Annotated in this window: 101 protein-coding genes, 2 tRNA genes and 2 pseudogenes (2 of these 105 only partly in view); 53 read left to right on the top strand and 52 right to left on the bottom strand. The window is 55.2% G+C overall.

The features are described from left to right. The 4 genes from AC2FI7_RS08530 to AC2FI7_RS08515 form a co-directional block, all read left to right on the top strand. Positions 1-870: the 3' portion of a PAS-domain containing protein gene (locus AC2FI7_RS08530; protein WP_010443321.1), read on the top strand. 2,715 nt of this gene lie to the left of the window's left edge; 870 of the gene's 3,585 nt are visible here — the last part of the coding sequence; its start codon lies off the left edge, out of view; its stop codon occupies positions 868-870. Then, entirely contained in the window at positions 867-1,253 is a 387-nt protein-coding gene (locus tag AC2FI7_RS08525; protein WP_480607093.1) for a response regulator, read from the top strand. Before AC2FI7_RS08530 ends, AC2FI7_RS08525 begins: the two co-directional genes overlap by 4 nt. Then, on the top strand, positions 1,250-2,506 hold the full coding sequence (locus tag AC2FI7_RS08520; RefSeq protein ID WP_010443319.1) for an adenylate/guanylate cyclase domain-containing protein: 1,257 nt from the start codon (positions 1,250-1,252) through the stop codon (positions 2,504-2,506). The genes AC2FI7_RS08525 and AC2FI7_RS08520 overlap by 4 nt, the downstream gene beginning before the upstream one ends. A 146-nt stretch (positions 2,507-2,652) precedes the next feature. After that, on the top strand, positions 2,653-2,949 hold the full coding sequence (locus tag AC2FI7_RS08515; RefSeq protein WP_496833344.1) for a hypothetical protein: 297 nt from the start codon (positions 2,653-2,655) through the stop codon (positions 2,947-2,949). 429 nt (positions 2,950-3,378) lie between these two features. Here the strand turns inward: AC2FI7_RS08515 and AC2FI7_RS08510 are convergent, their stop codons facing one another. Genes AC2FI7_RS08510 through AC2FI7_RS08500 form a run of 3 tightly spaced genes read right to left on the bottom strand, consistent with a single transcriptional unit; the run spans position 3,379 to position 7,369 of the window. After that, positions 3,379-4,320, bottom strand: coding sequence for a TniB family NTP-binding protein (locus tag AC2FI7_RS08510; RefSeq protein ID WP_496833335.1), 942 nt, complete (start codon positions 4,318-4,320; stop codon positions 3,379-3,381). Further along, on the bottom strand, positions 4,317-6,626 hold the full coding sequence (locus AC2FI7_RS08505) for a TnsB C-terminal domain-containing protein (RefSeq protein WP_496833333.1): 2,310 nt from the start codon (positions 6,624-6,626) through the stop codon (positions 4,317-4,319). Before AC2FI7_RS08505 ends, AC2FI7_RS08510 begins: the two co-directional genes overlap by 4 nt. Next, a complete protein-coding gene (locus AC2FI7_RS08500) occupies positions 6,623-7,369 on the bottom strand; it encodes a hypothetical protein (RefSeq protein WP_496833331.1) in 747 nt (248 codons plus the stop codon). The genes AC2FI7_RS08505 and AC2FI7_RS08500 overlap by 4 nt, the downstream gene beginning before the upstream one ends. Positions 7,370-8,919: 1,550 nt before the next feature. On the opposite strand from AC2FI7_RS08500, the gene AC2FI7_RS08495 reads away from it, so the two are divergent. The 3 genes from AC2FI7_RS08495 (at position 8,920) to AC2FI7_RS08485 (ending at position 14,155) form a co-directional block, all read left to right on the top strand. Beyond that, positions 8,920-11,748: a UvrD-helicase domain-containing protein gene (locus AC2FI7_RS08495; protein WP_496833342.1), complete on the top strand. Its 2,829-nt coding sequence runs from the start codon at positions 8,920-8,922 to the stop codon at positions 11,746-11,748. A 153-nt stretch (positions 11,749-11,901) separates the two neighbouring features. Further along, positions 11,902-13,392 carry a DUF2779 domain-containing protein gene (locus AC2FI7_RS08490; RefSeq protein ID WP_496833329.1) on the top strand — a complete coding sequence of 497 codons (1,491 nt, stop codon included), beginning with the start codon at positions 11,902-11,904 and terminating at the stop codon, positions 13,390-13,392. Positions 13,393-13,723: 331 nt separating this feature from the next. Next, positions 13,724-14,155 (top strand): hypothetical protein, encoded by a 432-nt coding sequence (locus AC2FI7_RS08485; protein ID WP_496833327.1) that lies wholly within the window; start codon positions 13,724-13,726, stop codon positions 14,153-14,155. 94 nt (positions 14,156-14,249) lie between these two features. On the opposite strand, the gene AC2FI7_RS08480 is transcribed toward AC2FI7_RS08485, so the two are convergent. Together AC2FI7_RS08480 and AC2FI7_RS08475 are read right to left on the bottom strand one after the other, a co-directional pair. After that, positions 14,250-15,191 carry a GIY-YIG nuclease family protein gene (locus AC2FI7_RS08480; protein ID WP_496833325.1) on the bottom strand — a complete coding sequence of 314 codons (942 nt, stop codon included), beginning with the start codon at positions 15,189-15,191 and terminating at the stop codon, positions 14,250-14,252. 91 nt (positions 15,192-15,282) lie between these two features. After that, positions 15,283-16,056: a 3'-5' exonuclease gene (locus AC2FI7_RS08475; protein WP_496833340.1), complete on the bottom strand. Its 774-nt coding sequence runs from the start codon at positions 16,054-16,056 to the stop codon at positions 15,283-15,285. Between the two features lie 566 nt (positions 16,057-16,622). On the opposite strand from AC2FI7_RS08475, the gene AC2FI7_RS08470 reads away from it, so the two are divergent. The 3 genes from AC2FI7_RS08470 to AC2FI7_RS08460 are packed head-to-tail and all read left to right on the top strand — an operon-like array spanning position 16,623 to position 21,447. Beyond that, entirely contained in the window at positions 16,623-18,512 is a 1,890-nt protein-coding gene (locus AC2FI7_RS08470) for a TniQ family protein (RefSeq protein ID WP_496833338.1), read from the top strand. An 11-nt stretch (positions 18,513-18,523) separates the two neighbouring features. Beyond that, positions 18,524-19,735, top strand: a complete 1,212-nt coding sequence (locus AC2FI7_RS08465; protein ID WP_496833323.1) for an SIR2 family protein — start codon at positions 18,524-18,526, stop codon at positions 19,733-19,735. Positions 19,736-19,794: 59 nt separating this feature from the next. Beyond that, entirely contained in the window at positions 19,795-21,447 is a 1,653-nt protein-coding gene (locus tag AC2FI7_RS08460) for an ATP-binding protein (protein WP_496833321.1), read from the top strand. A gap of 286 nt (positions 21,448-21,733) precedes the next feature. On the opposite strand, the gene AC2FI7_RS08455 is transcribed toward AC2FI7_RS08460, so the two are convergent. The 3 genes from AC2FI7_RS08455 to AC2FI7_RS08445 form a co-directional block, all read right to left on the bottom strand. After that, positions 21,734-22,165 (bottom strand): hypothetical protein, encoded by a 432-nt coding sequence (locus AC2FI7_RS08455; RefSeq protein ID WP_496833319.1) that lies wholly within the window; start codon positions 22,163-22,165, stop codon positions 21,734-21,736. A 190-nt stretch (positions 22,166-22,355) separates the two neighbouring features. After that, complete coding sequence (locus AC2FI7_RS08450; RefSeq protein WP_496833317.1) at positions 22,356-23,807, bottom strand: COG3904 family protein; 1,452 nt, start codon at positions 23,805-23,807, stop codon at positions 22,356-22,358. A gap of 552 nt (positions 23,808-24,359) precedes the next feature. Continuing rightward, positions 24,360-24,434, bottom strand: a tRNA-Gln gene (locus AC2FI7_RS08445). Positions 24,435-24,799: 365 nt separating this feature from the next. Here AC2FI7_RS08445 and AC2FI7_RS08440 point away from each other — a divergent pair. Further along, the gene (locus AC2FI7_RS08440; RefSeq protein WP_010443316.1) at positions 24,800-25,309 is read left to right on the top strand and encodes a ferritin; all 510 of its coding nucleotides are present in this window, start codon (positions 24,800-24,802) and stop codon (positions 25,307-25,309) included. A 28-nt stretch (positions 25,310-25,337) separates the two neighbouring features. Here AC2FI7_RS08440 and AC2FI7_RS08435 read toward each other — a convergent pair whose 3' ends face one another. After that, positions 25,338-25,841 carry an SH3 domain-containing protein gene (locus tag AC2FI7_RS08435; protein ID WP_010443315.1) on the bottom strand — a complete coding sequence of 168 codons (504 nt, stop codon included), beginning with the start codon at positions 25,839-25,841 and terminating at the stop codon, positions 25,338-25,340. Positions 25,842-25,995: 154 nt separating this feature from the next. Between AC2FI7_RS08435 and AC2FI7_RS08430 the strand changes: the two genes are divergently transcribed. The 4 genes from AC2FI7_RS08430 (at position 25,996) to AC2FI7_RS08415 (ending at position 32,409) form a co-directional block, all read left to right on the top strand. Beyond that, positions 25,996-26,982, top strand: a complete 987-nt coding sequence (locus AC2FI7_RS08430; RefSeq protein ID WP_010443314.1) for a 2-hydroxyacid dehydrogenase — start codon at positions 25,996-25,998, stop codon at positions 26,980-26,982. 27 nt (positions 26,983-27,009) lie between these two features. Continuing rightward, positions 27,010-28,407 carry an FAD-binding oxidoreductase gene (locus AC2FI7_RS08425; protein WP_496815625.1) on the top strand — a complete coding sequence of 466 codons (1,398 nt, stop codon included), beginning with the start codon at positions 27,010-27,012 and terminating at the stop codon, positions 28,405-28,407. Between the two features lie 111 nt (positions 28,408-28,518). Then, the gene (locus tag AC2FI7_RS08420; protein WP_496815626.1) at positions 28,519-29,763 is read left to right on the top strand and encodes a hypothetical protein; all 1,245 of its coding nucleotides are present in this window, start codon (positions 28,519-28,521) and stop codon (positions 29,761-29,763) included. 138 nt (positions 29,764-29,901) lie between these two features. Beyond that, a complete protein-coding gene (locus tag AC2FI7_RS08415) occupies positions 29,902-32,409 on the top strand; it encodes a GcvT family protein (protein WP_496815627.1) in 2,508 nt (835 codons plus the stop codon). A 69-nt stretch (positions 32,410-32,478) separates the two neighbouring features. Here the strand turns inward: AC2FI7_RS08415 and AC2FI7_RS08410 are convergent, their stop codons facing one another. The 3 genes from AC2FI7_RS08410 to AC2FI7_RS08400 all read right to left on the bottom strand — a co-directional run bounded on the left by AC2FI7_RS08410 (position 32,479) and on the right by AC2FI7_RS08400 (position 34,603). Next, positions 32,479-32,814 carry a carboxymuconolactone decarboxylase family protein gene (locus AC2FI7_RS08410; RefSeq protein WP_496815628.1) on the bottom strand — a complete coding sequence of 112 codons (336 nt, stop codon included), beginning with the start codon at positions 32,812-32,814 and terminating at the stop codon, positions 32,479-32,481. A 71-nt stretch (positions 32,815-32,885) separates the two neighbouring features. Beyond that, positions 32,886-33,539 (bottom strand): DUF938 domain-containing protein, encoded by a 654-nt coding sequence (locus AC2FI7_RS08405; protein WP_496815629.1) that lies wholly within the window; start codon positions 33,537-33,539, stop codon positions 32,886-32,888. Next, a complete protein-coding gene (locus AC2FI7_RS08400; RefSeq protein WP_010443308.1) occupies positions 33,536-34,603 on the bottom strand; it encodes an NAD(P)/FAD-dependent oxidoreductase in 1,068 nt (355 codons plus the stop codon). Before AC2FI7_RS08400 ends, AC2FI7_RS08405 begins: the two co-directional genes overlap by 4 nt. Positions 34,604-34,782: 179 nt before the next feature. Here AC2FI7_RS08400 and AC2FI7_RS08395 point away from each other — a divergent pair, with 179 nt between their 5' ends. The 3 genes from AC2FI7_RS08395 to AC2FI7_RS08385 are packed head-to-tail and all read left to right on the top strand — an operon-like array spanning position 34,783 to position 37,413. Continuing rightward, positions 34,783-35,208, top strand: coding sequence for a hypothetical protein (locus tag AC2FI7_RS08395; RefSeq protein ID WP_010443307.1), 426 nt, complete (start codon positions 34,783-34,785; stop codon positions 35,206-35,208). A gap of 3 nt (positions 35,209-35,211) precedes the next feature. Then, on the top strand, positions 35,212-36,444 hold the full coding sequence (locus AC2FI7_RS08390; RefSeq protein WP_010443306.1) for an HlyD family secretion protein: 1,233 nt from the start codon (positions 35,212-35,214) through the stop codon (positions 36,442-36,444). A gap of 24 nt (positions 36,445-36,468) precedes the next feature. Further along, positions 36,469-37,413, top strand: coding sequence for a class I SAM-dependent methyltransferase (locus AC2FI7_RS08385; RefSeq protein WP_259462644.1), 945 nt, complete (start codon positions 36,469-36,471; stop codon positions 37,411-37,413). 64 nt (positions 37,414-37,477) lie between these two features. Here AC2FI7_RS08385 and AC2FI7_RS08380 read toward each other — a convergent pair whose 3' ends face one another. The 7 genes from AC2FI7_RS08380 to xdhA form a co-directional block, all read right to left on the bottom strand. Then, on the bottom strand, positions 37,478-38,551 hold the full coding sequence (locus tag AC2FI7_RS08380) for a BMP family ABC transporter substrate-binding protein (protein WP_170703522.1): 1,074 nt from the start codon (positions 38,549-38,551) through the stop codon (positions 37,478-37,480). A gap of 31 nt (positions 38,552-38,582) precedes the next feature. Beyond that, the gene (locus AC2FI7_RS08375) at positions 38,583-39,503 is read right to left on the bottom strand and encodes an ABC transporter permease (RefSeq protein ID WP_170476699.1); all 921 of its coding nucleotides are present in this window, start codon (positions 39,501-39,503) and stop codon (positions 38,583-38,585) included. Next, positions 39,503-40,585: an ABC transporter permease gene (locus AC2FI7_RS08370; protein WP_010443302.1), complete on the bottom strand. Its 1,083-nt coding sequence runs from the start codon at positions 40,583-40,585 to the stop codon at positions 39,503-39,505. Before AC2FI7_RS08370 ends, AC2FI7_RS08375 begins: the two co-directional genes overlap by 1 nt. Before the next feature lie 63 nt (positions 40,586-40,648). Continuing rightward, a complete protein-coding gene (locus AC2FI7_RS08365) occupies positions 40,649-42,166 on the bottom strand; it encodes an ABC transporter ATP-binding protein (RefSeq protein WP_010443301.1) in 1,518 nt (505 codons plus the stop codon). Next, entirely contained in the window at positions 42,163-43,128 is a 966-nt protein-coding gene (gene xdhC, locus AC2FI7_RS08360) for a xanthine dehydrogenase accessory protein XdhC (protein WP_496815630.1), read from the bottom strand. The genes AC2FI7_RS08365 and xdhC overlap by 4 nt, the downstream gene beginning before the upstream one ends. Continuing rightward, the gene (xdhB, locus tag AC2FI7_RS08355) at positions 43,128-45,530 is read right to left on the bottom strand and encodes a xanthine dehydrogenase molybdopterin binding subunit (RefSeq protein WP_496815631.1); all 2,403 of its coding nucleotides are present in this window, start codon (positions 45,528-45,530) and stop codon (positions 43,128-43,130) included. Before xdhB ends, xdhC begins: the two co-directional genes overlap by 1 nt. After that, positions 45,527-46,888: a xanthine dehydrogenase small subunit gene (xdhA, locus tag AC2FI7_RS08350; protein ID WP_010443298.1), complete on the bottom strand. Its 1,362-nt coding sequence runs from the start codon at positions 46,886-46,888 to the stop codon at positions 45,527-45,529. Before xdhA ends, xdhB begins: the two co-directional genes overlap by 4 nt. A 344-nt stretch (positions 46,889-47,232) precedes the next feature. On the opposite strand from xdhA, the gene dnaE reads away from it, so the two are divergent. From dnaE to AC2FI7_RS08335, 3 genes are all read left to right on the top strand, one after another. Further along, positions 47,233-50,733: a DNA polymerase III subunit alpha gene (gene dnaE / locus AC2FI7_RS08345; protein WP_010443297.1), complete on the top strand. Its 3,501-nt coding sequence runs from the start codon at positions 47,233-47,235 to the stop codon at positions 50,731-50,733. Positions 50,734-50,819: 86 nt separating this feature from the next. After that, the gene (locus AC2FI7_RS08340; RefSeq protein WP_010443296.1) at positions 50,820-51,029 is read left to right on the top strand and encodes a YMGG-like glycine zipper-containing protein; all 210 of its coding nucleotides are present in this window, start codon (positions 50,820-50,822) and stop codon (positions 51,027-51,029) included. Between the two features lie 2 nt (positions 51,030-51,031). Beyond that, a complete protein-coding gene (locus AC2FI7_RS08335; protein WP_010443295.1) occupies positions 51,032-51,403 on the top strand; it encodes a hypothetical protein in 372 nt (123 codons plus the stop codon). A 4-nt stretch (positions 51,404-51,407) separates the two neighbouring features. Here AC2FI7_RS08335 and AC2FI7_RS08330 read toward each other — a convergent pair whose 3' ends face one another. Further along, positions 51,408-51,602, bottom strand: a complete 195-nt coding sequence (locus AC2FI7_RS08330; RefSeq protein WP_010443294.1) for a SlyX family protein — start codon at positions 51,600-51,602, stop codon at positions 51,408-51,410. Positions 51,603-51,727: 125 nt separating this feature from the next. On the opposite strand from AC2FI7_RS08330, the gene hisS reads away from it, so the two are divergent. The 3 genes from hisS to hisG are packed head-to-tail and all read left to right on the top strand — an operon-like array spanning position 51,728 to position 54,993. Further along, a complete protein-coding gene (hisS, locus tag AC2FI7_RS08325) occupies positions 51,728-53,215 on the top strand; it encodes a histidine--tRNA ligase (RefSeq protein ID WP_010443293.1) in 1,488 nt (495 codons plus the stop codon). Positions 53,216-53,218: 3 nt separating this feature from the next. Then, positions 53,219-54,307 carry an ATP phosphoribosyltransferase regulatory subunit gene (locus AC2FI7_RS08320; RefSeq protein WP_010443292.1) on the top strand — a complete coding sequence of 363 codons (1,089 nt, stop codon included), beginning with the start codon at positions 53,219-53,221 and terminating at the stop codon, positions 54,305-54,307. Continuing rightward, on the top strand, positions 54,304-54,993 hold the full coding sequence (hisG, locus tag AC2FI7_RS08315; RefSeq protein WP_010443291.1) for an ATP phosphoribosyltransferase: 690 nt from the start codon (positions 54,304-54,306) through the stop codon (positions 54,991-54,993). Before AC2FI7_RS08320 ends, hisG begins: the two co-directional genes overlap by 4 nt. Here the strand turns inward: hisG and AC2FI7_RS08310 are convergent. Then, complete coding sequence (locus AC2FI7_RS08310) at positions 54,990-55,421, bottom strand: DUF1489 family protein (RefSeq protein ID WP_010443290.1); 432 nt, start codon at positions 55,419-55,421, stop codon at positions 54,990-54,992. The two genes, hisG and AC2FI7_RS08310, sit on opposite strands and share 4 nt — an antisense overlap. Positions 55,422-55,535: 114 nt before the next feature. Here AC2FI7_RS08310 and AC2FI7_RS08305 point away from each other — a divergent pair, with 114 nt between their 5' ends. Next, positions 55,536-57,818: an adenosylcobalamin-dependent ribonucleoside-diphosphate reductase gene (locus AC2FI7_RS08305; protein WP_010443289.1), complete on the top strand. Its 2,283-nt coding sequence runs from the start codon at positions 55,536-55,538 to the stop codon at positions 57,816-57,818. A gap of 247 nt (positions 57,819-58,065) precedes the next feature. Here AC2FI7_RS08305 and AC2FI7_RS08300 read toward each other — a convergent pair whose 3' ends face one another. From AC2FI7_RS08300 to AC2FI7_RS08265, 8 genes and pseudogenes are all read right to left on the bottom strand, one after another. Then, the gene (locus AC2FI7_RS08300; RefSeq protein WP_010443288.1) at positions 58,066-58,323 is read right to left on the bottom strand and encodes a helix-turn-helix domain-containing protein; all 258 of its coding nucleotides are present in this window, start codon (positions 58,321-58,323) and stop codon (positions 58,066-58,068) included. A gap of 208 nt (positions 58,324-58,531) precedes the next feature. Then, positions 58,532-58,657: pseudogene (locus AC2FI7_RS08295) on the bottom strand (IS3 family transposase); the annotation flags it as partial. A gap of 80 nt (positions 58,658-58,737) precedes the next feature. Next, positions 58,738-59,583 carry a crotonase/enoyl-CoA hydratase family protein gene (locus AC2FI7_RS08290; RefSeq protein WP_010443286.1) on the bottom strand — a complete coding sequence of 282 codons (846 nt, stop codon included), beginning with the start codon at positions 59,581-59,583 and terminating at the stop codon, positions 58,738-58,740. A 2-nt stretch (positions 59,584-59,585) separates the two neighbouring features. After that, a complete protein-coding gene (locus AC2FI7_RS08285; RefSeq protein WP_010443285.1) occupies positions 59,586-61,019 on the bottom strand; it encodes an aldehyde dehydrogenase family protein in 1,434 nt (477 codons plus the stop codon). Between the two features lie 15 nt (positions 61,020-61,034). Continuing rightward, positions 61,035-62,639 carry a class I adenylate-forming enzyme family protein gene (locus AC2FI7_RS08280; RefSeq protein ID WP_010443284.1) on the bottom strand — a complete coding sequence of 535 codons (1,605 nt, stop codon included), beginning with the start codon at positions 62,637-62,639 and terminating at the stop codon, positions 61,035-61,037. Continuing rightward, the gene (locus tag AC2FI7_RS08275) at positions 62,632-63,423 is read right to left on the bottom strand and encodes a crotonase/enoyl-CoA hydratase family protein (protein WP_010443283.1); all 792 of its coding nucleotides are present in this window, start codon (positions 63,421-63,423) and stop codon (positions 62,632-62,634) included. The genes AC2FI7_RS08280 and AC2FI7_RS08275 overlap by 8 nt, the downstream gene beginning before the upstream one ends. After that, positions 63,420-65,024, bottom strand: a complete 1,605-nt coding sequence (locus tag AC2FI7_RS08270) for a class I adenylate-forming enzyme family protein (protein ID WP_496815632.1) — start codon at positions 65,022-65,024, stop codon at positions 63,420-63,422. The genes AC2FI7_RS08275 and AC2FI7_RS08270 overlap by 4 nt, the downstream gene beginning before the upstream one ends. Before the next feature lie 11 nt (positions 65,025-65,035). Further along, a complete protein-coding gene (locus AC2FI7_RS08265) occupies positions 65,036-66,247 on the bottom strand; it encodes an aminomethyl transferase family protein (protein ID WP_010443281.1) in 1,212 nt (403 codons plus the stop codon). 152 nt (positions 66,248-66,399) lie between these two features. On the opposite strand from AC2FI7_RS08265, the gene AC2FI7_RS08260 reads away from it, so the two are divergent. From AC2FI7_RS08260 to AC2FI7_RS08240, 5 genes are all read left to right on the top strand, one after another. Beyond that, positions 66,400-67,302 carry a LysR substrate-binding domain-containing protein gene (locus AC2FI7_RS08260; RefSeq protein WP_010443280.1) on the top strand — a complete coding sequence of 301 codons (903 nt, stop codon included), beginning with the start codon at positions 66,400-66,402 and terminating at the stop codon, positions 67,300-67,302. A 347-nt stretch (positions 67,303-67,649) separates the two neighbouring features. Further along, positions 67,650-68,267, top strand: a complete 618-nt coding sequence (locus tag AC2FI7_RS08255; RefSeq protein ID WP_010443278.1) for a 3'-5' exonuclease — start codon at positions 67,650-67,652, stop codon at positions 68,265-68,267. Between the two features lie 604 nt (positions 68,268-68,871). Then, a complete protein-coding gene (locus AC2FI7_RS08250; protein WP_010443277.1) occupies positions 68,872-69,060 on the top strand; it encodes a hypothetical protein in 189 nt (62 codons plus the stop codon). A 301-nt stretch (positions 69,061-69,361) separates the two neighbouring features. Then, the gene (locus tag AC2FI7_RS08245) at positions 69,362-70,489 is read left to right on the top strand and encodes an efflux RND transporter periplasmic adaptor subunit (RefSeq protein ID WP_010443275.1); all 1,128 of its coding nucleotides are present in this window, start codon (positions 69,362-69,364) and stop codon (positions 70,487-70,489) included. 4 nt (positions 70,490-70,493) lie between these two features. Continuing rightward, positions 70,494-73,634, top strand: coding sequence for an efflux RND transporter permease subunit (locus tag AC2FI7_RS08240; protein ID WP_010443274.1), 3,141 nt, complete (start codon positions 70,494-70,496; stop codon positions 73,632-73,634). Between the two features lie 469 nt (positions 73,635-74,103). Here AC2FI7_RS08240 and AC2FI7_RS08235 read toward each other — a convergent pair whose 3' ends face one another. The 4 genes from AC2FI7_RS08235 to AC2FI7_RS08220 all read right to left on the bottom strand — a co-directional run bounded on the left by AC2FI7_RS08235 (position 74,104) and on the right by AC2FI7_RS08220 (position 77,410). Then, complete coding sequence (locus AC2FI7_RS08235) at positions 74,104-74,913, bottom strand: hypothetical protein (protein WP_010443273.1); 810 nt, start codon at positions 74,911-74,913, stop codon at positions 74,104-74,106. Between the two features lie 240 nt (positions 74,914-75,153). Then, positions 75,154-75,480, bottom strand: coding sequence for a hypothetical protein (locus AC2FI7_RS08230; protein WP_139056632.1), 327 nt, complete (start codon positions 75,478-75,480; stop codon positions 75,154-75,156). Positions 75,481-76,742: 1,262 nt separating this feature from the next. Further along, the gene (locus tag AC2FI7_RS08225; protein WP_010443271.1) at positions 76,743-76,880 is read right to left on the bottom strand and encodes an entericidin A/B family lipoprotein; all 138 of its coding nucleotides are present in this window, start codon (positions 76,878-76,880) and stop codon (positions 76,743-76,745) included. A gap of 188 nt (positions 76,881-77,068) precedes the next feature. Continuing rightward, positions 77,069-77,410, bottom strand: coding sequence for an ArsR/SmtB family transcription factor (locus AC2FI7_RS08220; RefSeq protein ID WP_010443270.1), 342 nt, complete (start codon positions 77,408-77,410; stop codon positions 77,069-77,071). 295 nt (positions 77,411-77,705) lie between these two features. Between AC2FI7_RS08220 and AC2FI7_RS08215 the strand changes: the two genes are divergently transcribed. The 6 genes from AC2FI7_RS08215 to AC2FI7_RS08190 all read left to right on the top strand — a co-directional run bounded on the left by AC2FI7_RS08215 (position 77,706) and on the right by AC2FI7_RS08190 (position 81,569). Then, positions 77,706-78,338 (top strand): ATP-dependent Clp protease proteolytic subunit, encoded by a 633-nt coding sequence (locus tag AC2FI7_RS08215; protein ID WP_010443269.1) that lies wholly within the window; start codon positions 77,706-77,708, stop codon positions 78,336-78,338. 135 nt (positions 78,339-78,473) lie between these two features. Then, entirely contained in the window at positions 78,474-79,739 is a 1,266-nt protein-coding gene (gene clpX, locus AC2FI7_RS08210) for an ATP-dependent Clp protease ATP-binding subunit ClpX (RefSeq protein ID WP_010443268.1), read from the top strand. Between the two features lie 192 nt (positions 79,740-79,931). Next, positions 79,932-80,294, top strand: coding sequence for a RidA family protein (locus AC2FI7_RS08205; protein WP_496815634.1), 363 nt, complete (start codon positions 79,932-79,934; stop codon positions 80,292-80,294). A gap of 79 nt (positions 80,295-80,373) precedes the next feature. Next, a complete protein-coding gene (locus tag AC2FI7_RS08200; protein ID WP_010443266.1) occupies positions 80,374-80,757 on the top strand; it encodes an NADH:ubiquinone oxidoreductase subunit NDUFA12 in 384 nt (127 codons plus the stop codon). A 3-nt stretch (positions 80,758-80,760) separates the two neighbouring features. Then, positions 80,761-81,213: an outer membrane lipid asymmetry maintenance protein MlaD gene (gene mlaD, locus AC2FI7_RS08195; protein WP_496815635.1), complete on the top strand. Its 453-nt coding sequence runs from the start codon at positions 80,761-80,763 to the stop codon at positions 81,211-81,213. Further along, entirely contained in the window at positions 81,210-81,569 is a 360-nt protein-coding gene (locus tag AC2FI7_RS08190) for a DUF2155 domain-containing protein (RefSeq protein WP_010443264.1), read from the top strand. Before mlaD ends, AC2FI7_RS08190 begins: the two co-directional genes overlap by 4 nt. Here AC2FI7_RS08190 and aat read toward each other — a convergent pair. The 4 genes from aat to AC2FI7_RS08170 all read right to left on the bottom strand — a co-directional run bounded on the left by aat (position 81,533) and on the right by AC2FI7_RS08170 (position 84,757). Then, positions 81,533-82,165, bottom strand: a complete 633-nt coding sequence (aat, locus tag AC2FI7_RS08185; protein ID WP_496815636.1) for a leucyl/phenylalanyl-tRNA--protein transferase — start codon at positions 82,163-82,165, stop codon at positions 81,533-81,535. The genes AC2FI7_RS08190 and aat overlap by 37 nt on opposite strands. A gap of 48 nt (positions 82,166-82,213) precedes the next feature. Beyond that, on the bottom strand, positions 82,214-83,563 hold the full coding sequence (gene accC / locus AC2FI7_RS08180; RefSeq protein WP_010443262.1) for an acetyl-CoA carboxylase biotin carboxylase subunit: 1,350 nt from the start codon (positions 83,561-83,563) through the stop codon (positions 82,214-82,216). Between the two features lie 9 nt (positions 83,564-83,572). Continuing rightward, the gene (gene accB, locus AC2FI7_RS08175) at positions 83,573-84,070 is read right to left on the bottom strand and encodes an acetyl-CoA carboxylase biotin carboxyl carrier protein (RefSeq protein WP_010443261.1); all 498 of its coding nucleotides are present in this window, start codon (positions 84,068-84,070) and stop codon (positions 83,573-83,575) included. Positions 84,071-84,220: 150 nt separating this feature from the next. Next, positions 84,221-84,757 carry a helix-turn-helix domain-containing protein gene (locus tag AC2FI7_RS08170; protein WP_010443260.1) on the bottom strand — a complete coding sequence of 179 codons (537 nt, stop codon included), beginning with the start codon at positions 84,755-84,757 and terminating at the stop codon, positions 84,221-84,223. Between the two features lie 176 nt (positions 84,758-84,933). Between AC2FI7_RS08170 and AC2FI7_RS08165 the strand changes: the two genes are divergently transcribed. The 5 genes from AC2FI7_RS08165 (at position 84,934) to AC2FI7_RS08145 (ending at position 90,851) form a co-directional block, all read left to right on the top strand. Continuing rightward, the gene (locus tag AC2FI7_RS08165; RefSeq protein ID WP_010443259.1) at positions 84,934-86,229 is read left to right on the top strand and encodes a helix-turn-helix transcriptional regulator; all 1,296 of its coding nucleotides are present in this window, start codon (positions 84,934-84,936) and stop codon (positions 86,227-86,229) included. Positions 86,230-86,307: 78 nt separating this feature from the next. Then, complete coding sequence (locus tag AC2FI7_RS08160) at positions 86,308-86,688, top strand: response regulator transcription factor (protein WP_010443258.1); 381 nt, start codon at positions 86,308-86,310, stop codon at positions 86,686-86,688. Beyond that, positions 86,685-87,011 carry a hypothetical protein gene (locus AC2FI7_RS08155; RefSeq protein ID WP_010443257.1) on the top strand — a complete coding sequence of 109 codons (327 nt, stop codon included), beginning with the start codon at positions 86,685-86,687 and terminating at the stop codon, positions 87,009-87,011. The genes AC2FI7_RS08160 and AC2FI7_RS08155 overlap by 4 nt, the downstream gene beginning before the upstream one ends. Then, complete coding sequence (locus tag AC2FI7_RS08150; RefSeq protein WP_010443256.1) at positions 86,999-89,680, top strand: ATP-binding protein; 2,682 nt, start codon at positions 86,999-87,001, stop codon at positions 89,678-89,680. The genes AC2FI7_RS08155 and AC2FI7_RS08150 overlap by 13 nt, the downstream gene beginning before the upstream one ends. 76 nt (positions 89,681-89,756) lie before the next feature. Then, positions 89,757-90,851 (top strand): FliM/FliN family flagellar motor C-terminal domain-containing protein, encoded by a 1,095-nt coding sequence (locus AC2FI7_RS08145; RefSeq protein WP_496833312.1) that lies wholly within the window; start codon positions 89,757-89,759, stop codon positions 90,849-90,851. A gap of 5 nt (positions 90,852-90,856) precedes the next feature. On the opposite strand, the gene AC2FI7_RS08140 is transcribed toward AC2FI7_RS08145, so the two are convergent. The 4 genes from AC2FI7_RS08140 to AC2FI7_RS08125 are packed head-to-tail and all read right to left on the bottom strand — an operon-like array spanning position 90,857 to position 93,045. Next, positions 90,857-91,285 (bottom strand): protein tyrosine phosphatase family protein, encoded by a 429-nt coding sequence (locus AC2FI7_RS08140; RefSeq protein ID WP_010443254.1) that lies wholly within the window; start codon positions 91,283-91,285, stop codon positions 90,857-90,859. Between the two features lie 9 nt (positions 91,286-91,294). Continuing rightward, complete coding sequence (locus AC2FI7_RS08135; protein WP_010443253.1) at positions 91,295-91,726, bottom strand: DUF6691 family protein; 432 nt, start codon at positions 91,724-91,726, stop codon at positions 91,295-91,297. Further along, positions 91,726-92,154: a YeeE/YedE family protein gene (locus AC2FI7_RS08130; protein WP_010443252.1), complete on the bottom strand. Its 429-nt coding sequence runs from the start codon at positions 92,152-92,154 to the stop codon at positions 91,726-91,728. The genes AC2FI7_RS08135 and AC2FI7_RS08130 overlap by 1 nt, the downstream gene beginning before the upstream one ends. 27 nt (positions 92,155-92,181) lie before the next feature. Continuing rightward, positions 92,182-93,045, bottom strand: coding sequence for an MBL fold metallo-hydrolase (locus AC2FI7_RS08125; RefSeq protein WP_010443251.1), 864 nt, complete (start codon positions 93,043-93,045; stop codon positions 92,182-92,184). Between the two features lie 242 nt (positions 93,046-93,287). Here AC2FI7_RS08125 and AC2FI7_RS08120 point away from each other — a divergent pair, with 242 nt between their 5' ends. After that, positions 93,288-93,503, top strand: a complete 216-nt coding sequence (locus AC2FI7_RS08120; RefSeq protein WP_010443250.1) for a hypothetical protein — start codon at positions 93,288-93,290, stop codon at positions 93,501-93,503. Between the two features lie 9 nt (positions 93,504-93,512). Here AC2FI7_RS08120 and AC2FI7_RS08115 read toward each other — a convergent pair whose 3' ends face one another. Next, on the bottom strand, positions 93,513-93,731 hold the full coding sequence (locus tag AC2FI7_RS08115; RefSeq protein ID WP_010443249.1) for a hypothetical protein: 219 nt from the start codon (positions 93,729-93,731) through the stop codon (positions 93,513-93,515). A 147-nt stretch (positions 93,732-93,878) separates the two neighbouring features. On the opposite strand from AC2FI7_RS08115, the gene AC2FI7_RS08110 reads away from it, so the two are divergent. Further along, entirely contained in the window at positions 93,879-94,148 is a 270-nt protein-coding gene (locus AC2FI7_RS08110) for a DUF2312 domain-containing protein (protein WP_010443248.1), read from the top strand. A gap of 350 nt (positions 94,149-94,498) precedes the next feature. Here AC2FI7_RS08110 and AC2FI7_RS08105 read toward each other — a convergent pair whose 3' ends face one another. Both AC2FI7_RS08105 and AC2FI7_RS08100 read right to left on the bottom strand, forming a co-directional pair. Beyond that, a complete protein-coding gene (locus tag AC2FI7_RS08105) occupies positions 94,499-94,717 on the bottom strand; it encodes a hypothetical protein (RefSeq protein ID WP_010443247.1) in 219 nt (72 codons plus the stop codon). Positions 94,718-94,862: 145 nt separating this feature from the next. Then, positions 94,863-95,825: a MurR/RpiR family transcriptional regulator gene (locus AC2FI7_RS08100; RefSeq protein WP_120981179.1), complete on the bottom strand. Its 963-nt coding sequence runs from the start codon at positions 95,823-95,825 to the stop codon at positions 94,863-94,865. A gap of 174 nt (positions 95,826-95,999) precedes the next feature. Here AC2FI7_RS08100 and AC2FI7_RS08095 point away from each other — a divergent pair, with 174 nt between their 5' ends. From AC2FI7_RS08095 to AC2FI7_RS08060, 8 genes and pseudogenes are all read left to right on the top strand, one after another. Beyond that, the gene (locus AC2FI7_RS08095; protein WP_010443245.1) at positions 96,000-96,518 is read left to right on the top strand and encodes a TRAP transporter small permease; all 519 of its coding nucleotides are present in this window, start codon (positions 96,000-96,002) and stop codon (positions 96,516-96,518) included. Continuing rightward, positions 96,515-97,798, top strand: a complete 1,284-nt coding sequence (locus AC2FI7_RS08090) for a TRAP transporter large permease (protein WP_010443244.1) — start codon at positions 96,515-96,517, stop codon at positions 97,796-97,798. The genes AC2FI7_RS08095 and AC2FI7_RS08090 overlap by 4 nt, the downstream gene beginning before the upstream one ends. A gap of 36 nt (positions 97,799-97,834) precedes the next feature. Next, complete coding sequence (locus AC2FI7_RS08085) at positions 97,835-98,875, top strand: TRAP transporter substrate-binding protein (RefSeq protein WP_010443243.1); 1,041 nt, start codon at positions 97,835-97,837, stop codon at positions 98,873-98,875. An 88-nt stretch (positions 98,876-98,963) separates the two neighbouring features. Further along, on the top strand, positions 98,964-100,430 hold the full coding sequence (locus AC2FI7_RS08080; protein ID WP_010443242.1) for a M81 family metallopeptidase: 1,467 nt from the start codon (positions 98,964-98,966) through the stop codon (positions 100,428-100,430). After that, entirely contained in the window at positions 100,427-101,482 is a 1,056-nt protein-coding gene (locus AC2FI7_RS08075) for a D-TA family PLP-dependent enzyme (protein WP_010443241.1), read from the top strand. The genes AC2FI7_RS08080 and AC2FI7_RS08075 overlap by 4 nt, the downstream gene beginning before the upstream one ends. A 55-nt stretch (positions 101,483-101,537) precedes the next feature. Further along, entirely contained in the window at positions 101,538-102,452 is a 915-nt protein-coding gene (locus AC2FI7_RS08070) for a sugar kinase (protein WP_496833310.1), read from the top strand. Continuing rightward, entirely contained in the window at positions 102,445-102,843 is a 399-nt protein-coding gene (locus AC2FI7_RS08065) for a RidA family protein (RefSeq protein ID WP_496833308.1), read from the top strand. The genes AC2FI7_RS08070 and AC2FI7_RS08065 overlap by 8 nt, the downstream gene beginning before the upstream one ends. 252 nt (positions 102,844-103,095) lie before the next feature. Then, positions 103,096-103,206, top strand: a pseudogene (locus tag AC2FI7_RS08060) (GapR family DNA-binding domain-containing protein); the annotation flags it as partial. Positions 103,207-103,216: 10 nt separating this feature from the next. Here AC2FI7_RS08060 and AC2FI7_RS08055 read toward each other — a convergent pair. Next, a complete protein-coding gene (locus AC2FI7_RS08055; protein WP_480873464.1) occupies positions 103,217-104,092 on the bottom strand; it encodes a hypothetical protein in 876 nt (291 codons plus the stop codon). Between the two features lie 179 nt (positions 104,093-104,271). On the opposite strand from AC2FI7_RS08055, the gene AC2FI7_RS08050 reads away from it, so the two are divergent. Beyond that, a tRNA-Thr gene (locus AC2FI7_RS08050) sits at positions 104,272-104,347 on the top strand. 247 nt (positions 104,348-104,594) lie between these two features. Here the strand turns inward: AC2FI7_RS08050 and AC2FI7_RS08045 are convergent. The 7 genes from AC2FI7_RS08045 to pepN all read right to left on the bottom strand — a co-directional run bounded on the left by AC2FI7_RS08045 (position 104,595) and on the right by pepN (position 113,119). Next, entirely contained in the window at positions 104,595-105,116 is a 522-nt protein-coding gene (locus AC2FI7_RS08045) for a hypothetical protein (protein WP_029622216.1), read from the bottom strand. Between the two features lie 145 nt (positions 105,117-105,261). Further along, positions 105,262-105,693 (bottom strand): DUF4177 domain-containing protein, encoded by a 432-nt coding sequence (locus AC2FI7_RS08040; RefSeq protein ID WP_496815637.1) that lies wholly within the window; start codon positions 105,691-105,693, stop codon positions 105,262-105,264. A 98-nt stretch (positions 105,694-105,791) separates the two neighbouring features. Then, positions 105,792-107,030, bottom strand: a complete 1,239-nt coding sequence (pepT, locus tag AC2FI7_RS08035; RefSeq protein WP_496815638.1) for a peptidase T — start codon at positions 107,028-107,030, stop codon at positions 105,792-105,794. A gap of 152 nt (positions 107,031-107,182) precedes the next feature. Then, positions 107,183-108,694 carry an Asp-tRNA(Asn)/Glu-tRNA(Gln) amidotransferase subunit GatB gene (gatB, locus tag AC2FI7_RS08030; protein ID WP_120981180.1) on the bottom strand — a complete coding sequence of 504 codons (1,512 nt, stop codon included), beginning with the start codon at positions 108,692-108,694 and terminating at the stop codon, positions 107,183-107,185. A 67-nt stretch (positions 108,695-108,761) separates the two neighbouring features. Further along, a complete protein-coding gene (locus AC2FI7_RS08025) occupies positions 108,762-110,015 on the bottom strand; it encodes a hypothetical protein (RefSeq protein WP_496815639.1) in 1,254 nt (417 codons plus the stop codon). 126 nt (positions 110,016-110,141) lie between these two features. Continuing rightward, positions 110,142-110,528: a hypothetical protein gene (locus AC2FI7_RS08020; RefSeq protein ID WP_238528827.1), complete on the bottom strand. Its 387-nt coding sequence runs from the start codon at positions 110,526-110,528 to the stop codon at positions 110,142-110,144. Positions 110,529-110,566: 38 nt separating this feature from the next. Next, positions 110,567-113,119: an aminopeptidase N gene (gene pepN, locus AC2FI7_RS08015; RefSeq protein ID WP_496815640.1), complete on the bottom strand. Its 2,553-nt coding sequence runs from the start codon at positions 113,117-113,119 to the stop codon at positions 110,567-110,569. A gap of 205 nt (positions 113,120-113,324) precedes the next feature. On the opposite strand from pepN, the gene AC2FI7_RS08010 reads away from it, so the two are divergent. Beyond that, positions 113,325-115,343, top strand: the 5' portion of a protein-coding gene (locus AC2FI7_RS08010) for a malate synthase G (protein WP_010442817.1). It continues 117 nt past the right edge of the window; 2,019 of the gene's 2,136 nt are visible here — the first part of the coding sequence; its start codon is at positions 113,325-113,327; its stop codon lies off the right edge, out of view.

Raw genomic sequence — 115,343 nt, 5'->3', positions numbered from 1 at the left:
GAGATTTCCAACGCGCGTGATGCGGCTGAACAAGCCCTCAACGATCTGCGGCAAGCCCAAGAACGACTCATCCAGTCCGAGAAGATGGCCAGCCTAGGCCAACTTACTGCCGGCATTGCCCACGAGATCAAGAACCCGCTGAATTTCGTCAACAACTTTGCCAAATTGTCTGGCGAGTTGATGGAAGAATTACACGAGATATTAGAAGACCCGATCGCTGCTCTGGAGGAAGAGGATCGCGAGGAAGCTAAGGACCTATGGCAGACAGTACGCGGCAACATGGGCAAGATAAACCAACACGGTCAACGTGCTGACAGCATCGTTAAAAACATGCTTCTGCATTCCCGCGAGGGGCCAAGCGAGTTGCAACGTGTTGCACTAAACCCGATAGCAGAAGAAGCGCTGAACCTTGCCTATCACGGTGCTCGGGCGGAGGATTCCAGTTTCAATGTCGAAATACGAGCCGACATTGATCCTGACGTTGGCCAAATCGATTGCTATCCGCAGGATTTGATGCGTGTTTTTCTTAATCTCATCAGCAACGGCATGTATGCGGCCAACAAACGTAAAGACGCGGAAGAAGGTGACTTTTCACCGACGATCTGGCTATCGACGCGAGCCAATGGTGACCGCGTCAACGTCACTATTCGCGATAATGGTACGGGCATTCCAGAAGAAATGAGGGAGAAAATTTTTCTACCGTTTTACACCACAAAACCCGCGGGTGAAGGCACAGGGCTCGGCCTTTCGTTGAGCTATGATACCATCGTCAAGCAGCATGGTGGAACATTGACTGTGGACAGTAAGCCAGGGGATCACACGATTTTTGACGTTTCGGTCCCGGTTCATTCTCAGGGGGACCTAGCATGACTGGACAAATTCTGATGGTAGATGACGAACCCGACGCACAAGACCTGATTCAACAAAATTTTCGGCGGGAGATACGAAAAGGAGTCTACAGTTTTGGGTTTGCCGGGTCTGGCGAGTCGGCCTTGGACGCAATAAGTCATTCGAAAGAAGAAGTGATGTTGGTGCTTTCGGACATCAACATGCCCGGGATGTCAGGAATCGAGCTTTTGCAGGAGCTACGCGCTCGCTGGCCTGAATTACCGGTTATGATGATCACCGCCTATGGTGATGCAGCGACCGAGGCGAAAGTCCGGGAACTGGGAGCGGAACAGTTCCTGACCAAGCCCGTCGATTTTGTTGAACTGAAAGAGCGGCTCTCACAATTTGTCGGAGATACGACGTGACGCCGCCTCGCATTCTTGTTGTCGATGACGAGCCCGACCTTGAAGCGTTGATTTCGCAAAAGTTTCGGCGTCGCGTACGCGAAGGGGAACTCGATCTATTGTTTGCTCATGACGGCAAACACGCCCTCGAAGTTCTCGAAGAGAACCCTAAAATAGATATCGTCCTTTCCGACATAAACATGCCCAGGATGGATGGTCTCACTTTGCTTGACCGGTTGAGCGAGATGGAAACTGATCTGCAAACTGTTATGGTTTCCGCCTACGGCGACATGAACAATATCCGCGCGGCTATGAACCGCGGGGCTTTTGATTTCGTGACCAAACCGATCGAGTTCGAAGATCTCGACCGGACCATTGCCAAGACGCTGGAACACCTTGAGTTGCTCCGCCAATTGCGCACGGCCCGTGATAAAGCTGAGCAAGCGAGATTGACGCTGTCACGGTATTTCTCTCCTACGGTGGTTGAGACGTTGTCGCGTGATCCAGAGGCAATAGAGGCCAAGGGCGAGCGCCGCGTAGCAACCTTTCTATTTACTGATCTGGCCGATTTCACTCAGCTGGTAGAAAGCTCGGATTCCGACCTGATCGTCGAAATTCTCAACGAATACCTAGATGGCATGACCCGAACAATCTTTTCGCACGGCGGAACAGTCATGAAAATCATAGGCGACGCCATCCAAGTAATATTCGGTGCGCCAGTTGACGACCCGGAACATGCCGCGCACGCGGTGGCCTGCGCCTTGGCGCTCGACGAATTTGCCCAAGGTTTTCAGAAGAAACTACTGGATCGCGGCATCGCGTTGGGAGACACGCGCATAGGTGTGAACAGCGGCGATGCGATCATTGGCAATTTCGGCGGCAAGAGCTATTTCGACTATACAGCGTATGGCGATGCTGTGAACACTGCGGCAAGGCTGGAACAGGCCAACAAGACGATAGGGACGCGCATCTGCACTTCGGAAAGTGTTGCCAAGGGGATCGACAACTTCTCTGGCCGACCAATTGGAAGACTCTTGCTGAAAGGCAAAACGCAAGCGGTGACCTGCTATGAACCCTTGTCAGAGGCGCTTGTCGACACCGATCAAGTGAGAGATTACAAGGCGGCGTATGAGCTGCTAGAGGCGAGTGACCCCAAAGCGCGCCAATCCTTTGCGGCGCTTTTGGCCGAGTGCGAAGACGACCCCTTGATCTTGTTTCACCTTGGTCGATTGCTGGCCGGCGAAACTGGTGCAGACATTGAAGCAGTGGGTTGATCGCCAGACCTGTCCCAACGTCATTGCCGCTAAACAACCATGATAAGGCTGCCCAACACTCGCCGTGAGCCGGTCGACCCCGACCCAACAATAACCAAAGGGTTGCCTATTTCGGCGGCAAGAACTGCGATTACACTTTTGAAAAGCTGCAGGAACAGCGCGCCTACAACGATTGGAAACCTTCCGACCTGATCCATTTGGTGCAAATTTCGATGTTGATCGCTGACTTTGGTGCTGAAGCGGACACGCTTCGCGAAGAAGGCTACGTGATCCAATCGGACGTTCCAAAGAAGAATCCGCGCATTGACGTGCTTGCTTCGCTGAATTCTCAGATTATAGCCAGGTCTCGTCTGATCGGCATCAATCACACCGCGGCAACAGACAAACGTTCGCGAGGAAACAGAGCGGCGTTGCAAAGAGAGATGCGACGAATACTTACTTAAGTTGCCGGTATAGGGCATCGCCCACCAGCCGCCAACTGGTGATCCGCCTCAACACTCGGGCAAACTCACGTTTGCAGCTATCGGCTCTGCTGTGCGGTCTGGCATCCTTTGAGGTTGTGACAGCTTTGCTTGGTTAAAGGCGCACCAAGCGCTGAAAAGAGCGTTTGGACACCAAGTTGGACACCAAACAAGAAAGGGCACCGCGTGGTGCCCTGCAAATTGACCATAAGCGTGCAAGAATCACTGAAATCGCGCTATAGTTGCGCAATAAAATCCATTAAAAACAAGCAACTAGGCAACATCCAATTTCTCCGAACACCATAAGCGTGCAGGGCTGGAAGCATAAGCGTGCAAATACAGGTTAAACAAAAAGCCCGCACAAAGTGCGGGCTACTTCGAGTTTGAGCGTGCTTGGTTAGGAGTGTAACCTTATTCGCTTAGTTTAAGCATTCTCTGGGTATCGAATGCTTCGACAAAATCTGGCTCTGTGAATGGAGAATACTGCTTTGTAGTTCCTGTTCGCAGTGCAAACTGTTCAGCAAAATCTTCCAGCTCGAGTTCGCTTTTGCCCTTAAGTTTTGCATTGGTGAGGGTGTCGATCAACAGCTCGATAACAAGGCCCCAGCGATGAGCGCAAGCGAAATCGAGCCGCTCTAGAAAGTCCATCGTAACCAGCGGGACCACATCAATCTCCACTTCTTCCGCGTAGGCAAACACCAGCTCTTGAAGTTCATCTCCATCACGCGTCAGATTGATCTCGTCAAAATGCACGGGATCCACAAGAGCGTCGAGTTGTTCATAAGAGCGGACGTAATCGGACAATGTCGGCACCCCGGACATGATCAGCATCAAGGGCCAACGGGGTTCCTTCATCATGGACTTGAAGCTGTCCAGAAACACCGTGTTCGATTTCGCGCCGGGGGCAAACACATGCTGACATTCATCGTAGTGGATGCCTACAACGCCTTGGCCTTGCGCTTGATCCAAAACTCGCTCCCAGATGTACTCTTGTGTACGAGCCCGATGGACCTCGTAACCGAGCGCTGTAAGCGTTTTGACCCCAAGGTCTTTAAAGCTTACGCGGCCAGAAAGTACGCAACTGACGATTTTCGCAGGCCTACCGTCGGGCATCTGAGTTTTGCTTGTATTGAAGTCACCAATCAGCTTCTTCAGTTCCCGGGATTTTCCGATTCTTGAGTTCCCAGTGACAACCAAACCACGCGCCTCTACGCAGTCATTCCCTTGGCTGATGAATTGGTGTTCAAGGCACTTGCTGAACGCGACCTTCAATTCATCTGCGCGAGGGAGAGTAAGGTGATTTTTCCTCAATTTGTCAGCAATTTTAAACCTGTCTGGGTTAATAAAGTTCATGCGAATTTTCCCCTTTTCTTGGGTCGACCCAGTGGTCGGTGCTTGTCAATCTTTGATGTCAGTTTTGGTTTCTCGGCGTTTGCGACTCTTTGGGGCGCGTCGGCCGTATTTTGAGTTGTCGAAACTGACGCTGAGGTTTCCAACCCGGAGGTGCGGTCGGTCATTTTCCGCCGCAAGCCGCTGCCCAGCGAAAACTCATCCGGATTTTCGGTGCCTGCACTGATTTCGCCAGATTGGAGTGTCGGCAACTTGCTGGGTGAGGGGACTACGCGAGCACCGCTAAACACCCTATGAGCCTTGGCTTTGACTTCATTGATAGTCGAGTAGCTTCTCGGTAGACCGTGCTCTACTCCGATCTTTTCAAGTTGAGAGTAGAGCTTCTTGCGCGTCGCAATAATGCGATCCTCATGAATATCAGAAACGTCTGGATTCTCCTTGCGGTGGGCTTGAAGCAACTCGAGCGCTTCGGGCAGCGTTAAGTCCGCAAATGCTGTAATTTGGAGCTGGAGCCTGAAATAGGGTTTTGTTTCGTTGGGGATAACGGCAGTGGCTTGCGTTAAGTTGTCCGGGTCAATGTAAACCGCAACTTTTGTCTTTGGATGGCGGTCGACAGCGCGTTGAAACTCATCAGAGTTATACCAGATGCCGGAGAAAGCTCTTACTCCTTCATCGGTAGGCGTGACCGAATCCTTCCACCCAAGATGAACACGACGCTTATCCTCATCGGTAGGACGAAGCAAACCGCGAGTCTTGTTGAGTTCCTTGAGCACTTCTGCGGGCCTGCGTCCCCCCATTCCGACACCCATGTGTCGCCGCGAGGGGTATTCGTCAATGAAATAGCGGGTCAAAATGCCGTACAGTTCTTCGGTGTCCAAGACGCCGTTCGCATTCGCATCATAAGAGGGCAGTTCTCCTGCACGTCTACCGGTGTATCCATGGATCAGTTTGATCAGTTGGGACTCAAGCGTACCCAATCCTCTTTCTACGTGGGTCCTGTCCGTCGAAGCATAAGTTCTGCCCACGATTGATGTTGATCCCAAGCCAACTACTGAGCCAATAACCGCCTTGTTGCGCAGGCCAGATCCGTTGTCGGTCATGATGCAGCCGATGCCCATGGCTGGCGCAGGATCTCCGACACAGCCGTATTTGATTTTTTCGCGAGATTTGTCTCGCGTTGCCATTCTCAACAGAGCAAGAGTCGCCTTCGCTTTGGGCTGATCACTCAACACCCAAGCCAACGGCATTCTGGTAGCCACGTCGATCATGAGTAGCAGGTGCAAACGCTGTTGCACGAACTTGTCGATTTTCTTCAGCACATCCCTTTCTTCTTCAGACAAGCGCTCCCAGAACCCTTCTTCCTTTGCCGTCGTGATCAGAGAAAGCTTCATCTCATCAATGTAGGACATCTCACCAGGGAGCAGCGCGCGGTAGTCCGTGCTTCCGCGTCCTCGTTTGTTGCGGGTGTAGATTTCTCCTTTCGTCGCGATCATTAGTTCAGTTGGCGAAAGGAGATAATCTCTATGTACTTTTAGAGATTTTTGAGAAGGAATAAGGAGTTCCTTGAGGCCATTACGCCTGCGTAGCTTATTCTGGTCGTGAATGAGACTAGCGAGATACTCCCTCACGTTGGCCACGCTAAATCCTTTTGCGTCGAGTCCAAAGCTATCCCATGCTTGCGTCATGAGTTGTTTGACGGGGTCGTCAATTCTCGGAGTACGATTCCCTTTCTGGTGTTCGCGCGTGGCAAGGAGTGCGACAAGGTCGTCCTCAGATCCCGCGGAGTCATAAATCTTCAGATACTTCTGGAGGGTGCGGCCTCCATAAAGGGACCAATCAGCGTTCAGGCCACCGCGAGACGGTTTGACCCGCACACTTTTCCCAAATTGTTGGCTTGCTACCTTAGCAATGAAATGACGGTTCTCCGGTTCGTCTAGATCACTAATTGTGGGTTGATACAGAGGATTGCCCGTACGTCTTCTAATTTCGCCACGGAGAGCGACTACGCCGAGGCTGATTGCGTGGTGGAACTCACCGTTTTTTTTGGACCTTGCCGAGAACTGCTCCGCGACCTGGCGACCACCTTGGCGAAGCGAGACAAGGTTGGTTGCCAAACCGCCATCAGCGATGTCGATTTCCGAATTTTGCAATAGTTTCGTGAATTTGGAAAAGGGAATGACGCCAACTTCTCCAGTCTCACAGTCCATCAATTCGTACCCGTCTTGGGTTTTCCCAAGAAATTCAGACGACCCGGTTCCCAGCGAAACCCGTGTCCCAGGGTCGTAGTTGTACTGAGCGTGGATCGTCATGGCGTCACCTGTACCCGAGATGTCTCCAGGAAAACGTTGTTCAAATTGGCGTGGAGCTGACGACGGGCAACGAGGCGGTAGCAGGCGCGAAAGATCCGTTTTTGTGGCAAGTCCACATGATCAAAGAGATCCTTCATTTGCCAAAGCGTGCGCAGGCTGCGTGCTGTCGCGAGCACCAGATCATCTGCCTCAGGATCTGGGTCCTGAAGGAACGCCAGCATTCTGAAGAGGTTTTCTCGCTTTTGCCTTGGGAAATCCGATGCATTGACAACCTTGAGATCGTTGGCTGCGTCTCGTGGAGTCATTTCCTGAATGGCACGGATTTCGCGCTGGGTTTTCGGTTTCGCCAGACTTGCATCATTCCGCACAAACAAGAGACGGCGATAGCCATTTCTAAATGTAATCAGGAGATCATGCGTGTACTGCCTTTGCTTTCCATCGAGCTCAAAATGGACGGTGAGCGGTTGGAAGCTCACGTCGTGCATGTTTGGTGTGATCAAAGCGTCAAGGGCGACAGCCGCTTCGGCCGCGCTTTCACAAACTGCGACTTTCGGCTTCCAGTCGTTTGCGGGCGTTTGATAGGGAAACCAAATTTTGTGAGAAGTTGCGCTGCGCGCACCCGGGTTCCTTACGCCGTCAAAAGGCAAGAGACCGTGAATGTCCCCGAGTTTAATGTTTGGAGCCTTTGGTGTCTTGGGTGGTGAATAGTTCCAAGTGTCGTGGTCGATTACTTCGTGGGTCATGGGATCTCCAGTATCCTCATAGCGTCCGAGATCACCGCAGAGGCCATGCCTTGCGAGCTCGGATTTTGAATAAATGCTTGAACACAGGCGGATTTCCTCCGCTGGGATCAGGCGCCTATTCGCGTGAGAAACTGGAACTCCACGCGCGCACTCAAAGCGCGGATCCAATCAAAGAGATTGGCTCCAACGCAATGGAACGGTTGTGAACAGGTTTGGAAAGACATCTATACGCCCACCATCAATCAAACTTCTTTGTTGGATTGCTTGGTTGGGAAAGCCGCCCCCAGTCAGGTGCGCTTACACAAGCATCCAGGATACCGGTTATCGGAGAGCCGGTATTTGCGAGTGATTGTTATGATGGGTCATGATTGTCATGGGGGCCGATATAAAGCTGAACTCGGCTTGAAGATCAATACCCAATATACGAAATCTTATCAACCTGAAGTCGCAGAACCAAGAGTGTTGCAGGCGGATCACAATGCAGGAAGCCAGCTTCGGCACAGATAGTCATTTTGAATATTTCAAAATAGCGAAACCTTGGACATTGCTGATGTTAGGATTTGAACCTGGTCTCAATAATCCGTGTTCATACATCGTCTAGGTAGCTCTGTGACTTTGCGAATCATCATTCCGAATCGGTGCTGCAAGTAGCCATGTGAGCCTCAATAGCGCTGTCCGGCGGGCGTGAATCGAATTAAGAACACCCAGCACCAAACCGCACCTTATTCTTGTGCTAATCCTTGTCGGATCTGCCTATCTATTCTTCCAAATTGACCGTTGTTGACTTAGGCGAAGCCTAACTCAACAAAACGGAAATTTTTTTGACCCTAATTTCTACAAAAAACTATCCTTATCAGTAGCTTATTGAAATTTTTAGTTCGATTGACTATGCTGATCTCCGGAAGCTCAGTTCGCTTGGACGGGGCAAAAATTGGAATTGGCGGGCATAAGGAGGGTCTGGCTGTGAAGCAAAAAGGAGGTGCCCCTGGGTGCACCAAGTGTAAGCAGGTTGTTCGCTTGCAAGAGCGTATGAGGCCGCCTCCCGTTCATACCAATGCGGGGGACTGTGAGCCGTTGGAACTCAGCTGCGCGTTCTTAGGAGCGAGAGGCGGTGCGCAAGCTGCGAAGAGACGCGAGTTTTTCTGCAAGAACTGGACCATCCGGTACATTTTCATGAAGAAAAAGCTTCAGATCATATTAAGAAAAACGAAAAGTATTACCAACTTTTTGGCTCGGCAATTGCGTCTCACTGACTGCGCAGAGGCAATCCCATGAATCAGCTTTAGATTGTGTATTCATCTTCATGGATCTGTCTGTCCGTTCTGAGGGGGCCTGCATGAGGTTGCCTAAGATCGGGGTTGGAGAGTTTTGAACGCTTGTCCCTTGGGCATTCGCCGCAGCAAACTCCAAAAACGGACTGATCGTTTTCACTTTTTCGGGTAAGCATGGAAGCCAACATCAGGTGAAGAAGAACCAGAGTATTGAACCAAGTTAAGTCTAATCCAATAGTTGGCTTTGTTCTAAACCCTATCGGAACACATCCGCGCTGGCTGTCTTTCCAAGACCAGAAGCTGACGGTCGGAATGAAGCACACACACCAAGTTCACCTGAGTGATCTCGCTGATGCCCCGTCTGTTGCGAGGAAATTACTGGGAAGTCAGCTTTCTGTTCGAACCGATGATAGCGCCGAGTATCTCCTGAAAGGTGCAAAGCACTCCGAAGCCGTAGCCTTTGCAGAAACAGTGCGAGCCCAATGGCTGGCCTATAACCAGGAGCGCCTAGAAGCCGAAGCGCCAGTGATTTCTGACCTGTTGCGCACCATAGCCGAGCTGTCAGGTCCGACCGCGTATCCATCTGCATGCCTCTTGTCGCCCAAACTTGAACTTGCAAGAGACCTAGATCGGAGGTTGCTGTCGAAACTCCCCGTCAGAGCAATCGATGATGTAACGAGAATGAAGGTGGAATCTATTCAATCCTTCATTCGCGACGCCGGACAAAGGCGAAACGCAGCGATTTCCAAATTCGAGAAGCAACAACTTGCTGAATGGGCTGATTTCTTCGACACATTCGAGAGTAACCCGCTCACACCGGAACAACGCACGTCTATTGTAGCCGACGAGGATGCAACTCTGGTTCTTGCCGGGGCGGGATCCGGAAAGACGAGCGTAATTACAGCCAAAGCCGGCTACTTGCTGAAGTCAGGCACTCGTGAACCTCATGAAGTTCTGCTGCTTGCTTTCGCCCGTGATGCGGCGAAGGAGATGTCGGAGCGCATCGAAGAAAAATGTGGCGAGCAACTTGAGGCCAGAACGTTTCATTCGCTGGCTTACGACATCATTGGAGCGGTTGAAGGTAGCAAGCCGGCGCTTGCTGCGCATGCAACGGATGACAAAGCCTTCTTGGCTCTGATCAGGGATATCCTACGCGCACTCGTTAAGACCGCGACCGAGGTATCTAAGGCTATCGTTGGTTGGTTTGCATACGCCCGGCTCGAAGATAAGAGCGAATGGGACTTCAAACAGAAGCATGACTACTACACCTTTATTGAGAAGGCAGACCTCCGCACGCTTCAAGGTGAGCAAGTCAAAAGCTTCGAAGAGCTAATGATAGCGAACTGGTTGTTCGAAAACGGCATCGAGTACGAGTACGAGCCGAACTATGAGCACAAGGTCTCAGAAGGCGGGTATCGAGACTATTGTCCGGACTTTCGTTTGACCAAAAGTGGCGTTTACATCGAGCATTTTGGCGTACGTCGCAAACGGCTTGCGAATAACAATTATCGGTTCACAACCGCTCCTTTCGTTGACCGAGAAGAGTACCTCGAAAGCATGGAGTGGAAGCGGAGTGTTCACGAAGAACATGAGACCACGCTTATTGAAACGTTCTCTTATGAGCGCCAAGAGGGGCGTTTGTTAGAAGCCTTGTCCGAGAAAGTGGCCGAACATGAGGAACTGGCGCCAAGGCCGCCTGAAACGCTGTTCGACCGGGTGGTGGAACTAAAGCAAGCCGACAGTTTCGTGCAGTTGGTTGGAACCTTCCTGCGCCACTACAAAGGTGGCGGATACCAGGTTCGCGAATGTGCTGAAAAAGCTGACAAGCTGAAACTTGGAAAACGGTCGAAGGCCTTTCTGGCAATCTTTGAGCCGGTCTACGGCGAGTATCAAAGACGTCTGGAAGGGCGGATCGACTTTGAAGACATGATACTGCGAGCCTCTGAATACGCAGAGAGCGGAAGATACCAGAGCCCCTTCAGACATATCCTTGTCGATGAGTTTCAAGATATCTCGCGTAGCAGGGGCAGGCTGGTCAAAGCACTCAAATCGCAACATGCGGATGCCAGAGTGTTCGCTGTTGGCGATGATTGGCAGTCGATCTACAGATTTGCAGGATCAGACATCAACCTGATGCGGCACTTTGGAGATGAGTTTGGTGGTGACTTTGATGGGCAAACCGGGGTGCACCGGATAGTCGACCTTGGGAGGACATTCCGGTCTGTCGATCAAATCGCGCACGCTGCAAAGCGGTTTGTCCTGAAAAACCCAGCGCAACTAAACAAAACCGTCATTCCAGCAGGTGTCGCGGAGGCACCGGCTCTGCGGGTTGTGCCGACCTTCCGCCATGATGCTGATCTCAAGCTGGCACAGGTCTTGAGCTCTATTCCGCCAAATCCGGACAGCACAAAAAAGACGACAGTGCTGCTGTTGGGCCGATATCGACACTTGGCTCCGGCGGGTCTTGCCGGACTGCGACGCCAGTTTCCCCAACTCGACATCACATTCAAGACGATCCATTCCTCAAAGGGCCTCGAGGCCGATCATGTCGTCGTGCTGAGTCTGTTTAGAGGGCGCACTGGGTTTCCATCCGAAATTGTAGATGATCCTCTTCTGAATATGGTCTCACCAGACGCTGAGCCGTTCGAGAACGCCGAGGAGCGACGTGTCATGTATGTCGCCTTAACCAGAGCACGAAATACTGTGACACTGATGAGCTCTAGCTCAAAGCAATCTGCCTTTGTCACTGAGCTACTTGAGGACCCCGAATACGGCATTGTTGGCGAGCGCACGACCCAACAGGAGAGCCACACTTGTGGCGAATGTGGAGGTCACCTCCTAGCATTCCCAACAAAAGACGGACGCACCTGGTACAGGTGTGAACACGCTGACCTTTGCGGCTATTCAATCTCGGCTTGCGCAAGTTGTGGCCAAGGCCTTCCGAAAAAGATCGAAAGCTCCAATATGAAGCAATGCGCATGCGGTGCAGAATACCCAAGCTGCCCGGCTTGCGAGAATGGATGGCTGGTCGAGCGGAACAGCCGGTACGGAAGTTTCTTGGGGTGCGTGAGTTTTCCCCGCTGCAAGGGGAAGATGAAATCCAAGTAATTTGCACTTCTAGTGAAAGGTGGAGGCGCAACCTCCTCTCGGCCGGTGATTTAGTCGTCGGCCATAGTGTTTTGAAATTGGCAATCGCCTCTTGAGATCAAGGAAAGGTTGTTTGTATCATAAGGGTTGCATCAGTTCTGGAATGAAGACTGTATGATGCTGTCCAAATCAGACTACATGCTGTTTCTAAAGCACCCTGCATGGCTGTGGATCAAGAAACATGCCAAGCATCTTTTGCCACCAATTGACCCGTCCCTTCAGGCACGCTTTGACGAGGGCCATGCATTTGAGCCTTATGCCGAAGAGCTGTTTCCCGGTCTGGTTCGTTTGGGCTTCTCCGACTTTGCAAGCTATAAGGCGCTTCCAGTGCGAACTCTGGACGCTTGGAGAAACGGTGCGAGTGTCGTTGCGCAGGGACGCTATGAAGATGGAAGCATCACTTGCATATCGGACATCGTGAGCCGAAATGACGATGGGTATGTCCTTACGGAGATCAAGAGCGGCACTTCGGCCAAGCCCGAACACACTTTCGATCTCGCATTCCAACGTGTTGTACTTGAGGCGGCGGGGTTTCCAATAAAACGTTGTGAAGTAGCACATGTGAACCGTGGCTACGTCAGGAACGGCCCGATCAATCCACAAGAACTTGTTGTTGTCTCCGACATCACGGAAGCCGTCACAGAGCAGCTCGACAAAACGCGAAGACGCATCGACCAAGCATTGAGCGTTGTTAGTAGTGGCGCAATGCCTGATCCGGCTCCCGAACTCGCGCGCCTGAGGTCTTATGATGAATGGTTGGACATCCGCGCGCATCTGGACCCGCCTCTAGAGCGGGACAGTATCCACCGCCTGCCGTTCATGAATGCTGAAAAATCCTCGGAGCTGATTGCGAATGGTATCTCTAGGATTGATGAGATCACTGATCCTTCAGGGCTAGGCAAGTCAACACAGCGCTACTTGAAGGCTCGAGCGAACGGCGTGCGCACAATCGATCATACGGAACTGGACAGGTTTCTGGGCGAGATTGCGTATCCAGTTTACTATTTTGACTACGAGACATCTCAAAGCTTGCTTCCGCCATGGGACGGGACCCGCCCTTATCAGCAAGTTCCTTTCCAATATTCGTTGCACGTCCAGCATGAGCCTGAAGGAGACATAGAACACCGCGAATACCTGCATCGCGACGCTGGCAACCCAATACCAGTTTTGCTCGAAAAACTCCGTGACGACATCGGAGACAATGGCTCCGTTTTGGTTTGGTACGCTCCGTTCGAGAAATCGCGCAACAATGAAATGGCCGATGCCTACCCAGAACATGCAGAGTTTCTGGAAGCGTTGAATGCGCGCGTCGTCGACCTGATGAAGCCGTTTGCGGATGAAGTGATCAACGATCCAGCGTTCAAAGGCAGCGCCTCAATCAAAGCCGTTCTACCAGCTCTTTTGCCTGATCTCTCATATGACGACCTAGACATCAAAGAAGGGGCCAGCGCATCCCGTCTTTGGAAAGACGTGACGTTGACGAATCCAGACGATCCAGCACGTGAGAAGGTCTACGCGGATCTGGTCGCCTATTGCACACGCGACACCTGGGCCATGGTCGCAATTCACCGCGAGCTATTGGCGGCGAGGGATCGGCCTACGTGATTCGACATAAGCGGAGTCCAAGGCTATGTCATAAACTCTGGAATTGCCGGGTTTCTCATAACCTTTGTGAGAAGGTTCCCGGAACTACGCGGCGAAAGTACGATTTCAGATTTCTAGTGTTGACGAATGGGGCGCGCTTCCCGCAGTCTTCGCCTATGACCCACCCAAGTAAATACTGCCAACGAATATCGGCCTGAGGTCGATAGCCCACACGCAAACTGTGGGAGGCAGCATGGGTATGCAGGAAATCCTTATAAGATTTTTAGCGCCAGATTAGCGTTCTTGATCGGGTTCGAGTCCCGGGCCTCCTACCACTTATTGGAGGCAAAACATGTCCTATCAAAGGGAAACCGACGAAGACCAAGGAGGTCCGATGGACTCATACTCCAACGATCAACTAGTCGCGGAAATCAAAGATCGCATCTTGTCAGGGAACCTTAAGGAAACCCTGTTTTTTGATGCAAATACATGCCGAATCTACTCCGACCTAGAAAAGGGGTCGAGGCGCCTATTCAAACCCGACGCGGTGATGAGTCTGGTTTTTCCAGCTTCAGAATATTCCCCGGACAGCCGCAAGCATCAAAGACTAGCCGAACTTCTGTTCGATCTTTCTGACGAAGACTTTGGCGCACTCAGATCAGCCGTAAGGGCTGAGACGGAGGAAGCACTTCGCCGCCTAGTGGCGCATCTGGAAAGCCTTGATCTAAGTGATCCATCTGGAGCGAACGAAGAGGAGGTTCCATCCGATGACAGAGGGCGTTGATTTCAATGACATCCCTGTGCCTGTCGAGAAAATAGGGCAGGCTTTTGGTTAACTGGTATCTCTGACCGCACTCCTACATCAGAATTGCGGTTATCTAGAATCGGGACATTCCCGGTAACGACCAGCACAGGGTTTCTGCGTCTTCCTGAAGTCCCCAGAAGAACTCGCCACCTAGGCTTTCAAGTTTTCCGTTGGACTGTTCTTTGAACTTTGCTTCTACCTCTTCGGCCGCCTTCTTGTTTGGAAACGGTTGAGATGTCACTTTGATTTCCCACTTACCGGGTGCCGCAGGGGGAATTCCAGAATTAAGCTCCTCCCGCCGTCGTTTTGGCGCGTTTGAAACGCCAATCTTCATTGCAACCGATTTGTCGCCGAATGACTTTTTTCGACCTATCAAGCTGTGACCGTCGCCGTCATAAACGGCTAGGTAAAGGAAAGTTTCGCCATCTTCGTAGTTCGAAATTCGTTCCCCTGCACTGCCAGGAAACGCTCGTGATGGTTTGAAAACATCAGCGAAGGGTACAACTGTACTTGCCGCCTCGGAAATTGGAGGCTCGCCGAAGACGCTTACCTCACGGACTTTGATTTTCAGAGCTTTGGCTATCTCATCGGCATCCAAGTCAGTACCGTGTACTGCTAAGGCTTGACCAGCCTCAGGCCTATAGGAGTTGAAAGCTATAGTGCGGATCATGACTTTTTCTTCAGCACGCCAAGCACGCCGAACCGGTATTCCGTAGGTCCATTTATCTTCCCACCCACGTTCCTTCTTCCATGCCAAGCCTTGCTCAGAGGATTTCTCAAAATCTCGAATGGGTCTTGCATCGATCTGAACGAAACCAAGCACATATGACCTGAGCGATTTCTCAGTCTCGGCGCTACTTGCGCCATAGATCAGCAACAGATCGCCGTCGTTTAGGTGCCTCAGATATCTGTCACGCGCACTTTCCTGGCTCCAGCCGACATATCCGTCGTCTTCGGGACCGAAGCCAAAGAAGGCCCTGATCCAAATCTGCTTTCCTTCTGGCAGGTTGCTCATGCCAATTCATCCCTTTAGTGCAAGACGCTATCCAAAGGCGGTTAGAAGCAACGATTTGCCCACGATAATCGTCACTCGCTCAAACGCCGTCCTAGTTTTCGGCCAAGTCTTCGAGAAACTCAGAATAGGGTTCGACGCCAGAAACCATGATTGCCTCGCGCGCTCGAGTGCAGGCGACGTACAACAAATGCCTTTCCGTTTCATAGACCTCTTTGAGTTCAGCTTCCGTTGCCGCAGCTTCCAGCCTTGAAGATAGTGGCACCACGTCTTCGTCACAGGCGAGAACACCGACAGCTCTAAATTCCAAACCTTTCGCGATGTGCATCGTGCAGAGGTTCACATGGGATTTAGCTGGCTCTGAGTTGGATGTAAGCAGCTGGTGCTTCAATGCGAGATGCTGAGTGACCGCTTCCGCCCGCCACAGCTGTTTGCGGGTGCGCACAACTAAACCAACTTCTTCCGGCTCTACTCCGCCTTCTAAAACTTCGGCAACCCAGTCGCTCAAACCCTCAATCTCTTCTTCGACACTTTGGAATTCCCGAACGATTGGCGCTACGCCGGAAAACACAGAAACAACCCCGTTCCGGCTTTCTTCGTTGCCGTCTACGTCGGCAATCTTACTCGGTAGGAGTCTGTCAGCTGCCGCTCGGATCTGATGTGAAGTTCGGTAGTTCACTTTGAGAACTTTTGAGCGCCCTCGAATGTCTACGCCCAATGACTTCCACGAGAAGGGTTGTCGAAAAATTCGTTGGCCGATGTCGCCGGCAAAAAACAAGCCATCATCCTTTTCGGCAATGGATGCCAGGAACTTCAGTTCAGACACACTCAGGTCTTGGGCTTCGTCCACAACAACGTGATCGTACATTCCTTTGACCTCGCCGTTCCGCGCAAGGTCATGAAATGCAGCACTCCATGTCGTCAGATTGTCCTCTGCCAAAGCTACTCTAGCCTCTGTGTTTCCGGAGTAACTTTCCAATCATTTGGATTTGGAATTTGCCGCCAGCGGTCGACTTCTGAACGAAGCTCATTAATCGCTGTTTGTAAGTCGAGGCCCTCAGTCCGCCTCTCCTCACTAAATAGATCTTCGGCGTCGTTTGCCCCTTCACCAGGCAGAGCCATTAGAAATTCGGCTCGGCGCCTGCGATTTATGATATCGTTTGTTGGATTACCGTCAGCGTCCAGCTCCCAGTGCATCTTGGGCACTTCGTAGGGGGAGTTAAGTATCGGTTCTTCAAAGAAGTTAGTCACGTTCTGGTCCTACATTTGGCAGCAATGGGACGATAGCAAGTGACCTCGTCAATCAAAAGCAGAAACCCAGTAATCAAACTCAATCGAGACGCCGACGCTGGTACAATCCGCGAGCAGCTTCAGGAAACTGGACCTCTTGCAACGATGTACTCCGTCTTTTGGTAGACTACGTTGTATTCCTCGATGATAACAGATCAGGCAAATTCTGAAGACTTACAGCGCACTACCATGTCAAAGCCACTCCCACTGAGACCAACGCCAAAGAGCAAAGAAACCGTACCTTCGTTCCTGTGTAGGTTAGCCGCTATGAACAGCGTGAGTGCTTCCGCACTCGCATATGATATGGGCTTTTCGCTGAAAAAGGCCGTTCTGTTGCATCAATCAGCACTGAGGGATTTGGCTTCGTGTGGCGGTTTGTCTGAAGCTCAGCTGGCAGAACTCGTTTCTTGGTCGGGAGATGATACCGATGGAGTCAGGAAAGTTTTTCGAGACGAGGTCTTCAGTTCTCGAGCCGTTCGCAACCCGGTCATAAGAGGCTGTCCGGTTTGTTTGCGTAAAGACGCTGAAATCGATCCTGTAAACCCCCTTTCTCAAATGACCATGCGCGGAGACTGGCAGCTTCGCGAAGTTGATATCTGCATCAAACACTCGCATCCACTGGTGCAGCTTTGGAAGAGCAAAGGGGCGATTGATAGGTATGACTTTTCATCGCATTTCAAAACCATCTTGGAGGACATCAAGGAACGGAGACTGGACCGCTCCAGAACTGTTCCGTCACCCTACGACGTCTGGATAGAGACCCGACTTCAAACTAAAGCTGACGACACTTGGCTCGCCAACAGCGCTCTATATCCCGCAGCAACATTCTGCACATTGCTGGGCACTGAACTTCTTAAGTTGGAAGACACTGCTCATTTGGATCAAGATGCTCAGTTGCGAAGGGCGAGAGCTTTAGGTTTTCATGTTGCCAGCCAAGGAGAGGCAAGGATCTTAGGCGCCTTGGACGAGCTTTCTGATCGGGCGGTCGGTGCCAATGCTGGGCCACAAAATGCGTTTGGCCGCTTGTTTGTGGATTTCAGTCAAGCTTATGTCGACCAACCCAAATTTGATCCGTTTCGTCACCTTCTACGAGAAAGCATTATCCGAAATTGGCCTGTCGCTGCCGGTGAAACGGTTCTCGGGATCTCACAGCCTGAAAGGCAGGTGCATTCTCTAGTTTCCGCTGCTGAAGAAACAGGTATTGGCCAAGGGTTGCTGGAGAAGTTCTTGGTCCATACGGGCGCAATTAGTGCCAACGACAGCAAACCGCCAGCACGAAAAACCTTTGATGCAAGAGCATATGCTGACTTGCTAGCCGAAATCCCTACTTTGGTTGGGCCCATCGCAATGCAGCAAGCGATGGGAGCAACAAAGGGTGAGTTCGAAATGCTGGTCAAAGATGGTGTCGTGGTGCCTCGGATCACTACACCCAAGATCAAGTCACCCTGGCGGATTTCGGACGGCATCGCTTTGGTCAATGAGCTCCAAGAAACTGCGTGCGTCACGGAAGCCTTGGACGAAAATTGGGAGCGTATTCAGGAAGCCAAGAACCGCACCGATTTGACTGTTGGAGCAATCATCGCGCAGGTGCGTGCGAAGAATCTCAAACTCGGACGGCGCAAGGATCTACGAGGATATAGTGCGCTTTGTGTGCTGAAAGAAGAAATCGACAAGATGAAGGCGGAGGGCATAGAAGCCTCAGGAGGTCCCTTGATCACCGCCGCCGCTTTTGGCCGATTAGTTGGCATACGCACTCAGGGGTGGTTCGAGCGGCTTTCTGCTGCTGGTCATACACCGGCAACTCGTAGACCCCATCCGAAGTATGGTGGCGAATGGACATACGCCTCGACCAGAGACATCGAAGAATTTCGCAAGCGATTTGTGACATCAAAGATGATGAAAGAAGAGTTCGGCCTTAACAGGCGAGTTTTGCTCGACAAGCTGACGCGATTTGCGCCGAACAGAGAGGATTTTGGGCCTCTCTATTTGCGAGAAGATGCCCTTAAAGCGCTCGACAAACTGAGAAAGCTCTAACCAAGGAACCCTTGCTCTGGGCAGGAATCGTCATTCGCTTCCTAAGCTCTTTCGATCTGAACAAGCACGAAAATTGGCTCTACGCTTTTTTCGCAGGCCAGCGACGAAGCCGCGAAAAGGCGACTGGCAGCGTCGAGACAAGACGGCTAGGGTGGGGTGAGCAAAACGAAGCTAAATCAATTTTGAGGCGAAACGTGGGTATTGAAGAGTTTGTACCGAAGACGCGAACAAGCATAGACAATTTGGGCTTCCTCTTTGGTGCCGGAACTTCGTTCGAGTCTGGATACCCTTTGGTCGGCGGATTGACCAAGGAGGTGGTCGGAACACTTCAAAGTGAAGAACGGACTGTCTTGGATGAAGTCTTGGCCACGTTCGGTAAAACCTATGACGATGCGGCAGGCACGCCAAACATCGAGGAAATCTCGGATCTCGTAATCGAGCATCACACGAATAGCCAACTTGAGCAATTTGGTGCGTTGAAAGAAAAAATCCGCGAACTAGTTCGCGAAGCGATTTTGGGGGTGGAGCACCCAGATGTATCCAATCAAGTTGCCTTTTTTGAGCGTATCAAGAGCCGGGCATTTGATCGTGCAACAGATGTTTGGATCTTTACGACCAATTACGACCTCCTGCTTGAGGAAGCATGTGCTGAAGTCGGATTGAAGATGACGAATGGTTTCATTGGAGCGACGACTCGATACTTCTCGGAAAGAGAATTCTCAACGGTTTCGGGTACGGTTTCAGGGGGGCGTTTTTCTCAGGATGGCGGTTTAACAGTTCGCTTAGTCAAGCTTCACGGTTCGGTATCTTGGTTTCGCAAGGGCGAACGCATTTTTGAAGCAGCGCCTGGTGTTATCAATGAGGCCGAGGCGAGATGCATGGTTCTACCAAGAAGGACAAAGGTGCTTGAGACGCTGTCTTCACCATATGACCGGCTATTTCGGCTTTCCAGCTCAGTTCTGGGTGACAAATGCAAGCACCTAGTAGCATCAGGTTTCAGCTTCGGCGATAGCCACATTAACGAGACCTTGATCACTCCAAAGATTAACTCTGGCGCGATCTCTTTTTCAAATTTTTGTCTGGATGAGCCATCCGCCCTTGAAGCGTCCCGTGGGCGGCCGAACGTTTGGCACTTCTGCAAAGACAAGACTGTAAATGGCGGGCGTGAGACAGAAGTGTCTCACGACACCTGGAAATTCAGCGAATTCGTTAAACTATTCTGAAGGATCACGCCTTGAAGCACCAAATAGGAAAAGTAGTCGAGGTCAAAGGGGACCAAATATTGGTCTCGCTTGCCGAGTTTGATAGGGACAAAAACATCGGCGTCCCTGAAGAAATGGCGATTGATGTTTCGACTCCAGATGGTCCTGAGAATATTCTGATCGGGCAACCTGGTTCATTTATCGAACTGTCTTTGCCCAACGGCACCCTGTTGTGCTTGGTTACAGAAACTCGAATGCGAGAAGCGACGATTGCGGCATCGGAACTCAAATCCGCTGCTAATGATGGGGATTTCATCGTTGAACAAGTCACAAGGCAACTTGTGACGATTCCAGTCGGGACATTAACGGCAGGTGGAAACTTTGAGCGTGGCACCAACATTCTTCCAACTGTCAATGCTCCCGTTTTTGCAGTTCTTCCCAAAACAATAAACGACGTCTACACGAGCTTTGCAGAAGGTGATTTTTCAATAGGAAAACTGTCACTACTTCCCGAACAAGACGCAAAATTGAATTTGGATGCTTTCCTTGGCCGACACGCAGCGATACTCGGACAAACAGGCGGTGGCAAATCTTGGACGGTTGCATCGATTCTTCAAAAAATCTCGGCCTTCCCTCAATCTACGATTTTGCTTCTAGATCTGCATGGAGAGTACGCCCAAGCCTTTGGCGACGAGGCAGAAGTGATTTCAGCAACCGAAATTGAAATGCCGTATTGGTTAATGAATGCCGAAGAGCTCTTGGGTCTAATGATTGACAGAGCGGAGTCTAGTGCACCTAACCAAAATGCAAAATTCAAGGAACTCTTACAAACGGCAAAGGAGAGTCATCCAGAGAACGCGTCGCTAGGACTGGAAAAAATCACCATCGACACACCAGTTTTCTTTGATCTCGACGCGATAATCGAACAGTTCCGCGCCTTAGATACACAGATGGTCAAGGGTTCTTCGGGTAGAGATGTCAAAGGTCCATTGCATGGTCAGTTCACAAGGTTGCTGATGCGGCTGGAATCACGGCTGAACGACAGACGCTATGATCTGATCTTCAAGCCGAAGACTTACAAGACTAGTGGGTCCATGGATGATCTGTTCAGAAAAATACTGGGCGAAGAAACCTCAAGCCGGAAGAAGATTGTAGTTCTTGACATGAGCCCGGTCCCATTCGACGTCAGAGGCTCGTTGATTTCGCTCACATTGAGGTGCCTCTTCGACTTTTCCTATTGGCATAGCCGCGTGAAGGGCGTGCGCTATCCGATGGCGATCTTTGCTGACGAAGCCCATATCTACTTAAGTGATGCGAGCGCTGATCAAGCACCTCGGGAATCCGCGGAGAGGATTGCGAAGGAAGGCAGGAAATACGGAATTAGCCTCACCGTGATAAGTCAGCGACCAAGAGAAATGTCGTCTACAATCTTATCGCAATGTGGCAGCTTCTTGTGTTTGAGAATCTCAAACCCGGACGATCAAGCATACGTGCGGAACCTACTACCAGACTCTGTGCGTGGAATTACATCGATGTTCTCCTCATTGAGGCGGGGAGAAGCAATTTTGATCGGAGAGTCGATGATGATGCCGACGCGTGTCAGGGTCGACCCTCCAGATCCAACGCCAGACAGCGATGACGCTTCGTTTGCAAAATCTTGGAGCGAGGAACCCAGCGAATTGGATGTAGCAGCTGTTCTGAATGCGTGGCGAAACCAAAAGGTGGTGCAATAGCTGGTAACAAATTGCACCTTCGTTGATTCGTTCACTGGATGACGGATCGGATGAACCTGTCCATGGGGTGCGAGATTGCTGCGAAAAGGGGCCGGTGCAGTCTTCGCTCGCTGTACTTTATGAGTGTATTCTTCGCCGAAATAACCGACACTAACTGAACATGTGAGGTAAAGTATTGGACCGAAGTCAGCTCGATGAAGTGATTAGAACATGTCTGCTAGAGCTATACCATCAAGATGGTCAATTGTTGGTTCAAGACAGCGGGGAGCGTGCAATATGTGGGCGCCTAGCTGTATTGATGGGACCAAAGTTTCCGCAATACAATGTGGATATTGAGTACAATCGAGTAGGGCGCGGACTGGAGCCGAAGGACATCGAAATGCCAGATGCGAACGGAGTTTTGACTACCAGTCGAGTTTTCCCGGATATCATAATTCACGAACGCGGACACAACCTCCACAACCTCTTGGTTGTTGAAGTTAAAAAATCCACCAATCCCGTCGGTGATGAGCATGATCACGCTAAGCTGCGGGCGCTCTGTTGGCAGCTGCGATACCAAAATGGATTGTTCTTGCGTTTGTCGACCGGGCCTGATGCCGATTTGTGTCGAGTTCAATACCGATGGTTTGAAGGGCCGATGGTCAATGATTCTTGAACGGCGGCTTTTGTAAAGCTGCGGCAGATTGAATACGTCTGTGGTGACCGTTGGTGGTTGCATCAGCTCAGGCGTAGATCGCACGCCCTTAGGGACGAGAGGCGTCGCTGCGTAAAGATTTCGCTGCGGTCGAACATGGGCCGCGGTTCGGCTGAAGAGGTGCGTGGTTACACGCGACGCATTCGTGGGACCCAATTCATCTCAAAGTCAACTTTCGAGGCTACGTTAACGAGGATTTCCAAAATAGTCCTTATTAGTTGCGGCGGCTCTTTCCGTTTTCAGCAGTGATCAAACCTGTCACCTTTTGTATCTTGAGCTCGTACCACGCAACTCCGCTCGCGGTTTTTCCTCTTTTTGTACTATGGGCCCACCAATCAATGATTGCAGAAACGGTACAAAAGTCGAGGCCACAAGAGACTTCAAACGTGCCAGGCCGAGATGTGTATTCTCTCTCGGGCCATCGCTCGGAAAAAGCCTTCTTTTCTTTGATAACATCTGCCTTGGAAATTTGATTGCCATAAAACACCAGTTCTGATGCGTACACTCTTGCCAAGAAACCCATTGCGTCGGAGTTTTCGCGTGACCACTGTGCGAGGTAGGTGTCAAAGAAGGTCATGAGGGCGTTTTCAGACCATGGGTCTTGTGTAGTAGATGTACTATGCTGACCTTGAGGGGAGGATCCGTCGATGCAAAGGTTAAAGGCGCCCTCAAGAAGCTTTCGATCTTCTGGGGTCGTAGTCACCGTGAAGTCTAAGCTCGTACCCAAGGCACCAGGAAGGAAAACAAATCCGGAGGCGCCGCTTTTGAGTATGTCCACGCCTTTCTGATCGAGAGTTATCTCTGCGACTTCTGGCCCACCTGCTCGCAGTCTCACACTTGTCGAGGGGTATTCGAGCGAGCGGGAGCCATCGTTGGACCTCAAAGCAAATCCATCAAGAAGATCATTGGCTGTCTCGAGCCAAAAATCGTCAAGTGGTCTGAAGCCGTTAGGCTTGGAAAGCAAGATGTAGCGCACGCCTGATCGACAATAAGCAGTAACCTGATTAATGATGCCGCGACCTGAGATGTTGCCATCGAACTGAGCGTAAGCTATCGCACCCTCTCCGTACGGCTCCATCTTGAAATTTGTAAATGAATCCGGAGTTTTGATTTTTAGGGAAATGAGGTCATCCTTGGTTGGAATGTACATTGCCTCTGGAACTGTCAAAGCCATACGCGTGAACAGCGTCGAAGAGACGCCCATGTTTTCAATGTAGTCGTGGACAATTCCCGTCAATAATTGGGTCGAAACCTGTGTTTCGTATACATCTGCGACCTTTCCACTGGCTTCGCCCGCACTACTGAATTGGTGAAACCCTATGGTGGACGCGTCGCTCACGCGCCTATGCTCACCTCCTAAGAAGGCAAGTGCACATGCAGACAAACAAATACCTGGGTTCTCCTGCGGCCTCCAGCCGGGCCCTCCCATTTGCCTGGGTTTATATGCGTGTATGCGTGACGTTAAGCCTGCTTCACGGATCATCCTTCCTAGCTCAATACCACCCAGTAGGTTTCCGCCTGGAGAGTTGAGGTCGATGAAGAATACAAAACCATCGAATGGATCTGCTTCGAGAAACTCCCTGAAACGTTCAGGTGTGGTTTCCGTTATCTGACCTTCGGCCACCACGACATTCGTATGATTTTGATAAATTATGTCAAACGTCATTTCTTTGCCGTTTGCAGTTACTGGAAGAGCGCAGACGCATGCGAGGCACAATATCGCGATACAGATCGTGTTGGCACTTAGGTGCATTGTTTTCATAATTTGTCCGTGGTTAGAGGTTGTCGGACAGATGGCCATCTGAGCTAAGTGAGGATTTGGCTTATCCAGTCGCAGAGATTATGCGGTGGAATTCCGGTGAAGCAAGCTCTGGTTTTAGATTGCCATCCGCTTGATCCTTTCACGTTTTTTGAAGGTTGTCTGGCATCGACTCAAGTTGATGGCGGCCGCGGCGGAATTTTGTGGCCTCGCATGACAGACGCGATGCGCTGCTGAAAAGGCTTACACATTAGCACAGCAAAACCTGAACGGTTTCGATCAGAGAAGCACGGACATCTCAAGCGAACAGGAGAACGCTAACAAACTCATTGTTTGACTGAGTCAGGGAACGCAGAAAGTCCGTTTGGAGAAGACAGTTGCGGAAACTTGTTGACATGCATTTGCACGAACTGCGCTGAATTTGCACGCTTATGCCCAATTGGCATGCCCTTGTTCTTATGGCTGGGGTGGTAGGATTCGAACCTACGATACACGGTACCAAAAACCGCTGCCTTACCACTTGGCTACACCCCAACGGTGAGCGGCTATCTACGACTGTTGCTTTCGGGGTTCAAGGGCTTTTTTGGACAAATATCATATCGATCTGCAAATTTTTCTGACAGCGGTTTGGTGATGTCTACCGCTCTTTGGTAAGTGTTCGAAATACTGAAAAGATGGTGAATTCCAAGGATTGGTTCAGGTGAGTGTTTCTTGGATTTCTTGGCAAAGGCGCAGCTTTTGGTTTATGCATATGAACTTCAACCTGCGACTGCGTTTCAATTGCATGATGCGCATATTAACCTGTTGAAATATTGTGTTAAAATAAAAATATGACGATTGAAAATTCCCGATCACTCACCTAGGTGATTATTGTCCGCTATCCAAAAAAGGAGCCTATTATGAAGCTGAACTTGCAAGTTGCAGAGGCATTGAACAAGCAAATAAATAATGAGCTTCATGCTTCGTATACCTATCTGGCGATGTCGGCCTATTTCGAGGCGCAGGACCTGCCAGGTTTCGCCAGTTGGTTCCGGGGGCATTCCGTAGAAGAAGATACTCATGCAATGCGTATTTTCGACTTTATCGCCAAGCGGGGTGGCCGGATCAACCTGGAGGGGATCGCCAAGCCGCAAACGGAATATGAATCGCCTGTTGATGTGCTCGAACAGGCTCTGGCGCAAGAACAGACAGTAACCGGGCAGATCAATGCGTTGTTCGAACTGGCGCACGAGGTCAAGGAATACAGTACGCAGAATATGTTGAACTGGTTCTTGGCAGAGCAGATCGAGGAAGAGGATTTGTTCACTTCGATCTTGGATAAGGCCAAGGCGGCCAACGGAGATCGCTGGAATCTATTGCTGCTGGATCAGGAACTGGCCAAGCGCGGCAGCGGGCAAGCCGAGGGTTAACCAACACAGAATTCAGGATAAGGGGTGGTTATTCCCGAATTTCAGAGGGATCGACCCCCCAAAGATTGTTCTTGAGGGTCCAGCCACGATAGCCGCCGGCCGAAATGCGGCACCAATCCGGTGTACATTGCTCTAGTCGGGCGACAACCCCGGTTTCGAAATGCGCGTTCACCTGCGAATTTGAGTCGGGCAGGGTGTAAACCGGCAGCAAGTCGGATTCTATGAGAACAGTCCGCACGCCTGAAAGCAGAGCGTAGTGAACCCAACCCCCCGCGCCGTCGTGGTCCTGCACTTTGCGCCAGTTTCCGTATTCAGCCGTGATCTGCAGCGGCATGCCGCGTCGCTTGAACACCCAGTCGATTCGGTGGGTCAGAGATGGGCCGCGGCGCACATTACCCTCGGCCGCTTTCATTGAGACATATCGGGGTAGAGGCAGATTCGTGACTTGGCCACGTTTTTCCTGCGCAGACGCGGCCACAACGCCAAACGCGAGAAGAAACACCGAGATCAACGCCACAAAATGGCGATTCACTGAAAAACTAGCACTCACTGCCTGTCTGCTCTTATGCCTGTCGATCGTGCGTAAAAAAGGTTGAGACGATGCCCAAGGGGTTCTTGTGCCCCGTGTAATCCTGCGCCACGATGCCATGGCGCGCGGCTGTTTGCAAAGCGGTAGGAGGGCTAAGGTGCCAAGAGAACGTCTGAGTGTTGTCGTTACGCGACGGTTACCCGAAGCGGTGGAAACCCGGTTGAGCGAGCTTTTCGATGTAAAGCTGCGGGACAACGATGATCCCATGACACGCGAAGAACTGACTGCCGCAGTGAAAGAAGCAGATGTGCTGGTCCCAACCATCACCGATACCATTGATGGCGGTATTTTGGGGCATGCAGGCGAGAATTTGCGCTTGATTGCGAACTACGGTGCGGGTGTCGACAATATAGATGTAGCGACAGCGCGGCAGCGGGGCATTCTTGTTTCGAATACTCCAGGCGTACTGACCGACGATACCGCAGATATGACGATGGCACTGATCCTGGCTGTCACTCGGCGAATCCCTGAGGGGCTGGGCGTAATGCAAAAAGGCGATTGGGCCGGGTGGGCTCCGACTGCCTTGCTGGGTGGCAGGGTTGGTGGACGCCGGTTGGGTATTCTTGGTATGGGCCGGATCGGGCAGGCAGTTGCCCGCCGTGCAAGTGCCTTTGGAATGCAGGTGCACTATCACAATCGCCGCCGCCTGCGCCCAGAGATTGAACAAGAGTTGGAAGCGACCTACTGGGAAAGCCTTGACCAGATGGTTGCACGAATGGATGTCATTTCGATCAATTGCCCGTCGACGCCGTCGACATTTCACTTGATGAATGCGCGGCGATTGAAGCTGATGAAACCCTCGGCTGTGATCGTGAATACTTCACGTGGTGAAGTCGTAGACGAAAACGCGTTGACCCGGATGATCCGTGCGGGAGAAATTGCTGGCGCGGGCTTGGATGTTTATGAGCAGGGCACAGACGTAAATCCTCGCCTTCGGCAACTGCCAAATGTAGTTTTGTTGCCTCATATGGGTTCGGCCACGCTCGAAGGTCGGATCGAGATGGGTGAGAAGGTCATCATCAACATCAAGACATTCGAGGACGGCCATCGACCGCCTGATCAGGTTGTGCCTGCAATGCTATAGGCCGCGGCCTGAAGGAAAGGGAACGCAATGGTGCAGGCAGCCGCTTTGCAGCGAAATGAATCCGGAATAGAAACCGCTGTCGGAGTTCTGAAACAAAGATTTGGGGACCGGCTGCAGACCGGTGCCGCGATCCGTGAGCAGCACGGGCACACTACGACCTGGATCGAGAACCAGAGCCCTGATGCGGTGGTCTTTCCGCACTCTACCGAAGAAGTTGCGAATATCGTTAAGGTCTGTGCCGCGCATAAAGTGCCGGTAATCCCTTTCGGTACAGGCACTTCGCTTGAGGGGCATGTGAATGCGCCTGCCGGTGGGATTTCCGTCGATCTGAGCCAGATGGACAAGATACTGGCCGTCAATGTCGGTGATCTGGATTGCGTGGTACAGCCGGGTGTCACCCGCGCCGATCTGAATACCCATCTGCGGGATCAGGGGCTGTTCTTCCCCATTGATCCTGGCGCGAATGCGTCTCTGGGTGGCATGGCCGCGACGCGCGCGTCTGGCACCAACGCAGTGCGTTATGGGACAATGAAAGACAACGTGCTTAGCCTTGAGGCCGTGGTGCCTGACGGGCAAGTGATCCGCACTGGACATCGGGCCCGCAAGTCCTCGGCCGGGTATGATCTGACGCGTCTGTTGATTGGTGCCGAGGGGACGCTGGGCATCATCACTGAGATCACTTTGCGTCTGCATGGTATACCCGAGGCCATCAGTTCAGCGCGTTGTTCATTTCCAACAGTGGATGCGGCATGCCAAGCAGTTATGATGACCATTCAATATGGAATTCCTGTTGCCCGGATCGAACTGCTGGATCAGATGTCTGTCAAAGCGGCAAACGCCTATTCAGGACTTGATCTGCCTGAAACGCCGCTGTTGCTGTTGGAGTTTCACGGTTCCGACAGCGGAGCGGCTGAGCAGGCCGAGACCTTTGGGCAAATCGCGGAAGAATTCGGTGGCAGCGATATCACCACCACCTCGACAACCGAGGAGCGCAACAAGCTGTGGCAAGCCCGGCACGACATGTACTGGGCCAGCCTGCAATTGCGACCGGGCGCGCAGGGGATTTCAACGGATGTTTGCGTTCCGATCTCGCGTCTGGCCGAATGTGTGACAGCCGCACAGGACAAAGCCGCCGAGTTGGGATTGCTGGCCCCGATTGTGGGTCACGTCGGAGACGGAAACTTCCATACTCTGTTGTTGATCGATATGGACAACCCGGCTGAAGTCGCGGGCGCTGAGGATTTCGTTGGATGGCTGAACGATATGGCTATTTCGATGGAAGGCACCTGCACTGGGGAGCACGGAATAGGGCAAGGAAAACGCCCTTATCTGGTGAAGGAACTGGGTGCAGCCACGGCCTATATGGCGGCGATAAAATCGGCGCTGGATCCTGATAACATCATGAATCCGGGGAAGATTCTTTAGTATATAAGCTGTATGTCGACGGACAGATAATTCCAAGGATCGGTCATATCCACGCCCAAATTTCATAGGATTGAATCTCTTCAGAGCACTAATTGATTCTGAGGTTGACTTATGGGCGCCTTGCGGTTCATTGGATTTTTGCTGATCGCGGCGATTGTTATCGCGGGTCTTGACTATTACCAGCAGGATAAAAAGCACGACGATACATTGTCCTTTGCAGGTTATATCGAAACGATCAATGATCGTTTCGGCTTGTATAAGGCCGAGCAGGTCGCCAAGCAGGCCGAACGTGCGCGCAAGAAAAGCTGGGATGCGGGCGCAAAATCCTTTTTGCCATCTCCCCCCGAAGGTTGGAGCCGCTATGATCTGATAGATGCCGATAGCAAGCCGGTTCAGGCGGTTCTGTCGGGGTATGAAATCTCGCCCATGATCAGCTCTATTTCCGGTCAGGCTGAATTACAGCGCCTCACGAATGAGGGGCGCGAGGGTCTGATACGTAAGCTGGCAGAGTCCGGTTATGTTTATGAAAAAGATGGTGAAATCGTCTGGTTCGACATCACTTTGAAGCCTAAGAAAGCACGCAATACTCTGGTTGGTCTGGCACTGGGGCGACAGGCCGACTTTATGAACGCGATGCAGTTTTCTAACGGATATGCCGTCATTGATGGCGTGGCGTTTGCGGAAGTGACCGAGGGTCTTTCTGGCGATGTTCAAGAAAGCGACATCCGTAAGATCAAAGGTCGCATCGGATTTGATGAAGAAGTTGTGCTGCGTCTGCATACCAATGCAAGCGATGCCACGATCCGGCAGTTTTTGAATTCAGTCGATTTGGCCGGGCTGAATGCACTATTGGAATTTCCCTCGGTTGCGACGGGGCAGGGTATTTATGTTCCACTGGAGGAACAGCCTGAAATGGCAGGAAAAATGCTGGACCTCTATGGGAAAATGGTGGCTATGCAGGACAAGGTGACACAGCAGAAACTCGAGAACATGGATATCGGAACTGTGATGTTGAACACGCTTACAGCGACGGATTTCAACGCAGAAGGTCTGGCCGATATCACTGGCGGCAAAGTCTTTGAAAATCAGGACAATTTACAGATGGCCTATGGAAAGGCGCTTGAGTTGATATTGCATTCGGATCAACGTCAAGCCGACGCCAGCCCGACTGACTCGGGTGGCGGTTTTATCAATGGATTGCTACAGAAAATCCCCGGTTTTGGGGCATTTGGCGGCGGCGCCGTCGCTACTGCAGCAAACGCAGGACGCTCAGACGTCCGTGTTAGAAAGGGAAACGAAGGATCTTCCTGCGCAATGAGTGGAAGCTCTAAACGCTGCACCTTCGGTAAAAACTGATCGGATTGTCACGCCCGAATAACGAACCTGCATCAATTGCGGGTCGTTTTTCTATTATCACTGGTCGGATGAATGTCGCGCCGGGCGCCACAAATGCGCCATATGGTGTCAACAGATTCCAAGGGGAGACACCCGGCTATGAAAACCCAAGTCAAAGCACTGGTTGTTGGCGGCGGCGCCGTCGGAACCTCGATTGCCTATCACCTGGCCAAGGCAGGCTGGGATGATGTGATGCTGATCGAGCGGGACGAACTGACATCCGGTTCCACCTGGCACGCGGCGGGCCTGTTGCCGTTGTTCAACATGTCTTATGCCACGACCCATATCCACAAATACTCGGTCGATTTCTACAAGACGCTTGAGGAAGAAACCGGGCTAAATGCCGGTTTCGCTGTGGTGGGCAACCTGCGCATGGCACAGACGCAAGAGCGTATGGACGAATACATGCTCTATGCGTCCACAGCCGAGACCTGTGATGTTGCCTACGAATGGCTTACCCCTGACCAAATCAAAGAGCGCTGGCCGCTGATCGAAACCTCGGACCTGAAGGGTGCAATTTATCACACCGAGGACGGCTATATTAACCCTGCCGACGTGACGCAGGCGATGGCCAAGGGTGCTCGTCAACGCGGTGTCGACATTGTTCGCAAGATGCAGGCCGATGCGTTCCATTGGAACGGCACCCACTGGGAAGTCACCTGCACCAAGATGGTCGAGAAGGGCGGCAACCTCGTTCCTTCAGTTGAGCAGGTTGTGATCACTGCCGAGCATGTGGTGACCGCATCAGGCAACCACGCGCAGCGCACTGCCAAGATGTTGGGCATCAAGATGCCTGCCATCCCGGTCGAGCATACCTTCATCGTCATGGACAAAGACCCTGAACTGGTCAAATGGCGCGAAGCGGGCAACCCCGAGCATCCGGTTGTGCGCGATGCCGACAACGAGTCATATGCCCGCGAAGAACGCGGCGGCTGGATTCTGGGTATCTACGAACATGGCGCTCCTGCGCAGTTCGAACATGGCGTGCCGGACAGCTTTCGCGCTGACCTGTTCCCGCTGGATCTGGACCGGATTGCCGATCAGTACATGGCGATGGCAGAGCGTGTTCCCTCCTGCGCCGAATCCGGTTTGAAAGACGATTTCAATGGTCCAATCTGCTACACCCCTGACGGCAACCCGCTGGTTGGTCCGGCTCCGGGCCTGCGCAACATGTGGCTGGCTGAAGGCTTCAGCTTCGGCATCACCGCCGCGGGCGGCACCGGCTATTATCTGGCACAGATGATGGTCGATGGCGAAGCCGAGATCGACATGGCTTCGCTGGACCCCAAGCGTTACTCGTCCAACTGGATGACCACCGAATTTGCGGCGCGCAAGAACGAAGAGTGCTATGAGCACGTCTACATCCTGCACCACCCGGATGAAGAGCGTGAAGCCTGCCGTCCACTGCGTACTGTTCCGGCTTATGACCGGCAGAAAGCCCGTGGCGCTCAGTTTGGCTGGGTCAACGGCTGGGAACGTCCGAACTATTTCGGCCCGCTCGAGGCGCCAGACAACTTCGACAAGGAAAGCCGCTCGTTCCGTCGTGGTGGCTGGTGGCAGTATGCCGTCGAAGAAGCCGAGGCGATCCGAGAAGGCGTTGGCCTGATCGACGCGTCGGCCTTTACCAAGCATGTCGTCAAAGGCCCCGGTGCGACCCAGTTCCTGGACTGGTTCACCTGCAACAAGCTGCCCAAAGTTGGTCGCATCAACCTGACCTACGCGCTGACTTCGCACGGCACCACCCGCACCGAATACACCATCGTCCGCAACGGCGAGAACAACTACTACATCGTCTCTGCCGGTGCCTGGACCGAGTACGACGCCGACTATCTGCGCAAGGCGGCCGAGGACAAGATGGAGGAGTTTGGTTATATCGAGATCCAGGACGTGACCACCCAGTGGGGCGTATTCGCCATCGCCGGACCCAAGTCGCGTGACGTGCTGAAGGAGGTCATCAAGGACGCCGATCCGGAAACTGCACTGTCCAACAAGCGCTTCCCGTGGTTGTCGGCCCGTCAGATCGAACTCGGCATGTGCCCCGTGAACGCGATCCGTGTGGCCTATACCGGTGAACTGGGTTGGGAACTGCACCACCCGATCGAGATGCAGAATTACCTGTTCGACCTGCTGGAAAAAGCCGGTGAGAAGCACGGTATGAAGCTGGTCGGCGCGCGCGCCCAGAACTGGCTGCGTCAGGAGAAATCCTATCGCGCGTTTGGTACAGAACTGGGCCGTGACGCAACCCCTCTGGAAGCTGACCTGCCACGCTTTGTTGATCTGTCGAAAGACTTCTACGGCAAGGCCAAGCTGGAAGAGACCGGCGTACGCGTGAAATGCTGCACTCTGCTGATCGACGGGCCGGACGATGCCGATCCATGGGGCCGCGAGGCGCTGTACACGCCGGAAGGCGAGCGCGTCGGTCGTCTGACCTCGGGTGGCTATTCGGTGGCCTTCGAGAAGTCCATCGGCATGGGCTATGTGAAGCCCGAACTGGCGGTCGAAGGTACTAAGCTTCAGGTCAAAATTCAGGACAAACTGTGGGATGCGGTCGTCACATGCGACAGCCCCTACGATCCGAAGAATGAAACCATCCGTAAGGACGGCTAGTAACTTAGAAAGGCGGCACAAACCTGTACCGCCTTCCCCAAAAAGCCCGCCTCTGGTGGGCTTTTTTTTTTATGAGTTCAATTCATCAAAGCAGTCTAGGGCTTTCGCCGCATACATCATAGATGGCCCGCCGCCCATCTGCACCGCCATCGCCAACACATCCGAAACCTCATCGCGAGTGGCGCCTGTTTTGATCAACGCCTCGGTATGCAGGGTGATGCAAGGCTCGCACCGAACGGCGATCGACATGCCTAACGCGATGAATTCCTTGGTTTTGTAGTCCAGGATCCCAGTTTCTTTGACCGAATTCCCCAAGGCACCAAAGGCTCGGGCGGTATCGGGAATGGCGCCGTTGAGATTGCGCAGGCTTTTGCGGGTCCCGTCCAGTGCTTCGTGCCAGCTCATTACAACATCCTTCTTAAAACATATGATAAATTGCATATGATGCATAAGAAGGGGACCGGCTTTGATCCTGATCAGATTGCTGCCTTTTGGCCTATGAATGCCAAGTTGTTCGCGGGCATCTGAACGACCTCGACCAGATCGAGGTCATTTTCAGAGAACAGCGCCATTATCTGGGTGTCATCCTTATACCCAATCTCGGGGTCCTGTTGAACCAATGCGTCGTGAAATCTCTGGTCGCCTTCGCTGGTCAAGCGCCCATCACGTTTGAAAGGGCCATATAGCACCAAACGCCCGCCCAAGTTCAAAACGCGCGCGGCTTCGGCAATCAAGGTTTCAGCCTCGGGTAAGCTGATCAGATGTAAGAGGTTGACCAGCACAACCAAATCTTGCCTTGCTATGGTTTTGTGCCAACCTGCCGCGGTTGCATCCAGATGAAGTGCAGGGGAAGTGTTTCCCAGCCCTTTCGAATAGGCATCAATACTGGCGCGCCGTTCCAAGTTGACTTCGCTGGGTTGCCAATGAAGTCCGGGCATCCGCCGGGCAAAGGCCGATACATGCTGACCTGTGCCACTGGCCAGTTCCAACGTGCGGCCCGATGATGGGGCAACACGCGCTATCAGATCACAAAGCACCGCCGCGTTTCGGCTTGCTGCTGGGGCGACAAGCATGCCGTCTTCACCTTCTGTGGCGACGCTTGCATTGGGGGGCAGTTGGCGCGGTGTCATCTGCGCAACCTTTCGGGCTTCAGCACTTGCACAGTTGTGGCATCAAGTGATGGTTCAGTACCTGTTACAAGATCTGCCACAAGTTGCGAGGCAGCCGGGGCAGTCTGAAACCCGTATCCGCCCTGCGCGGCAGTCCAGATAAAGGTTCGGTCTGTGGGATCTGGCCCCAGAACCAAAGTGCCGTCCGATACAAAACTGCGCAGCCCGGCCCAGTTTGTTTCAACACGTGTCACCGGTTCTGTCACCATGGCCTCGTACCGTGCCAAACCTTCTGCTAGAACCATGTCGTCGGCATAGGCATCATGGGGTGAGGTCGGGTCGGTCTCGCAAGGTGAAACGAGTAACTTTCCGGCATCGGGTTTGGCATACCAGGTTTCAGCGACCCCCAGCATCATGGGCCAGTTTTTCACATCATGCCCTCCAGGCGATGGTAGGCGGGCCATGGATCGACGAAATGGAGTAATACCGATTGGCTGGATTTCTGCCATTTGCGCCACTTCGTCCACCCATGCGCCAGCGGCATTTACCAAGTTGCGGGCTTCAAAGGTGTCAGAGGCTTCAACGACCCAGTGACCGGACTTGCGAATGCTGCCGACCTTCTCTCGGGTCAGGACTGATCCACCGTTGCGTCGGATGATCCGTGCATAATCCTGCAACATCCGGTCCGTATCTATGTCAAAGGCAGTATTGCTGATGGCAACATGTCCTACGGTGTCGGCATTCAGGATCGGGATTTGCTTTGTGGCCTCGTCCAGAGAAATTTGCTGAACTCCAAGGTCTTGAGCTTCCTTCAGGAACAACTCTTGTTGATCCTTGGCACCCACCAGCATCAATCCTCGCGGTGTCAGGTATTCATTGACTTCAAAGAAAGCAGCGCTCTTTTCGTTCAGAGCTTTGACGGACGGCGGACCATATCCCTTTTCAAACAGGGCGGCGGACCGACCTGAGGTGTGATAGCCCAACGCATCCTCTGCTTCTAACACCGTGACGGTGCCGTGCTTGGACAGGCGGGCACCCACGCTTAACCCGGCGATACCGCCGCCGATTATCAGGAAATCAATCATACGTGTTCTTTCGCTTCCGGCCGGGGGATGATCAGTGTGACGCATAATATACCCGTGACCTGTGCTGACCATGGCACGCGTGCCTTCAAACGAAAAGAAGCAAGCACCATGCACAGGAAACTTGATCGCAAGCGATCAGCCTGCTCTTAGTGCAATCAAAGCAAGATTCGGAGGCGGACGTGAACTCGGCAGACATTCACCCGATGGCAACGGGGCATATACCCTCTTATGTAACGCAGGCGGACGGTAGCGACTACCTCTTTACCTTTATGGTCATTTTCACCGTCGGTTTGGTGGTCCTGATCGGGGTTGCGTATTTTACGCTGCATTCGATCCCGGAAAAAATGGCGCATGAGAATAACCATCCACAGTTTCAGCTGGTTGGAATACTCGCGCTGTTGGCTTTGTTTACCCACAACGGAATATTCTGGATTGCGGCAATTCTTGTCGCGGGTTTTCAGTTCCCCGATTTTGCTGCTCCGTTACGGTCGATTGCAGATGCCATCCGATCCCTGGCACCGGGGCAGGATAAAGCCGTGGTTCCTGATCCGCCCGAACCGGATATTGAGCCCGAACCCTCAGAACCGGCAGCGCAGGGGCACTGAACCATGATTGAGACGATGCTGTGCGCACTGATCACCGTGCTTCCCGACTATCTGTTCCGCCGCTTTGTTCAAGGCAAACGGATCGGACATGAGATTACTCTGTTCACTATGTGGTATGAACTGCGTTGGGGGTTAACGACCTGCGCTATTCTGGCACTGACGGTGATCACCACTTTGTTTTATTTCCATCCGGCCAGCAAAACGGCAGCCTCGTACTTCCGGACGGTCACGATCCTTCCACAGCTCGGCGGCCGCGTTTCCGAAGTTTATGTGCGCAACAATGAGCAGGTGACAGCAGGGCAGCCGATTTTCCGGATTGAGGATTTCACGCAAACAGCACAGGTTGAAGCTGCTCATGCGCAAATCGCTCAGGTTCAAGCTTCTTTGAAAGTGGCGCAAACCGATCTGGCCGAGGCCGAGGCAGGCATTGCGGGTGCACGCGCGGCATTGGATCAGGCGCTTGAAGATCTCGAGCGGAATACTACACTGCGCGACGAAGGGTCCAGTGCCGTGCGCCTGGCCGAGATCGACCGGCTTGAAAATTTGGTTGCCGAGCGTGAGGCGCAAGTCACGGCTGCCACTTCCAAGCGCGCTGCAGTGGTGCAGCAGATCGAGGAACTGATCCCTGCCCAGCTTGCCAGTGCGAATGCTCAGCTTGACGCGGCATTGACTGAGCTGGACAAGACCATAATCAGCGCAGGTGTCACCGGTCGCATCGAACAATTTGGGCTGCAGGTCGGCGATTACGTGAGCCCGTTATTGCGGCCGGCAGGCATCCTTGTGCCGTCTTCTTCGGGGCACGACCGGTTTCAGGCTGCGTTCAACCAGCTTTCAGCGCAAGTGATCAAACCAGGCATGATCGGTGAAATCGGGTGCATGACAAAACCCTTCACAGTGATCCCCGTCGTCGTCGTCGAGGTACAGGATGTGATCCCTTCAGGTCAGATCAGGCCAACCGATGAATTGCGTGACGTCCAGACCAATACCAAGCCAGGCTCGATCCTCGTCTATCTCGAGCCGCTTTATGAAAGCATGGCCGATGATGTGCCGCCGGGAAGCAACTGTCTGGCCAATGTCTACACGGATAACCACGCCAAGCTGGAAGACGAAAATCTTGGGTTCTGGGAAAAGTCGTTCCTGCATGTGGTCGACACCATCGGTGTTGTCCACGCTGCGGGCTTGCGGTTGCGGTTGATCCTGATGCCGGTGAACACTCTGGTTTTGACTGGACACTAATACCGGATCCTAAACCAATCCTTCGTGTATGACCCTGTCCCTGACAGCCATGTGTTCAACGTGGTTATGTCGCTGAACTTGCGCAGTCTGTGCTACGATGCCTCAGCATATCCTCAGTTGACCATGATAGGCTGGGGATTTTATCGGTGCATGGAGGTTACGATGGTTGATACAAATTCTGCATTTGTAGGAGATATCCCGGGATATTACGATCGAGAGATGGGGCCGGTGATATTCGATCATATGGCCCGCATTATGGCGCAGAAAACAGCGGCCGTTTCGCCCAGACAGGTGTTAGAACTCGCTGCAGGCACAGGGATCGTGACCCGGCATGTGTCTAGTGCGTTGGAAGATGGGCATATTGTGGTCACAGACCTCAACGAACCGATGCTTGATATTGCACGCACTAAGTTCATCGAGACGGATAACGTGAGTTTTCAAACTGCAGATGCGCAGGAGCTTCCATTCGATGACGCAAGTTTCGACGCGGTCATCTGCCAGTTCGGTCATATGTTCTTCCCCGATCGTGCCAAAGCCTATGCCGAAGCGCTCCGGGTGTTGAAACCGGGTGGCATTTATTTGTTTTCGACCTGGGGCACGAACGCTGAGAACCCATATTCCGAACTGGTCATCGAAACATTGTCTGCTGCATTTGATGGTCATCCTCCCGGTTTCATGAAAGTCCCGTTCTCGCTACACGATGCTGCCGCGATTCTGGATGAGGTTGCGCAAGCAGGGTTTGTCGAGCCACGCCACGAATACGTCGAACATGCCTCAACTGTTGCGAGTTTTGATAATTTTGCGCTGGGTCTGATGCTTGGCAGCCCAGCCTATTTTGAGGTTCTCGAACGCGATGGAGACCATAATGAAATTGCCAGTGATCTCGCACACAATATGCGTGTACGTTTTGGTTCAGAGCCGTCGGCGATACCGCTGAAAGCCCATTTCTTCCAGATGGTGTCTGCTTGAACGGATGACCAAAAAAGGCCCGCAGGATTCTGCGAGCCTTGATCTTATCTTGCTGGTTTAGACTTTACTGCGGAATGTCGCCTTCCAGCCCCTCGATGTAAAAGTTCATCCCGGCCAGCGTGCCGTCATCAGCAACTTCGCCTTCAGCCAGCCAAGCGCTGCCGTCCTGTTTGTTGATCGGGCCGGTGAAGGGGTGATATTCACCTGCCGCCATCGCGGCTTTCAGGGCCAGCGCCTCTTCTTTGACATCAGCCGGTACCGCGTCGGAAATCTCACCGATTGCGACCATTCCTTCCCGGATGCCGTCCCAGGTATTTACACTCTCCCAGGTGCCATCCATGACCGCCTGTGTCCGCGCGATGTAGTAGGGTGCCCAATCATCGATGATCGATGACACACGCGGGAAGGGGGCGTATTCGCTCATGTCAGAGGCCTGACCGAAGGTTACCACATTGCCAGCTTCCTGCGCAGCAGCTTGCGGTGCGGTCGAGTCGGTGTGCTGCAGAATAACGTCCGCGCCCTGTTCGATCAGAACCTTGGCGGCGTCAGCCTCTTTGGCGGGATCAAACCATGTGTAGGCCCAGACGATTTTGAACTCGACATCCGGGTTCACCTTTTTGGCGTGCAAATAGGCCGAATTGATACCACGGATCACTTCGGGGATCGGGTACGACCCGATGTAGCCAATGATGTTGGACTTTGTCATGTTGCCCGCGATGTGCCCCTGAACAGCGCGACCTTCGTAGAAACGCGCCGAGTAGACCGAGACGTTGTCTGCCGTTTTGTAACCGGTCGCGTGCTCGAACTTCACATTCGGGAATTTCTTGGCCACGTTGATCGTCGGGTCCATGTATCCGAATGAGGTGGTGAAGATCAGGTCAGCACCTTCCAGCGCCATCTGAGTCATCACGCGTTCGGCGTCTGGGCCTTCCGGGACCGATTCAACAAACACAGTCTCAACTTTGTCGCCGAACTCTTCCTCGACTGCCAGGCGACCCTTGTTGTGTTCATAGGTCCAGCCACCGTCGCCCACCGGGCCGACATAGACGAACCCGACTTTGGTCTTGTCTTGGGCCATGGCACCGGTGGCCAGACCCAGCGCCATGGCGGCGCTTGCCAAAAGTGTAGTGAATTTCATGTGTTACTCCCCAAGTTGGTTTAGTTAGCCCCTAGAGCGAGGCATGGAATGTACGGCCCAGTGAGGCAGGTGCGCTGCTCTTGTCGGCCGAAAGGATCACAAGCACAAGGATCGTGATAATGTAGGGCGACATTGCCAGATACTCGACCGGGATGGCAACGCCCGCCGCCTGTAAATTCAGTTGCAACACAGTGATTCCGCCGAACAAATAGGCACCCAGCAGAACACGCCATGGTTTCCAACTGGCGAACACCACCAGTGCAAGAGCGATCCAACCAACACCGGCGGTCATACCCTCGGTCCACTGAGGGACTCGGATCAGGCTGATATAGGCACCGCCAAGTCCTGCGCAGGCCCCGCCAAACAGGATCGCCATGATGCGGATCTTGATGACTTTGTAGCCAAGCGCGTGGGCGGCGTCATGGTTTTCACCCACAGCACGCAGGATAAGTCCAACACGGGTGTATTTGAGCGTGGCCCAGACGGCGGCGATTATCGCGATGCCGACATAGAGGATCGGATCGTGTTGGAACAGGATCGGACCGACGACCGGAATGTCGCTGAGCAGTGGGATATGTATATCGCCCATGCTGGGGGGTTTGATGCCCACATAGCTCTGCCCCATGAGCGCGCTGAAGCCCAATCCGAACAATGTCAGGGCAAGACCGCTGGCGACCTGATTGGCCAGCGCAAACTGCGTCAACAGCACGAATAGCAGCGATAGCACCGCGCCTCCGATCGCTGCCGCGATAAAGCCCAGCCAGGGTGAACCGGTCTCAACCGAGATCGCAAAACCACTGATCGCGCCTACGATCATCATACCCTCGACGCCGAGGTTCAGAACGCCCGCCTTTTCGACGACCAGTTCACCAATCGCGGCCAGAAGCAGTGGCGTTGCGGCCACCATCAGCGAAGCGACCAAAAGGACGGGGTTAATCTCACCAAGGTCCATTATGCCACCTCGCTACGTGCCGCACGGATGCGGTAATTTGTCAAAAGATCGAATGCCAACAAGAAGAACAGCAGCATTCCCTGAAACACCTGTATCGCGGCGGCAGGCAGGCCTAGTTGAGACTGCGCAATTTCACCACCGATATAGGTCAGCGCCATCAGCCCGCCTGCCAGCAGAATCCCCACCGGATGCAGACGGCCCAGAAAGGCCACGATGATCGCGGTGAAGCCATAGCCGACGTTAAAGTCGATGCTGACCACGCCCGACGGGCCCGAGACCTCGAACATACCTGCCAGACCGGCAAGTGCACCTGACAGGCCAAGACAGAACAGGATCAAACGTGCTGGGTTCACGCCTGCAAATTTGGCTGCACGAGGCGCCTCACCCGTCAGACGAATGTGAAAGCCCAGCATGTGCCGGTTCAGCAGAACATATGAGAAAATCACTGCAATAAATGCCGCAACTACACCCCAGTGCATACCTGAACCTGCGATCAGTTCCGCATTGTGTGCACTTTCATAACTTTGCAGGTTGCGCGATCCGGGAAAGCCAAACCCTTCGGGGTTCTTGAGCAGACCCAGCGAAACCGAGGCCAAAAACTGCTCGGCCACATAGACCAGCATCAGAGAGACGAGGATTTCGTTGGTTCCGAACCGAACCTTAAGAAAGGCCGGAATCATTGCCCATAGCCAGCCGCCAAACGCGCCTGCGATCACCATGATGGGAAAGATGAAGAACGCATCCATCGGATAGAATGCCAGTCCAGCACCCGCCCCGAAGATGGCTCCCATGATATATTGACCCTCGGCACCGATATTCCAGATACCTGCGCGAAAACCCAAAGACAGGCCAATCGCAATCAGCACCAAAGGCGCACCTTTGACCAACAGTTGAGGGCGGTAGTAGAATGCAAACTCGCCAAACAGCGGTTCCCAGAAAATCGTTCCGATCGCCTCAACCGGATTTTTGCCCAGTATAGCGAACAGCAATCCGCCAAAAACCATCGTGGCCAACACCGCCACCAAGGGGGTCGCATATGACCAAGCCTTGGATGGCTGAGGCCGTTTCTCCAGCACAATCACCCGATTATCCCCCCGCTTTCTTCATCTTTTTGAAAATATTCTTGTAGAAGGCAGTTTAACGCGTCAGACATGCGCCACCTCCATGCCATGTGCTCCGCCCATCATCAGGCCAATCTCATCAACCGTCAGGCCGGTGGTTTCACGCGGCGCACTCAGACGCCCTTCGTTTAACGCGGCAAAGCTGTCCGAGATTTCCATAAGCTCATCAAGGTCTTGGGAAATACAGATCACTGCCGTTCCCTTGGCCGCAAGATCCAGGATCGCTTGCCTTATCGAGGCAGCGGCAGCGGCGTCCACACCCCAAGTTGGCTGGTTCACTACCAACACATCGGGGTTCTGCAACACCTCGCGACCGATAACGAACTTTTGCAGGTTCCCACCCGAGAGCGATCGTGCTGCATTCTCAGGCCCAGGTGTCCGAACGTCGAAAGCGCTGATGATCTTCTCGGCGAACTCTTTGGTTTCGTTCCACTTTAGAAAGCCATTGCTTTCCAACCCTTCGCGGATCGATCCGGTCAGCAGGGCATTTTCAGTCAGACTCATATCAGGGGCAGCTGCGTGGCCCAGCCGTTCTTCGGGGGCTGTCAGCACACCAAGTTTCCGCCGGGCCGTCGGACCGAGCTTGCCAATCGCTTGACCATTGAACTTGATCGCATCTGCAGCAGTTGAAATCTCTCCTGACAGAACACCCAGCAATTCGTCCTGACCGTTTCCGGCAACGCCACCGATGCCCAGAACTTCGCCCTTGCGGACGGTCATGTGAACATTGCGCAACGCTGTGCCAAATTCTGAAGGCGATGGCACCGAAAGGCCACTTACATCCAGCGCAACTTCGCCAAACTCCCGACCGGATCGTTCTGGTGTTTGCAACGTCGAGCCGACCATCATTTCGGCCATGTCGCGGGCGGAGGTTTCGGCGGGCACACACTCGCCTACATTCTTGCCCAGACGTAGTATCGTGGCGTGGTCACACAGCGTTCTGATTTCTTCAAGCTTGTGTGAGATATACAGGATCGAGGTGCCTTCGGAGCGCAATTTATTCAGCGTTTCAAAAAGGATATCGACTTCCTGAGGGGTTAGAACCGATGTTGGTTCATCCATAATCAACAGCTTGGGGTCTTGCAGCAGGCAACGGATGATCTCGACCCGCTGACGCTCTCCTGCAGACAGGTCACCCACAGTACGATAGGGGTCCAGCGGCAGGCCATAGGTTTCCGACACTTCGCGGATGCGGGACGCCAGATCACCCATCGCAGGAGGGTTTTCCATACCAAGCGCGATGTTTTCAGCGACGTTCAGGGCATCGAATAGTGAAAAGTGCTGGAACACCATCGCGATTCCGTCAGAGCGCGCCGCTCGTGGTTCAGGCGGTGCAAAAGTCTGGCCACGCAGTAGCATCGAACCACTGTCGGGCTTCACCAGGCCATAGATCATCTTGACCAGCGTTGATTTGCCCGCGCCGTTCTCGCCCAGCAAGGCGTGAACCTCGCCCTCACCGATGTCGAAAGACACCTGATCATTGGCCACGACGCCGGGATAGGCTTTGGTCAGCCCTTGAAGACTTAGAAGTGGAGTGGTCACGCGCTCAGGTCCTTCTTCAGTTCATTCTGCCGGGCCGGGCGCAGAAGTTGCGCTGCGACCCCAACGGCGATCATCTGCGGGTGTTTGCCCAGATCGGGGTCGCCAATCGGGCAGGTAATCCGGCCTATACGTGCGGGCAGATGTCCCAGCGCCGCCAGCCGCGATCGGAATCGCGCCCATTTAGTAGCTGAACCAATCAGCCCGGCAAAACGGAAATCGTGCAAAAGCAACCTGTTGCACAGTTCCAGGTCCAGATTGTGTGAATAGGTAAGCACCAAATGCTCGGCCTCAGGCGGTGCATGTCGCACCAGTTCTGCTGGCTTGGCCGCCGGCACGGCAGTCACCCCCGACGGAATGCTGCTGGGAAAACGCTCGGGACCGGTATCAACCCATGTGATTGCAAGATCGGGCAGAGGGGAAAGAACATCCACCAGAGAACGGCCAACATGGCCTGCCCCCCAAATCCAGATGTTGCGGGTGGGTTCGTGGATGGGTTCGATCATCCATCCCTCGATCAGCTGAGGTTCGGGTGCGACGCCTTGAGCGCGAGACCGCGCTAATACGCGTTTAACCGCCATAGGCTGAACCTGAGTATCCAGCGGGTCATCTTTTTCGCATTCCTGGGTCACAGGTCGTGCGACGACCGTACCTTCAATATGCGTTAAAGAAGCGCTGTCATATATTTCCGAAAGCAGCGAAACCGCTCCGCCGCAGCATTGGCCCAAATCAGGGCCAAGTGCATGCTGGCTCAGCCGTGACGGTTTGGATTGGCGACGCGCAGCTTCAGCGGCCTGATATTCCAGCGTGCCGCCGCCGATGGTGCCGCTTTGCCCATCTTTCCATACAAGCATCGAAGCGCCAACTTCGCGCGGTGATGATCCCTTGATCCCGGCAATGACGACCCGAACCACCTTGCCGTGGGTTTTGACCGCCTCCCTCAAAGCCTCCCTGTCAAATCCCATCAGGTATCTCCCTTTACCCTTTGAATTCCACGCCAGACTTCTTCTGCGGTGGCAGGCGCATTCAGCGCGGGATAGCTGGTTCCACATGCGGCCACCGCGTTCGATAGGGCCAACCAAGCTGATATGCCAAGATTGAAGGGTGGCTCGCCAACCGCTTTCGAACGATAGATCGTGTCCTCACGATTCTCTCCATCCCAAAGCGCGACATTGAAAATATCGGGTCGGTCAGAACAGGCCGGTATCTTGTAGGTGGATGGTGCGTGCGTGCGTAGACTGCCTTTGCCGTCCCAGACCAGTTCTTCTGTCGTCAGCCAGCCCGCGCCCTGAACATAAGCACCCTCGACCTGCCCGATATCCAACGCCGGGTTCAGGGACGCGCCCGCATCATGCAGGATATCGGTGCGCAAGATACGGTTTTCACCGGTCAGTGTATCGACAGCCACCTCAGTGATGGCTGCGCCATAGGCAAAGTAAAAGAAGGGGCGCCCATGGCCTTTGATCCGGTCCCATTCGACCTTCGGAGTTTTATAGAATCCGGTTGCGGACAGGCTGATGCGCCCCTGATAGGCCAACGCTGCGGCTTCGGCGAAGCTATAGCTTTCTTCGCCTACTGAAACTTGCCCGTCCGCAAATGTCACGATCGTGGGGTCGGCCTGATGTCGTTCCGCCAGATAATCCGCCATCCTGTCACGGATGGTGTCGCAGGCTGCTTTGACCGCCATGCCGTTCAGGTCACTTCCTGACGAGGCCGCGGTGGCAGATGTATTCGGTACCTTGGCCGTATCGGTGGCGGTAATTTTCACCAGCTCAAGTGGTATGCCAAAACGCGACGCTGCAACCTGAGCGACCTTCTGGAACAACCCCTGGCCCATCTCAGTGCCACCGTGGTTCAGGTGGACCGAGCCGTCCTGATAAACATGCACCAGCGCACCGGCTTGGTTCAGGTGGGTCAGTGTAAAGGAAATGCCAAACTTCACCGGGGAAAAACCGATTCCCTTCTTGATCACGCTATTCTCGGCATTCCACGCGTCAACCGCCTGCTTACGGGCGGCATAGTCGCTAGACTTCAGCAAAGCTGTTGTCATGCCATGCAGTTCGCAATCGCTGACTTCCATCCCATAAGGCGTGGTGTTGCCGCCTGCGGGTACCGGGCGAACCGGTGCATCGCCCATCTCGACCGCGCCTCGGCTGGTGAGGTCGTCATGCGGGTCAGGATGGCCCAGAGGTTTCTGAGCAACCGGGGGATCGGCCACCTCATGCGCCGGTTCATAGTAGTTCCGGCGGCGCAGCTCGATCGGGTCCAGCCCCATAACATGCGCCGCGTGGTCCATCACACGTTCAATCCCAACGATCCCTTGCGGGCCGCCAAACCCACGATAGGCCGTGGCAGACTGGATGTTGGTCTTCAGCCGATGGCTTTCGATCCGGGCATTTGGCAGCAAATAGGAATTGTCCGCATGCAGCATGGCGCGATCTGCAACCGGAAGAGACAGATCCTGCGCCCAACCGCACAAGGCATAGTGTAAAAAGGAAACGCCCTGAATATGTCCGTTTTCATCGAACCCGGCTTTATACGAAATCCGGAAGCCATGGCGCTTGCCCGTGATCGTCATATCGTCATCACGATCATAGCGCATCTTGCAGGCCTTGCCAGTCGCACGTGCGGCGATGGCGCAGGCGACGGCCAAAGCGTTGCCTTGGCTCTCCTTGCCGCCAAAACCTCCGCCCATCCGCCGTGTTTCAACCCGGACTGCGTGCATGGGAACACCCAGTGCATCGGCTACCTTGTGCTGTATCTCGGTCGGGTGCTGAGTCGAACTATGCACTAGCATATCCGCGCCTTCATTCGGCACTGCCAGGGCTGCCTGACTTTCCAGATAGAAATGTTCCTGCCCACCGATCTCAAACGTATCTTCGACGATATGAGCCGCACCTGCGATGGCGGCCTCTGCATCGCCCTTGGCGTAGATACGCGGGCCGTCCTCGAATCGGCTGTCAGCGGCAAGGGCCTCCTCGACTGTCAGAATCGGTGCTTCCTCGGCATAGTCGATCTTGCCCAGCCGGGCCGCTTTTCTGGCAGCCAGATGGCTGGTGGCGACGACCAGAAATACCGGTTGACCGATATAGTGCACCGTTCCATCCGACAAAAGCGGCTCGTCGTGGATTGATGGGGATACGTCGTTTGCAAAGGGCAGGTCATCAGCGGTGATCACCGTCTTCACACCGTCAGCAGCCTTTACGGCAGACAGATCCATGGCGCTGATTTTACCTTTGGCGATCGGGCTTAGTCCGAACGCCAGGTGCAACGATCCCTTTGGTGTCGGGATGTCGTCGACATAGCGCGCTGTACCGGCCACATGCAGTGGTCCAGTGTCGTGCGGAAGGGATTTGGCGACACTCATGCCGACACCTCCAGTACATTGGACAGTTTGCCCTGATCTTCGTTGTAGTATCTGACAAGCATCGCCTTGGCTGTTTCCAGACGATACGTGGCCGAGGCCCGCATATCGGTCATCGGCGCGTAATCTTCCGCAAAAGCAGGCAATGCGGCGTTAATTGTTTCGCGCGTCCATGGCTGGCCGGTTAGCGCAGCCTCGACTGCCGTTGCACGTTTTGGAGTTCCAGCCATGCCGCCAAAAGCAACGCGAACCTGTTCGACTGTGCCGTTGGTTACGGTGATGTTGAAACACCCACAAACGGCCGAGATATCCTGATCGAACCGTTTGCTGAGTTTGTAGCACTTCAACCGATCAGCCTGACGCGGGAAGCTGACGGCCTCGACAAACTCGCCCGGCGCGCGATCTTGTTTGCCGTAGTCAATGAAGAACTCTTCCAAAAGGATTGACCGGCGGGCGTCACCCTTGCGCAGGTGCAGTGTTGCTCCCAAAGCAATAAGGGCAGGAGGGTTATCTCCGATGGGCGAGCCATTGGCGATGTTGCCACCAACTGTTGCCGCGTTTCGGACCTGAACGCTGGCATAGCGCCGAACCATTTCTGCATAAGACGGATGCAGATCGGCAAGCGCATCGCCCATGCGGTTCATGTCGACCATTGCGCCAAAGCGGATTTCTTCATCGTTGATCGTGATCTCTTTCAGATCTTCACAACGATTAAGAAAGATTACGGGATCAAGGTCGCGCAGCTGCTTCGTGACCCAAAGTCCGACATCCGTTGCCCCGGCAACTAAAGTAGCATCTGGATTTTCAGAGTAAATCTTGGCGAGTTCATCCGACGAACCAGGCAACCTGGCAGGGGTCGACTGGATAGACACCGGCTTATCTTTGACCCACACGGGAACTGGATGTGCTTCGGCGGCCTCAGCCGCCCGGATGATTGGTGCATAGCCCGTGCAGCGACACAGGTTACCGGCCAGTTGAGTGTCGTGATCCGTCGCGCCATTGGTGTGACTTGCCACCATCGACATCACAAAGCCAGGCGTACAGAACCCGCATTGAGAGCCATGCAGATCCACCATTGTCTTCTGAACCGGGTGAGCGTCTCCATCTGGGCCGCTCGCGCCTTCGACAGTGCGCACCGCTTTACCGTGAAGTTGCGGCAGGAACATGATGCAGGAATTCACCGCCTTGGCACCGTCCTCATCGGACACCATGACAGTGCAGGCTCCGCAATCACCTTCGTTGCAGCCCTCTTTGGTGCCGGTAAGGCCGCGATCCTCGCGCAACCAATCCAGCAAGGTCGCCGTCGGATCGATATCCTCCAGCTCCACTGTCTCTCCGTTCAGAAGAAACGTGATATTCATGAGTGAAACCCGTCGCGTTACCCAGTTGCGCCCTTTGGATGCTCTCCTTCGATGCGACGTAGAAAGAGTGGCGGGCGTGTAGCTTGCCATCTGATGTTAGAAACAGGCTGTGCGATCTGGCAAGAAAAACTGTCTCTGTGATACATCATATGGCGCGAATTGTGGTCAATTGCCGCATCTATCTATCGTTCAGTGCTCTGAAATTAAAGTATTTTCTTGGATCGGGCTTGCGGGAGTTCAGAAGCACCTTCAGAAATATCCGAATAATCCGCGCGATTATTTTGCCGAATCCATGGGGTGGGTTCCTGCTTTTGCATCCCTGTTTGCTGGGATAGCTTGCAGGAATGAGCAGCCATCCCCGATTCATTCACCTCCGCGTTCACACCGAATATTCTCTGCTTGAAGGTGCCGTGCGGCTAAAAAAGCTGCCGGGTCTTTGCGAGAAGATGGAAATGCCCGCCGTTGCGGTGACCGACACCAATTCCATGTTCTCGGCGCTGGAGTTCGCCGTGACCGCCAGCGGGGCGGGCATTCAGCCGATTATGGGCTGTCAAGTTGATCTGACCTACGTACAAGCACAGCCGGGTGAGAAGCCGAAGGCGCCTGCGCCCTTGCTTCTTCTGGCACAATCCGAGGTCGGTTATGAAAACCTGATGAAGCTCAGCTCGTGCCTTTACGTGGACAAGGGCGGGCAGTTGCCGCAGGTTACATTAGACGAATTGTCAAAGCACTCGGACGGCTTGATCTGCTTGACGGGTGGGCCAGATGGGCCGGTTGGGATGTCGTTGCAACAAGGCCAGCGCCCAGCGGCCGAGGCTCTGATGGATCGACTGGCCGCGATGTTCCCAGACAGGCTATATGTCGAACTGCAGCGTCACCCAGGTGAAGATGGTCAGCCCGAGGCCGAACGCCTGACCGAGCGCGGCCATGTCGAGATGGCTTATGCCAAGAACCTGCCGCTGGTCGCCACAAACGACGTCTATTTCCCGACCACGGACATGTATGAGGCGCATGACGCGCTGATCTGTATCGCCGAAGGTGCCTATGTTGACCAGCAGGAAGGCCGCCGCCGCCTGACCGCACAGCACTATTTCAAGTCGCAGCAAGAGATGGCGACCCTGTTTGCCGATCTGCCCGAGGCGATTGAAAACACGATTGAGATCGCCAAGCGCTGCGCGTTTATGGCCTATCGCCGCGATCCGATCCTGCCAAAATTTGCTGATGACGAAGTGGCAGAATTGCGCCGCATTGCGAATGAGGGCCTGCAGAAGCGTCTGGCGGTGATCCCGCATGCGGTGACACCGGAAGAATATCAAGAGCGTCTGGATTTCGAACTCGACATCATTGAAGGCATGGGGTTCCCCGGCTATTTCCTGATCGTTGCCGACTTTATCCAATGGGCAAAGGATGAAGACATCCCGGTTGGCCCGGGACGTGGCTCGGGTGCGGGCTCGCTGGTGGCCTATGCGCTGACGATTACCGACCTTGACCCACTACGTTATTCGCTGCTGTTCGAACGGTTCCTGAACCCCGAGCGGGTCTCGATGCCAGACTTTGATATCGATTTCTGCATGGACCGCCGCGAAGAGGTGATCCGCTATGTGCAGCAGAAATACGGGCGCGACAAGGTAGGTCAGATTATCACCTTCGGTGCACTCCTGTCGAAAGCTGCCGTGCGTGATATCGGGCGGGTCCTGCAAATGCCCTACGGGCAGGTGGATCGACTTTCCAAGATGATCCCGGTCGAAGGCGTTAAACCCGTTTCCATTGAAAAGGCATTGAAGGATGAACCGCGCCTACGGGAAGAGGCACGCAGCGAAGAAGTTGTCGACCGGCTTTTAACTTACGGCCAGCAGGTCGAAGGATTGCTGCGCAACGCCTCAACCCACGCGGCTGGTGTGGTGATTGGCGACCGTCCTTTGGATGCACTGGTGCCGATCTATCAGGATCCGCGCTCGGACATGCCCGCGACCCAGTTCAACATGAAATGGGTAGAACAGGCCGGGTTAGTAAAATTCGACTTTCTGGGCCTGAAAACGCTGACTGTGATCCAGAATGCTATGGATTTGATCTTCAAGTCTGGGCGGGATTTGCATATCGCTGCCGATGGCACTGAACTCTATGAACCCGCCGAAGGTGCCGAGAACCAGATCAACGCCATCCCGCTGGATGATGAGGCGACATACAAGCTCTATTCGGCGGCCAAGACCGTGGCGGTGTTCCAGGTGGAATCCTCGGGCATGATGGATGCGCTCAAGCGTATGAAACCCACCTGCATTGAGGACATCGTGGCCCTTGTGGCGCTCTATCGTCCCGGCCCGATGGAGAACATCCCGACCTATTGCGAGGTCAAGAACGGGCTGCGCAAGATCGAATCCGTACATCCTCTGATCGACCATATCCTTGAGGAAACCCAAGGCATCATCGTCTATCAGGAACAGGTGATGCAGATCGCGCAGGTCATGGCGGGGTACAGCCTAGGCGGTGCCGACCTTCTGCGGCGTGCTATGGGCAAGAAGATTAAAGAGGCGATGGACGCCGAACGCCCCAAATTCGAAAAGGGTGCGGGCGAGAATGGGGTTGACGCCAAGAAGGCCTCCGAGGTCTTCGACCTGCTGGAAAAGTTCGCCAACTATGGTTTCAACAAATCCCACGCTGCCGCCTATGCGGTCGTCAGCTACCAGACCGGCTGGCTGAAGGCCAACCATCCGGTCGAGTTCATGGCGGGCGTCATGAACTGCGATATCCATCTGACCGACAAGCTGGCTGTCTATTTCGAAGAGGTCCGAAAGGGACTGGAACTGCCCTATGTGCCGCCCTGCGTGAACCGATCCCAGGCGACGTTTGACGTGGTGGAAGGACATCTGGTCTATGCGCTGGGTGCGCTGAAAAACGTGGGTGTTGAGGCGATGAACCTCGTCGTCGATGGGCGCGCGGATAAGCCATTTGTGAACCTCTTCGATTTTGCTCGCCGTGTTGATCTGAAAAAAGTCGGCAAGCGCCCGCTAGAGATGCTGGCGCGTGCCGGTGCGTTCGATGAACTCGACAAGAACCGCCGTCGCGTGTTTGAAAGCCTGGACCCGCTGGTGCAATATTCAGCCGCCATCCACGATCAGAAAAACTCAAACCAGGTGTCGCTGTTTGGTGAAGCAGGAGATGACCTGCCCGAACCTCGGCTGTCACCCGCACCAGATTGGCTGCCCGCCGAGAGATTGAGCGAAGAATTCAAGGCCATCGGGTTCTATCTGTCCGGCCATCCGCTGGATGATTATATGCCTGCATTGAAGCGAAAACAGGTGCTGACACTAGATCAGGTGACTGAAAAGGCGCGCTCTGGTCCGTTTATTGCAAAGATGGCCGGTGTCGTCGCCGGACGGCAAGAGCGAAAGTCGGCGCGTGGCAATCGGTTCGCATTTGCTCAGCTCTCTGACCCCACCGGAGCATTCGAGGTCACGCTATTTTCAGAAACACTAGAGAAATCCCGAGAGTTTCTGGAAACCGGCGCGCAGGTGGTGCTGACCGCCGAAGCGACGATGGAGGCGGATCAGCTCAAGCTGTTGGGTCGGTCAGTTGGTCCGGTCGACGTGGTGGTCGCCGAGGCTGGGGCCACAGGCCTGCGTGTATTTGTGGAAGATTCAAAGGTTTTGCCAAGCATGGCGAAAGTGTTGGAAGACGCAGATAGCAACGCCAAAAGGGCTGCCAAAGGCCCAGTTTACGTCTGCCTGCTTGATCCCGGTTTGCCGGGTGAGGTCGAATTGGATCTGGGACGAAACTATGCGATCAATCCCCAGATCAAAGGTGCCCTCAAATCGCTTGAGGGGATCTCGGAGATCGAGGAAGTTTGACCACAAACCGAATTGTTGCCTTGAGCGATGTGCCCAGCTAGGCTGACTGAATAACCTTAGAGGTCATTTCACAGGAGGGTTCCGAAATGACGAATTCAGGTATTGATTTCAGATCACTTAGCCTAGCGGTGGCATGTGCTTTGGCGTTGGCCACAGCCGTTCAAGCGGACGACAAGAAGAAAAATACTGTTACTGGCGCTCTGGTTGGTGCAGGCGTCGGTGCTTTAGTCGGAGACGGCAAGGGGGCCGCGGTCGGCGGTGTCGCCGGGGCGATTATCGGACATAACTGGAAGTGATCATGATGCTGAAAAATTCCATCAAATCCACCGCCTGTGCCGCGCTTTTTGTCCTTCCGACATTTGCTGTGGCTGACGATTCTGCAGAGCAATTGGTGCAGGATGCCTTGCCCGTGATGCACTATACATGCGCATCGATTGCGGAAGAGGCTGATGGCGACGAAGAATTTGTCGTGGCTGTGGTTGGAAAGATGACGGCCCTGTCGCTTTACAACCGCCAGATCAATATCGAGGATCATGCAGCCACTGACGAGGAAAAGGCCCAACTGCGCGAAGCCTTCATTGCCGCTCTGTCCGAGGGCTGTGCCGCAGACAAGAACGCCCTTCTGGGCGGGGTGGTCGACAATGCGGTGAAATCGACACTGGGGTTGTGATCACTCAATAATGCGGCGGACGTTCGTCGCCGAACACAACTCCGCCTGAGCCTTCCTGCGCCCGTTCGGCCTCGCGCTGCAGTAACATCTCGACACGACGGGTCAGGCGGTCGATCTCGCTCTGTTGGTTTGTGACGACCGAGTTCAGCTCTTCAACCGTGCGGGTCAGATGGGCGATCTGTTCTTCCAGATGCTGCATGGGGCTCTCCTTATAGGCGTCTCATAGCGACCCCGGCAGCCCATGACCAGTGAAACCCCGCCTTGCTCCGATGCGGGCCATGGGATAGACCGCGCGCGGAACACTAAATCCCAAGGACGCCCCACATGGCCAAGCCCAAGAAACAGCCCCGCCCCAAGGCCGTAACGCCGAAAGGGTTCCGTGACTATTTCGGCGAGGAAGTTACGCAGCGCACCGAGATGCTGCGGACGATTGCGGGCGTCTATCATCGTTACGGGTTCGATGCCTTGGAGAGCAGCGCGGTTGAGACCGTCGACGCGCTGGGCAAGTTCCTTCCGGACGTGGATCGCCCAAACGAAGGCGTGTTTGCATGGCAGGAATTCGACGAGGGCGGCAATGGCGACTGGATGGCTCTGCGTTATGACCTGACGGCGCCTTTGGCTCGCGTTTACGCGCAGCACCGCAACGACCTGCCCACGCCTTATCGTCGCTATGCGATGGGTCCGGTCTGGCGAAACGAGAAGCCAGGGCCGGGGCGGTATCGCCAGTTTTATCAATGTGATGCGGATACCGTGGGCACGGCCTCGATGGCCGCGGATGCCGAGATTTGCGCGATGTTGTCGGACACGCTGGAGACAGTGGGCATTCCCCGCAGTGACTATCTTGTGCGCGTCAATAACCGCAAGGTTCTGAATGGAGTGCTTGAGGCGATGGGGCTGGGCGAAGACTTGGCCGCCCGCGATAATGTTCTGCGCACTATCGATAAGTTCGATAAGGTCGGGGAGGCCGGTGTGCGAGAGCTGCTGACCAAGGGCCGACTGGATGCCTCTGGGGCGTTCATTGATGGTGTTGGTCTCAGCGATGATCAGGCCGAACCTGTGATCGCGTTCCTGACCTCGAAAGCTACCGACACCGCTGGTACGCTGGCCAACCTGCGCGCCGCCGTGGGCGACAGCAAGATTGGCGCGGATGGCATTGCCGAGCTGGAGCAGATCGGTGCCCTGCTGGATGCGGGGGGGTATGGATCGGACCGGATCGAGATTGATCCTTCGGTTGTCCGTGGCCTCGGCTACTACACTGGGCCGGTTTATGAGGCCGAACTGACCTTCGAGATATTCGACGAGAAAGGCCGCAAGCGGCAATTCGGGTCGGTATCAGGCGGTGGTCGCTATGACGATCTGGTCAAGCGTTTTACCGGACAGGAAGTGCCCGCGACGGGTATTTCGATCGGTGTTGATCGTTTACTAGCCGCGCTCCGCGAAAAGGGTCGGATCGCAGCGCAAGCCACCGGTCCGGTGGTCGTCACCGTCATGGATCGGGATCGGATGGCCGACTATCAAGCCATGGTAACCGAGCTGCGCAATGCAGGTATCCGGGCCGAGGTGTATCTGGGCAACCCCAAGAACTTTGGCAACCAACTGAAATACGCGGACAAGCGGAACTCTCCGATCGCTGTGATCGAAGGTGGTGACGAAAAAGAAAAGGGAATTGTGCAAATCAAGGACCTGATCCTTGGCGCAAAGATTGCCGAAAGCGCCACGCTTGAGGAATGGAAAGAACGACCCAGCCAGTTTGAAGTGCTACGCGGAGATCTGGTCGCCAAGGTGCGCGAAATTTTGGACAGTCAGGACTGACCCATGCCCAATCGTTCCCAGATACAGGCCCGCGCCGCAATGATGCGCGTCCGGTTCGAGGCCGCGGGTGGGCATGTGGTGGACACACCTTTGTTGCAACCTGCGGGTACGCTGCTGGACCTCTACGGTGAAGATATCCGCGCGCGCGCCTATGTGACCTCGGACGCGCTGCGGGGTGAGCAGATGCTGCGCCCGGACTTCACCTTGCCAGTGGTGCAGATGCACATGTCCGAAGGGGCTGAACCTGCAAGATACACCTATTCCGGCGAAGTGTTCCGTCGTCAGGAACACGATCCCGACCGGGCTAATGAGTATATCCAGGTCGGTTACGAAGTCTTTGATCGCGAAGACCCCGCTGGGGCAGATGCCGAAGTTTTTTCGCTGTTTGCCCTGCAACTACGCGGGCTACCCTTGCGGGCAGCGACCGGTGATATCGGCATTCTGATCGCCGCTGTCGCGGGACTGAAGACAACTGACCGCCGCAAGGCCGCGCTGATGCGGCATCTCTGGCGGCCTCGCCGGTTCCGCGTTCTGCTGGACCGATACGCCGGGCGCAAAGCGGGCCTTGAGGGTCGCGATGCTCTGCTTGACGCAGCTGACCCATTGGCGATTGACGTGCCCATGATCGGTAAACGCCGCGCGCCGGAAATCCTCGACCGGATAGAAGCCCTACGCGAAGACCGCGCCGCGCCGCCGATCTCGGACAATGAACTGGCCGGTTTGGAGACACTGCTGAATGTGCGCGAAACCATGCCTTTTGCGCTGGAACAATTGCGCGACGTGGCGGTTGACCTGCCGCAGATCACGCCCGCGCTGGATCGTTTGGAAGCCCGTATCGCAGCCCTGCAGGCGCGGGGCGTGGACGTGAATACACTGGATTTTGAGGCGTCTTATGGCAGAACCTCGATGGAGTATTACGACGGTTTTGTATTCGGTTTTTACGCCGAAGGCCGCCCTGATCTGCCACCGGTCGCAACCGGTGGGCGCTATGATGCGCTGACCCGGCAATTGGGAGGTGGGGCCGAGATTCCGGCTATTGGCGGCGTGATCCGCCCGGACCTGATGCTCGAAATCGAGGAGGCCGCGCAATGAGCCTGAAACTGGGCGTGCCCTCGAAGGGCCGATTGATGGACAAGACCTTCGCGTGGTTTGAAAAGCGCGGCATCACCCTTTCGCGCAACGGATCGGACCGGGAATATGCAGGCAAAGTTGAGGGGATTGATGGCGTCTCGCTGATCCTGCTATCCGCCGGGGAGATACCGCGCGAGCTTGCCGCTGGGCGCGTTCATCTGGGCGTGACCGGGATTGATCTGGTGCAAGAGAAACTGCCGCGGTGGGAACAGCAGGTCGAAGAGGTCGCCCCGCTTGGGTTCGGCAAGGCTGACTTGATCATCGCAACACCTGCCTGCTGGGTCGATGTGGATACGTTGGACGATCTGGACGCGGCAGCTGCGAGTTTCCGCAAGGCTCACGGGCACCGGCTGCGTATCGCCACCAAGTATCACCGTTTGGTTCGTGAATTCCTGACAGAAGCGGGCGTGGCCGACTACACGCTGGTCGATAGCCAGGGTGCTACTGAGGGCACGGTGGTGAACGAAACCGCCGAGGCGATTGCTGATATTACGTCAACTGGCGAAACTCTGCGGGCCAACCACCTGAAAATCCTATCAGATGGGTCGATCTTGCAGTCGCAGGCGACTTTGTGGCGCAGCCGGGTGGCAACCTATAACGCATCCGAGAAGACGATTCTGAACGACCTACTGGATCGGTTGCGCTAAAGCACGCCGATATCCGCCAGGGCACGGTTCAGGTCGTCGGGCAGGGCATCGTCTTGCTCGCGTCCTCTGGGCAAATCGGCCGGAGTATCCTCGGGTTTCAGATAGCGCCAGCCTTGGAACGGGCGTTTCAGAGCGTTCTGCGTGCGATGCACCTCGGGGTCGAGAACGATGGCACAGCGTCGGATTCCATCCTCACCGCGCACCTCGTCCAGCCGTAGAATCTGCTGACGGCATTGGACGACACCTTTGATCACCCAATAGATTGATCCGCCATTCAAAATCTCGGATTCACGTTTGGGCCACATACGTGTGACATGGCGCGGGCATCCGTCCTCATAAAGAGGTTTTCGGCTGTCCTGCCATGCGATCAGCGTGTCGACGCTTTCTGATCCGACCGAAAGTTTGATGAGGTTTACGTAGTTATCCACAGCTTTCCCACAGAGTCGTTCATCGACTGTCTATCCATTGTAGCTCATGCGCGATTGTCATCAAGGTATTGTGGATGATAGTCTGAATACCTCTTTCAGCACAGGGAATCACCAATGAGCCGCTTTGCCGCCCCCATCGCCGAGCAGATTTGGGACATGAAATACCGCTTCAAACAGGCGGATGGCACACCCATCGATCAGACGGTCGAGGACAGTTGGCGGCGAATTGCACGTGATCTGGCGCGGGTGGAACAGGACCCGGAGCGTTGGGAAGAAAAATTCTACACCGCGCTTGAGGATTTCAAATACCTCCCTGCTGGTCGCATCACTGCTGGGGCGGGCACCGCACGTCAGGTGACCCTGTTCAACTGCTTTGTGATGGGCACGATCCCCGACAGCATGGGCGGCATCTTCGATATGCTGAAAGAGGCCGCTCTGACCATGCAGCAGGGTGGGGGGATCGGTTACGATTTCTCGACCATCCGTCCACGCGGCGCGGACGTCAAAGGGGTTGCCGCCGACGCATCTGGTCCGCTGAGCTTTATGGATGTGTGGGATGCAATGTGTCGCACGATCATGTCCGCGGGCTCGCGCCGTGGGGCGATGATGGCGACCATGCGCTGTGACCACCCGGATATCGAACAGTTCATCACCGCCAAGTCCGACCCGGCGCGCCTGCGCATGTTCAACATGTCCGTGCTGGTGACAGATCCGTTCATGGAGGCCGTCAAAGCCGATGGCCCGTGGGATTTGGTGTTTGACGGCAAAGTCTATCACATAGTTCAGGCCCGTGATCTATGGAACAAGATCATGCAGGCGACCTATGATTATGCCGAGCCAGGTGTGATCTTCATCGACCGCATCAACACTGCCAACAACCTCAGCTACGTCGAGACGATTGCTGCGACCAATCCATGCGGCGAACAGCCTTTGCCACCTTATGGTGCTTGCCTGTTGGGTTCGATCAATCTGGCGCGGTTGGTGGCCGAGCCCTTTGAGGACGCGGCGCATCTGGATGAGGACGCTTTGCAAGAGCTGGTCGCCACCGCCGTTCGCATGATGGACAACGTGGTCGACGCGTCGAAATTCCCGCTGGTTGAACAAGAGGCGGAAGCGCAAGACAAACGCCGTATCGGGCTGGGCGTAACGGGTCTCGCAGATGCACTGCTGATGTTGGGCCTGCGCTATGGCTCGGACGAGGCGGCGCGTCAGACCGAGCAATGGCTGCACGCGATCGCCCGCGCCGCGTATCTGGCGTCGGTGGACCTGGCAAAGGAGAAAGGCACGTTTCCTTTGTTCGATGCTGAGAAATATTTGGCCAGTGGTACGATGCAACAGATGGATGACGATGTGCGCGATGCGATCCGCGAACACGGCATCCGCAACGCGCTGCTGACGTCGATCGCGCCGACGGGGACGATCTCGCTCTATGCCGGGAACGTGTCGTCGGGGATCGAACCGGTCTTTGCTTATGCTTACACGCGCAAAGTGCTGCAGAAAGACGGTTCGCGCACTGAAGAAGAAGTAGTCGACTATGCCGTCCAGATGTGGCGCGATAAGTTCGGGGATACGGAGCTGCCCGACTATTTCGTTAACGCACAAACGCTGTCGCCGTCTGATCACGTCAAGATGCAGGCCGCGGCGCAGAAGTGGATCGACAGCTCGATTTCGAAGACCATCAACTGCCCCGAGGATATAAGCTTTGACGCCTTCAAGGATGTCTACATGCAGGCTTGGGATCAAGGCTGCAAAGGTTGTACGACCTATCGCCCCAACGATGTGACGGGTTCTGTTCTGACCGTGTCAGAGAGTACAGATACAGCACCAGGTGAAAGTGCCGCTGCGCCGCAGGAGGTTGATGTCGGCGAAGTCGTCTATATGTCAGAGCCGCTGGATCGTCCGCAATCTCTGGAAGGGTCGACGTACAAGCTGAAATGGCCCGACAGCGAACACGCGATCTATCTGACGATCAACGACATTGTCATCAGTGGTCGTCGTAGACCGTTCGAAGTATTCATCAATTCGAAGAACATGGAGCACTATGCCTGGACGCTGGCCCTGACGCGGATGATTTCCGCTGTTTTCCGCCGGGGCGGAGATGTTTCGTTTGTTGTGGAGGAACTGAAAGCCGTCTTTGATCCACGCGGCGGGGCTTGGGTCAAGGGCAAGTACATCCCCTCAATTCTTGCTGCAATCGGTGGCGTGATCGAGCAGCATATGGTTGTAATCGGATTTCTCGAAGGTGAAGGAATGGGCCTAAAGTCGGACCCCCAGGCGCAAGTTGTCAATATCGACACTCCACGCGGCAAAGCATGCCCGTCCTGTGGTCAGTTCGACATGGTGATGATCGAAGGCTGCATGACCTGCAGAAGTTGCGGCCATTCGAAATGCGGTTAGATTCTGGGTACATAGTTGTTGATGTTGTGAAATGACCCATAGTTTGCCCATTTCGTTCTAACTTGGGTCCACTATCTACACATAGGTTGTACATTGAGCGGCTTCACAACGATGCTTTCGGGTGAAGCCGTCTCTATTTTGGGTATGGGGTTTGAGTAAATTTTGGACGTGAAAATCATGCTTCGGTCACACCCAAAGCCGCAAAAGCCCTTTGTGAATTGTGTGATTAGTCAACGAAATCAAGTCGTTAAATCCGTTCACCCGGTGGCACTGCCTTAATGACGGCTTCGAAGAAGTGTTCCGCAGGAACATCGAGCGCCCGCGCAATGATCACCAATTCTGGCACATCAATACGCCGCTGACCCGACTCGATCCGCGCGACGAACGATTGATGGCACTTCAACCGGTCAGCCAAGGCTGCCTGAGAGAGTTTTTGTGACTTACGGGCTGAAATGAGCGCTTCAATGAGCGCCAAGTGTCCGTCGGTGCGAAGTGTTTTGGTCAATTGAGTGTCCGTATGATGCTTCGGACATTTCCAGTAATCTCATTTTCAGATTATCTAAAAATCAGATTATACATATAAAGTGGGTAGTGATGCCAAATATACATATAACCCCTGCGGGCCTGATTTACGATTTGGGTGTTTCGCAAAGCTCTCTGGATTCAGCTACCATCAATGACATACAGGGTGGGTGTTGAGATGACAGGCGTGAATAGGTCTGTTCGACAACGCCGATCTGTCTGATCGCATCCAGACGAGGCATCCCTTGCCCCATCAGCACCTCAACTTGCCGCAACTTCGAGACAATCTCTTCCGGCTTCGGTCGCTTGTTTGCCATTCTCGGTCCTCCGTTTCCTAAACATAACGTCGGACCAGTTCAGTTGGGGAGGCTCAGTTTCGGTCGCCGTACTCAAATTTTCAATCGAAGGGTTTGTTGCGGGTCCAGTCGAAGGTGCCGGTGTCCCGTTCGTGCACAGCCTGTTTCCAGCCGACTTGCTCCACGCGGGCTTTGAAGTTCATGCCTTCGGGTGAATGGCGAGTGACGCCATCGAACACGGTGGCAAGGCGCTGTGTTTGGTTGATCTTTTCCTCGACCGCCGCGTTAATCACCATTTTCTGCATGGCCAGCTGGTTAATCGGCACGGACGCAATGCGCGCAGCCAGCGCCTCGACCTCGTCGTCCAGCTGGTCATCGGGTACGGATTTCAAAACGAGTCCCATTTCGGCGGCCTCAACACCAGCTACCTTGTCGCCCGTGAACATCATCCGCTTGGCCTTCTCAGGCCCGAGCCGATGCACCCACATTGCCGTGGTCGGGCACCCCCAGACCCGGGTGGGCATGTAGCCGATCTGCGCTGTCTCTCCCATGATGGTCAAATCAGCGCAGAGCGCGATATCCGACCCACCCGCGACGGCAAAGCCGTGAACCTTGCAGATCACCGGTTTCATCGCCCTGAAGAGCGACATGAAGGCCTGCGTATTCGCCCACATGAACTGGAAATCTTGCATTGGGTCCCATGGCATGTCCTGCACCACCTTGTTGGGGCCGTTGCCTTCGGCATAATGGGCCAGATCGTAGCCCGCGCAGAATGCCTTGCCGGCACCGGACAGGACCATCAAATGCACGCCCCTGTCGGCATCCGCCTCGGCCACCGCCGCCGCCAGTTCGCGCGGCAGATCGTCGTCGATGGCATTCATCACCTCGGGGCGGTTCAGGGTGATCCGCCCGATCCGGCCATCTTTTTCGTAAAGAACCTTTGCCATGCTCACCCCCAGTCACTCACGGCCTTGACCTCCAGGAACTCCTCCAGCCCCCAGACACCGCCTTCGCGGCCAGTACCGGATTGCTTCATCCCGCCAAAGGGTGTTCCGGCCCCGCCGAATTTACCGTTCATCTCGACCATACCCGAGCGCAGCCGCCGCGCCACCCGACGGGCACGAGATTTATCGGGGGTCTGGACATAATTGGTCAGCCCATAAGGTGTGTCATTGGCCAGGGCGATCGCCTCTTCCTCGGTATCGAATGGTGTCATGGTCAGAACCGGGCCAAAGATTTCCTCCCGCCAGATGGTCATGTCAGGCGTGACATCGGCAAAGACCGTAGGCCGGACGAAATGCCCGGTGCTCAGCCCGTCCGGCTTGCCCATCCCGCCAGCCACAAGCCTGGCGCCTTCATCGATCCCTTGCTTGAGGTAGTATTGGATCCGGTTGAACTGGACCCCGGAGACGACCGGGCCGATCTGGCGACCCTCGACATCAGCGGGGCCAACCTCGGTTTTCCCGGCCGCCACTCGGGCAGTTTCAACAGCCGCGTCATAGATCGACCGCTCCACCAGCATCCTTGTGGGTGCATTGCAGTACTGGCCGGTATTGTTGAAGCAATGGCGCACACCGCGTGCGACCGCCTTTTCGTCGGCATCGGCAAAGATGATGTTGGCCCCCTTGCCCCCCAGTTCGAGACTGACGCGCTTGACGGTCTCCGCTGCCGCCTTGCTGATCGCGACCCCAGCTCGGGTTGATCCGGTGAAGCTGACCATGTCCACGTCCGGGTGCGCGGTGAGATGCGCGCCAACACCGGCACCATCACCGTTCACAAGATTGAACACGCCGGGTGGGAAGCCCGCTGCATCGATCATCTCGGCCAGCAGAATGGCACTGAGTGGCGAGAGTTCAGAGGGTTTCAGAACCACCGTACACCCAGCGGCCAGCGCCGGGGCGAGTTTCAGCATCACCTGGTTCATCGGCCAGTTCCATGGGGTGATCAGGGCGCAGACACCGACCGGCTCGTACAGGATCACGTCGCCGGGCGCGTGGTCCCCCAAGGGACGTTCAAAGGCAAAAGCCTTGGCCGCCCGAATGGTGTTCTTGAGATGCCCCGCCCCGGCACCGACCTGCGCCGTCTTTGCCAATGCGATAGGTGCACCCATCTCAAAGCTGATGGCCTGTGCCATGTCTTCGGCTTGGCCCTTGTAGACCTCCATCAACCGCTCCAGTGCGGCGATCCGGCCCAAAGGGTCTGTTGCCGCCCAGGCCGGGAAAGCTGCCTTGGCTGCGGCGACGGCCGCGTCGGCAACAGCGACGCCACCCAAAGTGATCGTGGCGATCTTTTTTTCTGTGGACGGGTTTTCAACTTCCACTTCGCGCCCGTCGATCGAGGTAACCCATTGGCCGTTGATGTAATGTCGTGTGGCGTCTTGCATGGCGTGTCCTGCCTTTCAAAGTTCGGTGAAGTCCCCGGCGACAAACCGGTCGCGGAGGATGAATTTCTGGATCTTGCCCGAGCCGGTCAGAGGGAAAACCTCGACCTGCACCCAGATATTCGGGGTTTTCTGCGGGGACATGTTTGCGCGGCAATGGGCATGCAGCGCGGTCTTGTCGAGCGGTTCAGTGCCGCGGAGGAAGGCGCCGATAACCTCGCCCCATTTCGGGTCCGGCAGGCCGACAACGGCGACCTCGGCCACGCTCGCGTGTTCCAATAGGCAGTTCTCGATCTCGGCCGGGAAATGGTTCTCGCCGCCGCGGATGATCATCTCCTTGACGCGGCCAGTGACGGTGACGTAGCCGCGCGCATCCATCCGGCCCAGATCGCCGGTGTGCAGCCAACCCATCGCGTCGACGGTCTCGGACGTGGCCTTGGGGTTGTCGTTGTATTCCAGCATGACGCAGGGGCCGCGGGCACAGATTTCCCCGACCTCTCCGACGGCGACAACGCTATTGTCATCGACACTGCGGATCGAGACCTCGGTTTGCGCAACCGGCTGGCCAGCCGTGTTGCAGATGTCGTCAATACTGTCTGACAAATGGTGTTGCGTGATTACCGGGCAATGCTCGGTCTGGCCATAGAGCGTTGAAAATCCGGCCCCCATCAGCGCCTCGACCCGGCGCACCAATTCGGGCGCCACCATCGATCCGCCGCAGCTGACAAGCTTCAGGGCTGAGAGGTTTCGCGGACGCGCCTCTTGCGCGTCGAGAAGCGCCACCACCATGGTCGGTACGCCAAGGATGATGTCAGCGCCGCTCGCTTCCAACTGATCCAGCACGATGTTCGGGTCAAACAGGCTGACCAGCACCATTTTGCACCCGGCTTGCAAGCAGCCCAGAGTGACCATGCCACAGCCTGAGGTGTGGAACATCGGCATGATGTTGACCCATGTGGTCGTCTCGGTCGCGCCGCAGCGGGACGCGTAGAAGCGTGCATTGTTGACCAATCCGCGATGGCTGAGAACAGCACCCTTGGGAAAACCTGTTGTGCCGGACGTATATTGGATCATCGCAGCGTCGCCCGGGGCAACTTCGGGCAAGGCAGGCGGGCGGGTGCCCTGTGCAAAGAACGCGTCACTTTCCATATCTGTGACTTCGCGGATGGCAGCGATGTCGGTCACGACCTCAGCTCCAATCCGGCCCATTGGGTTGCCGCGGAATTCCTCGACAAGGAACAGGGCAACCGCGCCGGATTGTTCCAGCACATAGGCCAGTTCGCGCGCCTGAAAGGCTGGGTTCGCGGTGACCAGAACCAGCCCTGACAGCGAACAGGCATATTCCATCAACACCCATTCTGGGCTGTTGGGTGACCAGATCACTACCCGTTCACCGGGCGCAAAACGACTGGACAGCGCCAGCGCAAGTCGCTCGGCCTCGGCCAGCAGTTCGGCATAGGTCCAGCGCTGCCCTTCTGATCCGTCCTGCATGACTTCGACCAAGGCCTCGGCATCCGGGCGCGCCGCAGCAACCTCACGCAGCAATGCACCGATGGTGATCTCGCGCGTCTCCATGTCGGACTGGGCAGGAGCACGGGAGGTGGTGAGGGTCAAATCATACATCGCTGAAATCACCGCCACGGCCCTTGCCGCTGGCAAACCGGGTGGCGCCTTGGACACCTTTGGTGACCTCGGCCTTGCTGCCCTTCCATTCCTGTCGAAGAGCGTCACGTTCAGTTAACCCGTGCTGTGCCCGCACAGACCGGCGATCTGCGCGCATGCAGCTTTGGGGGAAACGGGCGATGTCATGGGCCAGCGCTTCGGCCTTGGTTCGCGCGTCGCCTTCAGGCACGACGTATTCGCACAGCCCAATTCGCAGTGCCTCTTCCGCATCGACGCGGCGACCGGTCAGGATCAGGTCCATCGCGCAGCCTTCACCCACCAGTCGCGGCAGGCGCACCGTGCCACCGTCGATCAATGGAATACCCCAACGGCGGCAGTAGACCCCCATGAAGGCGGTTTCTTCCATCACCCGGATATCGCACCAAAGCGCCAGTTCCATGCCACCCGCCACGGCAGGCCCGGCCACAGCGGCGATCACCGGTTTGCTGAGCTCCAACCGGCTGGGTCCCATGGCCGCCATCGGCGGCTCACCCTCATCGGGAAAGTCGAACGGATCAAGCGCCTCGGCCCCGGCAAGGGAGGCTGCATGCTTCAAATCCCACCCGGCGCAAAAGGCACCGCCTTCGCCCCAGAACACTACAACGCTGGCGGTGACGTCCGCGTCAAACGACTGGAACGCCTCAAAAAGTGCAGTGGCACTTTCCGGATCCATGGCATTGCGAGCCTCAGGGCGGGAGTGGATGATGGTCCAGACCGGACCATCCTTTTCGACGCGAACGCTCATTGCAGAACCTCTCCGTAGTTACCTGCGAGGAACTTCTCACGAATAGCGAATCTCTGCACCTTGCCAGAGCCTGTCAGCGGGAAGTCCGGCACACGCACCCAGACCGATGGCGTTTTCTGCGCGGACAGATGCGCCCGGCAGTGGGTGCGCAAATCAGCAACGTCGAGGGGTTGGTCGGACAGGATGAATGCCGCGATCACCTCTCCCCATTTCTCATCCGGCAGGCCGACCACGGCCACCTGAGCGACGTTGCGGTGGGTCACCAACACCGCTTCGATCTCGGCCGGGAAGTGGTTTTCACCGCCGCGTATGATCATGTCCTTCACACGACCCGTCACCCGCACGAAACCTTGAGCATCCATCGTTCCCAGATCGCCGGTATGCAGCCAGCCGTCTGCGTCGATAGCGGCGGCGGTTGCTTCTGGATTGTCATTGTATCCGATCATCACAGCGTAGGATCGCGCGCATATTTCGCCGACTTCACCTATTGGGAGCACGCGGTTGTCCTCTGGAGAGCGGATCGACACCTCGGTCTGCGGCAAGGGCGGGCCTGCGGTTTCCATGATCTGTTTAAGCGTTGCTTCGACCGGGTTCAGGCAGATCATCGGGCTGTGTTCCGTCTGCCCAAACGCGCTGAGCAAGTGACAGCCCAATCGGTCCCGCACCCGGCGAACCAGATCGGGTGGCACAGGCGCTCCGCCCGTCGTGATAACCTCAAGTAAAGACATGTCGCGCGGGGTTTGTTCGAGGGATTCCAGCAGGTTGAACAACATGGTGGGAACGGCGAAACAGGTTGTGACGCCCTGTTCCTCGATCAATCGCGCAAAGACATTGGCATCAAAACGCTTGATCAGCAGCATCTTGCACGCGGCCTGAAGGCATCCGAGCGCCCCAGTGGCACAGCCCGCCGTGTGAAAGAGCGGCATGAAGTTGGCCCAGACTGAGTGCGGCCCAACCTGTTTGCGTGCGCAGAAAAGCCGCGCGTTGTTCACCAGGTTCTTGTGGCTGAGCACCGCGCCCTTTGGAAAACCTGTTGTTCCCGAGGTGTACTGGATCTGCGCAGCATCATCCGGCTGGACATCTGGCAGGATGGCGGGTCGCTCACCATGGGCGTAGAGAGCATCCTCGCATTCCAGATTGACGACCTCGCGCAGGCGCGTGTTGCCTTTTGTCGCCTCGCGCGCAATCTCAGCCATCGGATTGCCTCGGTACCCGTCCACCATGAACAGTCCGACAGCCCCTGATTGTTCCAGCACATATTTGAGCTCGGAGGCCTGAAAAGACGGATTGGCTGTAACCAGAACCAGCCCCGCCATGCCGCAGGCATATTCCATGAAAATCCACTGGGGGATATTGGGTGCCCAGACGACGACCCTGTCACCAACTTCGAACCGGGTGGCGAGGGCCTCGGCAAGGCTCTCGGCCTGTGCCAGTATCTCCGCGTAGGTCCATGACTGGCCACAGTAACCGCTCTCCGCGACATCCACCATCCCCACGGCATCCGGATGACTGGCTGCTACCTCTCGCAGCAACCCGCCAACCGTGATGTCGCGGATTTCCGCATCATTCTGCGCCGGGAAGTGCGAGGTGGTGAGGTTCATGTCATACATCGTCATTCCGCCGCGATCGGTTTGGTCGGGATATCCACCAATTTGCCGCGCGGAATGAGCCGGTCGGCGTCGTACATCGGCAGGGTGCAGAGCTCACCGCTCTGGGTGGACCCATCGGCGCAGAGCACATCGACCTGTGTGCCCGGACCCTGTGCGGGGTCGTCCATGCGCACGATGCAAACACCACAGCCCTGATACGGCGAATAGCCCGAGGAACAGACACGGCCAACATCTTTTCCATCAATGGTCATGACGCGTCCAAGCTGCGCCACGCCGCCGGACACACGCATGCCCCAGGTGCGGCAGGATTTATCGGCGGCCTCCAGTGCTTTGCGGCCAACAAAGTCACGATCTTCAAATTCGACAAAACCGCCAAGCCCTGCCTCAAACGGCGTCGTCTCGGCTCCGAAATCTGACCCAGCGTTGAGCAACCCGGCCTCGATCCGCCGCGCGCGGAACACCGGCGTTCCGGTCAGCAGAATGCCGAATGCCGCACCGACCTCCATGATCCGGTCGCCGATGGCGGGGATGTCGGTGTCGGGCAGCAGGTAGACCTCCCACCCCAGCTCGTTGGTGAAGCCCGAGCGGCTGATCCAGCAGGTCTGGCCCGCGATGGAGACCTCAGCGCAATCGAAATAGCGGAATGGATCGGGCATGGGGCCATCAAGCACGGTGGCCAGCAGTTCCAGCGAACGTGGCCCCTGTATCTGGCTGACCCAGACATTCGGATCGTGGATTTTCACGTCCAGCCCCTCGGCGTGGGCCTTGTACCAGCTGAACAGGTCGCCGTCGGCCTGCGCCATCCAGAACCTGTCCTGCGACAGCCGCAACAGCACGCCATCGGTGATCATGCCGCCATCGTGGTAACAGGCGAATTGATAGGAGCAGCGGCCCGGTTTCACCTTGCTAACACTCCGGGTGAAAACCTTGTTCAGCAGCGTTTCCGCATCCGGCCCGCTGATCTCAATTGGCAACTCGCCGGTGTGGCGAAAGATGACGTTGGTGCGCACGGCCCAATACATCTCGTCATCCGTGGCTGTGTCGAGCTTTTCTGGTGTCAGGCGCGAATTGTAGAGCGTGTATTCAGGATCAAAAGGCAGCTCCATATAGCTCAACGGATGGGGCGGCATTGTGCGGGTCAGTTCGCGCGGGCGCTCGCCAATGTTCTTGAAGGCTTTGACCGCGTAACGGGTGTGGGAGAGGTCAGTTGTCATGAAATTCACCGTTCAGAGTTGTTAGACGCCTGCGGGTGATCTTCGACAAGGACAGATGGGTGCCACGCATTAGATTTAGTGTATTGGGCCAGGTGGGCTTGGCGCAAATCTAATGATTTGCACAAGTCGTTCGAAAAAATTAGACAATACCCATGCGCTTTCGTTCTTATGATGCCCTCAAGACCTTTGATGCCGTTGCCCGCAATCTGTCGATGACCAAGGCGGCGGACGAGGTGCATCAGTCAAAAGGGTCGATCAGTTACCAGGTGGGCAAGCTTGAAGCCGAACTCGGCTTTCGCCTGTTCGAGCGGGTGCACGCAAAACTGGAACTGACCGAAGAAGGGCGCAGGTTGTGGCATGTGTCCCAAACGGCCCTGAGCCAGATCGACCGTGAAATCGAAGACCTGCGCGGCTCGGCCTCAGGTGCCGTGACCGTTGGCGCACTGACCTACTTCTCGTCGCGGTGGTTATCGCCAAGGCTAACTCGCTTTTTCGAGGCCAATCCCGGTATCAGCCTGCGGATCGAACCCATCAGTTCTATGGACATGCTGAAGAGCGTCAGGGTGGACATGGCTGTCCTCTGGGGAATAGGCGGCTGGAAGGGTCACAAAAGCGAACTTCTTCTGTCCCTGCCTGCCGTTCCAACTGCCAACCGCGCAGTCGCAGAGCAGGTAAGGCAGCTTGGACTGGCCGAGGCGGTCAGGCAGCTTCCGCTCTTGGGGGACAGCTCCGGCGATGCGGGGTGGAAGGCCTGGCACGCAGCAGCAGGGCTACCTTACGCCCCCAGCCGGTCCAGCCTGACCATCCCGGATTCCAACAGCCGCGTTCAGGCGGTGGTGGATGGCCAGGGGATCGCCCTGTGGGATGATCTGGTCGCGCCGGAATTTGGCGATGGAACGCTTGTCAGATTGTCTGACATCAGAGTTGAGAACGCGGGTTACTTTGTCGTTTTCACGGATCGGCAGATGTCTCAAGGGGCCGAGGCATTCCTGGACTGGTTGCGGGCTGAAAATGATCGCGGCGATATGGGCCGGCCTAGAACCCTGCGGGTTTGAACTCATCTATGAACGCCCGTCTCGATTGTCCCATTCCATGCGCCTTTCCTGGGCACGGGTAGTTTGCCCCGGTGTCCGGGATCAGGAACGAAGTTCAATCTGATTGAATGGCCGGTTTTCTCGCCGCGATGCGTCACCTATAAATGCGCGTGTGCAGAGAAATTCATGCTGCGAGCGTGCGCAGCACAAAATCAAGAGGTCCGGTGTGGGCTCTCTTCCGCTGTTCGCTACAACCTGTACCAATGACTGCTATCATGTGCTGCGTGGTCTGGAAAAGAAGCCTGGCTGCTTTGCTCAGCTGCTGGTCGAGCTTTGCATCAGTCAGTAAGCGTGTGAAAATCGTTCTCATGGTCAATGCTACATCTTTGTCTTTACCAACCTGTTTCAATCAGGTCGAACCACTGAGCGACAATCTCAGGTTCATAGCTGTGGACGTCGAGACTGCCGGGTACGATATCGCGAGCATCTGTCAAATTGGCCTCGCTTTTGTTGGGTTTGACAACTCAATTGCGACTTACAGCACCTATATCGATCCCCGCACGCCATTCGCCGCAGGCAATACGCGGTTGCATGGGATTGATGCTGCAACGGTCAAAAACTCCCCCGAATTTGCAGAAGTATTGCCTGACCTGCGTCCGGTTCTTGAAGCATATCCGCTTATTCAACATAGCCGTTTCGATGAGAAAACCTTTGATGCAGCGTGCCGACTTGCAGGACTTCAAGTGTTGAAATCGGTATGGTCAAACAGCGTTGCCATCGCTCGCCAAGCCTGGCCGGAGTTGCGGGGCAATGGTGGGCATGGTCTGGCCAATCTTAAAGAGGTGTTAGGGCTTCAATTCAAGCACCATGATGCCGGAGAAGATGCACGTGCTGCTGCCGAAGTTACTTTGAAAGCTGAAGCATCAATGGGGCGAAAAATCAGGCTGCTGAATGCCTCACAGCAGTTGGTCTTTGATTTTCAGTGATGCGAGAGGGCGACTTCGTGGGCCGTAAGGCATCAAAACTACCATCAGCTCAAACTGAGGGCTCAAATTTCATGACAAATAGTACTTAGATTTAATGTACATGCTATGTGTATTTTATGGACGCCAAAGAGTAACATTCAAATATGGGTCATAGTAAAAACAATGAGTTACATGAGGTCAAATGGGCAAACTATGGGTCATTTTACACGTACCCATAGTATTGCCATTTTGGCCCTAGGGATTGCCATTTCGAGCTCATAAGTTTGCCATTGTCTCAAATGGAGGACTTCAGCTGCCAAAGCCCAATACTTGGGACGTTGACTAATTCAATTTGCTTGAAAGGTTGGGCTGGGAGCAGACATTCACTGTGGATGCGAAATCCAGATGCGAATCTTGGAAAGCAGTCATTCAGATTAGAGTTTCTTCCACCCGAAGCATTAGTTGCACCAACTTTGATTGCCAGAGATTGCCATACCGTCTGAACACGGTTCGGTTGAGGCTGCGGTCTCAATGCAAAACCAAGAAATGTGAGTAGCGCGTTGTCAAAAGATGATTTCCCAACACCTTTTGAGTTTATGCAAACGACCGTACGCGTCGAAACGCCATGGCAGAGAACGCCGACAAGTATTTTCCCACGAGCAATGACCGAATGTTCAAAGACAATGCACAGTTCTTTAAATCGGCAGATGACGCGTCGGAGTACCTTCGCGAGGCAGATTTTGCTGTTCTGGAATTACGCCTTAGAACACACTTCACCGCCAGAGACAGCGACTGGCTTTTGCGAGGAGCATGAATTTCTTGGAATGGCCTATTCGGACGTTCGTCATACCATTGCCATGCTGCAGTTGCAGCCCTCTCTCCTGACATTCGCTGCGCCTGCGGGATCAGAAACTTATTGAACTCATAGATTGCTCAAAAGTCTCGACGTATTGGCGACAGCATTATGAGACCAAGGCGCCTTGCTTAATTTGCAAAGACTTCCAATTGGTTGAGTCGGTGGAAAATGCACTCAATGTGATTGCTGGATTTTCAACAGCATTACGTTACCTTGGTTTCGACGAGAGCACAGACGAAACTCTTCTGGAGGATGTAATTTGTCAGTAAGGCTGTTAGTCACCGCAGTGATTTTGAACTTTGGTCTGAACCCTTCTGTTGTCATTGCGCAGGACAGCCAAACGAAGCCTAAGGTGACCGTGACGTCGGCAGAGATGAAACCGGTATCTTTGACCGAAGTGTTCACTGGCCGGATCGAGGCGTTGGATCGTGTCGACCTGATCGCGCGCGTACCTGGATTTGTGAAGTCCATTAATTTCAAGGACGGCTCAAGCGTTAAAGCGGCGGATGTCCTGATCGAGATCGAACCGGATTCCTACGAGGCGACCGTCACGGAAATTCAAGGACAAATCCAAGCGGCACAAGCGGGAAAGAAAATTGCCGATATCGAGCTTGATCGACAGCAAAAGCTATACGCCAAAGGCGACACACCTCAGGCTGTCGTTCAGAAAGCGGAAGCGCAGCAAGGTGAGGCGGATGGGCATGTGCTGGAACTACAGGGCAGCCTCCAAAACGCTCAGCTTGACCTGTCTTATACAAAGATAACCGCGCCCTTTGATGGCAGGATCGGACTGACGGACTTGTCCGTGGGCGCATTCGTCAGCCCAGAGGGTGGAACCCTGTTGTCGCTGTCCAGCATCGATCCCATCAATGTAACCTTCCCGGTAACCGAAGCCGAACTGCTTGAGTTTCGCGCCCGCCGTGCCAAGGCGTCGGACTCTGAACCGCTGAAACTGCAGCTGATTCTTGCCGATGGCACGACATACGGTGAAACAGGCAGCATTGAAGTGGCTGACACGCAGGTGCAGTCGGGCACGGATACCGTTCTGGTCCGGGGGTCTTTTCCTAATGCGGATGGGTCACTCATTGATAATCAGCTGGTGCGGGTTCTTGTCACAGATCCCACGCAGGACAAATCGCTGGTGATCCCCGCCAAGGCTTTGCAAAAAGATCAGTCGGGTTACTTTGTCTTCACGGTCGGAAGCGACGACAAGGTTGAAAAGAAGCCGATTCAATTGGGACGGACCGAAGGGGCCGAAGCCGTCATTTCGAGCGGTCTGACCGAAGGGGACCAGGTTGTCACCGACGGCGTTCAGCGCGTTCATGCGGGCGTCGAGGTCAGTATCTCCACACCCCAGAGCACATCGTCAGCCACCAGCGGAAACTGATCCCATGATCTCGCAACTGTTTATCCGCCGCCCCAGATTTGCAATTGTCATCTCGGTGGTGATTACGCTGGCCGGGTTGATCTCCATTACGCAGCTGCCGGTGGAGCAGCTGCCCGACATCGTGCCGCCACAGGTTCAGGTTACTACCAGTTACCCTGGGGCCGGGGCAGAAGTGGTCGAGTCGACCGTTGCCCAGATCATCGAAGAACAGGTGATTGGGGTCAGCGACATGCTCTATATGAAATCGACGAGCGGTTCGGATGGCAGCTATAACCTGCAGGTTACTTTCGAGCCTGGAACAGACCCTGATATTAACGCTGTCAATGTGCAGAACCGTGTCAGCCTGGCCATGTCCGCATTGCCCGAAGAGGTCACACGCGCGGGCGTCAACACCAAAAAGAAGTCCTCGGCTCTGTTGCAGGTCGTGGCCATTACCTCGGACGACCCGAAGAACGACGACTTGTTCCTGTCGAATTTTGCAACAATCAACGTTCTGGACAGCATCAAAAGATCACCCGGTGTAGGGGATGCGACGCTGTTCGGAGCGCTTGACTACTCGATGCGCATCTGGCTCGACATCGACAAGATGACAAGTCTTTCGGTGACCGTCGACGATGTGATCGCCGCCCTTAATGCGCAAAACGTTCAGGCAGCGGTGGGGCGCGTCGGTGCGCAGCCGATGACAAATGACCCGACCTTTCAGCTGAGTATCCAGACGCAAGGTCGGTTGAGCACCGTCGCCGAGTTCGAAGAGATTGTCGTGCGGGCACTTCCAGACGGCTCTTTTGTTTTGATCAGTGACATCGCACGGGTGGACCTTGGGGCGAAAACCCGGGACTCCTTTTCCTCGTTTGACAATAAGCCGGCCGCAATGATCGGTGTCTACCTTGAGCCGGGCGCAAATGCCCTGGACACGTCAGAATCCATAAAAAAGGCGCTGACAGGATTACAGAGCGCTTTCCCCGATGGGGTTAACTGGAGTGTGCCCTACAACTCTGTGACCTTCGTCCGCGCCAGTATCGATGAAGTTGTGAAAACTCTGGTACAAGCGTTTGCCCTGGTGGTGATCGTGGTCTTCTTGTTTCTGGGCAACCTGCGGATGGCGCTAATCCCGCTCATCGCGGTTCCGGTTTCGCTTATTGGTGCGCTGGCGTTCATTCTCGCTTTGGGGTTTTCACTCAACACAGTTTCGTTGCTGGCACTGGTGCTTGCGATTGGCATCGTCGTGGATGATGCGATCGTGGTGATCGAAAACGTCGAAAAGATCATGGGTGAAAACCCCGAGATGACCGTGGCCGAAGCCACCGGCGAGGCCATGAAACAGATTACAGCCCCCATTCTGGCAATAACCTGTGTGCTGCTTTCGGTGTTTGTGCCGGTTGCATTCATTCCCGGCATTACAGGAACGATGTTCCAACAATTCGCGGTGGCAGTTTCCTTTTCGATGCTGATTTCAGCGCTGAACGCCCTGACACTCAGCCCGGCTTTGTGTGCGGTGCTGTTGCGCCGGGATAGCGCCCCAAAACGCGGACCGCTTGCCTGGCTATCTCGCCGAATAGACAACGCGCGCGACGGCTATGCCTATGCGGTCTCAATTCTCGCCCGTCGAGTAATTCTGGCTGTTTTGCTGCTTGGTTTTGCACTTTTCGGTGCGGGCTGGCTGTTCAAGACAGCGCCGTCCGGTTTCCTACCGGTCGAAGATCAAGGGGCTTACTTCGTTGAGGTCGCGCTGCCCGAGGGGTCCTCGATCAATCGCACATCCAAAGTTATGGAAGACGTCTCGACCATCATCAAATCCGCGCCCGGCGTGCAGGATGTCATGACGGTCACGGGCTTTAGCTTTGTCGATGGCCTGAACAAATCGAACAGCGGGTTTGGCATCGCCATCATGCAACCGTTTGAAGATCGAACCGATCCGGCGTTATCCGTAAGATCCTCGATCCGGCATGTTCGGCGCGAGTTTGCCGGTTTGGAAGACGCCATTGCCTTTCCATTCAATCTGCCCCCGATCCTTGGTCTGGGCACTGGTGCCGGGTTCGAGTTCGAGCTTTTGGACTTGCATGGCGACAGCGTTTTAGATCTTGGTGCAACTGCGGCGGGGTTCATCACAACCGCCAACGCCGACCCCCGGTTGTCGGGCGTCTACACAACATTCTCTGCGCAGTCGCCAAAACTGAATCTCGATCTCGATCGTAAAAGGCTGCAGACGCTTGGCGTGAACGTCGACGACCTGTTCCGGGCGATGCAGGTCACTTTGGGCGGGTATCACGTGAATGACATGAACCTGTTCGGTCGGACGTGGCAGGTCAACTTACAAGCAGATGAGAAATACCGGGCCAATGTCGGAGATATTGCTCGCATTCATGTCCGAAATCACGATGGAGATATGGTGCCAGTGCGCGCCGTGGCGAAGGTAGAACTCATTCTGGGTCCGCAATTGCTCGCCCGCTACAATAATTTTCGGGCCGTCACCATAAACGGTGGACCGTCTCCGGGCGTATCAATGGGCGAGGCCATCGCGGCGATGGAAGAAATTGCAGCCCAGACTCTGCCAGAAGGCTACAGCTACGATTGGACCGGAACCGCGCAGCAAGAGATTGAGGCCGCCGGAAAGACACCTATTGTTCTGGGGCTTGCTTTGCTGTTCGCATATCTCTTCCTTGTTGCGCTTTACGAGAGTTGGACGATACCGCTTGCGGTCCTTTTCTCGGTCACCTTTGCGGTGTGCGGCGCGTTGGGTGCGCTGCTGTTGCTGGGTCTCCAGAACAACCTCTATGCCCAGATCGGATTGGTGGTCCTGATAGCGCTTGCCGCCAAGAATGCGATTTTGATCGTCGAATTTGCGATGGATCGATACCGGCAGGGCCTGAGCGCTGCGGATGCCGCCATTCAGGGTGCCCGCGCACGTTTTCGGGCAGTGATGATGACCAGCTTTGCATTCATTGCCGGGCTCTACCCGCTGGTTGTGGCCGACGGTGCCTCCATGCTCGCTCGCAGAGGTGTCGGCACACCGGTTTTCGGAGGGATGATCGCAGCTGCTCTTGTGGGCATATTTGTCATCCCGCCCCTTTACATCATCGCGCAACGGTTCAGGGAGAAAGTACATGGCAAAATGAATGAGGGAGGTGGCGAAAACGCTGTTTAGAACGTTCAGAAAAGCAGGATTTAGCAATCCGAGTTACGGCTGAGCCCTTTTTTAAAAACCAAGTTCTCATGCGGCTCTTTTCATCATTATGTATTATTCAAAATAACTTTAATATCGAATTTAACACCCGGTCACACGGCCGAAAAGAAACATTCACCAGCCAATTCGTATGCTACGGTCGCAGCCCACATTGCCGACATTCATCGACAACGCTGCATCAGATCAATCATCAACGCGCAACTCGCGGAGCTTCTAGACTTTTGAAATTCAGAGAGCGCTGTCGCAGCATGTTTTCATATGCGGTAGACACAAAGCGATGTCGATGCACGCGTTGTAAATTTGGTTATTCAGTACTTCGACTTTTTCAGAATCAAGACTGCACTTTCTTTGCAACCGCGATCAATGACACAATCCGGGACAAACCCACCATCTGAGTGTATTTGTCGCCGTACAATTCGATCCAAAACAATCAACGAAAATCTGTGTCACGCTGCTCAAGGTCCAGAACAGCATTGAATTCATTCTCCGGGTCCATCCAGGCAACTAGGATCGCGTCTTCTTCGATGTCGTATATGCGGATTTCTGCTGGGGTCACATGGATAGTGCGCTCATTCCCTAAGAATGCGCCTCCATGGGTATCTCCGAACACGACGCGGATCATCCGGGACCCTGGAGCAAACATGCGCAGATACGGATCCGCGGGCTTGCCCATGTTCAAAACCTCTGCCTTGCTACGAACCCAAGTTTCGCCAGCAATACGCTGCTCAGGACTTCGCAAAGCCGAGACTGCGCCTTCTGCAACAGAAGCGACGGCTGCTGACAGCATGATCGCACCAATTGCCATCTGGGCTGCACCTGCGTTTGTCCCGCTGTAGTTCGTCCAGGCAGCAAGGCGCATCAAGCGCCGCTGCGGGTGATAGAGCACGTCGACCATGTCGCCGACCTCGACCGCGTTCCAAAGGTCTATCGGAGCAACTTCTTTTAGGGAAAATGCGCGCGGGTCATCCAAAAGTTGGAAGCGCAAAAAGTGACGTTTCGAAGGTTTCGTGCGTTTCCGTTCGTCGCGACCAACGTGGCCCTTCTTGACCCACTTGTCGGTCACACGCGCCTGCCCAGGTCGACCGGCTCGCTTCAAATATGTCGAATTCAAATAGTGCCGATAGCCCCGCGCGGTGATGACCAATCCTACTACGCCGAGCGCAACCACCCCAAGAAATGGAAGCCAATTGAAGAGAATGTCAGCTACTGGATCTCCGGGTCGATGTATTTCTTGGATCATGCGACTGTCTCCTGCGGTGGCGCGGCCACTAGAAGGTTGCCGGGCTGGTGTAGTCTGGAATGTAGCTAGAAAATGCCACTTCTGAACATGTCCCGGGAGTTAACCTCATATCTATAGGCCAGGTGTGGGCTGAGATCGCTAAAAAACGGAAAATGAAGCTATTACTGGATGTTCGTTCACTAGGTCGGGGGCATTGGTTTCTCCCTGTGCCCGCCCACACGTTTCTAGCGAAGATGTGGGTCATGGTCCTTCGCAGACCAGCGGAAAGACCCCGACCTCCGGGATCTTGAGCGTGCCAACGGTGATTTGGTCGTCGCCTTCAACAGCCGTTATCAGCCGCACTGATGCAACAATGCGGTCAAACTCAGGATCGGCGAAATCCAGCAATGTGTGCGTGTTCTCCGCAGCCCCCTGTGCCAAAACAAGGGGCAGCGCACCTTCTATCTCTGTCATGCTCCAGTCCTGTCCATCCGCGTGGATAGTCGCGCTGACAATCGCAAGGCCGGGTACGGCTCCAAAGCCAAATGCTACCGCAACGCCTGACTCATCAGGTGCTTCACAGGACACAAGAAACGTCGCAAAAGAAGGGCTTGCAATGACGCTTGCCACAAACGCGAGTACGATTGTTCGTATAATGATTGGTTCCTCCGTTTGCAGCCCATTTCACAGCCTATGACGTTTCGGTCTTAACATGAAACGCCGATGCACCGCCGTGTTTTTGGCACTTTTGTGACATTGGCGATTGGTGGCAGTTCAAGTGAATGCCTACTCGTGTCGGATCCCAATGCGAAACAGGTGCCATGCGCATCAGTTTACAGAATACAAAAAGTATTTGCGCAATACGGGGCTGCCCAAAAGTGCATTAGAAATGGTGAACACTTGGCCGATTTCGGAAGAAGTGATTTCACCAATGCGTTTGCGCACAATTAGATGGGTTTACGTTAATCCGGCATGCCAACTCGTCCTGGGGCTCGCAAGTGAATGGAATTGTCACGTGCGTTAGGGATACATTGGTTCTTCGATTCGAAAATTCGGGGTTCAGAATAACGATTCCTTTGGTACTGCACCCCAAGAACAACGCTCAGAACCTTCGCAAGTGCAGAAACTGGGCGATATCGGGCTCGTAGCACGCTTTTTAGTTTGTCTGCGTCCAAGCCTGTGTCATGACGCAAATTCTCGGGTTATCCACAATTATCTCCCGCCGGATATCAACAGTTTATCCCCGTCTAATTTTCATGCTGCAGTGCTATTTTCTTGCCCGAACAGGGTCCTGATGCAAAAGTCTGGATACGGCTTTTGATCTTCGGAACAGGGGCTGGACGCAAAGGCTAAGGGGGCCACGGCGACAAAGGCAGGTTTTAGGATTTGTTCTTAGTTGCAATGGTTTACCGGTAGCGGATCAGATAAACTGGGCTTCGGTTCGGATTAGGTGGTCAGCTTCTCAGAAGGTCTGCGCGGGCTGCGACGCGACATAGCGCGTGTGGCAGTCGCCAATGTCTCTTCGGGGGCAGAGGCAACTGGATCGGGACGCCCCTCGGGCGGTTCGAACCGGCAAGGCGTCAGGAGTGTCCGTAAGGATGCATGCAAAGACCGCGTCTGAGCACCTGGCGCCTTTTCCTTTTTTAGAACTTAAGGTTCATACAGGCTACCACGCACAAACCTCCGGAACGGAACGGGGTTCTTTTGCTTGCGCAAAAGAACCCCGTAGAAGTGTCAGAAATGCAATGCCGCGTCTATGCACCTGTGCGGACGACACTACGCCTGTTGTTTGGGTCTGGCAACTACATATTGCGGATTCGGCGTTGCTAAACCGCAACATCCCGTCGCAATCAGATGTTTTCCTGAACGTCCTCAGCCGCGTTCTGGATAGCATCGCCTGCATTTTCGATGTCTTTGCCCGCACCCTTTGCGGTTTCGCAAGCGGTAAGTGTGAATAGGGCCAGGCCAATTAGAATTGCTCGGATCATCGATTGCTCCATAAGTGCTTGTTTCGAATTGGGTAGCAGCTTTTATGTATCAGAGCCACAGATTTTATAGGCTCCTTCGCTTACATCGCTCGTATAGCGAACGGCGCTTAAATACGACCTCAAGACTACGGAGAAGGCCTTGGGCCCGATTCCAGTTACACCTTGGATTCTAGCCAGATTGACAGGGATTAGCCTGCTTCCGGACTACAGAACAACTCGTACACCACCTCAAGTATCCGCGCGGGTCTTTCGTCCGCTAATCGGTAGTAGATTGTCTTACCCTCCCGTCTGGGAACGACAAGCCCCTCCAATCTGAGGCGTGACAATTGCTGTGAGACGGCCGCCTGCCGGGCCGACAGCAGCCGCTCTAACTCGGTCACTGATTTCTCGCCGGAAACAAGGTGGCACAGGATCATTAAACGCCCTTCGTGGCTGATCGCCTTGAGAAAATTCGACGCACGGGTTGCGTTTTCAACCATCCGCTCAAGTTCGGACTGTGACATATCTTCGGTCATCTGCGGCAAAGCCATGATCGTGTTCCTCGATTATATTCGCCCAAGTTCGAGTTTGTCTGAAGTTACTAGGTTGAAAGTGCAATTGGTACAACTACTAGGCATGTATCACTATATGCACGGATCAAAATAACGTGATGTTATGTAGTATATTCCTGTCGGTTTGCCAAACCTCTCGCGGAGGGGTTTCGGAAGCCGATGGAATTCTTCGGAACGCTCAGCCCCCCTTGCAGCCCCCCAACAGCAGCACTAAGACTCGGGTAACTCTTCTTCGGGTAAAGTCCCGATCCATCGCAAAGCAGGCAGGTTCCGAATGTTCGATCCAGTTGAAACATATATGAACACTCTCGTTCCCATGGTCGTCGAGCAGACCAGCCGGGGCGAACGCGCGTATGATATTTTCTCGCGCCTTCTGAAAGAGCGAATTATTTTCATCAACGGACCGATCCACGATGGAATGAGCCATCTGGTCGTCGCTCAGCTGCTGCATCTCGAGGCGGAAAACCCAAACAAAGAAATCTCGATCTACATCAATTCGCCCGGTGGCGTGGTCACCAGCGGTTTGTCGATTTACGACACAATGCAGTATATCAAGCCGAAATGTTCTACATTGGTGATCGGTCAGGCGGCTTCGATGGGGTCCGTTCTTTTGGCTGGTGGCGAGAAGGGAATGCGGTTTTCTCTGCCCAACAGCCGGATCATGGTGCATCAGCCCAGCGGTGGATATCAGGGTCAGGCCAGCGATATCATGATCCACGCGGCCGAGACGCAAAAACTCAAGGATCGCCTGTATGATATCTATGTGCGCCATACAGGACAGACAAAAAAGGCGGTTGAAAAGGCTCTGGATCGCGACAATTTCATGAGCCCGGAAGAGGCCAAGGAGTGGGGTCACATCGACGAGATCGTCGAGAACCGCGCCAAAATGGACGGCGACGACGCCTAGGTTCAAATCCGCGCGCGTCAGGCGTGAGGATTGATTTTGAGATTGTAGCTGCCAGAGGGCTGGCCTAAGCTGCAGGCATATACGGCAAGCGCGGCCCCGAGATGGGCTGCTGAGACGGAGCCCGAGGGGTAAAGCATGGCGACGAATTCAGGCGGTGACGGCAAGAACACGCTCTATTGCAGCTTTTGCGGCAAAAGCCAGCATGAGGTGCGTAAGCTGATCGCAGGCCCGACCGTGTTCATCTGCGACGAATGTGTCGAGCTGTGCATGGACATCATCCGTGAAGAGACCAAGGCCAGCGGCCTGAAATCCTCGGACGGCGTGCCAACGCCCAAGGATATCTGCGAAGTGTTGGACGATTACGTGATCGGTCAGGCCACCGCCAAGCGGGTGCTTTCAGTTGCGGTCCACAACCACTACAAACGTCTGAATCATGCCCAGAAAGCGGGCAGTGATATCGAGCTTGCCAAATCCAACATCCTGTTGATCGGTCCCACCGGTTGCGGAAAGACCTTGCTGGCGCAAACGCTGGCACGGATTCTGGACGTGCCCTTTACGATGGCGGACGCAACCACACTGACGGAAGCCGGCTACGTGGGTGAGGATGTCGAAAACATCATTCTCAAGCTGCTGCAAGCCAGCGAATACAATGTCGAACGCGCACAGCGCGGCATCGTCTATATCGACGAAGTCGACAAGATTACGCGCAAGTCCGAGAATCCATCGATCACTCGCGATGTCTCGGGTGAGGGCGTCCAGCAGGCGCTGCTGAAGCTGATGGAAGGCACCGTGGCCAGCGTTCCGCCGCAGGGTGGCCGTAAGCATCCTCAGCAGGAATTCTTGCAGGTGGATACCACAAATATCCTGTTTATCTGTGGTGGTGCATTTGCAGGCCTCGACAAGATTATTGCGCAACGTGGCAAAGGCTCGGCTATGGGCTTTGGGGCTGATGTCCGCGACAATGACGAACGCGGTGTGGGCGAGATCTTCAAGGATCTTGAACCCGAGGATCTGCTGAAGTTTGGCCTGATCCCTGAATTTGTTGGCCGTCTGCCGGTTCTGGCAACGCTCGAAGATCTGGACGAAGATGCGCTGGTTACCATCCTGACCAGCCCCAAGAACGCTTTGGTCAAGCAATACCAGCGCCTGTTCGAATTGGAAGACGCCGAACTGGGCTTTACCGATGACGCGCTGAAAGCGATTGCGAAAAAAGCGATCGAGCGCAAAACCGGTGCGCGTGGTCTGCGTTCGATCCTCGAAGACATCCTGCTGGATACAATGTTCGAACTGCCGGGCATGAAGAACGTGACCGAAGTCGTAGTCAATGAGGAAGCGGTAACGTCGGATTCGCAACCACTGATCATCTACGCTGATACAGCTGAATCTGCTTCCGCTGGTTGAGCCGAGGCTGATTGCCCGCGGCGCTGGTTCGGGAGTTCTGCCCCCGTAGCCATTGGGCGACTTCCCCGAAGTATTGATAGCCAGATGAAGCAGGGGTCCGCTCTTCATCTGGCTATTAATACTTCGGAGCGCGACGCAGAGCCTCGCATTGAATCGGCTCTGAGGTCATTGAGGCAATTTTAGTAGGCGATCATGGCAATCAAACGGATATCATCCAACGGCGAATTCGAAGCCAAGGCTGGCTATTGCCGCGCAGTTGTCACTAGAGGCTGGGTTCATGTCGCAGGGACTGTAGGTCAGGGGGACACGGTGGTTGACCAATGTCGCTCAGCTCTGTCGATTATCGAAAATGCGCTTATCGAGGCTGGCTCATCATTCTCAGACGTCGTGCGCGTCACATATATGTTGCCGGATCGCACCGAGTTCGAGCCTTGCTGGCCTGTTTTGGCCGAGACGTTTGGCGCGAACCCTCCTGCAGCCACGATGATTGAATGCGGGTTGATCGATCCGAAGTATCGGATCGAAATTGAGGTTACCGCTATTCTGCCGGAATGACGCAGGCAAGCCCGGTGGCACTGGACCTCAGCGTGCCTTTGGTCCATATCTTCGGGGACAGAAATGCCGGAGGCAGCCGATGGGAATCCTGAACAGTCTTTTGCGGGCCGTGACCTGGTGGAACGGAGCCACCCTGAACACGCAGTTCTACACTGCGCGCAAAGGGATCAAGGTCGGTGAAGACGATGAAGGCAACGTGTTCTATCGTAACGCAGACGACAGCAAACGTTGGGTGATCTTCAATGGTGAGGCCGAGGCCAGCCGGATCGACCCTGATTGGCATGGATGGCTGCATCGCACTTGGGATGAACCGCCAACCGACAAACCTCTGGCTCACAAATCCTGGGAGAAACCGCATCAGGAAAACCTGACGGGAACCGCGCTGGCCTATGCTCCGGCAGGATCGCTGCGTCGTGCTGATCCGGTAGAGCGCTCGGACTACGAGGCGTGGAGCCCGGAATAAGCAATGTCAGCTCATACCAAGACCGAAGTTATTGTCGGCGGTGCCGTGCTGGCCTGCGCCATTGCTTTTGGCGTCTATGCCAGCCAGTCCACTGGCCTGTCCCAGTCCAGCGCAGGATACGAGTTGGGCGCGTCTTTTCGTTCTCTTGAAGGTGTCGGCGTTGGAACCGATGTGCGCCTAGCCGGTGTGAAAATCGGTACAGTAATGGGCGTTACATTGAATTCTGACACCTACCGTGCCGATACACAATTTTCCGTGGCGGATGGCATTCTGATCCCGGATGACAGCGCAGTTGTGATTTCCTCAGAAGGTTTGCTGGGAGGCAATTTTGTTGAGGTGATGCCCGGCGGCTCTCCGTTCTATTTTGAGCCGGGTGATGAGATCGAGGACACGCAGGGCGCGGTCAGCCTGATCTCATTGTTGGTCAAGTTTGTGGCAGGGGACGGCAGCGAATGATCCGTGCGGCCCTCGCTGCGCTGCTGGTCACCGCGACTGCTGCGGCTGCACAGCAAAAGGTAGAGTCCGGTCCGGGCGCCATGCTGCGCGGGCTGGATAAGGTTAGCGGGCAGACCTTGGATATCGAGGTTCAGAACGGACAGACGGCGACCGTGTTCGGGTTGGACGTTGCACTGGGCGATTGCCGCTACCCGGCTGACAACCCCACGGGCGACGCCTTTGCCTATCTGACAATTTGGGAACAGGGCAAGGCGCAGCAGCTATTTGACGGCTGGATGATAGCGACCTCGCCCGCGCTGAACGCGCTGGACCATGCGCGTTACGATGTCTGGGTGATCCGCTGTATCACACCCTGAGGCGTCTGCTGCAGATCAGCGGTGAAATCTGCTTTTAGATCAATCGCTTGTTTCAACTCGCTGTGATAAACTGCACGCGGGATTTCGATCGCGCCCAATGAGGCCAGATGCGCGGTCAGAAACTGCGTATCGAACAGCGTGAACCCGGTTTGGCGCAACCGATCCACCAGGTAGGCAAGTGCGATCTTCGATGCGTCCGTGCGGCGCGAAAACATGCTTTCGCCAAAAAAGGCTGCGCCCAGAACCACACCATAAACCCCGCCTACCAGCGAAGCACCCTCCCAGACTTCGAGGGAATGCGCGCGGCCGGCCCGATGTAGTTCCTGATACAGGCGGCGCAGTTCAGGATTGATCCAGGTTTCCGATCGGTCGGCGCAGCCATCCACCACGCCCGCAAAATCGCGATTGATGCTTATCGTGAACCCACACGTCCGCAAGCGACGCGCCAGACTGCGTGAGATGTGAAAGCCATCCAGCGGGAACACGCCGCGAATTTTCGGATCAACCCAGAACAGCTCGGGGTCATCGCGGTGCTCGGCCATCGGAAAGATGCCGATGGAGTAGCCATGCAGCAGAAGTTTAGGGGAAAGGCTCATGCTGGGTGCCCCGGGGCCAGAGGGCCGTAGACCTCTGATCCCGTTTTCTTATTGGGCCATGTTCTCCGCAAGCCAGTGCTCCAGCCAGTGGATGTTATAGTCACCGCTATGCAAGTCAGGTTCCTGCAGCAGCGCGTGGAACAGCGGCACGGTGGTGTCGATGCCGTCGACGATTAGCTCTCCCAACGCGCGTTCCAGACGCGCCAGCGCTTCGGCCCGGTCACGGCCCTGCACGATCAGCTTTGCGATCAGCGAGTCGTAATACGGCGGGATCGAGTAGCCATCATAGAGCGCCGAATCCATCCGCACGCCCAGACCACCCGGCGCGTGATAGGCTGTGATCTTGCCGGGGCAAGGCGAGAAGTTCGGCAGTTTTTCCGCGTTGATACGAACCTCAATGGCGTGGCCGTTGATCTCCAAATCGTCCTGACCGAACGACATGTCCTCACCAGCGGCGACAAGGATCTGCTCGCGCACTAGATCGACGCCAAAGATGCCTTCAGTCACCGGATGTTCCACCTGCAGACGGGTATTCATCTCGATGAAGTAGAACTCGCCATTCTCATAGAGGAACTCGATGGTGCCAGCGCCGATATAGTTGATCTTTGCCACCGCGTCGGCGCAAACCTTACCGATCTTGGCTCGTTCTTCCGGGGTGATGCATGGGCCGGGGGCCTCTTCGAACACTTTCTGGTGGCGACGCTGCAGCGAGCAGTCGCGCTCGCCCAGATGAACCGCCTTGCCCTTGCCGTCGCCGAAAACTTGAATCTCGATGTGGCGCGGCGTCGTCAGGTATTTCTCGATATAGACCTCGTCATTGCCAAAGGCTGCTTTGCCTTCGGCGCGCGCGGTCATGAAGGCGCTTTCCATCTCATCTGCGGTCATCGCGACTTTCATGCCGCGACCGCCGCCACCGGCGGTGGCTTTGATGATGACGGGATAGCCGAACTCTTCGCCGATGCGCTTGGCATCTTCCAAGGTGGGAACGCCGCCATTGGAGCCGGGAACGCAAGGCACGCCCAGTTCCTTCATCGTGTCCTTGGCGGTGATCTTGTCACCCATGACGCGAATATGTTCTGCGGTGGGGCCGATGAAGGTGATGCCGTGATCTTCGACGATCTGAACGAACTCGGCATTTTCGGAGAGGAAGCCATAGCCGGGATGGATCGCCTGCGCGCCGGTGATTTCACAGGCCGAGATGATCGCGGGCACGGACAGATAGCTTTGCGGGCTGGGCGGGGGGCCGATGCAGACCGATTCGTCGGCCATACGCACATGCATCGCGTCGCTGTCGGCGGTGGAATGGACGGCAACCGTCTTGATCCCCATCTCGCGCGCGGCTCGTATCACACGCAGGGCGATCTCGCCTCGGTTGGCAATCAGGATTTTGTCGAACATGGGCCCGCCTTACTCAACGATGACCAGAGGCGTGCCGAATTCCACGGCATCACCATCGCCGACCAGAATGCGCTTGATGGTGCCCGATTTGGGCGCGTGGATGTGGTTCATGGTCTTCATTGCTTCGACGATCAGCAGCGTGTCGCCTTCCGAGACAGATGCACCAACCGAGATAAACGCGGGCGCGCCCGGTTCGGGCTGCATGTAAACGGTGCCGACCATGGGAGAGGTCACAGCGCCGGGGTGGCTGGCGGGATCATCCATCGCAGCAGGCGCCTCGGCGGCGGGGGCAGGTGCGGCGGCAGGTGCGGCTGCGGGTGCTGCCGCAGGAACCGCCACCTGAACCGGAGCGGCAACAGTCTGCGACATACGGCTGACGCGGACATTCAGGCTGTCGTCATCGCCATATTCGCGTTTGACCTGCAATTCGGTCAGGTCATTCTCGCGCAGCAGTTCGGCCAGTGCCTTGATAAACGCGACATCCGCTTCGTGTTTGGTATCTGTCATGAGTGTCCTCGAAGGTTCCCCTATGGCCCGTCTGTTCCCTGCGGGCTTGGTCTGATTACGCAGGGTTATAAGCTATGCAGACGCCCATGAAAAGCGTCGACTGAGCCCGTTAAATAGGGGTTTTCGCGTCAAGTTCGAGGGGCGCTGCAATTACAGCGGCGTCCCTGACAATTTTGCCACCAACTCGGGCAGCTTTCGAGCGCCATATTTCTCTAGAAGACGAGCGCGATAGGCCTCGATTGTGCGATAACTCAGCCCCAATTCCACTCCGATTTCTTTTGCAGACAGGCCGCGGCAGGACAGGATGGCGACTTCGCGTTCGCGGGTGGTCAATTGCACAAGCGGGCGTTCTTCCGAGATATCCGAAAAGCTCCATATCCCGTGACGAAACGGATCGTCGGGCGTAAGGGACCGCCCTCGTGCGCGGCACCAAAACAGGTCCCCGTCGCGCCTCCGCATAACTCGTTCATCCGTATAGTACCCGGTGTCGCGCATCACTTGCAGGCTGCGTGCGCCTATCCGCTCCCAATCGGCAACCGAGGGATAAAGATGTAGCAAGGGCATGTTGCGGTAATCAGCTTCATCCCCGCCAAAGGTCCGCGCAAATTGCAGATTGCACCGCCGGATGATCCGGTTCTCAAGCTCGACTAGGCCGATTGGTGCGTATTCGAAGGCGGGATCGCTCATGTCCTTATGGTGACGGGTATTGCGTTGAATTAGAAGAGCAGGCGGCGGGAAAGGGTGGGTTTCTTTCTGTTGTCGCTGTCAAAGTTGTAAATCTTATTTGATAATTCTTCGCCAAGGGTTAAAAATCATGCAGTTATTCTGCAAATCTGTTTCCAGTCGTCAAGGATACAAACACGATGCGAGATACCCTGACCGGCAGCCGGATACGCGAAAGGCGGCAAATCTCGGGGTTGCGACAGGCGGAACTGGCGCGGAAGGTGGGGATTTCGGCATCGTATCTGAACCTGATCGAACACAATCGCCGCCGCATTGGTGGTAAGCTTCTAGTCGATATTGCGGCGGTTTTGTCAGTGGAGCCATCGCTGCTGACGCAAGGGATAGAAGATACGCTCATCTCAGCACTGCGCGAGGCAGCGGCAGATGCGGTTGGTCAGAAGGCCGAGGTTGACGGGCTTGAAGAATTTGCCGGGCGTTTTCCTGGCTGGTCCGGCGTTCTGGCACAGATGCATCGCCGCGTAGTGACGTTGGAACGTACAGTCGAAACCCTTTCGGATCGTTTGACCCATGACCCACATCTGGCCGCTTCGATGCATGAGGTGCTGTCGACCGCTGCCGCCATTCGTTCAACCGCCGCGATTCTGGCCGAACCCGGAGAGATCGAGGCCGAATGGCGCGACCGCTTCCATCGCAACCTGCATCAGGATGCCGAGCGGCTGGCCGAAAGCTCCAAAGCGCTAGTGGCCTATCTTGATGACAGTGACGGGCAACGCGATCTGCGTGGCATCCCCCTTGATGCGGTCGAGGCCTTTTTTGCTGAACAGGGATATCATTTCCCGGAACTCGAAGCCGGAGGGAAATTAACCGATGTGCTGCTGGATGGGCTCGAGTCCTCCGCCGCCAACGCCGTAGCCTCGGGCTTGCTGGAACTTTACGCAGCCGATGCGCTGGCCATGCCGTTGGATCAGGTGCGCTCCGCGCTTGATGCATCAGATCCTGACCCGCTGGCCCTCGCGGCAGCATTTTCGGTGGATTTGGTTACGGTGCTGCGACGGTTGGCCTTTCTGCCCGAAGGCACGCTGGCACGTCCTGCAGGGCTGGTGATCTGCGACGCCTCGGGCGGCGTTCTTTTCTATAAGCCTGCGCCGGGCTTTGCCCTGCCGCGCCATGGCGAGGCGTGCCCGCTCTGGCCTTTGTTCACGGCGCTAAACCGTCCTCTGGTGCCGATCCGTAAGCGCGTCGTGCAGCTTGGCCGCACCGCCGCCCAGTTTGAATGTTTCGCCATCGCCTCCCCCCAACCGGCCGAGGAATTCGGAGCCGAGCCGGTCTACCGTTCGGTCATGTTGGTGCTGCCGGTTGAAGACACCGTGCGGCCGACGGAGAACGCGGCGCAAGTCGGGGTCAGTTGTCGGATTTGCCCCAAACGAGATTGCGGCGCACGTCGGGAACCGTCGATCTTGAGCGAAGGGTTTTGACAGTTTCGTGACGCTGCGCTTAAGCTGGTCTGGACAGGTGGCCGGACGTGCAACCGGTCCTGGGGAGGAAGTACAAATATGAGCCGTAAGGTTCTGTTGATCGAGGATGAACCCAATATCACCGAGGCGATCCGTTTTTTGCTGACGCGTGAAGGGTGGCAGGTTGAAACGCATGCCGAGGGAACGGACGCGGTGCAGGTAATCCTGTCCGCTCAGCCCGATTTGGTGATTCTGGATGTGATGTTGCCGGGTAAAAGCGGAATGGATGTGCTGCGTGATCTGCGCGAGCATGAGGAGATGAAGGCATTGCCCGTCCTGATGCTGACTGCTCGCGGGCAATCCCGTGACCGGGAGATGGCCGAACAGGCCGGGGTCAGTCGTTTCATGACCAAGCCGTTCTCGAATGCCGAGGTTTTGACGGCGGTGCGTGACCTGCATGCGCAGGCGTCACAGTCATGAATTCCCCGGACGACGGCAAAGGCCGGCCCTCGCCGGCCCGACCGTCTCTGTTTCTCGAGCGGCAGGGTTATCGTCGGCGCAGACTGGCGGATGCGGCGCGGCTGCTGCCATTTCTGGGGGCCGCCCTGCTTGCGCTACCGCTTCTGTGGCCTGATGAAAGTGAAAGTGAAAGTGCCGAGGCGTTGTCGCTTTCCTCAGCCATGTTCTACATCTTTGCCTGCTGGGGGATTCTGATCCTGATCAGTGTGGTCTTTGGCATTGCTGCCAGGCGTATGGCAGCGCGCGAGAACGCCGAGCCCGGGGCCGAGTCATGGCGACGCTGAATGTCCTGATCCTGGTCTGTCTGGGCTACGTGGTGCTGCTGTTCGGCGTGGCCTTTGCCGCTGATCGGGTTGCGGCACGCGGAGGTGGGAAATGGCTTCGGTCCCCGCTGATCTATACGCTGTCTCTGTCGATCTATTGCACCGCCTGGACATTCTATGGCGCGGTCGGCAACGCCGCGCGTTCTGGACTGGAATTTGTGACCATCTATTTGGGTCCAACTCTGGTAATGATCAGCTGGTGGTGGGGCCTGCGCAAGTTGGTTCGTATCGGACGCAGCCAGCGTGTGACCTCCATCGCTGACTTGATCTCGTCGCGTTACGGTAAGTCCAACACCCTGGCGGTTTGCGTGACGATCTTGGCGGTGCTGGGTGGCACGCCGTATATCGCGCTGCAATTGCAGTCGATCACGCTGTCGTTTTCGATCTTTGCCGAGGCTGATCCAACCGGCCTTTACCGCGAGGGATCCAGCGTATTCTGGGTCGCTGCCGGTCTGGCGGTCTTTGCGATCCTCTTCGGCACTCGCAATCTGGACGCAAACGAGCGCCACCACGGCGTTGTCACGGCTATTGCCTTGGAATCAGTTGTTAAACTCTTTGCTCTGCTGGCGGTTGGTATCTTTGTCGTCTGGGGCGTCGCGGGGGGGCTGGGGCCGATGATGGACCAGATCGACGCGTCTGAGATTGGTCAGTGGCATGTGGATGCTGGGCGCTGGACCACTTTCATATTCCTCTCGGCAGCGGCTTTTGTCTGCCTGCCAAGGATGTTTCAGGTCATGGTGGTTGAGAATGATGACGAAGGCCATCTGCGCACTGCAGCCTGGGCCTTTCCGCTTTATCTGTTGCTTATGAGCCTATTTGTGGTGCCGATCGCGGTGGTCGGGCTGGACCTGATGCCTGAGGGATCGAACCCGGACCTGTTTGTGCTGACCGTGCCGCTGTCGCTGGGCAATGACTGGCTGGCGATGCTGTCCTTCATCGGCGGGTTCTCCTCGGCTACGTCGATGGTGATCGTCACGGCCATGGCGCTGTCGACCATGGTCTCGAACCACTTGGTCATGCCGATCTGGCTGAATACGCAGGAAGGCACCGCGTCGGTATCCGGTGATGTCCGGACCATCGTTCTGATGGCCCGCCGTGTCTCGATCGCTGTGATCATGGCACTGGGCTATTTCTACTACAGCTTGTCAGGTGGCGGGGCTGCACTGGCTTCAATCGGTCTGGTGGCCTTTGCAGGGATCTCTCAGATCCTGCCCGCTCTGGTGGGTGGTTTGTTCTGGCGCGGTGCGACCAGAACCGGGGCGTTGGTGGGGCTCAGTGTTGGGTTCTTCCTGTGGATTTATACTCTGCTGCTGCCCGGCATGGAAGGTGGTATCATCCCGGCGTCGGTGATCGAAAATGGACCTTTCGGCTGGGGCTGGCTACGCCCGCAAGCGCTCTTTGGGATCGAAGGAATTGATCCGATGGTGCATACAGTCATGTGGTCGCTGTCACTGAACACAATCGCCTTCTGCGTCGCTTCGATGCTCAGCTTTCCAAGCCCGCTGGAACGCCTGCAGGGTGCACAATTCGTCAATGTCTTCGACCACTCGGTTTCGGCGCGCGGCTGGACCGGGTCAGTAGCGCAAAGCGAAGATCTGATGATCATGACCCAGCGGATTTTGGGCACCATACCCGCGCAGGAGTTCTTTCAGGCCGAAGCGGAACGGCAGAATGGCCGGCCTGGACGTCTTCCCGAACCAACTCCGCAGTTTCTGGAACGGCTGGAACGTGAACTCAGCGGTTCGGTAGGTGCCGCAACCGCCCATGCGATGATTGGTCAGATCGTGGGTGGTGCGTCTGTTTCGGTCGAGGACCTGCTGGCTGTAGCCGACGAATCCGCTCAGATGCTGGAATATTCCAGCCAGCTCGAAGCGAAATCGGCTGAACTCAGCCGCACTGCGCGCCAGTTAAGGGAGGCCAACGCCAAGCTCACCCAAGTATCAAAGCAGAAAGACGCCTTTCTCAGTCAGGTCAGCCACGAATTGCGCACGCCGATGACCTCGATCCGCGCATTTTCCGAAATCCTGCGCGACGCCGAGGGCCTGAGCGCAGAAGAGCAGACCCGCTATGCTGCGATCATTCATGACGAGTCGCTGCGTCTGACCCGGCTGCTGGACGATCTGCTGGATTTGAGTGTCCTGGAAAGCGGGCAGGTCAGCCTGAATATGGATGACGCAACGCTGAACGAGGTATTGGATCGCGCAGTCTCAAGTGCTCTGGCAGGCAGTGATCGCAAGATTGGTGTGCGGCGGGTGCGCGCCAACGAACGCATCCCGCTCTACACTGATCTGGATCGGCTGGGGCAGGTCTTCATTAATTTGATCTCGAATGCTCAGAAATACTGCGACGCTGATGAACCGGTGCTGACGATATCGGCCCATGATGTTGGCGGGCAGATGGTGATTGATTTCATCGACAATGGCAGCGGCATCCCGACCGAGGCCCAATCGCTGGTGTTCGAGAAATTTGCCCGCGTTGGCTCGGACAAGGCAGGTGGGGCCGGGTTGGGTTTGGCGATTTGTCGCGAGATCATGCAGCGCCTAGGGGGCGAAGTCGCCTATTTGCCTGGGCACGCAGGAGCCGCCTTCCGTGTGAGTCTGCCACTTGCTTATCGGCAGGCCGCGCAATGAGGATGTCATAAAGATATTTGTAACGATCTGCGGGTTACACAATTCCTAGGTGTTTCTAAGACGGCAGAGCGGGGCGATGACCAAATCAGCATTGGCACGCAAACTATCGGCGAGGCAGGGTGGAGTTGATACACCCCGTTCAATTCTACGTGCCCTGCGGCTTGGTTTGGCGCGGGCGGCAGGTGATGGCATGGGGCTTGCGCTGGCAGTCATCGGGGCCAAACAGGCGTTGCGTGTGCAGGAGGATGTGACCGCGCGATTGAAACAGGGTTGGTTGATGCTGCTTTTTGGCTCGGATCAAGGTAGCGTGGCGGCAGTGTGTCTGGACCCGGGATGCGTGTCGGCCGTGATTCAGCAGCAGACGATCGCAATTGTCACCTCTGATCCACCGTCGGAGCGAATGTTTACGGACACTGACGCCGCCATGGTCGCCCCCTTGATCGAGGATATGCTGGGCCGGGCGCAGAAGCTGGTCGAATCCCCGGCGGATATGGCCAGCCTGTCGGGGTTTGAGTTCACATCGCGAGCTGAAGATCGGCGCAGCCTAACACTGGCGCTGGTGGATGAGGCATATCGTGTATTCGATCTGACAGTCGAGTTGGCTGGCGGTAGCCGACAGGGGGAGGTTTGCGCGTTGTTGCCTGACCGACCGCTGTCTGATGCGGAGCAGGAGGCGGAAAACAGTCTCGCGGGTATGAACCTCGATCAGGCATCCGGCGTGATGCGCGCTGAACTGAAAGCTGTAATCAGCCGTATTTCACTGCCGTTGACTGCTCTGTCAGAGTTGGCTGTTGGCAATGTCCTTCCGTTGCAAGGCGCGCGTGTGGATCGGGTTGAAGTTCTGTCAATCGACCGTGCCCGTATGGCGATTGGTCGGTTGGGGCAATGCGGTGGGATGCGCGCGGTTCGGATAAATGAACACAATTCGGTCGCGACATTGCCCACGAAGGACGACCAGACCTTTCTGGCTAGCAAGTCTGGCCCTGTTTCCAAACTTGACGATGACGAAAAGTCAGCATTGCTGGACGAAGAAATTGTGACCAGCGAACCGGCAATGAATGATACTCTGCTTGAACCGGATGATATCTTGCCATCGAATCCCGATAAACGCGTTGCCGAGATTTCACATCTTGCTGGACTGCCAGCGCCTGAGGGCGATGGGCCGTACTAGGTGGCTTAGTCCTGTGCGCGCAGCTGCTCCAGCGCAGGGCGAAGCCCGTCGAGCGAATAGCCAGCCTTACCCGTCGCGTCCAGAATTTCATCCGTGCTTAGCCGGTTGCACTGTCCCAGCGCCCAAACAACCGAGCAACGGGTGCCGGATGCGCAATAGGCCAGGACAGGCCCGCTGCAGCTTTCGGCCAGATCGCGCTGCAGGGCGACATTCTCTGGCGTCATAGTCTGGTGCGTCAGCTCCAATACCTCGTATTCCATTCCGGCCTTGCGCACGGCCTGCCCGATGGCATCAGACTGCTGATCTGGCGGCACCTCGGTATTGGGTCGATTGCAAATCACCTTGACGAAACCTGCCTTGGCGATGGCTGGCACGTCCTCAACCGTGATCTGGGGTGAGACGGCATAGCGGGGGGTAATCGGTCGAATCTCCATGACAACTGATTAGGCCGCGTCAGCCATCCTGTCCAGTTGTGCGCCCAGTTTTGGCGCGGCCAACATGCCCGCAATCATTGCGATCAGGAACACAATTCCGCCAACACCACCATAACTGAGCGAGGCCATCGCCGGGCCCGGGCACAGACCTGCCAACCCCCAGCCAACCCCGAACAGAACCGAACCTACGATCAGCCGACGATCCAGCTCAACACGAGGTGGAGCAGGAAATTTGCCACCTACCAGCGGCGTTCGGTTCCGGGTCATTTGCCACGCCACCAACATGGGCAGGATCGCCCCGCCCATGACAAAGGCCAGCGTCGGGTCCCAGTTGCCGAACACATCCAGCCATCCCTGCACCTTGGTGGTGTTGGTCATGCCTGAGATCAACAGCCCGGTGCCAAACAAACCTCCGGCGAGAAAAGCAAATACTGAGCGCATCAGATCACCCCCAGAACTTGGCGAAACAGAACGACCGTTAACCCGCCAGCAAGGATATAGAAAACCGTGGCGACAATCCCGCGCAGGGAGAAGCGAGAAATCCCGCAGACGCCGTGACCCGAGGTGCACCCATTTGCAATCCGCGTGCCCACACCGACCAGTAACCCGGCCAGGATCACAATTGCTAAATCCGGGGTCAGATGAGTCTGAGTCTGTGGTGCAATCAAGGGGCGTAGCAAGAAAGGCATCCCGATCAGCCCAATAACAAAGGCTAAACGTTCCGTCATTGCACTGCGGTCGTTGCGCTCAACCAATCCGCCAAGAATGCCACTGGCTCCCATGATCCGACCATTGCACAGAAGATATACAGCGGCACCCAGCCCGATCAGCAGGCCACCCGCAAGACCCCACATCCACTCCACATTCATTTCTAGATCCTCACCCGATATTCCGTGTCAAAGCTTGTTGACCGGAATTTTCATGAAAACATCACCTTGTTCATCCGCCGGTGGCATCTGACCGGCCCGCATATTAACCTGCAGAGAGGGTAAAATCAGACGTGGCATTGCCAAGGTCGCATCCCGCGCATCGCGCATCTCGACAAATTCCTCAACGCTTCGGCCTTGTCCGATATGGACATTCAACGCCTTCTGTTCACCTACCGTCGTTTCCCAGGCAAATTCATCTCGGCCGGGTGCCTTATAGTCATGCCCTACGAACACCCGTGTTTCTTCGGGCAATGCTAAAATCCTTTGGATTGAGGCAAATAGATCCTCCGAAGATCCGCCCGGGAAATCGCAGCGTGCGGTTCCAAAATCCGGCATGAACAATGTATCGCCAACGAAGGCTGCGTCGCCGATTACATAGGTCATGCAGGCCGGAGTATGACCCGGCGTATGCAGGACGTCCCCGCGCATCTGGCCGATGTGAAAGCTGGCCCCTTCCGTAAACAGAGCATCGAATTGGCTACCATCACGCTGGAACTCGGTCCCTTCGTTGAACACTTTGCCGAATGTGTCCTGCACGACTACGATATTCTCACCGATCCCGATTTTTCCCCCCAGCTTTTCCTGCAGATAGGGCGCTGCTGACAGGTGGTCGGCATGGACATGGCTTTCCAGTATCCATTCCACCTTCAACCCGTTGTCGGTCACATATTCGACAATTTGATCGGCCGAACTGGTGTCAGTGCGACCCGAGGCGTGATCAAAATCCAAAACGCTGTCGATGATGGCGCAGGCCTGTCCCTCGGGCTCCTGCACCACATATGAGACTGTGAAGGTCTGAGGGTCAAAAAAAGCTTTCACTATGGGCGTCATGGGATCCTCCGTTCGGCTCTATCTTATATATCAATACTGGAATGTGATTAAAGTGCCAAATCACGAATTGATGTCTGTCAAAGCAAATGCCGCGAATTGAGCATATGTTTTGGGCGACCAAGGTCATATTGACGGAATTTGGCCCTCACAGGCAAGATTCCGCGATGTTTTGGCCCGGTCTCGTGCTGGTCTTAATCTTGTTACCTATATCAGGCAGACTGGCACTGTATGGGAGGATGCAAATGACTGCTCAGGATCTTTATACAGAGGCGGAACGGCTGGAAGAAAGGCTACATGGTGCATGCTTGGAGACCCGACTGGCTCTTCAGCCCCGTGTCAGTCAGGTTCTGGATAAAATGCGCGCGCAGCGTGTTCAGATACCTTCGCGCTTGCGGCGGTTAGATGCGGCGCTGTGCGAAGATGCGCTGGAGGCGCGGTTCGACAATATGCCGGTGTGATCTGTTCGGTTAACTAAAAGAAATTCCGAGGATAACCATCATTAGCCCCAGAACCGACAGGAAAAGGGATGCAAGATTCCAGGGTAATACGCCCTGAACTGCAGCGCGGAGTTCCTCATCGGTCAGGTTAGCTTTGCGCGCTTTCATCACCCGCAAGATGCACCAGACCAGACCGATCAGCCCGGCCATGGACAGGGCGGCACCGCCCCAGACGATAATGTCGAACATAGTTGTTTACGCTCACCCGTTGAACCCGTCGTCGCGCTTAGCGGATCGATGCCATTCAGACAAGCCCGCCGTATTGAATGTCTGCTTGCGATCGGGTCGGTGCCGATGTATCCGGCTGCTTATTTTCAGCCCTTGGGAGAGACGCAGATGGAAGACATCACCGAAGATCAGGCCGCAGCAAATTACCGAGTGACCGCAGGCGAGCTGCGCCAGTTCATCGAGCGGTTCGAGCGTCTTGAAGCCGAAAAGAAAGATATTGCCGACCAGCAGAAAGAGGTCATGGCCGAGGCCAAGGCCCGCGGCTACGACACCAAAGTCATGCGCAAGGTCGTCGCCTTGCGCAAGCGCGACAAGGACGATATCGCCGAAGAAGAAGCGGTTCTTGAAATGTACAAAGAAGCGCTTGGTATGACCTAAAACCGAGCCAATGAACCAGCTCCGCAGCCTAAGGTTTCTTGAATACTGCTTGGTGTCGGGATTACGAACGCACAAAGCAGAACATAGCACCGACGTCTGGGGCTTATGGCACGAACCAGTCTTCAGGGAACAAAGATCAGCAGGATTGAGAAGTGAATTGAGCGGGTTTGCCTCTCAAACACCTTCTTGGCCCAAAGGGTGCGGTATGTGAACGACACAGTAGAAAGAGTGAGCGCGCCGGTTTCGACGCGCCCACCTGGCGGTTACGACACTCTCCTTTCTTGAAGCGGGGAGAAGCTTGCCTCAGGAGACGTTCAGCAACACGCGTTTTTGCTAGATCGCAACTTTCGTCAGGTTGGCAGCTCGCCATCGACACCTTGCACAAACCAGTTCATCTCATGAACTTGCTTGTCGGTCAGCGCTTCGCCTTCTTCGATCACCGTCTCACCATTTGCGTTGGTGATGGGGCCAGCAAACGGGTTCAATGTTCCATCTTTCAGCGCTTGCTCGACATTGGTTGCAGCAGTTCTCACGTCATCTGGCAACGCGTCGTTATATGGCGCCAACATGACCAGTCCCCCGCTGATACCACTTTGCTTCCAAACTCGCAAAAACGTTCCAATTCAATGGCTCACAGTTGCCTAAGATTGCCGTGCAGGTCAGAACTAATTTTGTTCAGCGGCGCTGAGACAAACTAATCTGTTCGTTCCTTGGTTAGTCGCCCAAAGGCTGTGGACCAGTTCTTCCATGGTAAGCCGTCAAGGACGCACGAATTCGACGAAGATTCTCCTTTGTTTCGTCGGTCATCTCCTGCGCCACGATCATGGCCAATGCGTCAACAATTGCGAGGTGGGCATATCGCGAGGCTGTTGGTTTGTAGATGTCGCTGTCTTCAGGCAATTCCGTGAGCAGGGCAATTTTGGATATGTCTGATAGTCGGGTGTTGGGCTTGGTGATACTGATTGTGGTCGCGCCGTAACCATTAGCGACTTCCGCCGCACTAACGATGGCGTCGGCTTCACCGCTCGCCGAAACAAGGAAGAGAACGTCTTCGGGCCCAAGCGCGGCCGCGCGCATTTGTAGGACATAGCTATCATTGACGAAGAACGATGGAATCCCGAGCCGGAAAAAGCGATTGGATGCTTCCTGAGCGACAAGAGAGGATCCTCCTCCTATTCCCGCAAAAAGGATCTGCCGTCGGTCCAGGCAGGCATCCCTTGCTTCTTCAAGTCTCTCCGTATCGATTTGACCGCGCATGACATCCAGGGTCGCGAACAAGGCCCCAAGGACTTGGTCAATCGCTGTATTCGCATCAGAGCTTTCATCACCGGCGTTTCTGTATAAGTACTGCGCGCTTACGGCGACGTTCTGGGCCAGGCGAAGCTTGAAGTCCCGAAAGCCCTCGCAACCGAGGCTACGGCAGAACCGCACCACCGTTGGCTTGCTGACTGAACAACGTTCCGCGAGATCCCCGATAGTCATCGAGCTGATTTCGTTGAGGTGGTCCTTTACATAATCAGCGACTTTCTGCTCCTGAACTGCCAGTTTGGTCTGCGAGTTATGCAGTGCCGGGATTAGATCTACAGCGCCAATGCGGCCCTTATGCGGGGGCGCGTTTTCATCTGAGGCAGGGCGCGGTTGGTTCGGCATGTGCGTGATTTTCTCCTGGTCACTCATGAAACTTAGTTACATGCATCGCTGTGAGTGAGCAAGATATTCACCGATATTCACGAAATTTCCCTAATTTTGGCAGCTATAAAGAAACTAAGTTACATTTTTTCGTTGAAAACTCGACCCTGATCGCGCAAGGTGTAACCAAGTTACAGATTCGGGTCCTGGGGAGGAGTGCGAATGTCAGACTGGTTTTCCGCCGCAAGCGCAAAGATAAATTCAGTCGTCGAGGGTATCGTCGCCGCGTTGATGTTGTCCTTGGTGCTGGATGTCTGGCTTGGTGTCGTCGACCGCTACTATTTTCACTGGCAACTCCCGTGGCCCGAGGTGCTGGCACGCTACCTGATGATCTGGGCCGCATTGCTTGCAGTTTCTTCCGGAATCGCGCGCAGGGACCACATCGGATTGACTGCATTCATCATGATACTTCCCGTCGGTTTGCGCCGTACTCTGTTGGTTGCGATGGACGTTTTGGCGCTGGCTTTGTTCTTATACGTCGCATTTTTTGGGATCAGCTTCGCCGAAAGCGGAGCTCCCCGCCAAGCGATGATTTTTGGCGCCAGCCTTGCTCCGTTTTACGCAGCCATTCCCGTCGCGGCGGCACTGTCATCTGTACAGCTGGTGCTGGTCCTGTTTCGGGATTTGGGGTCGCATATTGACGAGCCACCCTTTGCCACTGAGGTGGAGGAGACGCTGTGATCGTCGCAATCGTTTTTGTCGCCCTTATCCTGTTCGGGATGCCGATTGGGTTTGCCATTGGCCTTGCCGGCGTCGTGGGTCTGATTGACATGGGCGGAACGCAGTTCTTGGCGATTGGTCCCAGCAAGATATTTAACGGCCTCAATATCTTTCCCTTTCTTGCCATGCCGTTCTTCATTCTGGCCGGTGAGATCATGAATGACATCGGGATCACCAGTCGTCTTGTGAAACTGGCTCAGGTTCTGGTTGGACGGTTCCGTGGTGGGCTGGCCCATACCAATATGCTGGCTTCGGTTTTCTTCGCTGGACTAACCGGCTCGGCGACTGCGGACGCGGCGGCCTTTGGTCGGACACTTGTGCCTGCAATGGTAAAAGAAGGCTACAAACGTGATTATGCCTGCGCGGTCACGGCAGCGGGATCCATCATCGGCCCGACCATTCCGCCCTCGGGGCTAATGGTTGTCTACGGGTCGCTAATGGGTGTCTCCATTGCAGGCCTGTTCGCCGCAGGCGTTCTGCCAGGCCTAGTGATTTGTATCGTCTGCATGGCGGTCATAGCCATCGGCGGTAAGCGAGAAAACCTTCCGAAAGCATTGCGCGGCGCGAGCCCTCGCGAGGTCTGGGATACATTTGTTTCCTCTCTGACCGCTTTGGCGATGCCGGTAATTATCCTGGGGGGCATTCTGGGTGGGATCGTCACCCCGACAGAGGCTGCGTCGATTGCTGTGGCCTACGCGATGTTCATCGGGATTTTTGTCTATCGGTCGCTGACGTTCAAAGGCTTCTATGCGATGCTTGTCCGTACGGCGCGTATCACTGGCGTTATCTTTGTGATTATCGCCTTCGCTGGCATTCTCGGCTGGTGGATGAGCTTTGAGCGCATTCCTCAACTGATTGCGGAAACCGTTCTTGGCCTTTCAGATAACCGGTATGCCGTTATCGCGATCATCATCGGATTGCTGCTGATTGTTGGTATGGTTATGGATATCACCGCCATCCTGATCATCCTTGCGCCGGTGTTGGTTCCGCTCACACAGCAGGTTGGCCTAGAACCCATTCACGCCGGGATCATCTTTGTTCTGGCCCTAAACATATCGTTGATGACCCCGCCAGTGGGCGCTTGTCTGTTTGTTCTGTCGTCCGTCACCGGCGAAAAGCTGGAGCGGATTTCCATCAAGCTGTTCCCGTTTCTGATTGCCGAAATCGCCATCTTATTTGCCTTTGCATTTTGGGAGGACGCAGCCCTTTGGCTGCCCCGGATGTTGGGCTTTGCTCAGTAAATTCCCCACGAAAACCAAACCAACAGGAGAAGAACAATGAAGACTATTCTGACAGGTGCGGCGTTTACCGCAACCATGCTTGCAACCAGTGCACTGGCCGAAGGTGGCGTCATCAAATTCGGGCACGACAACAAAACAGATCCATTTGAGAATCCGGCGCACGCCTGTACGGCCGTGTTCTCCAACCTTGTGAATTCCGGCACCAATGGCAGCGTCACGGTCGAAGTATTTGGATCAAACCAACTGGGCTCCGCCGCCGAGCATGTGCAGCAGGTGCGGGACGGCATCATTCAGGCAACCCTGACATCGACTGGCGCCTTGGCAAGCTACTACCCGCGGATTGATGTGCTGAATCTACCATTTGCATTTAATGGCAACGCATCGACCTACGAAGTCTTTGACGGCGAGTTCGGCGAAGCCCTGGCCGCAGATATCGAAGCAGAACTGGGTGATGTTGTAGTGCTGGGTTTCCCGGATACCGGCGGTTTCTTTGCGGTCACCAATTCTCAGCGACCTATTGCGGACTTGAAGGATTTTGATGGCATTCGCATCCGCACGATGACATTGCCGTCGCATCAGAAGATCGTGCAAGCCTTGGGCGCCGAAGCCTATCCCCTGTCCTGGGGCGAGGTGTATTCCGGCCTTCAAACCGGCGTGATTGACGGCCAGATGAATCCGGTCCCGATCATCTCCTTCGCCAATTTTGCCGAAGTTCAGCAGTATCTGACGCTGACCAACCATTTGTTTTCGCCCTACACCTTCATGATCAATCGCGCTTTCTTTGAGGGCCTGTCCGAGGCCGAGCAGGCCACGATCCGTACGGCTGCTGAAAACTGCGTAACTGCAAGTCGCGGTCTGTCACGGATCATCGAATCCTCAGATAGAGGTCTTGCGGGCCTCATGGATCAGATTGAAGTGACGGCCCTGACTGACGATCAACGCAGTTCCATGGCGGCTGCAACGCAGCCTGCTTTTGAAGCGCATGTTCAGGAAAACCTGGATGAAAAAGCGGCCGAGCTTCTGGCGAGTTTCAAGGCTGCGGTAGAGAACGCCAACAACGCGTCTTACCTCGACTGATCCTCCCTGACTGCCGGATCCAACCGGCAGCACCTCTTGTCGGAGATCAGTCTCTGGTCTCCGACCCAACCAACGAATTGGATTAGACATGCGGGTTTTCTGTGCGTCCATTGCGACCGAAACAAATACGTTTTCCCCCCTGCGCACGGATTTTTCCGATTTCGAGCAGAGCTTTTACGCACCACCCGGTGAACACCCTGTTACCCCCACGTTGTGCAGCGCTGTGTTTCCGGCACTGAGAAAACGGGCACAGGTCAATGAGTTGGAGTTGATCGAGGGTACTGCTACATGGGCGGAACCGGGCGGGTTGCTAAACCGCGAAACATGGGGACGCCTGAAGCAAGAAGTGTTGGATCAGGTCACTGCTGCGCTACCTTTGGACGGTGTTGTTCTGGGCCTGCATGGGGCGATGATTGCCGAAGGATGTGTGGATTGCGAAGGTGAATTGATCGAAGCCATTCGCGCGATTGTCGGCCCCAAAACGGTTATCGGAGCCAGCTTCGACCCGCACAGTCATCTCAGTCAGAAACGAGTGGCTAATGCCGACGTGATCACGGTGTTCAAAGAATTTCCGCATACTGATTTTGTTGAAGCAGGAGAAGCCTGTGTCGATCTGACACTGCGCACGATCAAAGGAGACATTCGGCCCGTTATCTCAGTTTTTGACGTTCGTATGTTGGATGTCCTGCCAACCAGCCAAGAACCCATGCGCGGATTTGTCGATCAGTTGAACCAAATGGAGGCAAAGGGGGAAGTTCTCTCAGCTTCTGTCATTCACGGGTTTATGGCTGGGGATTCTCCGGATATCGGCGCCAAAATCGTCGTTTTGACAGATGATGATCGGGCCAAAGCCGACAATATAGCCCGGAATTTGGGAACGGAGCTGTTTTCGTTCCGAGGACAGACAAAGCCAGACTACCTCTCTCCGGTTGAAGCATTTCGAATGGCTCAGAAAGCCGCGCATGGACCTGTGGTCGTGGCGGATGTGTGGGATAACCCGGGTGGAGGCGTCGCAGGGGATTCCACCCTGATCCTTGAAGAGGCCATTGCTCAAAACCTCAAATCTGTCGCATTCGGCACGATATGGGATCCCATGGCTGTTCGCTTGTGCCATGCGGCCGGAGAAGGCGCAGTATTCGATCTACGCTTCGGGGGCAAAACGTCGGCTCTCGCAGGTAACCCAATTGACGCCACGGTCACAGTTGTCCGCAATCAACGCAATGCAGTTCAAAGCTTTGGTGCATCTATCGTCCCCATGGGAGATTGCTCGGTCATTCGTTTGGGTGGGATAGAGGTCGTTTTGAACACAAACCGAAGTCAGGCTTTCTCGCCAGACCTGTTCACCAACCTCGGCATCGATGTCACTGAAAAAAAGATATTGGTCGTCAAATCTACAAACCATTTCCACGGTGCCTTCTCCGACGTCGCTGCCGAAATAATTTATGCAGCTGTCGAAGGCCCCTATCCGAATGATCCCACCAAAACACGCTACAATAATCTGACACGCTCAATTTGGCCTATCGTCAAAAACCCTCACGAGGAAATTGTGGAATGATTTTTCCTGATATCGACACACCGGCTGTCCTAGTCGACCTGGATATCGCCGAAGCGAACATCGACCGCTTTCAGGGGCATTGTGCGAAACACGGAATCGCCGTCCGACCGCACATCAAAACCCACAAACTCCCCAAGCTGGCGCGAAGGCAGTTAGAGGCGGGCGCTATTGGCATAACCTGCCAGAAAGTGAGTGAGGCCGAGGCAATGATTGCTGAGGGTGGTATCGACGACGTGCTGATAACCTTTAATATCCTCGGTGACGCCAAGTTGGCGCGGTTGCGTGCCCTGTCAGAGAAGGTGAGATTGTCTGTTGTCGCGGACAACACCGAAACCGTTGACGGTTTGTCGAAATCTTTTGCAGATGCTGCGACACCACTGTGTGTACTTGTGGAGTGCGATACGGGCGCGGCACGTTGTGGCGTAACCACCCCTGAGCAGGCGCGAGATCTGGCACGTTATATCGATAGCCAACCAGGTGTTACATTCCTCGGTCTAATGACCTATCCGCCGGTTGGCCAAGAGGTTGCTGTTCAAGAATGGCTCACTAGAGCCAAACGAGAAATCGAAGAGATCGGGTTGCCGGTGCACGTCGTGTCCCATGGCGGCTCACCAGGAATGTGGCAGGCGCAGGATGTTCCAGTTGCAACTGAATATCGGATTGGCACCTATATCTATAACGACTGCTCCCTTCAGGCACAGGGCGTCTGCACGTGGGAGGACTGTGCGCTGAGCGTTCTTGCCACCGTAATTTCAGTTCCTGCCGACAATCGGGCAGTGATAGATGCGGGATCTAAAGTGTTGACCTCAGACCTGTTGGGACTGGAGGGCCACGGGTACGTGATGGGGCGCCCGGACATTCTGGTTCAGGGTCTGTCAGAGGAACATGGCGTTCTGAAAGCCGACAAGATCAATCTAAAAGTTGGCGAGCATATCCGGATTATTCCAAACCATGCCTGTGTTGTGACCAACATGGTTGATCAGATTGAGACCATTCGCGGGGATCATTCGCTGGGGCCTGTTCCAGTCGTGGCGCGAGGCAAAGTTCAGTAACGGCAAAACCGTAGCCCAAAGACGTAGCCTGCGTCGGGCATCAATAAGGTGAAACATGGCTGACCTCATATGTTTAGGGGAACCCCTGTTCGAATTAAACGCATGCCAGGATGGACTGTTCAAAGGGGGGTTCGGCGGAGATGTTTCCAACGTCGCTGTCGCTGCTGCCAGACAGGGGATTGATGTCGCTTTGATTGCGCGCGTCGGAGACGACCAATTTGGCGAGAAGCTTCGGGGTTTGTGGTCCCGAGAAGGTGTGAACCACGAGCACGTGTTATCTGCCTCGGGTGAGGACACGGGGCTCTATTTCGTCTTTCACGATGGACACGGGCACCATTTCGTTTACCGTCGAAAGGGCTCCGCCGCCAGTCGGATGTTACCGGAACAAATTCCAGGCGATGCAATCTCCAATGCAAGGATGTTTTATACTTCCGGGATCAGTCTTGGGGTAAGTCCAGAGCTTCAATCAACAACTCAGGAAGCAATCCACACAGCGCGGCAGTTTGGCGTATCAATTGCTTTCGATCCCAATTTGCGGACAGCTCTTTGGCCGTTAGACAAGGCCCGGCAGGTTACTCACGATGCAATGCGGCGCTGCAATATCGTGCTGCCAGGGCTCGATGACGCCCGTCAATTGACGAGCCTTCACAGCCCCGAGGACATAATTGACTTCTACCACAATCTGGGTGCTGAAGTTGTGGCGCTGTCGCTTGGTGCGGACGGTGTATCCATATCCGACGGGCAAGGCATTCTCACAATTCCCGGAGTAACAGTCCCGGCGGTCGACGCTACCGGCGCGGGAGACTGTTTTAACGGAATTTTCCTGTCCGCTTACCTGAAAAACAAGGATGCCTTGAAATCTGCTGAACTCGCGAACCGCGGCGCGGCCCTTTCGACTACGGGCTTTGGTGCCGTGGACCCCATTCCTTACGGAAAAGACCTAACAGAAGGAAATCACTTCAATGTCTGAGAAAAAGATCGTGCGCTTGGGCGATGACAGGACCGGTGCAGGTGGTCAACCGCTACCTTTTGCTCCAGCTGTAAGAGCCGGCGACTTTGTGTTCATATCCGGGCAGGTGGCAATGAAAGAAAATGGAGAAATAGAAGCGGGAGGCATCGAGTCACAAACCCGAAAAACGATGGAAAATCTGATAGCAGCTTTGGCGCTGGCTGATTGCACTCTGGATGATGTAGCGAAAGTGGGCGTCTGGCTGGACGATCCTCGTGATTTTTGGACGTTCAACCGGGTCTACGCGAGCTACTTCCCAAATGGCGGCCCGGCGCGCTCAACCGTCCGTTCGCAAATCATGGTGGACGCCAAGGTCGAGATTGATGCGGTCGCATACAAACCGCTGGGCTAGCTCCAAGATACTCTTTCCAATAGAATTGAGCTGGCACTTTTTGCCAGCCTATTTTCTTGAAATATTATAGAGCACCATTTGGAAGGACGTTTTGTAACGCACTGGGTGTAATACGGACATTTATTGTTGATAAGGCTAAGACCGGATGGTTGCACTTCTGGGGTTTGCAGAGTCCATTTGTGAAAGTTTGCTTTGGGCTGCGAGCGGACGAGCTTGCCCGATATTAAAGACAGATTCATTTCGTAAATATGCTACGATACCAAAGTGATGCGCAACGTCGTCGCCCTGCGCAAGCGCGACAAGAACAATATCGCTGAAGAAGAAGCCATGCTGGAAATGTACAAAGAAGCGCTGGGGATGTAACTTCAGCCGCTTACGGGTTCAGAAAACGGAGATCTGGCATGGTCCGAAGCCGTGCCAGATCCTGCTCATAAAGCTCGGTAAACGCCGCGATAATGTCTTCGCTCCAGCCGGGCAGTTCCACCTCTTCCTCGATCGCCTCTGTCAGCGCATGCTGCTGAAAGATCTGTGCTAACCTTCCTCTGAAAATGGGATCGTTGGGTGGGCGTTGTTGTTCTCTCAACCCCTTCAGCTCCTGCTTACCCAGATCCGAGATCAGCGAGGACAGCAGCGCGTATTCCTGATCAAGCTGCGTGTCCGCGGGTAGTCCGACAAGTGCGCGCGCAATGTCACCAAGGATCAGAGGAGAATCCTCGTTACTCCACAAGGTGATCTTGACGTCTGGAGCAAGATCGCGAATGTCCTCAATCATCGCAAGCCAACTCAGGCAACTCAGATCGGTCGTCGCAACTATATGTTCGCGCTCGGGGGCCGATAGCAACATCAATACCTTCGGAATAAAGCTGCCGGGATTGCGTAGCCCCACAAACAGTTCGACAGACGAATCGCTGAACAGGTGGTCCATATAGGACATCCTTTGACCCGCGTTCGCATAGAACTGCCCATCCATGATGATCGATGCCCGTTCACCAAGATACAGCGCACTTGACAGGATCGCCCGATCAACCTGCTGCCCCTGAGGCATTAATTTCTGAAACCTTGCCCGCGTATCTTGGTGCGAAGGGCGGTCGGCCGCAGGCTTCAGAGCTGGCCGAAAGATCTTTCTGAACGGACGCATCCCCCAAAATGCCGCATGGCTCTCAGCGACAAGCTGTACGTTCGCCTGAAGTAGATTGAGCAACGGGTCGTGGTCGGTAAAGTGTGCTCCGGCTTGGATGACCATCTGCATATTGGAATTGTCCTTGCCTCGGGCGAAATTATCGCTTGGGTTACAACCTGTCCCCGGCGCAGTCAAATTTGGATAAGGCCTGATTATTAGGTTATCCTAAGGCAAACCATCACAAAGTTAAGGCGACGCGAAAATTCGGGCTTGCAGTCCCTGTTCCGAGCGATTAATCGACACCCAGTGCCCCTATAGCTCAGCTGGTAGAGCAACTGATTTGTAATCAGTAGGTCCGCGGTTCGAGTCCGTGTGGGGGCACCAGAATATCCTGATAATGTTAAATTAATTTGTATATACAGTGACACGCTGCCGCACATGCTCGACTCGTGTCAGTCTGATGTCAGTCGCGCCGCTGCAACTCAGTCCGTAGGATTCGGTCGGCCAGTTTGAACCCAGCAGCCGCGTAAACGTCTGCCTTGTGTTCCAAGGCTTCCCCTAAATCGGTGCGCTGGTCGTGCCAAGCCTTACTGTTATGCACTAGGACAACCTGCCTAAATTCGCGTTCGGTCTAATTTCCTGGTAAAAACTCGCGGCACATGGATAGATTGCGGTTTACCTCATCGCGGCAAAAGTTAGTTAGCCGTTCGCGTTGGGTTGTCGCCTTGGTCTGAGCGTCGCGCCGCGCTTCGTTGGTCATAAATGCAAAGCAACCATCGAAGGCAAACGCGGCATCGTTGTCATAAAGGCGAATAAACTCGATGGCATCGATCATATCGCGATACTCGGTCGATATGATGTCACCCTTAACCCGGTGGATTTCCGCAACGCGATCCTCACCCACGTGCCGCGTCAAAAGGTACGTGCTCTGTTCATCGCCGTTCCCAACACTGTGGGCAAATTGACATCGGTGGCTTTCGCGGTTCTGGTTGACCGCCCCGATCACTTCCACATGCTCGATCGGGTCATATTGGACTTGTTTATTCCATTGGTAGTAGACCGGTGGATCAACATACAGATTCGGTTGCTGTTGGGCTAAAGCGGCACCAGCAGTTGCCATTGCTATCAAAGCAGCGATGATTGCTCGATTCATTCCCATAGTTCCTTTGGGGCTCATCGCAAGAGGTTGGCGCGATGTGTCAGGGTTGATGTGGATTTATCCTGATCGCGCACAAATATCCTTGGTAGAGCTGATCACATTCAACGCAAGCCAGCCAATTAGAATCCGCGAAGCCACGCTAGCGCGAAGGCTCGGTCTGGTCTTTTTCTGCCGTTTCACCCGAGGGCTTCAGCGACAATGGCGGGTCTTCCGGCTCTTCTGAGATCGGGGCAGGGGCGGCCGGAGGTTCTGTCAGTCCATCGTCAGGTCCGGGGACCGGGCGCGCGGTCGGGGTGGCGCCTTCTTCAACCGGGTTTTTCGAATCCAGCTCATCCGTAGCAAGTGCCCTGCGAAATACCAGCACATTTCGCCAGTTAGTGGTTGAACCCGTCAAACCTGTGCGTTCCTCGCTGGGCAGCAATTCTGCGCGCTGATATTCCCAACCCTCTTGGCCCAGTTGGTTCAACAACTGCTCAATTGAGGTGGCGAACCGGCCCTCGGGCGTTTTCACGCCCTTCGCCTTGGTTCCCTTTTGCGGAGCGGGGACAACTTTATATTCGTAGCGCTGCATCAACTGGTCCTAATTGCGTAACCCGGGCAAATTAACATTTTGACAGGCGGGTGAAAGCCAAGATCACGTATTGGCGAAATTCGGCCCGCACTGTGGCTTTAGCTCCGCGCGGCTTTGCCCACAAGCGACAGACAGGTTTCGGTTGCGATCGCCATGTCCTGCACCGAGATCCACTCCAGCGGACCATGAATACATTGCATGCCCGTAAATATGTTGGGCGTGGGTGTGCCGAATTCGGTTAGGCGGGAGCCATCGGTGCCACCCCGGATCGGAACCGATATTGGCTCGATCCCCTGTTCGCGGCAGGCTTCGCGCGCCAGATCGACAGGGGTCATGTCCTTTTCCAGCCAATAGCGCATGTTGCGGTATTGATGGGAGATGTCGCAGGAGATGGTCGCGCGCGGTTCGGTGGCCTGAACGGCAGCACAGACCTGACGGACAATTTCGCGCAGGGCTTCCAGCGCATCCATTTCGAAATCACGCAGGATCAGCTTGATCTCCATCTCGGACGAGCCGCCATTCATATCTGTGACATGGATGAACCCCTGACGCCCATCCGTCACCTCGGGTGTCATCGTCGCCTGAGGCAGTGTCTGCACGATCTTTGCCGCCAGATGCGCCGCGTTTACCATTTTGTCCTTGGCCAATCCGGGGTGGATCGACACGCCTGTGATCTTGATCACCGCCCGATCAGCCGAGAAGCTCTCATATTCGATCTCACCCAGTTCCTGTCCGTCCAGCGTATAGGCAAAATCCGCGCCCAGATCCTTGGGTAGCTGTTCGGAAACGCCGCGCCCGATTTCTTCATCCGGGGTAAAGGCGATGCGAATCGGACCGTGGGGGATGTCAATGTTCTCCAGCAAGTGCCTCGCCATCGTCATCAGGATCGAAACGCCCGCCTTGTCATCGCCCCCCAGCAGAGTGGTGCCTGAGGCAGTGATCAGATCATGTCCGATCTTCTTGGCCAGATAAGGGTGTTCTTCGGGCGATAACACCAGATCGGGATCATCGGGGAAGGTAATCTCGCCGCCATTATACCCTTTGATCACCCGAGGCTTCACGCCGGTTGCATTGAACTGAGGCGCGGTGTCCACATGCGCCAGAAATCCAATCGTTGGCCCGTCGGCCGTACCGGGGATGGTGGCCACGACCACGCTGTCTCCGGTCATCTGAACGTCTTGCGCACCGATCTCGGTCAGCTCTTGCCGCAACAGGTTCAGCATGTCGAACTGAACATCGGTGCTTGGGGTCGAGGGCGAGGTCTCATCGCTCTGACTGTCGATGGCGGCATAGCGCACCAGCCGGGTTTCCAGTTCCTGATCAAACCGATTTTTCATGTCTGCTTCCTCTCCGCGTTGCGGGAAGAAGAATGCCCATTTGGGCGTGGAGTCAAGCTGAAGGCCTGCCCGTTTTGAGCGGCCTGAAATTAACTTTTTGTTATGTACAAGTTGAACAAACCCCTGTCTGGGGTTTGTTCAACTCGGAAGATTTACGAACTCAGCTTTTTGCTGACCAATTCGTTCACGGCCTTTGGATTGGCTTTGCCGCCGGTGGCCTTCATCACCTGACCGACGAACCAGCCCGCCAGTTTCGGGTTCACCTTGGCTTTCTCAACCTGTGCCGGATTGGCGGCGATGATCTCATCCAAAGCGGCCTCGATCGCACCGGTATCGGTCACCTGCTTCATACCGCGCTCTTCGACGATCTGTGCTGGGTCACCGCCTTCGGTATAGACAATCTCAAACAGGTCCTTGGCGATCTTGCCCGAGATGGCGTCCGACGAAATCAGATCAATGATTCCCGCCAACTGAGCGGGAGAAACCGGAGACTCGGTGATGTCATGGTCTTCTTTCTTCAACCGGCCAAACAGCTCGTTGATCACCCAGTTTGCAGCCAGCTTGCCGCTGCGCCCCTTGGCGACCTCTTCGAAATAAGCCGCTGATTCTACCTCGGCGGTCAAGACCGAAGCGTCGTAGTCGGTCAGGCTGAACTCGCTGATAAATCGCGCTTTTTTGTCGTCTGGCAGCTCGGGCAGCTTGGCAGCGATGTCGTCGACCCACGCTTGTTCGATCTCCAGCGGCAGCAGATCGGGGTCAGGGAAGTAGCGATAGTCATGCGCTTCTTCCTTAGACCGCATCGAGCGTGTCTCGCCCTTATCCGGATCATACAGGCGCGTTTCCTGATCAATCGTGCCGCCGCCTTCGACGATTGCGATTTGACGACGTGCTTCGACCTCAATCGCTTGCTGGATAAAGCGCATCGAGTTCATGTTCTTGATCTCGCAGCGCGTGCCCAGATGCGAAAAGTCCTGTGTTTCCTGATACTTCTCATACGCACCCGGCAAACAGATCGAGACGTTCACGTCCGCCCGCAGGTTGCCGTTCTGCATGTTACCGTCGCAGGTGCCCAGATAGCGCATGATCTGACGCAACTTGGCGATGTAAGCCGCCGCCTCTTCCGGCCCGCGAATATCCGGACGCGAAACGATCTCCATCAGGCAGACACCGGTCCGGTTCAGGTCGACAAAGGACATATGCGGATCCATGTCGTGGATCGATTTGCCCGCGTCCTGCTCCATGTGGATGCGCTCGATCCGAACCATGCGCGCGGTGCCGTCGCCCATCTCGACCAGCACTTCACCTTCGCCCACAATAGGCTGATAAAGTTGGGAAATCTGGTAGCCCTGCGGCAGGTCAGGATAGAAATAGTTCTTGCGGTCAAAGGCCGATTTCAGGTTGATATCCGCTTTCAAACCCAGCCCGGTGCGCACCGCCTGTTCAACGCAATACTCGTTGATCACCGGTAGCATGCCGGGCATCGCGGCGTCCACGAAGGCCACATTCGAATTCGGCTCGGCCCCGAATTGGGTCGACGCCCCCGAGAACAGTTTGGCGTTGGACGAGACCTGAGCATGCACCTCCATTCCGATCACCAGTTCCCAATCGTGCTTGGCCCCGGCAATGGTTTTGGGTTTGGGCATTTCGTATGTCAGGTCGAGCATGGCGCGCCTCATTTCCGCAGAAGTCTAAGCCTGCGTATTAGGCCCGGCGCGCCAAAGGAGCAAGGGGTTAGTTCCCTGAGAATTGCAGCCCGGACGGAGTGAACGTCACACTCTGCCCGCTGCGCAGTTCCTCGCGCAGCAGGTTTGCGATGGCCTTTAGCGCATCGCGGCGACCGCGTGCAGCAAATCGCTCGGATGAGTTGACGCGAAGGCTATTGTTGAACCCGTTTGCTGCATGGGCCCAAATCAGAGGGTGCAGTTCGGTCAGGTGATCGCGGATCAGCCAATTGGCAGCCTCACAAATCTGTTTGCGGGCGATATCCGCCTGAGGGTTTTGCCCCATTCGGTTCTGCTGGGTGATCGCGCAATAGGCCGCGAGCAAGTTGATAGTTTGCTGATCCGGGCGACGCACTACGATATCCCGCAGACCCTCAAGGAAATACTCCACATCCACCCGTGCGCAGGCCTCGTCATCCAATGCGATGGCGTCGAACTGTACCCAGGTGTATCCGCCTGCGCCCCATGTTTTCTGGGTCCGCGCCGCGTTGCGCAATGCTTGAACTTCAAGCTCTTCATAGCTCCCGAACCAGCGCGGCAGCATGTGGCTGCCCATCGCGCGCATATGGCGATGGTTCTGAATGTCTAGAGTGATCAAGTGTTCATACTTATCTGCCACACGGGTGCGCGGATCGACGTGACCTGCCAGCAAAGCGCAATCGGCTGCGGCAATCGCAGGGCTGTCTGGCATTGCAGAACGGCAAAGTGGCAGCAATGCTGCCGCACGGTCGAAATGCGCCGCACAGCGAGATTGATGCAATGACGGCAGCGCCTCTGGATGCGCATCGCCGCGCCATGCCCAGGCAAGATCAATATGGGCCAGTGCAACGACCAGCGTGATCATCGGATCGTTGGGATGGTTTTGGATCTCGCCTTCAAGCTCGAAAATTCCACCCAGCAGATCGTAGTCTGACATCGCCTTGCCATCTGACAGCGCGTGCTCGACAGCCAGCACGACATCTGAACGGGCGCCAAAGGCCAACAGGTCTGCTATGGGCTGTCCGCAGGGCGTGGATTTGCGTGCCTGATCCGCAGCGCGCATCTCTTGCGAAAGTTCGGCCCACATATCCTGCCGCGCCAGATAGCGACCGCGTTCAATCACCTGATGTCCGTTTGCATCCTGTTCGTCCGTTTCGACGATAGGGACATTCAATTGGCCCGATGCGACAAGCCAGGCGGTGGCATCAGCGACTGACGCAGGCAGGGGCGTTGAAGGGGAGGAACCGAAAAAACGGGCGGCAAAAGGCTTGATAGACCAAAACATGGCAGAACTCGAACTTGAACAAACTAGTAACGCGTTCAGTTTGCCAAAAATTGTGCTCAATTCAAAGAGACACTACCTCAAACCGGTATTTCAGGCACCAATCGTGTTCAGATTCGATGAATCGTTTCAAAATACTCTAAAATGATGGCGTTCAACGGCGATTCCCGCCCGTTGCAGAACCTCTTCAAGCTGTTTGTGCGGAGGAAGTGATTCATCTGGCAGACGCAGTCGTTTTTCGGATTTCAGTATCACAGAGACCCGCACCGAAAAGTCCCATCGCGTGTCGAACCGAAAACGATCCACTGTAGAAAGATCCAGCGTGCCCCGACGCTGACCTGTATGCCAGCGTAAGTTGCCATCGGACAGTTCCATCCCCGCGCTGGTATCTTGGAGTACATCCCGAAGCGCGGGCAGAGTGGTCAGGGCCAGCAGGCCTATCAGCCACCAGACCGCATCGAACAAGACGATCAGCCCGGTCAGAACCGCATAGATGCCAATTAGAATCAAAACCATGCGCGGATTTCGGTTCTGTCGTGTGAATGTGAAGGCGGTCATGCGCCCAGGATGCGCGAGACCATTTCGGTTGAGTCGCGAGACAGGCCTGGAGTTTCGGCGATGCGGTTCAGTTGTTTTCGGATCAGGGCCTGACGGTTCGCGTCATAGCGTTTCCAGGTCTGGAACGCGCTGCACATCCGGGCGGTGGTTTGCGGGTTCACCGGGTCGAGTCGGATCAACCAGTCTGCCAGCAATGCATAACCTGCGCCATCGGTTTGATGGAACCCCGCATGGTTTCCGACCAGAGATCCCATCAACGCTCGGAAGCGGTTGGGGTTTTTCCAATTGAAATCCGGGTGCTCAGTCAGTTTGCTCGCGGTTTCGACCGTAGTTTCCGGACCAGCCATCGAAACCTGCAGGGCGAACCATTTGTCCATCACCAACCGATCATGTTGCCATTGATCATAGAATGCGGCCAATTCAGCCTCACCTTTACCCGCGCGCAGCAGACAGGACAAAGAGGTGAGTTGCTGGGTCATGTTGTTGGCGCGTGCATACTCTTCGGCCGCCTTGATGCCTCCATCCAGGCGCGAGGTCAGGGCCAGCGCCGCGCTACCCAAGGCGCGCTTTCCAGATTGTTCAGCGTCCGGTTGGTATGGCGCATCCACCAGCGTTTCACTGTGAAGCCGGGGCAGCAGGTCTTGTACGTGTTGAGCCGTGGCTTGACGCAAGGTTTCAGCCGCCCTCCAGATCGCCATTGGATCGGGGGTGATACCCTTGTCATGCAGCGCCGCAGCCAGTTCTGATTGCGTTGGCAGACCCAACATGAGCGCCCGGTAAGCAGGGTCCAGCGTTTCATCGCGAAGGACTGACAGCAAACCGTCGAGGTAGTCGGCCTCTGGTGTTGCTTCCTCGGTGATCATGCGCAGAAGGGTGTCTTCGGCCAGCGACCTTCCAGCTTGCCAGCGGTTGAACGGGTCGATGTCATGGGCAAGTAGGAATGCGCGTTCTGCATTCGTTGAATCGTGTTCCAGGATCACCGGAGCCGAGAAACCCCGCAAGATCGAAGGCACAGGTTTCGCGGCGAGACCGGTGAACTTAAAGGTCTGTTCGGCTTCGGTCAGTTCCAACACTTTGGTTACGCGTACCTCATCGCCGTTCGGGCCGAGCAGACCCACGGCGACAGGAATGACCTGAGGCTGCTTGTCCTCCTGTCCCGGCGTCGGTTCGGTGCGTTGGCTCAGAGTCAGGGTGTAGGTGCCATCGGCCCAATCCTCAGCGACCGAGACCCTTGGCGTTCCCGATTGATTGTACCAGCGCTTGAACTGGCTCAGATCCCGACCAGTGGTCTCTTCGAACACTTGCAGCCAGTCCTCGATCGTGCAGGCCTGTCCATCATGGCGGTCGAAATAGAGATCCAGCGCCTCTGAGTAGGCCTCGTCACCCACTAGGCATTTCAGCATACCGATTACCTCAGCGCCTTTCTCATATATGGTTGAGGTGTAGAAGTTGTTGATTTCCTGAAAACTCTCGGGCCGAACCGGGTGCGACAAAGGCCCGTTGTCCTCGGGGAACTGTCGCGCGCGCAGGTCGATGGCGTCGTGAATACGTTTTACCGGGGCCGAGCGCATGTCCGAGGTGAACTGCGCGTCGCGGAACACTGTCAGCCCCTCTTTCAGACACAGCTGGAACCAGTCACGGCAGGTGATGCGGTTGCCGGTCCAGTTGTGGAAATACTCATGCGCGATAATCGCCTCGATCCGTTCGAAATTCGCATCGGTCGAGGTTTCTGGGCTTGCCAGAACGGCGGAGGAGTTGAAGATGTTCAGCCCCTTATTCTCCATCGCGCCCATGTTGAAATCGTCGACCGCCACGATGTTGAACACGTCCAAATCGTATTCGCGGCCATAGACATCCTCGTCCCATTTCATGGATTTCTTCAACGCTTCCATGCCAAAGGCGCTTTTGCCTTCATCTCCGGGACGAACCCAGAGGTTCAATTCAACGTCGCGACCAGATTTGGTGGTGAACTGGCCAGGGTGGGCAATCAGCTCCCCGGCGACGAGCGCGAACAGATAGGCGGGTTTGGGCCACGGATCGACCCATTCCGCCCAACCTTCCCCTTTGTCCGAGGGGTTGCCGTTGGACAGCAGCACCGGCAGGTCTCCGTTGATGCGCACTGTAAAGGTGGACATCACATCCGGGCGGTCAGGGTAATAGGTGATCTTGCGAAAGCCTTCGGCCTCGCATTGGGTGCAGTACATGCCATTCGACATGTAGAGACCTTCAAGCGCGGTGTTGTTAGCGGGATCAATCTCGACCACGGCCTCCCAGATGAAAGGTGCGTCAGGAACTGTGGCGGTGAGGCCTTCCGCAGTGATCTCGGGCGTAATCACTTCGCCATCAATCGCAGCTCGGATCAGGTTCAGTTCTTCCCCGTGCAGAAAGAATGTGCGGTCCGTAGCTTCGGGATTCGGACGGAATTTTATCCGAGAGGTCACGCGCGTGGCATTGGGTGCCAGATCAAAAGTCAGATGCACGCTGTCCACCAGGTAACCAAACGGGGTGTAGTCTTTCAGATAGATCGTGGTGGGGGCGGCGTCGCGCATCGGGGGCCTCATCATCTGGGAATCTGGCGTGACGTTAGGGGCTTCGCGCTGGCGCTGCAACCAATGGGCAATTGTCCAGATAGATTTGAAACAGTTTCGTGTTTGGTCATAAAAACTGAACCTATGGGCACAAGTTGCCTATCGGAAACAAACCACCTAATTGATGGGCGCATACAATGGCACACAATCGTAGGGGATTCGGAACATGAGCAGCAGAGAGATCCGCAGCGGACTGCAGATCGACCCGGTTCTGGTGGACTTCATCGAACAGAAGGCACTGCCGGGCACAAAGGTCACGGCTGATCAGTTCTGGTCGGGTCTGGAGCGTTTGGTGAATGAGCTGGGACCGAGGAATCGCGCGCTGTTGGAAAAGCGTACTGACATTCAGGGGCGCATCGACGGTTGGCATGCGGCGCGGCGCGGCCTGCCCATCAATGCTGGCGAGTACCAGTCTTTTCTGCGTGAGATTGGGTATCTGGTTGATGAAGGCGAGGATTTCGAAATCGAAACCGCCAATGTCGATCCCGAAATCGCTCTGACACCAGGCCCGCAGTTGGTTGTGCCGATCACCAATGCACGCTTTGCGCTGAACGCGGCGAATGCCCGTTGGGGCAGTCTGTATGATGCGCTTTATGGTACAGATGCGTTGGGCGATCTGCCTGCTGGCAAAGGCTATGACGCAGAACGTGGCGCACGGGTCGTCAGCTGGGCCAAGGCCTTTTTGGATCAGGCGGTGCCGTTGGCCGTCGGTTCCTGGTCGGATGTGTCAGGACTGAGCGTTCAGTACGGGGCGCTGATGCCGACCCTGGCCGATGCGTCTCAGTTCGCAGGATATGGTGGCGCAGCCGAGAACCCGGAATTTGTCCTGCTCCGCAACAACGGACTGCATATCCAGATCAAGGTTGATGCGCTAAGCGCAATCGGAGCAACCGATCCGGCGGGCATTGCTGATGTGCGTTTGGAGTCCGCGCTTTCGACGATCATGGATTGTGAGGATTCGGTTGCCTGTGTCGATGCAACCGACAAGGTGCAGGCCTATGGAAACTGGCTGGGCTTGATGGCTGGCGACCTGACCGAGGAGGTCACAAAAGGCGGTGCGACTTTCACCCGCAAACTTGCGGGGGATCTAGTCTATTCAGCACCCGATGGCGCGCCGGCCTCGTTGAAAGGGCGCTCGCTGATGCTGGTGCGAAATGTTGGGCATCTCATGACCAACCCCGCCGTTCTGGATGCTAATGGTAATGAGATCGGTGAGGGCCTGATGGATGGGCTTTGCACCACGATGATCGCCATGCATGATCTGCAGCGTGAGGGCGGCAACTCGGTCACCGGCTCAGTCTATGTGGTCAAACCCAAGATGCACGGACCCGAAGAGGTCGCGTTCGCGGTCGAGATTTTCGACATGGTCGAAGACATTCTGGGCCTGCCACGGAATACCGTAAAGCTTGGCATCATGGATGAGGAACGTCGCACCTCGGCCAACCTCAAGGAATGCATCCGCGCCGCGAAATCACGCGTGGCATTCATCAATACCGGCTTTCTTGATCGCACAGGGGATGAAATTCACACCTCGATGGAGGCGGGTCCGATGCTGCCCAAGGGCGATATCAAGGAGACGCCTTGGATTGCGTCCTACGAGGATCGCAACGTCGATATCGGATTGGCCTGTGGCCTCAAGGGTAAGGCACAGATCGGAAAAGGCATGTGGGCAATGCCGGATCGAATGGAGGATATGCTGGCGGCCAAGATCGGTCACCCTCAAGCGGGCGCAACCTGCGCCTGGGTGCCTTCGCCCACTGCCGCAACCTTGCACGCAACGCATTACCACAAGGTCGATGTGCTGGCGCGTCAGGACGAGTTAGCCGCTGGCGCTGCTCGGGGGACGCTGGATGATCTGTTGACGGTGCCACTGTTGGGTGGTCGCAATCTCAGCGCTGAGGAGATTACCCGTGAGATCGAGAACAATGCTCAGGGCATATTGGGTTATGTTGTGCGCTGGGTTGATCAAGGCGTCGGCTGCTCGAAAGTGCCGGATAGCAACGACATTGGTCTGATGGAAGACCGCGCGACCTGCCGGATTTCGTCTCAGGCGTTGGCGAACTGGTTGCATCATGATCTGATCAGTCAGGAGCAGGTGATGGCAGCGCTGCAGAAAATGGCTGCTGTAGTGGATCGGCAGAATGCGGATGATCCGTCCTACAAGCCGATGACGCCGGGTTTTGAC

It is taken from the genome of Ruegeria sp. YTSA064, assembly GCF_059610325.1.
Note: the sequence above shows the minus strand (reverse complement) of the source record. Positions and strands in the feature narration are given on the sequence as shown.

What these genes read in the sequence shown, in the direction of transcription:
- AC2FI7_RS08290 (WP_010443286.1), bottom strand. Translation starts at nt 59,583, where the DNA reads ATGGCAAAGGTTCTTTACGAAAAAGATGGCCGGATCGGGCGGATCACC.
- AC2FI7_RS08070 (WP_496833310.1), top strand. Translation starts at nt 101,538, where the DNA reads ATGGCTGACCTCATATGTTTAGGGGAACCCCTGTTCGAATTAAACGCA.
- AC2FI7_RS08220 (WP_010443270.1), bottom strand. Translation starts at nt 77,410, where the DNA reads ATGGCTTTGCCGCAGATGACCGAAGATATGTCACAGTCCGAACTTGAG.
- AC2FI7_RS08100 (WP_120981179.1), bottom strand. Translation starts at nt 95,825, where the DNA reads ATGAGTGACCAGGAGAAAATCACGCACATGCCGAACCAACCGCGCCCT.
- AC2FI7_RS08415 (WP_496815627.1), top strand. Translation starts at nt 29,902, where the DNA reads ATGAAAACCCAAGTCAAAGCACTGGTTGTTGGCGGCGGCGCCGTCGGA.
- AC2FI7_RS08155 (WP_010443257.1), top strand. Translation starts at nt 86,685, where the DNA reads ATGAATTCCCCGGACGACGGCAAAGGCCGGCCCTCGCCGGCCCGACCG.
- clpX (WP_010443268.1), top strand. Translation starts at nt 78,474, where the DNA reads ATGGCGACGAATTCAGGCGGTGACGGCAAGAACACGCTCTATTGCAGC.
- AC2FI7_RS08250 (WP_010443277.1), top strand. Translation starts at nt 68,872, where the DNA reads ATGGCAGAGAACGCCGACAAGTATTTTCCCACGAGCAATGACCGAATG.
- AC2FI7_RS08510 (WP_496833335.1), bottom strand. Translation starts at nt 4,320, where the DNA reads ATGAACTTTATTAACCCAGACAGGTTTAAAATTGCTGACAAATTGAGG.
- gatB (WP_120981180.1), bottom strand. Translation starts at nt 108,694, where the DNA reads ATGCTCGACCTGACATACGAAATGCCCAAACCCAAAACCATTGCCGGG.
- AC2FI7_RS08260 (WP_010443280.1), top strand. Translation starts at nt 66,400, where the DNA reads ATGCGCTTTCGTTCTTATGATGCCCTCAAGACCTTTGATGCCGTTGCC.
- accC (WP_010443262.1), bottom strand. Translation starts at nt 83,563, where the DNA reads ATGTTCGACAAAATCCTGATTGCCAACCGAGGCGAGATCGCCCTGCGT.
- AC2FI7_RS08505 (WP_496833333.1), bottom strand. Translation starts at nt 6,626, where the DNA reads ATGACGATCCACGCTCAGTACAACTACGACCCTGGGACACGGGTTTCG.
- AC2FI7_RS08440 (WP_010443316.1), top strand. Translation starts at nt 24,800, where the DNA reads ATGAAGCTGAACTTGCAAGTTGCAGAGGCATTGAACAAGCAAATAAAT.
- hisG (WP_010443291.1), top strand. Translation starts at nt 54,304, where the DNA reads ATGAGCCTGAAACTGGGCGTGCCCTCGAAGGGCCGATTGATGGACAAG.
- AC2FI7_RS08110 (WP_010443248.1), top strand. Translation starts at nt 93,879, where the DNA reads ATGGAAGACATCACCGAAGATCAGGCCGCAGCAAATTACCGAGTGACC.
- AC2FI7_RS08275 (WP_010443283.1), bottom strand. Translation starts at nt 63,423, where the DNA reads ATGAGCGTTCGCGTCGAAAAGGATGGTCCGGTCTGGACCATCATCCAC.
- AC2FI7_RS08205 (WP_496815634.1), top strand. Translation starts at nt 79,932, where the DNA reads ATGGCAATCAAACGGATATCATCCAACGGCGAATTCGAAGCCAAGGCT.
- aat (WP_496815636.1), bottom strand. Translation starts at nt 82,165, where the DNA reads ATGAGCCTTTCCCCTAAACTTCTGCTGCATGGCTACTCCATCGGCATC.
- AC2FI7_RS08475 (WP_496833340.1), bottom strand. Translation starts at nt 16,056, where the DNA reads ATGTACGATCACGTTGTTGTGGACGAAGCCCAAGACCTGAGTGTGTCT.
- AC2FI7_RS08200 (WP_010443266.1), top strand. Translation starts at nt 80,374, where the DNA reads ATGGGAATCCTGAACAGTCTTTTGCGGGCCGTGACCTGGTGGAACGGA.
- AC2FI7_RS08480 (WP_496833325.1), bottom strand. Translation starts at nt 15,191, where the DNA reads ATGAGCAACCTGCCAGAAGGAAAGCAGATTTGGATCAGGGCCTTCTTT.
- AC2FI7_RS08375 (WP_170476699.1), bottom strand. Translation starts at nt 39,503, where the DNA reads ATGGACCTTGGTGAGATTAACCCCGTCCTTTTGGTCGCTTCGCTGATG.
- pepT (WP_496815638.1), bottom strand. Translation starts at nt 107,030, where the DNA reads ATGAAAAATCGGTTTGATCAGGAACTGGAAACCCGGCTGGTGCGCTAT.
- xdhB (WP_496815631.1), bottom strand. Translation starts at nt 45,530, where the DNA reads ATGAGTGTCGCCAAATCCCTTCCGCACGACACTGGACCACTGCATGTG.
- AC2FI7_RS08500 (WP_496833331.1), bottom strand. Translation starts at nt 7,369, where the DNA reads ATGACCCACGAAGTAATCGACCACGACACTTGGAACTATTCACCACCC.
- AC2FI7_RS08040 (WP_496815637.1), bottom strand. Translation starts at nt 105,693, where the DNA reads ATGCAGCGCTACGAATATAAAGTTGTCCCCGCTCCGCAAAAGGGAACC.
- AC2FI7_RS08525 (WP_480607093.1), top strand. Translation starts at nt 867, where the DNA reads ATGACTGGACAAATTCTGATGGTAGATGACGAACCCGACGCACAAGAC.
- AC2FI7_RS08390 (WP_010443306.1), top strand. Translation starts at nt 35,212, where the DNA reads ATGATTGAGACGATGCTGTGCGCACTGATCACCGTGCTTCCCGACTAT.
- AC2FI7_RS08075 (WP_010443241.1), top strand. Translation starts at nt 100,427, where the DNA reads ATGATTTTTCCTGATATCGACACACCGGCTGTCCTAGTCGACCTGGAT.
- AC2FI7_RS08490 (WP_496833329.1), top strand. Translation starts at nt 11,902, where the DNA reads ATGATGCTGTCCAAATCAGACTACATGCTGTTTCTAAAGCACCCTGCA.
- AC2FI7_RS08410 (WP_496815628.1), bottom strand. Translation starts at nt 32,814, where the DNA reads ATGAGCTGGCACGAAGCACTGGACGGGACCCGCAAAAGCCTGCGCAAT.
- mlaD (WP_496815635.1), top strand. Translation starts at nt 80,761, where the DNA reads ATGTCAGCTCATACCAAGACCGAAGTTATTGTCGGCGGTGCCGTGCTG.
- AC2FI7_RS08405 (WP_496815629.1), bottom strand. Translation starts at nt 33,539, where the DNA reads ATGACACCGCGCCAACTGCCCCCCAATGCAAGCGTCGCCACAGAAGGT.
- AC2FI7_RS08320 (WP_010443292.1), top strand. Translation starts at nt 53,219, where the DNA reads ATGCCCAATCGTTCCCAGATACAGGCCCGCGCCGCAATGATGCGCGTC.
- AC2FI7_RS08255 (WP_010443278.1), top strand. Translation starts at nt 67,650, where the DNA reads ATGGTCAATGCTACATCTTTGTCTTTACCAACCTGTTTCAATCAGGTC.
- AC2FI7_RS08425 (WP_496815625.1), top strand. Translation starts at nt 27,010, where the DNA reads ATGGTGCAGGCAGCCGCTTTGCAGCGAAATGAATCCGGAATAGAAACC.
- AC2FI7_RS08025 (WP_496815639.1), bottom strand. Translation starts at nt 110,015, where the DNA reads ATGTTTTGGTCTATCAAGCCTTTTGCCGCCCGTTTTTTCGGTTCCTCC.
- AC2FI7_RS08115 (WP_010443249.1), bottom strand. Translation starts at nt 93,731, where the DNA reads ATGTTCGACATTATCGTCTGGGGCGGTGCCGCCCTGTCCATGGCCGGG.
- AC2FI7_RS08080 (WP_010443242.1), top strand. Translation starts at nt 98,964, where the DNA reads ATGCGGGTTTTCTGTGCGTCCATTGCGACCGAAACAAATACGTTTTCC.
- AC2FI7_RS08330 (WP_010443294.1), bottom strand. Translation starts at nt 51,602, where the DNA reads ATGCAGCATCTGGAAGAACAGATCGCCCATCTGACCCGCACGGTTGAA.
- AC2FI7_RS08400 (WP_010443308.1), bottom strand. Translation starts at nt 34,603, where the DNA reads ATGATTGATTTCCTGATAATCGGCGGCGGTATCGCCGGGTTAAGCGTG.
- xdhA (WP_010443298.1), bottom strand. Translation starts at nt 46,888, where the DNA reads ATGAATATCACGTTTCTTCTGAACGGAGAGACAGTGGAGCTGGAGGAT.
- AC2FI7_RS08485 (WP_496833327.1), top strand. Translation starts at nt 13,724, where the DNA reads ATGTCCTATCAAAGGGAAACCGACGAAGACCAAGGAGGTCCGATGGAC.
- AC2FI7_RS08285 (WP_010443285.1), bottom strand. Translation starts at nt 61,019, where the DNA reads ATGCAAGACGCCACACGACATTACATCAACGGCCAATGGGTTACCTCG.
- AC2FI7_RS08150 (WP_010443256.1), top strand. Translation starts at nt 86,999, where the DNA reads ATGGCGACGCTGAATGTCCTGATCCTGGTCTGTCTGGGCTACGTGGTG.
- AC2FI7_RS08160 (WP_010443258.1), top strand. Translation starts at nt 86,308, where the DNA reads ATGAGCCGTAAGGTTCTGTTGATCGAGGATGAACCCAATATCACCGAG.
- AC2FI7_RS08145 (WP_496833312.1), top strand. Translation starts at nt 89,757, where the DNA reads ATGACCAAATCAGCATTGGCACGCAAACTATCGGCGAGGCAGGGTGGA.
- AC2FI7_RS08340 (WP_010443296.1), top strand. Translation starts at nt 50,820, where the DNA reads ATGACGAATTCAGGTATTGATTTCAGATCACTTAGCCTAGCGGTGGCA.
- pepN (WP_496815640.1), bottom strand. Translation starts at nt 113,119, where the DNA reads ATGCGCGACGCCGCCCCCACCACGATCTATCTGAAAGACTACACCCCG.
- AC2FI7_RS08130 (WP_010443252.1), bottom strand. Translation starts at nt 92,154, where the DNA reads ATGAATGTGGAGTGGATGTGGGGTCTTGCGGGTGGCCTGCTGATCGGG.
- AC2FI7_RS08265 (WP_010443281.1), bottom strand. Translation starts at nt 66,247, where the DNA reads ATGACAACTGACCTCTCCCACACCCGTTACGCGGTCAAAGCCTTCAAG.
- AC2FI7_RS08380 (WP_170703522.1), bottom strand. Translation starts at nt 38,551, where the DNA reads ATGAAATTCACTACACTTTTGGCAAGCGCCGCCATGGCGCTGGGTCTG.
- AC2FI7_RS08020 (WP_238528827.1), bottom strand. Translation starts at nt 110,528, where the DNA reads ATGGTTTTGATTCTAATTGGCATCTATGCGGTTCTGACCGGGCTGATC.
- AC2FI7_RS08450 (WP_496833317.1), bottom strand. Translation starts at nt 23,807, where the DNA reads ATGACGTTTGACATAATTTATCAAAATCATACGAATGTCGTGGTGGCC.
- AC2FI7_RS08470 (WP_496833338.1), top strand. Translation starts at nt 16,623, where the DNA reads ATGATAACAGATCAGGCAAATTCTGAAGACTTACAGCGCACTACCATG.
- AC2FI7_RS08045 (WP_029622216.1), bottom strand. Translation starts at nt 105,116, where the DNA reads ATGAATCGAGCAATCATCGCTGCTTTGATAGCAATGGCAACTGCTGGT.
- AC2FI7_RS08270 (WP_496815632.1), bottom strand. Translation starts at nt 65,024, where the DNA reads ATGAACCTCACCACCTCGCACTTCCCGGCGCAGAATGATGCGGAAATC.
- AC2FI7_RS08280 (WP_010443284.1), bottom strand. Translation starts at nt 62,639, where the DNA reads ATGTATGATTTGACCCTCACCACCTCCCGTGCTCCTGCCCAGTCCGAC.
- AC2FI7_RS08165 (WP_010443259.1), top strand. Translation starts at nt 84,934, where the DNA reads ATGCGAGATACCCTGACCGGCAGCCGGATACGCGAAAGGCGGCAAATC.
- AC2FI7_RS08095 (WP_010443245.1), top strand. Translation starts at nt 96,000, where the DNA reads ATGTCAGACTGGTTTTCCGCCGCAAGCGCAAAGATAAATTCAGTCGTC.
- AC2FI7_RS08065 (WP_496833308.1), top strand. Translation starts at nt 102,445, where the DNA reads ATGTCTGAGAAAAAGATCGTGCGCTTGGGCGATGACAGGACCGGTGCA.
- xdhC (WP_496815630.1), bottom strand. Translation starts at nt 43,128, where the DNA reads ATGGGATTTGACAGGGAGGCTTTGAGGGAGGCGGTCAAAACCCACGGC.
- AC2FI7_RS08235 (WP_010443273.1), bottom strand. Translation starts at nt 74,913, where the DNA reads ATGATCCAAGAAATACATCGACCCGGAGATCCAGTAGCTGACATTCTC.
- AC2FI7_RS08135 (WP_010443253.1), bottom strand. Translation starts at nt 91,726, where the DNA reads ATGCGCTCAGTATTTGCTTTTCTCGCCGGAGGTTTGTTTGGCACCGGG.
- AC2FI7_RS08455 (WP_496833319.1), bottom strand. Translation starts at nt 22,165, where the DNA reads ATGCAACCACCAACGGTCACCACAGACGTATTCAATCTGCCGCAGCTT.
- AC2FI7_RS08305 (WP_010443289.1), top strand. Translation starts at nt 55,536, where the DNA reads ATGAGCCGCTTTGCCGCCCCCATCGCCGAGCAGATTTGGGACATGAAA.
- accB (WP_010443261.1), bottom strand. Translation starts at nt 84,070, where the DNA reads ATGACAGATACCAAACACGAAGCGGATGTCGCGTTTATCAAGGCACTG.
- AC2FI7_RS08215 (WP_010443269.1), top strand. Translation starts at nt 77,706, where the DNA reads ATGTTCGATCCAGTTGAAACATATATGAACACTCTCGTTCCCATGGTC.
- dnaE (WP_010443297.1), top strand. Translation starts at nt 47,233, where the DNA reads ATGAGCAGCCATCCCCGATTCATTCACCTCCGCGTTCACACCGAATAT.
- AC2FI7_RS08240 (WP_010443274.1), top strand. Translation starts at nt 70,494, where the DNA reads ATGATCTCGCAACTGTTTATCCGCCGCCCCAGATTTGCAATTGTCATC.
- AC2FI7_RS08170 (WP_010443260.1), bottom strand. Translation starts at nt 84,757, where the DNA reads ATGAGCGATCCCGCCTTCGAATACGCACCAATCGGCCTAGTCGAGCTT.
- AC2FI7_RS08140 (WP_010443254.1), bottom strand. Translation starts at nt 91,285, where the DNA reads ATGGAGATTCGACCGATTACCCCCCGCTATGCCGTCTCACCCCAGATC.
- AC2FI7_RS08105 (WP_010443247.1), bottom strand. Translation starts at nt 94,717, where the DNA reads ATGTTGGCGCCATATAACGACGCGTTGCCAGATGACGTGAGAACTGCT.
- AC2FI7_RS08335 (WP_010443295.1), top strand. Translation starts at nt 51,032, where the DNA reads ATGATGCTGAAAAATTCCATCAAATCCACCGCCTGTGCCGCGCTTTTT.
- AC2FI7_RS08085 (WP_010443243.1), top strand. Translation starts at nt 97,835, where the DNA reads ATGAAGACTATTCTGACAGGTGCGGCGTTTACCGCAACCATGCTTGCA.
- AC2FI7_RS08420 (WP_496815626.1), top strand. Translation starts at nt 28,519, where the DNA reads ATGGGCGCCTTGCGGTTCATTGGATTTTTGCTGATCGCGGCGATTGTT.
- AC2FI7_RS08225 (WP_010443271.1), bottom strand. Translation starts at nt 76,880, where the DNA reads ATGATCCGAGCAATTCTAATTGGCCTGGCCCTATTCACACTTACCGCT.
- AC2FI7_RS08055 (WP_480873464.1), bottom strand. Translation starts at nt 104,092, where the DNA reads ATGCAGATGGTCATCCAAGCCGGAGCACACTTTACCGACCACGACCCG.
- AC2FI7_RS08125 (WP_010443251.1), bottom strand. Translation starts at nt 93,045, where the DNA reads ATGACGCCCATAGTGAAAGCTTTTTTTGACCCTCAGACCTTCACAGTC.
- hisS (WP_010443293.1), top strand. Translation starts at nt 51,728, where the DNA reads ATGGCCAAGCCCAAGAAACAGCCCCGCCCCAAGGCCGTAACGCCGAAA.
- AC2FI7_RS08190 (WP_010443264.1), top strand. Translation starts at nt 81,210, where the DNA reads ATGATCCGTGCGGCCCTCGCTGCGCTGCTGGTCACCGCGACTGCTGCG.
- AC2FI7_RS08120 (WP_010443250.1), top strand. Translation starts at nt 93,288, where the DNA reads ATGACTGCTCAGGATCTTTATACAGAGGCGGAACGGCTGGAAGAAAGG.